100 protein-coding genes and 1 other RNA gene (2 of these 101 cut by a window edge) are annotated in these 115,343 nt (G+C 38.6%); 56 read left to right on the top strand and 45 right to left on the bottom strand.

Going from position 1 to position 115,343, the window contains the following annotated elements:
• A protein-coding gene (gene accB, locus BI291_RS03705) for an acetyl-CoA carboxylase biotin carboxyl carrier protein (RefSeq protein WP_074496407.1) crosses the window boundary here: on the bottom strand, positions 1-14 show its beginning. 445 nt of this gene lie to the left of the window's left edge; only the first 14 of its 459 coding nucleotides appear in the window; its start codon is at positions 12-14; the stop codon falls past the left edge of the window.
• Between the two features lie 43 nt (positions 15-57).
• Entirely contained in the window at positions 58-516 is a 459-nt protein-coding gene (aroQ, locus tag BI291_RS03710; RefSeq protein WP_074496408.1) for a type II 3-dehydroquinate dehydratase, read from the bottom strand.
• 449 nt (positions 517-965) lie between these two features.
• Here aroQ and BI291_RS03715 point away from each other — a divergent pair, with 449 nt between their 5' ends.
• From BI291_RS03715 to ung, 4 genes are all read left to right on the top strand, one after another.
• Complete coding sequence (locus tag BI291_RS03715) at positions 966-1,277, top strand: hypothetical protein (protein ID WP_139302545.1); 312 nt, start codon at positions 966-968, stop codon at positions 1,275-1,277.
• The gene (locus BI291_RS03720; RefSeq protein WP_083601883.1) at positions 1,255-2,487 is read left to right on the top strand and encodes a hypothetical protein; all 1,233 of its coding nucleotides are present in this window, start codon (positions 1,255-1,257) and stop codon (positions 2,485-2,487) included. The genes BI291_RS03715 and BI291_RS03720 overlap by 23 nt, the downstream gene beginning before the upstream one ends.
• On the top strand, positions 2,488-4,935 hold the full coding sequence (locus BI291_RS03725) for an EAL domain-containing protein (RefSeq protein WP_074496409.1): 2,448 nt from the start codon (positions 2,488-2,490) through the stop codon (positions 4,933-4,935).
• A gap of 69 nt (positions 4,936-5,004) precedes the next feature.
• Positions 5,005-5,670 carry a uracil-DNA glycosylase gene (ung, locus tag BI291_RS03730; RefSeq protein ID WP_139302546.1) on the top strand — a complete coding sequence of 222 codons (666 nt, stop codon included), beginning with the start codon at positions 5,005-5,007 and terminating at the stop codon, positions 5,668-5,670.
• A 4-nt stretch (positions 5,671-5,674) separates the two neighbouring features.
• On the opposite strand, the gene BI291_RS03735 is transcribed toward ung, so the two are convergent.
• Positions 5,675-7,483 carry a protein-disulfide reductase DsbD gene (locus BI291_RS03735; protein ID WP_074496410.1) on the bottom strand — a complete coding sequence of 603 codons (1,809 nt, stop codon included), beginning with the start codon at positions 7,481-7,483 and terminating at the stop codon, positions 5,675-5,677.
• Positions 7,476-7,796 carry a divalent-cation tolerance protein CutA gene (gene cutA / locus BI291_RS03740; RefSeq protein WP_074496411.1) on the bottom strand — a complete coding sequence of 107 codons (321 nt, stop codon included), beginning with the start codon at positions 7,794-7,796 and terminating at the stop codon, positions 7,476-7,478. Before cutA ends, BI291_RS03735 begins: the two co-directional genes overlap by 8 nt.
• Before the next feature lie 127 nt (positions 7,797-7,923).
• Between cutA and BI291_RS03745 the strand changes: the two genes are divergently transcribed.
• From BI291_RS03745 to BI291_RS03765, 5 genes are all read left to right on the top strand, one after another.
• Positions 7,924-8,403 (top strand): FxsA family protein, encoded by a 480-nt coding sequence (locus BI291_RS03745; RefSeq protein ID WP_074496412.1) that lies wholly within the window; start codon positions 7,924-7,926, stop codon positions 8,401-8,403.
• 93 nt (positions 8,404-8,496) lie between these two features.
• Complete coding sequence (locus tag BI291_RS03750; protein ID WP_074496413.1) at positions 8,497-8,787, top strand: co-chaperone GroES; 291 nt, start codon at positions 8,497-8,499, stop codon at positions 8,785-8,787.
• A gap of 148 nt (positions 8,788-8,935) precedes the next feature.
• Positions 8,936-10,588, top strand: coding sequence for a chaperonin GroEL (groL, locus tag BI291_RS03755; protein ID WP_074496414.1), 1,653 nt, complete (start codon positions 8,936-8,938; stop codon positions 10,586-10,588).
• 581 nt (positions 10,589-11,169) lie between these two features.
• Positions 11,170-12,333 (top strand): AraC family transcriptional regulator, encoded by a 1,164-nt coding sequence (locus BI291_RS03760; protein ID WP_074496415.1) that lies wholly within the window; start codon positions 11,170-11,172, stop codon positions 12,331-12,333.
• 238 nt (positions 12,334-12,571) lie between these two features.
• A complete protein-coding gene (locus tag BI291_RS03765; RefSeq protein ID WP_074496416.1) occupies positions 12,572-14,065 on the top strand; it encodes a serine hydrolase in 1,494 nt (497 codons plus the stop codon).
• 371 nt (positions 14,066-14,436) lie between these two features.
• Here the strand turns inward: BI291_RS03765 and bfr (BI291_RS03770) are convergent, their stop codons facing one another.
• The 3 genes from bfr (BI291_RS03770) to BI291_RS03780 all read right to left on the bottom strand — a co-directional run bounded on the left by bfr (BI291_RS03770) (position 14,437) and on the right by BI291_RS03780 (position 15,750).
• Positions 14,437-14,904, bottom strand: coding sequence for a bacterioferritin (gene bfr / locus BI291_RS03770; RefSeq protein WP_074496417.1), 468 nt, complete (start codon positions 14,902-14,904; stop codon positions 14,437-14,439).
• 10 nt (positions 14,905-14,914) lie between these two features.
• Complete coding sequence (bfr, locus tag BI291_RS03775; protein WP_074496418.1) at positions 14,915-15,379, bottom strand: bacterioferritin; 465 nt, start codon at positions 15,377-15,379, stop codon at positions 14,915-14,917.
• Positions 15,380-15,555: 176 nt separating this feature from the next.
• Positions 15,556-15,750 carry a (2Fe-2S)-binding protein gene (locus tag BI291_RS03780; RefSeq protein ID WP_074496419.1) on the bottom strand — a complete coding sequence of 65 codons (195 nt, stop codon included), beginning with the start codon at positions 15,748-15,750 and terminating at the stop codon, positions 15,556-15,558.
• Positions 15,751-16,034: 284 nt separating this feature from the next.
• Between BI291_RS03780 and BI291_RS03785 the strand changes: the two genes are divergently transcribed.
• Together BI291_RS03785 and BI291_RS03790 are read left to right on the top strand one after the other, a co-directional pair.
• A complete protein-coding gene (locus BI291_RS03785) occupies positions 16,035-16,292 on the top strand; it encodes a TonB-dependent receptor (protein WP_074496420.1) in 258 nt (85 codons plus the stop codon).
• 138 nt (positions 16,293-16,430) lie between these two features.
• Positions 16,431-16,916: a DUF3016 domain-containing protein gene (locus tag BI291_RS03790; RefSeq protein ID WP_083601884.1), complete on the top strand. Its 486-nt coding sequence runs from the start codon at positions 16,431-16,433 to the stop codon at positions 16,914-16,916.
• 174 nt (positions 16,917-17,090) lie between these two features.
• Here BI291_RS03790 and BI291_RS03795 read toward each other — a convergent pair whose 3' ends face one another.
• Both BI291_RS03795 and epmB read right to left on the bottom strand, forming a co-directional pair.
• Positions 17,091-17,396 (bottom strand): hypothetical protein, encoded by a 306-nt coding sequence (locus BI291_RS03795; RefSeq protein ID WP_074496421.1) that lies wholly within the window; start codon positions 17,394-17,396, stop codon positions 17,091-17,093.
• A gap of 36 nt (positions 17,397-17,432) precedes the next feature.
• Positions 17,433-18,449 (bottom strand): EF-P beta-lysylation protein EpmB, encoded by a 1,017-nt coding sequence (gene epmB, locus BI291_RS03800; protein ID WP_074496422.1) that lies wholly within the window; start codon positions 18,447-18,449, stop codon positions 17,433-17,435.
• Positions 18,450-18,486: 37 nt separating this feature from the next.
• Here epmB and efp point away from each other — a divergent pair, with 37 nt between their 5' ends.
• A complete protein-coding gene (efp, locus tag BI291_RS03805) occupies positions 18,487-19,056 on the top strand; it encodes an elongation factor P (protein ID WP_074496423.1) in 570 nt (189 codons plus the stop codon).
• A gap of 54 nt (positions 19,057-19,110) precedes the next feature.
• Here efp and BI291_RS03810 read toward each other — a convergent pair whose 3' ends face one another.
• The 3 genes from BI291_RS03810 to BI291_RS03820 all read right to left on the bottom strand — a co-directional run bounded on the left by BI291_RS03810 (position 19,111) and on the right by BI291_RS03820 (position 23,594).
• Positions 19,111-20,604: a serine hydrolase gene (locus BI291_RS03810; protein ID WP_074496424.1), complete on the bottom strand. Its 1,494-nt coding sequence runs from the start codon at positions 20,602-20,604 to the stop codon at positions 19,111-19,113.
• A 76-nt stretch (positions 20,605-20,680) separates the two neighbouring features.
• Positions 20,681-20,995: a DUF4389 domain-containing protein gene (locus BI291_RS03815; protein ID WP_074496425.1), complete on the bottom strand. Its 315-nt coding sequence runs from the start codon at positions 20,993-20,995 to the stop codon at positions 20,681-20,683.
• Between the two features lie 265 nt (positions 20,996-21,260).
• Positions 21,261-23,594 carry a S9 family peptidase gene (locus BI291_RS03820; RefSeq protein ID WP_083601885.1) on the bottom strand — a complete coding sequence of 778 codons (2,334 nt, stop codon included), beginning with the start codon at positions 23,592-23,594 and terminating at the stop codon, positions 21,261-21,263.
• Positions 23,595-23,765: 171 nt separating this feature from the next.
• Between BI291_RS03820 and BI291_RS03825 the strand changes: the two genes are divergently transcribed.
• The 5 genes from BI291_RS03825 (at position 23,766) to BI291_RS18390 (ending at position 28,569) form a co-directional block, all read left to right on the top strand.
• Entirely contained in the window at positions 23,766-24,695 is a 930-nt protein-coding gene (locus BI291_RS03825) for an ABC transporter ATP-binding protein (RefSeq protein ID WP_074496426.1), read from the top strand.
• 2 nt (positions 24,696-24,697) lie between these two features.
• Positions 24,698-25,471: an ABC transporter permease gene (locus BI291_RS03830; protein WP_074496427.1), complete on the top strand. Its 774-nt coding sequence runs from the start codon at positions 24,698-24,700 to the stop codon at positions 25,469-25,471.
• Complete coding sequence (locus BI291_RS03835; RefSeq protein ID WP_074496428.1) at positions 25,471-26,154, top strand: tRNA (guanosine(46)-N(7))-methyltransferase TrmB; 684 nt, start codon at positions 25,471-25,473, stop codon at positions 26,152-26,154. Before BI291_RS03830 ends, BI291_RS03835 begins: the two co-directional genes overlap by 1 nt.
• 444 nt (positions 26,155-26,598) lie before the next feature.
• Positions 26,599-28,236, top strand: a complete 1,638-nt coding sequence (gene panP, locus BI291_RS03840; protein ID WP_074496429.1) for a pyridoxal-dependent aspartate 1-decarboxylase PanP — start codon at positions 26,599-26,601, stop codon at positions 28,234-28,236.
• Between the two features lie 183 nt (positions 28,237-28,419).
• Positions 28,420-28,569, top strand: coding sequence for a hypothetical protein (locus BI291_RS18390; RefSeq protein WP_175573070.1), 150 nt, complete (start codon positions 28,420-28,422; stop codon positions 28,567-28,569).
• Positions 28,570-28,649: 80 nt separating this feature from the next.
• Here BI291_RS18390 and panC read toward each other — a convergent pair whose 3' ends face one another.
• From panC to sfsA, 7 genes are all read right to left on the bottom strand, one after another.
• A complete protein-coding gene (panC, locus tag BI291_RS03845; RefSeq protein ID WP_074496430.1) occupies positions 28,650-29,495 on the bottom strand; it encodes a pantoate--beta-alanine ligase in 846 nt (281 codons plus the stop codon).
• A gap of 8 nt (positions 29,496-29,503) precedes the next feature.
• The gene (panB, locus tag BI291_RS03850) at positions 29,504-30,298 is read right to left on the bottom strand and encodes a 3-methyl-2-oxobutanoate hydroxymethyltransferase (RefSeq protein WP_074496431.1); all 795 of its coding nucleotides are present in this window, start codon (positions 30,296-30,298) and stop codon (positions 29,504-29,506) included.
• A gap of 56 nt (positions 30,299-30,354) precedes the next feature.
• Positions 30,355-30,846 (bottom strand): 2-amino-4-hydroxy-6-hydroxymethyldihydropteridine diphosphokinase, encoded by a 492-nt coding sequence (folK, locus tag BI291_RS03855; protein WP_074496432.1) that lies wholly within the window; start codon positions 30,844-30,846, stop codon positions 30,355-30,357.
• 2 nt (positions 30,847-30,848) lie between these two features.
• Positions 30,849-32,171, bottom strand: coding sequence for a polynucleotide adenylyltransferase PcnB (gene pcnB / locus BI291_RS03860; protein ID WP_074496526.1), 1,323 nt, complete (start codon positions 32,169-32,171; stop codon positions 30,849-30,851).
• A gap of 238 nt (positions 32,172-32,409) precedes the next feature.
• Entirely contained in the window at positions 32,410-33,306 is an 897-nt protein-coding gene (gluQRS, locus tag BI291_RS03865) for a tRNA glutamyl-Q(34) synthetase GluQRS (protein WP_074496433.1), read from the bottom strand.
• 12 nt (positions 33,307-33,318) lie between these two features.
• Positions 33,319-33,759 (bottom strand): RNA polymerase-binding protein DksA, encoded by a 441-nt coding sequence (gene dksA, locus BI291_RS03870; RefSeq protein ID WP_074496434.1) that lies wholly within the window; start codon positions 33,757-33,759, stop codon positions 33,319-33,321.
• Between the two features lie 339 nt (positions 33,760-34,098).
• Positions 34,099-34,815, bottom strand: a complete 717-nt coding sequence (gene sfsA / locus BI291_RS03875) for a DNA/RNA nuclease SfsA (RefSeq protein WP_074496527.1) — start codon at positions 34,813-34,815, stop codon at positions 34,099-34,101.
• Between the two features lie 122 nt (positions 34,816-34,937).
• On the opposite strand from sfsA, the gene pepB reads away from it, so the two are divergent.
• Complete coding sequence (gene pepB / locus BI291_RS03880) at positions 34,938-36,236, top strand: aminopeptidase PepB (protein ID WP_074496435.1); 1,299 nt, start codon at positions 34,938-34,940, stop codon at positions 36,234-36,236.
• Positions 36,237-36,268: 32 nt separating this feature from the next.
• Here the strand turns inward: pepB and BI291_RS03885 are convergent, their stop codons facing one another.
• Together BI291_RS03885 and BI291_RS03890 are read right to left on the bottom strand one after the other, a co-directional pair.
• The gene (locus tag BI291_RS03885) at positions 36,269-36,682 is read right to left on the bottom strand and encodes a hypothetical protein (RefSeq protein WP_074496436.1); all 414 of its coding nucleotides are present in this window, start codon (positions 36,680-36,682) and stop codon (positions 36,269-36,271) included.
• Positions 36,683-36,967: 285 nt separating this feature from the next.
• Positions 36,968-38,770, bottom strand: a complete 1,803-nt coding sequence (locus BI291_RS03890; protein WP_074496437.1) for a choice-of-anchor I family protein — start codon at positions 38,768-38,770, stop codon at positions 36,968-36,970.
• Positions 38,771-38,977: 207 nt separating this feature from the next.
• Between BI291_RS03890 and hrpB the strand changes: the two genes are divergently transcribed.
• The 3 genes from hrpB (at position 38,978) to glnD (ending at position 45,090) form a co-directional block, all read left to right on the top strand.
• On the top strand, positions 38,978-41,479 hold the full coding sequence (hrpB, locus tag BI291_RS03895; protein WP_074496528.1) for an ATP-dependent helicase HrpB: 2,502 nt from the start codon (positions 38,978-38,980) through the stop codon (positions 41,477-41,479).
• A 210-nt stretch (positions 41,480-41,689) separates the two neighbouring features.
• Positions 41,690-42,508, top strand: a complete 819-nt coding sequence (locus BI291_RS03900) for a hypothetical protein (RefSeq protein WP_074496438.1) — start codon at positions 41,690-41,692, stop codon at positions 42,506-42,508.
• A gap of 8 nt (positions 42,509-42,516) precedes the next feature.
• Positions 42,517-45,090, top strand: coding sequence for a [protein-PII] uridylyltransferase (glnD, locus tag BI291_RS03905; RefSeq protein ID WP_083601887.1), 2,574 nt, complete (start codon positions 42,517-42,519; stop codon positions 45,088-45,090).
• A gap of 90 nt (positions 45,091-45,180) precedes the next feature.
• On the opposite strand, the gene BI291_RS03910 is transcribed toward glnD, so the two are convergent.
• Entirely contained in the window at positions 45,181-45,669 is a 489-nt protein-coding gene (locus BI291_RS03910; protein WP_074496440.1) for a MarR family winged helix-turn-helix transcriptional regulator, read from the bottom strand.
• 249 nt (positions 45,670-45,918) lie between these two features.
• Between BI291_RS03910 and BI291_RS03915 the strand changes: the two genes are divergently transcribed.
• From BI291_RS03915 to BI291_RS03945, 7 genes are all read left to right on the top strand, one after another.
• Positions 45,919-46,980: a CNNM domain-containing protein gene (locus BI291_RS03915; RefSeq protein ID WP_074496441.1), complete on the top strand. Its 1,062-nt coding sequence runs from the start codon at positions 45,919-45,921 to the stop codon at positions 46,978-46,980.
• 12 nt (positions 46,981-46,992) lie between these two features.
• Positions 46,993-49,320, top strand: a complete 2,328-nt coding sequence (gene mrcB / locus BI291_RS03920) for a penicillin-binding protein 1B (protein WP_074496442.1) — start codon at positions 46,993-46,995, stop codon at positions 49,318-49,320.
• Between the two features lie 270 nt (positions 49,321-49,590).
• Positions 49,591-50,181: a ubiquinol-cytochrome c reductase iron-sulfur subunit gene (gene petA / locus BI291_RS03925; protein WP_074496443.1), complete on the top strand. Its 591-nt coding sequence runs from the start codon at positions 49,591-49,593 to the stop codon at positions 50,179-50,181.
• On the top strand, positions 50,181-51,443 hold the full coding sequence (locus tag BI291_RS03930; protein ID WP_074496444.1) for a cytochrome bc complex cytochrome b subunit: 1,263 nt from the start codon (positions 50,181-50,183) through the stop codon (positions 51,441-51,443). Before petA ends, BI291_RS03930 begins: the two co-directional genes overlap by 1 nt.
• Positions 51,443-52,141: a cytochrome c1 gene (locus tag BI291_RS03935; protein WP_074496445.1), complete on the top strand. Its 699-nt coding sequence runs from the start codon at positions 51,443-51,445 to the stop codon at positions 52,139-52,141. The genes BI291_RS03930 and BI291_RS03935 overlap by 1 nt, the downstream gene beginning before the upstream one ends.
• 80 nt (positions 52,142-52,221) lie before the next feature.
• The gene (sspA, locus tag BI291_RS03940; protein ID WP_074496446.1) at positions 52,222-52,863 is read left to right on the top strand and encodes a stringent starvation protein SspA; all 642 of its coding nucleotides are present in this window, start codon (positions 52,222-52,224) and stop codon (positions 52,861-52,863) included.
• An 11-nt stretch (positions 52,864-52,874) separates the two neighbouring features.
• The gene (locus tag BI291_RS03945) at positions 52,875-53,309 is read left to right on the top strand and encodes a ClpXP protease specificity-enhancing factor (RefSeq protein ID WP_217693806.1); all 435 of its coding nucleotides are present in this window, start codon (positions 52,875-52,877) and stop codon (positions 53,307-53,309) included.
• Between the two features lie 74 nt (positions 53,310-53,383).
• On the opposite strand, the gene BI291_RS03950 is transcribed toward BI291_RS03945, so the two are convergent.
• The 4 genes from BI291_RS03950 to BI291_RS03965 are packed head-to-tail and all read right to left on the bottom strand — an operon-like array spanning position 53,384 to position 56,793.
• Entirely contained in the window at positions 53,384-53,959 is a 576-nt protein-coding gene (locus tag BI291_RS03950; protein WP_074496448.1) for a BON domain-containing protein, read from the bottom strand.
• Between the two features lie 4 nt (positions 53,960-53,963).
• Positions 53,964-54,554 (bottom strand): phosphoheptose isomerase, encoded by a 591-nt coding sequence (locus BI291_RS03955; RefSeq protein WP_074496449.1) that lies wholly within the window; start codon positions 54,552-54,554, stop codon positions 53,964-53,966.
• Positions 54,555-54,581: 27 nt separating this feature from the next.
• Positions 54,582-54,962 (bottom strand): YraN family protein, encoded by a 381-nt coding sequence (locus tag BI291_RS03960; protein ID WP_074496450.1) that lies wholly within the window; start codon positions 54,960-54,962, stop codon positions 54,582-54,584.
• Positions 54,949-56,793: a penicillin-binding protein activator gene (locus BI291_RS03965; RefSeq protein WP_074496451.1), complete on the bottom strand. Its 1,845-nt coding sequence runs from the start codon at positions 56,791-56,793 to the stop codon at positions 54,949-54,951. Before BI291_RS03965 ends, BI291_RS03960 begins: the two co-directional genes overlap by 14 nt.
• An 86-nt stretch (positions 56,794-56,879) precedes the next feature.
• Here BI291_RS03965 and rsmI point away from each other — a divergent pair, with 86 nt between their 5' ends.
• The 3 genes from rsmI (at position 56,880) to BI291_RS03980 (ending at position 59,707) form a co-directional block, all read left to right on the top strand.
• Positions 56,880-57,728 carry a 16S rRNA (cytidine(1402)-2'-O)-methyltransferase gene (gene rsmI / locus BI291_RS03970; protein WP_074496452.1) on the top strand — a complete coding sequence of 283 codons (849 nt, stop codon included), beginning with the start codon at positions 56,880-56,882 and terminating at the stop codon, positions 57,726-57,728.
• 198 nt (positions 57,729-57,926) lie between these two features.
• A complete protein-coding gene (locus tag BI291_RS03975) occupies positions 57,927-59,165 on the top strand; it encodes a HAMP domain-containing sensor histidine kinase (protein ID WP_083601890.1) in 1,239 nt (412 codons plus the stop codon).
• 2 nt (positions 59,166-59,167) lie between these two features.
• On the top strand, positions 59,168-59,707 hold the full coding sequence (locus tag BI291_RS03980; RefSeq protein WP_074496454.1) for a response regulator transcription factor: 540 nt from the start codon (positions 59,168-59,170) through the stop codon (positions 59,705-59,707).
• Positions 59,708-59,741: 34 nt separating this feature from the next.
• On the opposite strand, the gene BI291_RS03985 is transcribed toward BI291_RS03980, so the two are convergent.
• Positions 59,742-61,805, bottom strand: coding sequence for a TonB-dependent siderophore receptor (locus BI291_RS03985; RefSeq protein WP_074496455.1), 2,064 nt, complete (start codon positions 61,803-61,805; stop codon positions 59,742-59,744).
• A 202-nt stretch (positions 61,806-62,007) separates the two neighbouring features.
• On the opposite strand from BI291_RS03985, the gene rnpB reads away from it, so the two are divergent.
• An RNA gene (rnpB, locus tag BI291_RS03990) (RNase P RNA component class A) lies at positions 62,008-62,407 on the top strand.
• A gap of 349 nt (positions 62,408-62,756) precedes the next feature.
• On the opposite strand, the gene BI291_RS03995 is transcribed toward rnpB, so the two are convergent.
• Positions 62,757-63,479, bottom strand: a complete 723-nt coding sequence (locus BI291_RS03995) for a hypothetical protein (protein ID WP_074496456.1) — start codon at positions 63,477-63,479, stop codon at positions 62,757-62,759.
• Positions 63,480-64,354: 875 nt separating this feature from the next.
• Here BI291_RS03995 and BI291_RS04000 point away from each other — a divergent pair.
• A complete protein-coding gene (locus BI291_RS04000) occupies positions 64,355-65,002 on the top strand; it encodes a hypothetical protein (protein WP_074496457.1) in 648 nt (215 codons plus the stop codon).
• Between the two features lie 5 nt (positions 65,003-65,007).
• Here BI291_RS04000 and BI291_RS04005 read toward each other — a convergent pair whose 3' ends face one another.
• Entirely contained in the window at positions 65,008-66,237 is a 1,230-nt protein-coding gene (locus BI291_RS04005; RefSeq protein ID WP_074496458.1) for a HAMP domain-containing sensor histidine kinase, read from the bottom strand.
• A complete protein-coding gene (locus BI291_RS04010) occupies positions 66,230-66,919 on the bottom strand; it encodes a response regulator transcription factor (RefSeq protein ID WP_074496459.1) in 690 nt (229 codons plus the stop codon). The genes BI291_RS04005 and BI291_RS04010 overlap by 8 nt, the downstream gene beginning before the upstream one ends.
• 205 nt (positions 66,920-67,124) lie before the next feature.
• Between BI291_RS04010 and BI291_RS04015 the strand changes: the two genes are divergently transcribed.
• The 7 genes from BI291_RS04015 (at position 67,125) to BI291_RS04045 (ending at position 74,100) form a co-directional block, all read left to right on the top strand.
• Positions 67,125-67,526 carry a hypothetical protein gene (locus BI291_RS04015; protein ID WP_074496460.1) on the top strand — a complete coding sequence of 134 codons (402 nt, stop codon included), beginning with the start codon at positions 67,125-67,127 and terminating at the stop codon, positions 67,524-67,526.
• A 39-nt stretch (positions 67,527-67,565) separates the two neighbouring features.
• Entirely contained in the window at positions 67,566-69,029 is a 1,464-nt protein-coding gene (locus BI291_RS04020; RefSeq protein WP_083601891.1) for a S41 family peptidase, read from the top strand.
• Positions 69,030-69,244: 215 nt separating this feature from the next.
• The gene (locus BI291_RS04025; protein ID WP_074496462.1) at positions 69,245-70,426 is read left to right on the top strand and encodes a serine hydrolase; all 1,182 of its coding nucleotides are present in this window, start codon (positions 69,245-69,247) and stop codon (positions 70,424-70,426) included.
• Positions 70,427-70,549: 123 nt separating this feature from the next.
• Complete coding sequence (locus tag BI291_RS04030) at positions 70,550-71,044, top strand: hypothetical protein (protein WP_139302548.1); 495 nt, start codon at positions 70,550-70,552, stop codon at positions 71,042-71,044.
• Between the two features lie 69 nt (positions 71,045-71,113).
• Positions 71,114-72,271, top strand: a complete 1,158-nt coding sequence (locus BI291_RS04035) for a serine hydrolase (protein WP_074496464.1) — start codon at positions 71,114-71,116, stop codon at positions 72,269-72,271.
• Positions 72,261-73,505, top strand: coding sequence for a S41 family peptidase (locus BI291_RS04040; RefSeq protein ID WP_074496465.1), 1,245 nt, complete (start codon positions 72,261-72,263; stop codon positions 73,503-73,505). The genes BI291_RS04035 and BI291_RS04040 overlap by 11 nt, the downstream gene beginning before the upstream one ends.
• Before the next feature lie 10 nt (positions 73,506-73,515).
• The gene (locus BI291_RS04045) at positions 73,516-74,100 is read left to right on the top strand and encodes a hypothetical protein (protein WP_074496466.1); all 585 of its coding nucleotides are present in this window, start codon (positions 73,516-73,518) and stop codon (positions 74,098-74,100) included.
• A gap of 323 nt (positions 74,101-74,423) precedes the next feature.
• Here the strand turns inward: BI291_RS04045 and BI291_RS04050 are convergent, their stop codons facing one another.
• Positions 74,424-75,011: a hypothetical protein gene (locus BI291_RS04050; protein WP_074496467.1), complete on the bottom strand. Its 588-nt coding sequence runs from the start codon at positions 75,009-75,011 to the stop codon at positions 74,424-74,426.
• 258 nt (positions 75,012-75,269) lie between these two features.
• Between BI291_RS04050 and BI291_RS04055 the strand changes: the two genes are divergently transcribed.
• The gene (locus BI291_RS04055) at positions 75,270-75,698 is read left to right on the top strand and encodes a hypothetical protein (protein ID WP_074496468.1); all 429 of its coding nucleotides are present in this window, start codon (positions 75,270-75,272) and stop codon (positions 75,696-75,698) included.
• Between the two features lie 149 nt (positions 75,699-75,847).
• Here the strand turns inward: BI291_RS04055 and BI291_RS04060 are convergent, their stop codons facing one another.
• The 3 genes from BI291_RS04060 to BI291_RS04070 all read right to left on the bottom strand — a co-directional run bounded on the left by BI291_RS04060 (position 75,848) and on the right by BI291_RS04070 (position 80,321).
• The gene (locus tag BI291_RS04060) at positions 75,848-77,548 is read right to left on the bottom strand and encodes an alpha-amylase family glycosyl hydrolase (RefSeq protein WP_074496469.1); all 1,701 of its coding nucleotides are present in this window, start codon (positions 77,546-77,548) and stop codon (positions 75,848-75,850) included.
• A gap of 408 nt (positions 77,549-77,956) precedes the next feature.
• Complete coding sequence (locus BI291_RS04065) at positions 77,957-79,249, bottom strand: PAS domain-containing methyl-accepting chemotaxis protein (protein ID WP_074496529.1); 1,293 nt, start codon at positions 79,247-79,249, stop codon at positions 77,957-77,959.
• A 160-nt stretch (positions 79,250-79,409) separates the two neighbouring features.
• A complete protein-coding gene (locus BI291_RS04070; protein ID WP_074496470.1) occupies positions 79,410-80,321 on the bottom strand; it encodes a LysR family transcriptional regulator in 912 nt (303 codons plus the stop codon).
• A gap of 153 nt (positions 80,322-80,474) precedes the next feature.
• Between BI291_RS04070 and BI291_RS04075 the strand changes: the two genes are divergently transcribed.
• The 3 genes from BI291_RS04075 (at position 80,475) to BI291_RS04085 (ending at position 83,573) form a co-directional block, all read left to right on the top strand.
• The gene (locus BI291_RS04075; RefSeq protein WP_175573071.1) at positions 80,475-81,164 is read left to right on the top strand and encodes a type 1 glutamine amidotransferase domain-containing protein; all 690 of its coding nucleotides are present in this window, start codon (positions 80,475-80,477) and stop codon (positions 81,162-81,164) included.
• A 26-nt stretch (positions 81,165-81,190) separates the two neighbouring features.
• Positions 81,191-82,348 carry an iron-containing alcohol dehydrogenase gene (locus BI291_RS04080; protein WP_074496471.1) on the top strand — a complete coding sequence of 386 codons (1,158 nt, stop codon included), beginning with the start codon at positions 81,191-81,193 and terminating at the stop codon, positions 82,346-82,348.
• 181 nt (positions 82,349-82,529) lie between these two features.
• On the top strand, positions 82,530-83,573 hold the full coding sequence (locus BI291_RS04085; protein WP_074496472.1) for an NADP-dependent oxidoreductase: 1,044 nt from the start codon (positions 82,530-82,532) through the stop codon (positions 83,571-83,573).
• Positions 83,574-83,692: 119 nt separating this feature from the next.
• Here the strand turns inward: BI291_RS04085 and hmpA are convergent, their stop codons facing one another.
• Complete coding sequence (hmpA, locus tag BI291_RS04090; protein ID WP_074496473.1) at positions 83,693-84,874, bottom strand: NO-inducible flavohemoprotein; 1,182 nt, start codon at positions 84,872-84,874, stop codon at positions 83,693-83,695.
• Positions 84,875-85,018: 144 nt separating this feature from the next.
• Complete coding sequence (locus tag BI291_RS04095) at positions 85,019-85,291, bottom strand: hypothetical protein (RefSeq protein ID WP_074496474.1); 273 nt, start codon at positions 85,289-85,291, stop codon at positions 85,019-85,021.
• 170 nt (positions 85,292-85,461) lie between these two features.
• Between BI291_RS04095 and norR the strand changes: the two genes are divergently transcribed.
• The 3 genes from norR to BI291_RS04110 all read left to right on the top strand — a co-directional run bounded on the left by norR (position 85,462) and on the right by BI291_RS04110 (position 92,601).
• On the top strand, positions 85,462-87,063 hold the full coding sequence (gene norR, locus BI291_RS04100; protein ID WP_074496475.1) for a nitric oxide reductase transcriptional regulator NorR: 1,602 nt from the start codon (positions 85,462-85,464) through the stop codon (positions 87,061-87,063).
• Positions 87,064-87,395: 332 nt separating this feature from the next.
• Entirely contained in the window at positions 87,396-90,218 is a 2,823-nt protein-coding gene (locus BI291_RS04105; RefSeq protein ID WP_074496476.1) for a TonB-dependent siderophore receptor, read from the top strand.
• A gap of 124 nt (positions 90,219-90,342) precedes the next feature.
• Complete coding sequence (locus BI291_RS04110) at positions 90,343-92,601, top strand: DPP IV N-terminal domain-containing protein (protein WP_074496477.1); 2,259 nt, start codon at positions 90,343-90,345, stop codon at positions 92,599-92,601.
• Between the two features lie 77 nt (positions 92,602-92,678).
• Here the strand turns inward: BI291_RS04110 and BI291_RS04115 are convergent, their stop codons facing one another.
• Positions 92,679-93,071, bottom strand: coding sequence for a Cd(II)/Pb(II)-responsive transcriptional regulator (locus tag BI291_RS04115; RefSeq protein WP_074496478.1), 393 nt, complete (start codon positions 93,069-93,071; stop codon positions 92,679-92,681).
• Between the two features lie 205 nt (positions 93,072-93,276).
• On the opposite strand from BI291_RS04115, the gene BI291_RS04120 reads away from it, so the two are divergent.
• The 4 genes from BI291_RS04120 to BI291_RS04135 are packed head-to-tail and all read left to right on the top strand — an operon-like array spanning position 93,277 to position 99,308.
• Entirely contained in the window at positions 93,277-93,612 is a 336-nt protein-coding gene (locus BI291_RS04120; protein WP_139302549.1) for a hypothetical protein, read from the top strand.
• A gap of 43 nt (positions 93,613-93,655) precedes the next feature.
• A complete protein-coding gene (locus tag BI291_RS04125) occupies positions 93,656-94,924 on the top strand; it encodes a TolC family protein (RefSeq protein ID WP_083601893.1) in 1,269 nt (422 codons plus the stop codon).
• 12 nt (positions 94,925-94,936) lie between these two features.
• On the top strand, positions 94,937-96,169 hold the full coding sequence (locus tag BI291_RS04130; protein ID WP_074496480.1) for an efflux RND transporter periplasmic adaptor subunit: 1,233 nt from the start codon (positions 94,937-94,939) through the stop codon (positions 96,167-96,169).
• Between the two features lie 7 nt (positions 96,170-96,176).
• A complete protein-coding gene (locus tag BI291_RS04135; RefSeq protein WP_074496481.1) occupies positions 96,177-99,308 on the top strand; it encodes an efflux RND transporter permease subunit in 3,132 nt (1,043 codons plus the stop codon).
• 137 nt (positions 99,309-99,445) lie between these two features.
• Here the strand turns inward: BI291_RS04135 and BI291_RS04140 are convergent, their stop codons facing one another.
• The gene (locus BI291_RS04140; RefSeq protein ID WP_074496482.1) at positions 99,446-100,180 is read right to left on the bottom strand and encodes a hypothetical protein; all 735 of its coding nucleotides are present in this window, start codon (positions 100,178-100,180) and stop codon (positions 99,446-99,448) included.
• Between the two features lie 179 nt (positions 100,181-100,359).
• On the opposite strand from BI291_RS04140, the gene BI291_RS04145 reads away from it, so the two are divergent.
• Positions 100,360-102,609, top strand: a complete 2,250-nt coding sequence (locus BI291_RS04145; protein ID WP_074496483.1) for an ABC transporter substrate-binding protein — start codon at positions 100,360-100,362, stop codon at positions 102,607-102,609.
• Between the two features lie 356 nt (positions 102,610-102,965).
• Here BI291_RS04145 and BI291_RS04150 read toward each other — a convergent pair whose 3' ends face one another.
• The 5 genes from BI291_RS04150 to BI291_RS04170 form a co-directional block, all read right to left on the bottom strand.
• On the bottom strand, positions 102,966-105,515 hold the full coding sequence (locus BI291_RS04150; protein ID WP_074496484.1) for a TonB-dependent receptor: 2,550 nt from the start codon (positions 105,513-105,515) through the stop codon (positions 102,966-102,968).
• A gap of 129 nt (positions 105,516-105,644) precedes the next feature.
• On the bottom strand, positions 105,645-107,249 hold the full coding sequence (locus tag BI291_RS04155; protein WP_074496485.1) for a glycoside hydrolase family 3 protein: 1,605 nt from the start codon (positions 107,247-107,249) through the stop codon (positions 105,645-105,647).
• A 79-nt stretch (positions 107,250-107,328) separates the two neighbouring features.
• On the bottom strand, positions 107,329-108,105 hold the full coding sequence (locus tag BI291_RS04160) for an ATP-binding cassette domain-containing protein (RefSeq protein WP_074496486.1): 777 nt from the start codon (positions 108,103-108,105) through the stop codon (positions 107,329-107,331).
• The gene (locus BI291_RS04165; protein ID WP_074496487.1) at positions 108,098-109,066 is read right to left on the bottom strand and encodes an ABC transporter permease; all 969 of its coding nucleotides are present in this window, start codon (positions 109,064-109,066) and stop codon (positions 108,098-108,100) included. The genes BI291_RS04160 and BI291_RS04165 overlap by 8 nt, the downstream gene beginning before the upstream one ends.
• A 13-nt stretch (positions 109,067-109,079) precedes the next feature.
• On the bottom strand, positions 109,080-110,165 hold the full coding sequence (locus BI291_RS04170) for a substrate-binding domain-containing protein (protein ID WP_254849516.1): 1,086 nt from the start codon (positions 110,163-110,165) through the stop codon (positions 109,080-109,082).
• A gap of 205 nt (positions 110,166-110,370) precedes the next feature.
• On the opposite strand from BI291_RS04170, the gene BI291_RS04175 reads away from it, so the two are divergent.
• Positions 110,371-111,555 carry an ROK family transcriptional regulator gene (locus BI291_RS04175; RefSeq protein ID WP_074496488.1) on the top strand — a complete coding sequence of 395 codons (1,185 nt, stop codon included), beginning with the start codon at positions 110,371-110,373 and terminating at the stop codon, positions 111,553-111,555.
• Positions 111,556-111,601: 46 nt separating this feature from the next.
• On the opposite strand, the gene BI291_RS04180 is transcribed toward BI291_RS04175, so the two are convergent.
• The gene (locus tag BI291_RS04180) at positions 111,602-112,495 is read right to left on the bottom strand and encodes a LysR substrate-binding domain-containing protein (protein WP_074496489.1); all 894 of its coding nucleotides are present in this window, start codon (positions 112,493-112,495) and stop codon (positions 111,602-111,604) included.
• Between the two features lie 143 nt (positions 112,496-112,638).
• Here BI291_RS04180 and BI291_RS04185 point away from each other — a divergent pair, with 143 nt between their 5' ends.
• The 3 genes from BI291_RS04185 to BI291_RS04195 are packed head-to-tail and all read left to right on the top strand — an operon-like array spanning position 112,639 to position 114,842.
• Positions 112,639-113,088 (top strand): DoxX family protein, encoded by a 450-nt coding sequence (locus BI291_RS04185; RefSeq protein ID WP_074496490.1) that lies wholly within the window; start codon positions 112,639-112,641, stop codon positions 113,086-113,088.
• A gap of 19 nt (positions 113,089-113,107) precedes the next feature.
• Entirely contained in the window at positions 113,108-113,803 is a 696-nt protein-coding gene (locus tag BI291_RS04190) for a pirin family protein (protein ID WP_074496491.1), read from the top strand.
• A 55-nt stretch (positions 113,804-113,858) separates the two neighbouring features.
• Positions 113,859-114,842, top strand: a complete 984-nt coding sequence (locus BI291_RS04195; protein WP_074496492.1) for a glutathione S-transferase family protein — start codon at positions 113,859-113,861, stop codon at positions 114,840-114,842.
• A 90-nt stretch (positions 114,843-114,932) separates the two neighbouring features.
• Here BI291_RS04195 and BI291_RS04200 read toward each other — a convergent pair whose 3' ends face one another.
• A protein-coding gene (locus BI291_RS04200; RefSeq protein WP_074496493.1) for a WD40 repeat domain-containing protein crosses the window boundary here: on the bottom strand, positions 114,933-115,343 show its end. 1,758 nt of this gene lie beyond the right edge of the window; only the last 411 of its 2,169 coding nucleotides appear in the window; its start codon lies off the right edge, out of view; it ends in the stop codon at positions 114,933-114,935.

Below are 115,343 nucleotides of genomic sequence, written 5' to 3' on the forward strand. Positions count from 1 at the left end.
TTACGAATATCCATGAAAATACCTTACTTAAATGAGTGTAAATGTTGTCAGTAGTCACTACTGACGATTGTTGTCTTGTAAATATTGATGTGCTGCCGATAATGCGAATTGATATCCCTGCGGTCCTAAGCCACAAATAACGCCAATAGCTTTATCACTAAAATAAGAATGATGGCGAAAAGGTTCGCGAGCGTGCACATTAGATAGATGTACTTCTATAAAAGGAATATCAACAGCGGCTAATGCATCACGAATAGCGACACTGGTATGCGTAAACGCGGCAGGGTTAATAAGTATAAAGTCTATTTTGTTATGTGCCTGATGTATGGCATTGATCAACTCATGCTCTGCATTTGACTGCACGTGGCTAAATTCAATATTAAATTTTTCTGCAGATATTGTTATTTCGTCTATTAGTTGTGCTAACGAAAGCGAGCCGTAAATTTCGGGTTCGCGTTTTCCTAACATATTTAGGTTAGGGCCATTTAACAATAAAACTTGGTATTTTGTAGTCATCTGCATCGAAAATGTCGCTAATATTAGTTTAAGCCCTATATTTACATAAAATTAATCATTATGAAACGGCTTGCTATAAAAAACTAAACTTTTACTTGGTTTGCCGATTATTATAGTGTTTTCGGCGACAATCGCAGCAAAATACTGGTCTAATCTCTTTAGGTTGATAATTAACCGCATTTTTTTTCTGGTGATTTGAGATAATTACGCTAAAATTATTAAAATAGTTAAACATTTAAGTTGTTGAAATGTAGGAAGGTAATGGTCAAAATTACTGACCGCTATATATAATTTCCGCCATTTTGAATATAAGTGGATTCTCTAATAAGGATATTGTTATCAGTCGATATATCTCATTAAGCCTTTTTTGTATTCTGCTTTATTTTAGTTCCCCTGTTTTTGGGGTAGAAATCATTGCGCATAAAGCCGTTGCTCAGAAGTCTTTAACTGTGGCACAACTACGTCGAATTTATACCATGCGCCAAGTAAGGTGGTCTGATAATTCACCAATTAAGATCTTTGTCCTGCCGAGCAATCATCCATTACATCAAAAATTTGCACAAGAAAAACTCAGTATCTTGCCATATAAGCTAGACCGAATTTGGAATAAACTCACCTTTTCTGGGTTGGGGGTTGCACCAACGATTGTTGAAACGCCTGAATTATTAATCAAAGCGGTGAGTGCTACCCCTGGTGCCTTAGGGTACGTGGAAAACGTAACAAAGGAAGATATCGTCAATGTTATTGAAATTTCCCTGTAATACATTTATCCGTTCAGTGACTGATAGCGCTCGTAAAGGAGCTTTTGTTGTATGTCTGCTGGCTACAAGTAATCTTGCCGTTGGTAATGAAGAGCAAGATATACAATTACACGGCTTCGTGGCTCAAGGCTTGATTGATGTTGACGGCAGCAACTATGTAAATAATGATGAAAAACCGTCTGCTGAATTAACAGAGTTAGGTTTTAATGCCTCATATCAATATTCTGATAATTTACGTTTTTCTGGGCAAGCGGTTTACCTAAATGGAGGGAATCGTTATGTCGAAGGCTTTCATATTGATTATTTATTAATGGACTGGTCAGCATTCACCAATGATAAATGGCAGGTGAATTTATATTTAGGGCGTATTAAAAACTACCATTGGTTGTATTCCAGCACGAGAGACGTACCAATGACTAGGCCAAGTATTATTTTACCGCAATCAGTATATTTTGATGCCACACGTAATATGTCTGTGGGTGGAGACGGCGGCGCACTTACGGCTAAATATTTTAGCGATGACTTAGGTGACTTTGATTTTCGTATCAGTTCGAGTTATTCAAATATTTCAGATGAACAAGCGAAAATTATTCTAGGACCAATGTCAAATGGCGATCTAGCGCATAAGGCTGATTTCCAATCCAGTGTCTATTGGGCACCATTGGGTACTAATTGGCGATTTGGCTTAGCCATGACAGATGCGACTTTTCAGTATGAGAAAGAACGAGAAAGTGCATTTACCGATGGTGATCTGGCTTTGACGAGACACTATCTTAATGGCGAATACCAAGGAGATAATTGGACATTTAGTTTCGAGTTGCTACAAGAAAAAATGAAGCTTGAAGGCTTTATGTCAGACACATTTATTCAAGAAAAAACAGGCCAAGGTGGTTTTGCTCAGTTGGAATATATTTATGGTACGAATGTGAAACTACTAGGTCGCTTGGAACATTATTATGCCGATAAAGACGATAAAACGGGCGCACACCTAGCTGAAACTACCAATGGATTTGTCCCTAAGCACTTTGGCTACCAGCATGAGGCTGTTATTGGTGCTACCATTGATATTACCACTAATGTTCAAATACAACTTGAGCACCATTGGGTAAAAGGTACTGCGAGGTTAACCCCCGTAGTGCTGCCAAACCCTTTGGTTAATAATCATGAATATTGGCAAATTTCTGCAATACAAATTGTGTACTGGTTCTAAATGATGAATAAAATATTTATTAGTGTGCCAACTAAGTTATTGCTATTGGTCATTAGCGCACTTTTGTTAATGAGTATTGGTATTTCGATGATGTCGCTTTCTCGTTTACAGCAAGAATTTAAAGACTTTCAAGATGAGAAAATAGCACAAGGCCAAAATCAGTTTGCGATGCAAACCAGTACTGACAAAGAAAAGTTAAGCTTGTGGATCGAATCATTTTCTGATGTTCTACAGCTAGCAACTAAAGATAATTACTCATTATCACAAGCCTTTGAACGGCAGTATGATGCATTACAAATGAATCAAAATGTTGAAAATATTTGGTTGTTCAATGAAAGTAATCAGTTACTTTATACAACTGCTGATGCTCACCCTAAAGTAAGTTTAGCGGCAAAAAAAGTGATCAAACACAAAGAACCTGACTATCAACTTTTTTGCGATGTAGCATGCGAGCAATTAGTTGTCGTGCCGTTACTGGGTGCTGATGGAAGTTTCCACGTTGTTGCGATGACTATGTCTTTACTTGATGTCATTTATTCTATTAACCAAGTACTACAAAGTGAAATATCTGTCGTCAGTTTTGACCATAACCAAAAAACGTCATCTACTAATCCGCGGTTCCTTTCTACTTCTAATGCCAAGCTGATGAATGACCTTTTTGAAAAATTAGAGAGTAATATCTCCGCTCAAGATATTAGGGAGTCGGGACTAGAAATGACCTTAGGAGATCAAAGTTATTTGGTGAACTTAATGAAGTTGGCAAACACAGAAGATAAACAATTTTACATTGCCTTAGTTGATAATGTCAGTTCAATTAAACAAGAATACAGGCAACAAGTGTTACAGTTTTTATTCTCTGCAGTATTGATATTCATTACGCTAGCCGTTTTGGTTTATTTGGTTGCTAGCCCGTTTACCAACCGTATTTTAACCTTATCAAGTGCTTTACCGTTATTAGCAAGAAAAGAATTTGAGCAATTTCGGCAAATTCGCTTAAAACGCCGCCGATTACTAGCTGATGAACTCGATATTGTAGCCGATTCTGCCACCGAGTTAAGTTATGAGTTAGAGCAGTTAAACATTGAGGTGGAGCAGAAAACCAAAGAGCTTGAAAATATTGCCATGTATGACCTGTTAACGGGCTTACCTAATCGTAATATGCTGAATTACCAGTTGCGTAAAGCGGTAGCCAATATTGGCCGAGTAGGCAAAGGTATTGCGGTATTGTTTCTTGATTTAGATGACTTTAAAAAGGTAAATGACAGCCATGGTCATGGTGAAGGCGACAAGTTGCTCATTGAAGCTGCTAATCGCGTGAGAGTGAGTGTTCGTCATGTTGACTTAGCCTGTAGGTTTGGTGGTGATGAGTTTGTTGTCGTATTAGGGCATTTAAATTCAGTGGAGGATGCGATACCTATTGCGGATAAAATTTTACAACGATTTAAAGCGCCAATTCGTATTGATTCTAGTATATTTTATGTATCCACTAGTATCGGTATTGCATACAGTGAAGATGAAATAACCAAGCCTGAGTTATTAGTCAGCCAAGCCGATATTGCTATGTATGAAGCCAAAGATCATGGCGGTGCTCAATATCATATTTATCATGCTGATATGTATCAGCGTGTTGCGCACCGTGTAATGATGGAAACGGAAGTGCGTCAAGCCTTAGCAAAAGGACAGTTCAGCTTGAGTTTGCAACCTCAATTGTTGACAAAAACAAAACAGTTGTACGGATTTGAAGCATTGTTACGTTGGAAACACCCTGAAAAAGGGATGATATCTCCCGATGACTTTATTCCAATATTAGAAAACTCTGAACATATGGTAGAACTTGGTTATTGGGTCATTCGCAGATGTTTCGAGTTGTTAAAAAAACTGGATGCATTGGGCTTACATGACGTAAAAATGGCAATAAATTTATCGGCGGGACAATTTATTGATAACAACCTTCCTCATTATTTACATCATTTATTGGATGAGTTTAATGTCGGAGCTGATCGCTTTGAATTAGAGTTGACAGAGCAAACCCTAGTCAAAGATATTGATCGTGCGATAGATACCATGAACTTACTAAAGGAAAATGGTTTTAGTTTTGCCATTGACGATTTTGGCACAGGCTACTCTTCCTTGGCATATATTAAGAAAATGCCAATTGACGTGATTAAAATTGATAAAAGTTTTATTTTTGGCATGTTAGAAAATCATGCTGATTATCAGATCATTATGTCGACAATCGCTATGGTTAAAAACTTAGGGCTAACGGTTATTGCAGAGGGGGTTGAAAGTAGTGCGCAGCTGAGAAGCTTAACCGAAAGTGACTGCGATATTATCCAAGGGTATTATTTTTCCAAGCCGATCCCAGAAGTTGACATTCTTGGCTTTGTTGAAACACAGTTTGTTAACGGTTATTGGAAAACTCAACCAACAATATCTACTACTTCTTGAGCTCTTCTTGCAGCTAAGTCGTGAGAGTAAAGTATCGCATAATATAACGAAACAGCTTAGGGTTGATTAATGAATGTGAATAGTTGGTCTGTGTTGCTAGCAGACGAAAAACAAAATGAATATTTCCAACAAACGTTATCGTACGTAAACCAACGTCGAGCGCAAGGAATTAATGTTTACCCTTCTGAACAAGAGGTTTTTGCAGCGTTTGATTCGCCCTCGTTTGAACAGATAAAAGTGGTCATTCTAGGGCAAGATCCTTATCACGGTGCAGGCCAAGCACATGGTTTGTGTTTTTCGGTCAAGCCAGGTGTTAAACCACCGCCATCGTTAGTGAATATCTATAAAGAATTGCAAACTGATATCTCTGACTTTCAACTTCCTCAACACGGTAATTTACAAGCTTGGGCTGAGCAAGGCGTATTTTTGTTAAATACTGTGCTTACTGTAGAAGAAGGGCAAGCACACTCTCATAAAAAACTAGGATGGGAACAGTTTACTGATCGCGTCATTGAACTGTTAAGTAAGCATGGTGAAGGTATTGTTTTTTTGCTGTGGGGGGCTCACGCACAAAAGAAGGGTAAAAACATCGATGCAACAAAACACGTTATTTTAACCGCACCTCACCCGTCGCCATTGTCTGCACATCGTGGCTTTTTCGGTTGCCAGCACTTTTCCAAAACCAATAAATATTTACAGCAGTTAGGAAAAGCGCCGATTAATTGGCAAGTCTAATTGTCTAAAAAGTGTCTTCAATATGCTTAGCAAATTCATCCGCTGCCATAAAGCCCGTAACCCGACGATGGCTTATCTCTTGACCTTCTAAGTTAAAAAATAAGATAGAGGGTAAGCCAAACACATCATAATGCTTCATCAATGCAATACTTGCAGCAGAGCCAGTATCAGTAAGGTCTATTTGCACTAAGTGAGTATTCGCTAATGCTTTTTGTACCACAGGTACTGGAAAGGTTTTATGTTCAAACTCTTTACAGGCGACACACCAATCAGCGTATAAATCGACCATAACTGTTTCGCCATTAGCATTTGCTTCGTTCACAACCGCTTCAAGCTCAGCTAAATTATTGACGTAAGTAAAGGCTTTTGTTTCGGCGTGTTGTGTGGGTAGCACTTGGTAGTACTGTGCTAAGTGGTAGCTAAAAAATAACGTTATCGCGACGATTACACCACTATTGAAAAACTTTTTTATAGTGGTTCGGTTTTTTAACGTTAACTTTAAGAAGTAAGCACTCGCTGACAATAGAATAATTATAGATAGTGAAAATGCTATGCTACTTGGTAATATTCTTTCGAGTAAAAATACAGGTACCGTTAATAATAAAAAGCCAAATACAACTTTTATTGTTTCCATCCAAGGTCCTGCTTTAGGAAGTAGCTTGCCACCAGAACTACCCAGAATAAGTAGTGGTATTCCCATGCCTAAACTCAATGCATAAAGTGCAGCAGCCCCTAAGGCAACATCCCCTGATTGAGAAATATACAATAGAGCACCGGTTAAAGGTGCGGTGGTGCAAGGTGAAGCGACTAAACCTGATATTGCACCCATACTAAAAACGCCACCATAAGAACCCGATTTTTGGCTATTACTTAAATTGTTTAATTTTTGCTGCCAACTGGTCGGTAGGCTTAAATTGAAAACACCAAACATTGAAAACGCTAGGAAAATAAACAACACGCTTAATGTAATCAGTACTGCAGGGTGTTGAAACATCGCTTGAAATTTGGCACCTGCTAACGCAACAACTATACCTAATAAGGTATAGGTTACTGCCATCCCCTGTACATAGGTAAAAGACAATGTAAAGGCTCGGCTAGTCGTTAATGTTTGTTTTTGTCCAACAATAATCCCCGTTAAAATTGGGTACATAGGAAATACGCATGGAGTAAAAGATAACAATAAACCACCAAGGAAAAAGGCTGCAAGGGTCCACCAAAGGCTTTCATTTTTAAGTAATTCCACTAATTGATGTTGTTCGCTACTTGGGCTAGCTGACACCTTAGTATTAACTGAAGCGCTATCTCCCGTATCTTGTGACATAGCCGCAAAAATATCAGCGGAACTGGCACTTGAGGAAATTAAATCAATGGTTTTAATTTCAGGCGGGTAACAGAGTCCTTTTTTGGCACACCCTTGAAAACGGATCACCAATTGTGCATTGTCATCAATATTTTCTAAAACAAGGGTAATTGATAGCGGCTTTTCGTAAATTTCTTGGATACCAAAAAATTCATCCTCGTGTTGAACCCCTTGAGGTAGTTCAACTTCATTTACTGTGACGTTTTTACCGTCAAAAGAAAACTGTTTCTTATATAGATAATAACCGTCAACAATATCGAAAGTAATTTCTACCGTTTGTTGTTTTTGTTCAAAATTAAAATTGAAGGCAAGATCGGGTGATAAGAACTCCTGTTCATTGTTAAACAGTGAACTAGCGCTACTATCAAAAATAGAGTCTTGAGGGCTTGCAGAAACCAGAGAAACAGTTGTAACGCAAAGTAGTAAAAGTAAGGAGAGAATATGTTTAATCATGAGTATGTATTGATTCATCTAGCCAAGTTAAATAATCCTGATTCCCTTTGCTAATATCCAAAGCGATAATTTCAGGTACGTCATACGGGTGAAGCTGGGTAATTGTATCAGCTAATTGTTTAAATATTGCAGCTTTTGATTTGATGATTAGTTGCACTTCAACGTTTTTTTCAATATTACCTTGCCATAAATAGACAGAAGAAACGTTTGAAATAATATTCACGCAAGCTGCTATGCTTTGTTTTACGAGTGCTTCAGCAATTTCATTCGCCACCTCATTAGAAGGGCAGGTACATAACACGATTTGATACATAATATTGAGGCCATCTGTTAGTGCTTGCCCTAATCTAAAGTAATATTGAGGGTCTGTAAAACGTCACTGGTTGAAAAAGACCTGATAAGCCTCATATCTGTTTCAATGTATTAGGAGATTTTATTACATGTTTCGCATTTTGTTTTTTTTATTTATCGTCATTCCCATCATTGAAATAATGGTATTAATGCAGGTAGGAGCATTAATTGGTGCATGGCCCACAATCGCAATTGTTGTTATTACTGCATGGCTTGGCGCAAAGAATGTAAAACAGCAGGGAATTGCTACTCTACAATCTGTGCAGGATAAAATGGCGCAGGGTGAAGCACCGTCTAATGAAATTGTTGCGGGTTTACTTTTGTTAGTGGCAGGTGTGCTATTGGTGACACCTGGTTTTGTTACTGACTTTTTTGGTCTGTCGCTATTAATCCCACAGGTTAGAAATGGTTTGATTAATGCCGTGCAAAAACAATTATCACAACATACCGTTGTACATACACAACAGTTTGGCTTTCATCAACAATCTCCGTTTGATCAAGAAGAGCAACAGCCTGAGCAACGTAACGAGAACAAAACGATTGAAGGCGAATTTGAACGTAAAGAGTAATTTTTTTAAAAAAAGGGTTGTATTGATGAAATACGGCCCTATTTATCTTTCAACTTAATTATTTTGTTAACAACATTCTCAGGAGAGAAATAAATGAGCATTCGTCCATTACACGATCGCGTAATTATTAAGCGTAAAGAAGTAGAGTCTAAGTCTGCTGGCGGTATCGTTTTAACGGGTAGCGCTGCTGAGAAATCGACTCGTGGTGAAGTAGTTGCCGTAGGCAACGGCCGTATTTTAGAAAACGGTGAAGTACGTGCCTTAGACGTAAAGGTAGGTGACCAGGTTATCTTCAATGAAGGCTACGGCGTAAAAACGGAAAAAATCGATGGTGAAGAGGTATTGATCCTTAGCGAAACTGATATTTTAGCTATCGTTGAGTAAATATTAATTCATTGTACGTTGATTCTATATTCACGTATTGGTTGAAATTTAGGCATGGTTTAAAGGTTATTTAACTCACAACGAGTACTACTCGTTTTACGTGAGAAACTTAAAACTGAGCCAAACATAAAAAATAGGAATGATAAAAATGGCGGCAAAAGACGTATTATTCGGTAATGATGCACGCGCAAAAATGCTTAGCGGTGTAAATATTTTAGCTGACGCAGTAAAAGTAACGTTAGGTCCTAAAGGCCGTAACGTGGTTTTAGATAAATCATTTGGCGGTCCTACTATCACAAAAGATGGTGTTTCTGTTGCGAAAGAAATCGAACTTGAAGACAAGTTTGAAAATATGGGCGCGCAAATGGTGAAAGAAGTCGCTTCAAAAGCAAATGATGAAGCTGGAGACGGTACAACAACAGCAACCGTATTAGCACAATCAATAGTGACAGAAGGCTTAAAATCAATTGCTGCGGGCATGAATCCAATGGATTTGAAACGTGGTATCGATAAAGCGGTAATTGCAGCAGTTGAAGAACTTAAAGGGCTTTCTACGGCTTGTACAGATAACAAAGCGATTGAACAAGTAGGTACTATTTCTGCCAATTCTGATAAAACAGTTGGTGAAATCATTGCAACGGCAATGGATCGTGTTGGTGCAGAAGGTGTAATCACTGTTGAAGAAGGCCAAGCATTAACTGATGAGTTAGATGTGGTTGAAGGTATGCAGTTTGATCGTGGTTATTTATCGCCTTATTTCATTAATAGCCAAGAAAACGGTACGGTTGAATTAGAAAATCCATTTATTCTTTTAGTGGACAAGAAAATATCAAACATCCGTGAATTACTTCAAACACTTGAAGCGGTAGCAAAAGCGGGTAAGCCGTTATTAATTATTGCAGAAGATGTTGAAGGTGAAGCATTAGCGACACTTGTTGTTAACAACATGCGTGGCATTGTGAAAGTAGCAGCAGTAAAAGCGCCAGGTTTTGGTGACCGTCGTAAGGCTATGTTACAAGACATCGCAACCCTAACGGCAGGTACAGTGATTTCTGAAGAAATCGGTATGGAGCTTGAAAAAGCAACATTAGAAGATCTTGGCCAAGCTAAACGTGTTGTTATCTCTAAAGACAATACCACGATTATCGATGGTATTGGTGAAGAAGCAGACATTCAAGCTCGCGTTTCGCAAATTCGTGGTCAAATTGAAGAAACATCTTCAGATTACGACAAAGAAAAACTTCAAGAACGCCTTGCTAAGTTAGCTGGTGGTGTAGCAGTCATTAAAGTGGGTGCTGCCACTGAAGTTGAAATGAAAGAGAAAAAAGCACGGGTAGAAGATGCATTACATGCAACTCGCGCTGCCGTTGAAGAAGGTGTAGTAGCAGGCGGTGGTGTTGCTTTAGTACGCGTTGCTGAGAAAATTAAAGCCCTTCAAGGTGACAACGAAGACCAAAATCATGGCATTAACGTTGCGTTACGTGCGATGGAATCTCCGTTACGCCAAATCGTGACCAACTGTGGTGATGAAGCATCAGTAGTGCTAAATGAAGTTCGCAATGGCGAAGGTAACTATGGTTACAATGCAGGTAACGGTACATATGGCGACATGTTAGAGATGGGTATACTTGACCCAGCTAAAGTAACACGTAGTGCCTTACAGTTTGCTGCATCTGTTGCTGGTTTAATGCTAACAACTGAAGCGATGATCACCGACGCACCCGTTAAAGACTCAGCTCCTGCAATGCCTGATATGGGCGGCATGGGTGGTATGGGTGGCGGCATGCCAGGTATGATGTAATAGATTTTTAAATCTATAACTGTAGCTCTAACTCTAACCATTTAAACGAAGCCTGAATAGTGATATTCAGGCTTTTTTATCTCTATTAATATTCTACCAACAGATGTTTTGTTTTAATTATACGAATTTTTGACGTTAGTTTATCCATTCTGAAAGGTCTGCATTAAGGCTTATAGCGGACACTGGTATTTAATTATAAAACGGCTGCTCTGATACGATATAAACGTTAGTCTTGGCTTACCTAGCGATAAGTGATCTGTCATTGCGGTCATTATCATCAATAATTTTTTAGCTATTTTTAATATTCAAAAGACGTTAAATTAACTATCATATTAATAGCTACTAAAACAGTCATTCATCATTAAACAACTAATGCTAACTTTTTGATGACGTTAGTGTTTGTTTTACTCATTGGAGCTCCACAGACAAAGTAATCATTATATCGATAGGGCTTAGGTTATTTAGAGCGATAAGCGTGTTGGTGCCAGAACGAAGTTGGAGTAACTTACTCGCTTTTACGGAAATTTAGATATAATTCTTATTTTCGAATCATCGATAGCATATAAACAGGAAAGCATTCAGTGGTTGAGAGTATTGTAGTAATGTTTGAAAATATTGTCTTAGTGGTGTTTTTTTCTTATTTATTTGTAGCCACCTATCTTTGTAGTCTTAGCTCTGGCAATCGCTTACGTCATAAACTACTTGCAGCTTATCTATTAGTTGTAGTCATTGATTTGAGTAACATCATATTTAACGACTTTTACCAAACTTATCCCGATTTAGATATGCTCAGATATAATGTTTCACTGTTTATGGGGCCGACTTTATACCTTTATGTTAAAACAGCTATTTATAATGACTTTACATTAAAACTTAAACACTTATTGCACACCATTCCTTACGTCATAGCTTGTCTCGTGATGATACCCAATTTTTTCAGTGTGGATAATGCTTCAAAACAGCTTTGGTATGACAACTTCACTGCTGTAGCTGAATTAACCTTTATTCATTTCATGACATCTATACAGTTTGGCTTGTACCTTGTAGCCATTTATAAACATATAATAAGGTATCGGAAAGTTGTTGTAGAAAATTACTCTGATGCAGATAGATTAAACAAGCGTTGGTTAACCCAACTGATATTTTTGTTTACTCTGATCTATTTTATAGGTTTAGGAAGAATGTATTTTAGGTTCTCGATTTACCAAAACTATGAGTTAGAAAGACTAGTGCAACTATTCATGGTTATTTCGGCGTTATTAAGTATTTGTTGTATATTGTGGCAAGCGCTGCATAAACCTGAGCTATTTAACGGAGTAAGTTCAACCATAACAGTGACTGATGAACTGGCTACCAGTAAAGATAATTCAAGTGTTGCTAAAACTCCCACTATCGAAACTGAAAAATACGATGCTATTGTTTTGCGATTAAGGAACTACATGGAGCATAATAAGCCTTTTTTAGATCCCTATTTAAGCGTAGATACTTTGGCGGAACGAATTAACCTACCTAGCAGTGAGCTCTCAATAACTATCAACAGAAAAATAGGGCAACACTTCTTTGATTTCGTGAATTTGTATCGAATAAATTTAGCTGCCGAAATGCTGATCAAAAATGAGCAACCGTCAAAAACGGTTTTAGAGATCTTGCACGAAGTGGGGTTTAATTCAAAATCATCGTTTAATACTGCCTTTAAAAAACACCTGTTGATGACACCTTCTCAATATCGAAAATTACATTCATAAGTTATCAATAGGTATGAATTAATTTTTCATTAATCACGCTAGCCCAATATAAATGCAAGGTCCGACTTTTTTAGTCGGTCGAACTATTGCTAGAACTACGCCATTATACCCCTTCAATGTTGACGCCATTACTATTTAACGAATGGCAAAATGATCGCCCAATAATGATTCTTTCCACGACTAAGTTAGCAGGGAAATATTTACTATTGGGTTTCATGTTTAGTATAAAGGGTAAAAAATGAGCAGATCTATTAGTTACAATACAGCACTATATGTGAAAGCTACTGTACTTTCACTCTGTCTAATAATGGGGCTAACAAGTGGTTTAGCACAGGCAGACGAGATAGATGATTTTCTGCGTGCTGAAATGCTCGACAGAAAAATTCCTGGTTTACAATTGGCTATTGTTAAAAATGGAAAAATAGTTAAAACAGCAAGTTATGGTTTAGCCAACATTCAAGACGCTATTCCGGTAGACGATAACACCGTATTTTCAATTAACTCAATTACTAAGGCATTTACCGGTGTCGCGGTAATGCAATTGGTTGAGCTGGGCAAGCTTGAAGTGTCTGCAAAAATCTCTAAATACATACCAAGTTTACCCGCTGAATGGCATAACGTTACAGTAAAACAGCTATTAACTCACACTTCAGGGCTACCAGATATCATGAATAGCAACAATGCCCAGTTAATTTCCAGTGAGGGTGCAAAAGCGTCATGGGAATTAGTTAAAAAAAGGCCACTAGATTTTAAAGCCAATAGCCAATTTCGCTATAACCAAACGAATTATTTGCTGATAGGTAAAATCATAGACAATGTGAGTGGCCAAAATTTTATCGACTATATAACTCAAAACCAGTTACGTAGAGCAAATATGGGTAGAACCGAAGAAGCCGGCTTTTCAAATCTTAAAGACGTAGTAATGCACTCTGCGCGTCGTTATACTTATTATTATGGCTCGGGCGAAATATCGAACATAAAGGCGGCAGACTTCCCGGCTTTTCTTCGTACTACGGCAGGCATGAGTTCTACTGCTACAGAAATTGCTACTTGGATTATTGCTTTACAAAATGGAAAGCTCCTAAGTAAACCTTCAAGTATCGAGACCTTATGGACACCAGCAGTACTCACTAGCGGTAAAACCAAAGGGTTTAATAAATTATTAAACGGTTATGCATTAGGATGGCCTGTTGTTGAAAGGCCGGAACACCCAGCAGTTGCAGCATCAGGAGGGGATCGTGCCGCGTTTTTTGTTTACCCAGAAGATGATCTATCAATTGTGGTGCTCACCAACCTTATGGGCGGTCTTCCATCACACTTTATAGATGAAATTGCAGGTTTTTATATTCCTCAAATGAAAGCAAAAAATGGTTTTGGCTTGCCTCCTGCCATAAAAGTACTTTGGAAGGAATTAGAATCACAAGGTTATATAAAGGCTGTGCAGCTTGCTAAAGAGTTACAGCAAACTCAACAGTTAAAGTTTGAAGAGGACGCATTAAATAGCTGGGGTTATAAGCTGATAGAACAAAAGCAGTTGCAAAAAGCGTTAGAAATTTTTAAATTGAATACCCACCTTTACCCTTTAAGCGCCAATACCTATGATAGCTTAGCGGAAACTTATTGGTTGTTAGGTGATAAACATAAAGCAGTTGAACTTTATAAAAAAGTACTTGAGTTAAAACCTGATAACAAACACGCTAAAGAGCAATTAAAAAAGCTGATGAAAAGTTAAGGTAAGGACGTTACATTATAACTTCTCAATATAAGAGCTAAGATCGTAAGCTGTTTTCAATATGCATCTTAATTCATAAAATTTAAAAATGTTTAACTAAGCCCTTGATTGGGGCAACAAGCGGGATATTCTACTTTATGTATTTATTTTTTAGTTAATGATCAGTTGCTTGTTCTATATATGGGCAGCATGATGTAATTTATGCTTGATTAAATAGATTCTGACATCGTTGCTTTTTCGACTCGCATAGCACGAGCTATGCATCGCTTAAAGCGCCTTGTCATTGTCAATTTACCCTACGCTGAATGTATTGTTTGCACATTCATGAATAAAAAAAACCGCCTTGGCGGTTTTTTTTATTCTGCGTATAACTACAGTTGTGACTGCAAATAGTTCTCTAAACCAATAGTTTTAATCAGTCTAAGTTGTTGCTCTAACCAAAACGCATGATCTGTTTCCGTATCATCAATTAACGTTTGCAGTATGTTACGAGTCACAAAATCTTTTTTCTGTTCACAAAGCGCCATGGCATCTTTTAAAGCGTTATCTACAGCAAGCTCTACGTCTAAATCATTGCTTAGCATCTGTGGCACGTCTTTGCCTATATCAAGGCCGGTACGTGTAACCATGTCAGGCGTACCTTCTAAAAATAGAATACGCTCTATTAATAGTGTGGCATGACCTTTTTCGTCATCAAACTCATGATCGATACGTTCAAATAGCTTTGTTAAGCCCCAGTCATGGTACATTCTTGAATGAATGAAATATTGGTCCATTGCGGCTAATTCGTAAGCTAACAAGCCGTTTAAGGCGTTAATAATTTCTGTATTACCTTTCATGATTAGTCCTCTATAACTGTGCTTGTAAATATTTCTCTAAACCCATTTGCTCAATTTGGTATGCTTGTGTTTCTAACCAATCTAAATGTTCTTCTTCGTAATCAAGAATTTCAACTAATAACTGACGAGTAACAAAGTCTTTTTCTTGTTCGCAAACCACGATCGCTTGTTTCATTTGTTCAATTTGCGCCAATTGAAACTTAGTATCGCATTGCAACATTTCTTCGGTTTTTTCACCAATTGATAATGCGCCAAGTCGTTGTAAATTAGGTAGTCCTTCTAAAAATAACACGCGCTCAATAATGGCATCTGCTTGCTTCATGTCTTTAATAGATTTTTTATAGCATTGATCATTTAGCTTACTAAAGCCCCAATTTTTATACATTCGGGCATGCAAGAAGTATTGATTAATAGACGTTAGCTCGGTAGTGAGAACTGTGTTTAATGACGTAATAATGATGCTTTGACTTTGCATGAATAGCGCCCTGTTAGCAAATAGTGGTTCTATTATAGAATGTGTAGGCTAAAAGTCAAAAAAACAAATAAAATCAATGGTTTAATATTGAAAACTATTCTTGTTTCTATTTTTATTAAGCATCAATATTTACAGGTTTTTGAGGAGAATAAGAGAATTACAGGAAAAAGAGGCGGTTAGCCAACATTTTGAAAAAGTGATTCATCAATAATCGTGTTATCCATAATACGTTGCGCTGCTTTTACACAAGATCCACAGTCTTTACCAACAGCAAGATGTTTTTTAAGCTCACGCATAGAACCTACGCCTTCATTGCGTACAACGTTTTGAATATCTTTATCTGTGATGCCATTGCAAATGCAAACAAACATAATACTACCCTTAATGATTATGCGAGTGATAATAGTTATCATTTGGTTAAAATGCAAGCATAATATTTGTCTTTTTTCTGATGTGAAAATTTATCTAGATAAGTCAATGTGATACTAAAAACTTGACGTGAAAATAAAATATTACAAGTGACTACTTCACAAGATGGAAAGCTGACAAGCTTAGTGAATAACCAAACATTAAATGGTAATCAATCCGCGAATGTAGCTAAGATTAAAGCCAATGCGTTTATTGATTATCAACTTCAATACTTGCTTGGTCTAATGTGCAGTTTGGCGCTTTTTTTGTTGGTAAAAGGCAGCAGAATGTCAATAACACGCTAAGTCTTCCTTCATATTTGCGTGTTGATGTTGGCGTTAAATATCAAATGGAACATGTAAACAGTATATTTACGGTTAAAGTTGAAAATGTATTTGATAAGGCTTATTGGAGCTCAGCGGGGGCAAAAGGCATATGCCTGGTAGAGGTAGAACAGTTATGGCATCTTATACTTATTCATTTTAATGAACGTTTTTATCGTTAATCAGCGTGAACAGCATAGATTTGGAATGAATATTGTAGTGTGTGATTATTAGCATTATGATGTTGATTACAATTGAACACACATTTTTTAGTCAAACTCCGGTCTAATTAATAGGCTTATAGCAAAGAGGAAAACGTGATGTATAAAGTGAATAGAATTATCTCCACATTATTATCTGTTTTATTTGTTGTGCCAATGGCTTTAGCTGGGACAAGTGAAGTAACGTGGCAGAACCCCGATAAATATAGAGATGTGTATGCTGGACAAGAACATAGGGCTAAGTTTAAAAAGCGCGTGTTTAAAGAGTTTGAACAGCACTTTGCTAAACTTGCAGAGCAACTTCCTAAAGAACAGGTTTTAAAAGTTACCGTAACTGATGTTGATTTAGCGGGTGATGTTCATGAAACCATGGAGCGTATACGTGTGATTAAAGATATTCATATCCCACGTATGAAGTTTTCATATCAGTTAGTTGATGCTTCAGAGCAAATTCTTCAAGAAGGCGAAGAACATTTGAAAGATATGGGCTTCATGATGCGTAGTAGTTTACGTTATAACAACTCTTTTCTTCATTATGAAAAAGTGATGTTAGACGATTGGTTTGAAAGTACTTTTAAACAATAAGTAGTGCTTTAAAAAAAGCTGTCATTACAGCTTTTTTTATTGCTTATTATTAACACACCTACATAATAACTATTGTTGTGTTGTCTTGAAATAAACGGTGTTTCGTGACGTAGTCAACTATTGAGTCGCGACATTAAGCCAAAATCGAATTCAATTGACCAGCGTTTGACCTATTTATTGACGGTAGGTATTTTCAAAATTACCTAAGACATTAAACAATTGTTCTATTTTTTTGACTAACATAATAAGTAACTGTTGATCTTGAGTTTGTTGCCACTTTAATAAGTCGTCAGCAACTTCTTCTACATAGGGTTGAAAAGTATTGGCATTGGCGTTAAAGCCGGCATCTTTGGTAAAAATATTTTCAAAATTTGCCATCTTTTTTTCACGCAAATCCGTTAGTGTGGCATCTGCCGCCAACGATTTTTTTAAAATAATTGAAATATTGTCTACCAATTGTTTACTAACAGCTTCACTCATAGCACATTCATAGTTTGTTCAAAATAATGGCGGCTATTATGCCAGCTTTATGGGGGTTTTGTTAGCTTCACCTGCAATTTCTCTCACTACTTTAGGCATTAAAAAGCCAGGCAAGATAGCCATCATCTCTGCGACTAATGTTTGAGCTTGCTGATTGTCAATATCAAAATGCGCGACACCTTGTACCTTATCGAACAAATGTAAGTAATAAGGTTGAATGCCATGATCAAAGAGTTGTTCACTAAGGTGGCATAAGGTGTTTACTTCGTCGTTAACTCCTTTTAATAAAACACTTTGATTGAACAGCGGTATTCTAGCTTGCCGCAAGGGCTCAATGGCGTTTGCAAATTGTTGATCTATTTCATTTGGATGATTGATATGAAACACAAGGGTGCTTTTAAGTCGAGTGTTTGCGAGCATATTCACCAACTCAGGTGTGATCCGTTGGGGAATTACTACGGGTAATCTACTGTGGATTCGTAATCGCTTTACATGTGAGATACGTTCTATTTCTGTTATCAACCAATGCAAGTGTTGATCATTAGCCATTAAAGGGTCACCACCGCTAAAGATCACCTCATTAATTTCTTGATGGTCTGCGATGTAGTCAAGTGCTTGCTGCCAACGCTGTTTATTCGGGCTGTTATCAGCATAAGGAAAATGACGACGGAAACAATAACGACAATTAATCGCACAGCCGGCTTTCACTATCATAAGCACACGGTGTTTATATTTATGTAATAACCCTTCAGCGACAGTGTCATGTTCTGCTAGCGGGTCGGTACTGAATCCTGTGGTTTCAATAAATTCATCCGACAATGGCATTACTTGTTTTAGTAGTGGATCATCAATGTCGCCTTTTATCATTCGCGCAATAAAAGGTTTGGGTACACGCACGGGGAATAGCTTACGTGCTGAAAAGTGAGCTTGGTAAGCATTTGGGTCAATATCAAGCATTTTTAACAGTTCACTCGGGTCTGTCACAACGGCTGCTAACTCTTTTTGCCAAGAAGTGTGCAAATTATCGTGAATATAAGGTATTATTTGCGGCATTTATAATTTCAATCTCTCGAAAGTAAAGCGAGTATTTATGGCTTCATTCAGTACTAACCAATTTAAAGCCGGTCTTAAATTAATGATCGACGGCGAACCTTGTAACATTTTAGAAAATGAAATCGTTAAGCCGGGTAAAGGCCAAGCATTTAACCGTGTAAAAATCCGTAAGTTAATCTCTGGCAAAGTGCTAGAAAAAACCTTTAAATCAGGTGATTCTGTCGAAGGTGCTGATGTAATGGATTCAGAACTCGGTTATTTATATGCCGATGGCGAATTCTGGCATTTTATGAATAATGACACCTTTGAGCAAGTTGCTGCTGACGAAAAAGCGGTAGGCGATAATATAAAATGGTTATCGGAAGGTGATTTATGTACGATAACGTTCTGGAATGGCACGCCAATTTCGGTAACACCACCTAATTTTGTTGAGTTAGAAATTACCGAAACTGACCCAGGTTTAAAAGGTGATACTGCTGGTACTGGCGGTAAACCTGCTACATTATCAACGGGCGCTGTTGTACGCGTTCCACTGTTTGTGCAAATTGGTGAAGTAGTAAAAGTCGATACCCGCACGGGTGAATATGTTTCACGCGCAGGTAAATAACGCGTTTTATTGTTTCGTTTAAGTAAGCCTTGCTAAGCAAGGCTTTTTTTTGCGCTATTGTTTGTTAAATGTAATCCCGTCTAGCGTTAGCGCGCTAATACTGTGTTGCTCAATATAAAACCTAATGAGCTGCCCACGGGTTGGTCTTAATTTTATACGTAATATATCTGGCTGCTTAAAAGCTGTGGCGGTTGCGTGTAGATTACCCCAAGTCACGAAATACTTTTCATCGTTTAGCGAAATATTAACTTCACCTGCAAGTGGGTGCGCATAAGTACCTGTAAAAGCTTTTTTATCAAGTGTTAAAGCGAGTGGTTTTTCTAGGTAACCTTGTTCTTTTTTCACATAGACTGTGCGGTATTTTTTTGCCATGTTTGCGAGTTTAGCTAAACGTGCAGCTGCTGTTTGTTCTATAGCATTTTCCTTTAATAGAGAGCCATAAATATAATCGGCAATAACATCTGTTAGTTTATCGTTTAACATACCTTCGTTATTTAAAATAACCAATCCAATGCCTTGTTCTGGCATAAAAGATAGATGCGGCCGATAACCATCAAAACTGCCAAAATGATGATAGGTTTTATGTTGCTTGTATGGACCGATATACCATCCTAATCCGTAGTGAGTACGTTTAAAGTCACCTCGTGCACTGTCGAGTGCCACGATTGGTTTCTGGGTGAAATGTATACTTTTGGATAATGAAGATATTTGCTTCGCGCTGAGTTGATGAATAAGAAACGTTGCCATATCACTTATTGTCGAATAGATACCTCCAGCTGCATGTAAGGTATTGTCTTGCTTCTCTAAATAAAGCGCTTTTTGAGGCGATAATGAAAAGTAAGTATAGGGTTTGGCAATCTGTTTGTTATTTTGTAAAGCTTCACTTTTAAAGCCTGTTGTACTGAGCATGTTCATCGGTGTTAGTACATGCTGTTTAACGACAGTTTGCCAGGGATGATAGAAGGTTTTTTCGTACCACAAACTGATAATGTTGTACCCTAAATTTGTATAGTCAAACTGACCAAGTGGGTTTTCTTCATTAATAGTTAAATGTGTCAGCATGGTTAATTTTAGCGTTGGATTATGTATGCCTGTGAGTGATACGGCTGTTGTTAAATATTGATCTGATAATCCAGAAGTATGTGCGAGTAAATCTTTTATTGTGATGTGTTCTGCCTTTATTTCAGTTTGGAAATTAACTTCAGGGAACATTTCTTTAAGCGTGGTATGTAAACTGTACTTTGATTGCGACAATACTCTTTGTATTGCAAGTGAAAATATCGGCTTCGTAATAGATGCGATATAATAGAGTGTGTTAGCAGTCGCTTTTTCTTGTTTGGCAATATTGGCGTAGCCGTGTGTATTTTGGTAAATGACTGTACCATCTTTTACAACTGCTACAGATAAAGAGCTTTTAAGGTCCAATGTGTCGATCGTGTTAATAAGAAAGCGATCAAACTTTTGCAGGTAACTGTTAGCATTTGACACTTGGCTGAACAGCAAAAATATTATGGTTGGTATGATACGATTTACTATTTGCAGGTACATAGCGTAAACTCGATAGGTAATTATATTGAAACCATTGCTAACCAATAAAATAATTAGCGATGGTTTCCGTGCTGTTTTAATCTCTAGGCGTGTAACGGTAATGTGGTTTTTCTTCTGGCCAACTACTTAAAGGGAATGGGTATTTATCGGTATTAAGCGTTAAAAACTGGTTAATATGATAAATATAGTTATTTAAGCTTTCACCAAAGCTTTTAAGATGAGTGTTTCCTCGACCTGTTGCCAGTAGTGATAAAAATTGGAATATGGCAATTAAGGTGATAATAAAACGGGTAAAACCTGCAATAAAACCAAATAGCAGCATGAATAAACCACGTAACCATGTACTTGCACTTAACCAGTTCTTTTTCTCTGTCGAATTAATTTCTCTCATAATATCCTCTACTGCTAAAATAAAGCATAACCGCAATGATAAATAGTGAACATCGCCGTTAATTGATTATTGATGCTCAATATAAGCAAAAGTGTGACCATAAAATATAAAGTAAATATTAACAATGGGTTAAGTTATTTTTTGCAGAAGAGGTAATAGTGGTTTTTACTATTCTTAGGTTTAATTTGCCACTTTGTATTGTTTTTAAAAGTTATAAAAAAACCTGCCAATTGGCAGGTTTTTGATGCTTCAGTACAATGCAGTTTTACTGTTTATTTTTTAAATGACGATTGAAATATTGTGTTTTCATCGTATTTAGATGCAGTGTTGTACCTTCACCTTCATAAATACCGTGGCTGCGGTTAGGGTAAGACATAAAGTCAAATTGCTTATTATGTTTTACCAATTCGTTGATTAGGCGTTCAGCACCTTGATAATGCACATTGTCATCACCCGTACCATGTACAAGTAATAAATTACCTTCTAGATTCTTTGCATGCGTGATGGGAGAACCTTGCTTGTAACCTTCTTCATAGTCAGGCAATAACCCAGAGTAACGTTCTTGATAAATAGAATCGTATAGCTTTTGATCAGGTACCGGCGCTAATGAAACACCTACATGATATTTTTCAGGGTAACGGAATAACATATTTAATGTCATTGAGCCGCCGCCCGAATGTCCCCAAATACCCACACGATTTGTATCTATGTAATTCCAACGTTTTGCCATGGCGTCTAAAGCGTCAGCTTGATCGCGTGAAGCAAGAATGCCTACCGCACCGTAAATTGATTTACGCCATTCGCGCCCTTTAGGTGTTTGTGCGCCACGACTATCAATAGAAGCAATAATATAGCCTTGCTCCGTCATATAGCTGTCCCATAAGTATGAACTTCCTCGCCATCTATTTTGCACCGTTTGACCAGCAGGTTCGCTGTACACGTAGAAAATAATGGGATACTTTTTAGTTGGATCAAAATCAGCTGGGCGCATAATGTAACCGTCAAGCACAACACCGTCTCTGGCTTTTACTTGAAAAAATTCATGACTGGGCTTATTCAATTTTGCTAACTTGTTAACAAGCTTTTTGTTGCTCATTAACATGTGCTTTTCTTGGTGCCCTTCAATCGACACTAAGCGTTTTTGCGTTGGCTTATCAAACGCGGAATAACTATGCACAGCCCATTGGCCATTTGGTGACATTTGATAATAATTTACACCTGCAAAAGTATTAGGTGTTAAACGTTGATTGACAACACTACCATCAAGTTTACTACGATATAAATAGCGTTCAGAGGTATTGCCTATTGATGCGGTAAAGTATACCCAACCACCTTGTTCATCAATGGCTTGTATTGAGCCGAATGCAGTCACATCGAAATCACCAGGCGTTAAATTAATTACTTCTTTACCGTCTCTTGAAATGCGGTATAGATCACGCCAGCCACTACGTTCACTTGTCCAGATAAAGTAGTTGCCATCATTTAACCAGTGGGCATCATCATAAAAATCGAGGAAGGTTTCTTCTTGCTCGGTCATAATGCGGGTTAATTGACCACTCGTGCTGTTCGCAAGATATAAGCGATTAGTATCTTGCTTGCGATTCACGTGTTGGATCAGTATTTCTTTGCCGTTACCTGCCCAATTCATACGAGGAATATACATATTACGTGAATTAAACGGTAAATCAGGAAAGATAGTTTCTTTAGTGGATAAATCAACAATACCTATTTTTGCGAGTGAATTTGTTTCGCCCACTTTAGGATAAGGAAATTTTGTAATGGTTGGGTAAAGTTCGTCGGTGTTGTTGATCATGATGAAGTCTTTACTGCCAGTGGTATCTAATTGCCAAAAAGCAATTTTGCTACCATCTGGGCTCCAGCGAAAACCATCACGAATCGAGAATTCTTCTTCATACACCCAATCAAATAAACCGTTGATAATACCGTTTCCTGCATCATCAGTTAATTGAGTTATGTTGTTGGTTGATAAGTTTTCAACGTACACGTTATCTTCGCGCACATAGGCCACGCGTGTTCCGTCAGGCGAAAATTTTGCAAACATTAAACTGCTTGGTTTTGCGTTTGCTCCACCTAATTGCACTAGTTTATTTGTTGCAAGGTTAAGTACCCAATAGTCACCGCGGCTATTTGAACGCCAAACGCGTTTACTATTGGTATAAATTAATAATTGCTTGCGATCTTCTGACCAAATGTAATCATGAATTGAAAGTGGAGAATCTTTTCCTTCAGGTGTTAACTGCTGAGCGCTTACTAGTACTTCACGATCCAGCGTTTGAGGGTTATAAATAACGATATCTTTGCCAACTGAAACTGACTTTCCTTCTTTATCTTTTTTACTAGCGGCTGATTTTTCAATAGCGGTATAGCCGCTGTTGTCAGCTAACCAACGAATGCGCCCGATTCTATCTGAGCTAAATTCGTAATCTTGATAAATTCGCTTTAGTGTTAATGTGTTCTCTTCTTTAGCGAGATTATTCTTTGCCTGTTCATTAGGCTTACTGTCTGTTGATTGGCAGGCCACAATCGCTGTGGTGAGCGCTGCACCTATAAGTAGTTGCTTAATTGTTGTTAATTGCATTGTGATATTCCTTATGGATAACGCCGTTACTTTAAATTGTATACAATTCAAAGGCAATAAGTCACCGTTATTATTCTAGCGCAAAGGTGAATTTTATTTTATTTACACGCTTGAATTTCGTGCATTATTGCCTCACTTATAATCATTATTTGTTTTAATTTTGAAATCGATATGACCAAAGCACTCGAAATCTCAGATCTCAAGAAAACCTACAAAGGTGGCTTTCAAGCGTTAAAAGGGATAGATCTTTCCGTTGAAAGTGGGGATTTTTTCGCGTTACTCGGCCCAAATGGTGCGGGTAAATCCACTACAATCGGTGTGATAACTTCTTTAGTGAATAAATCTGCAGGAAAAGTAAAAGTTTTTGGCTATGATATTGATCAGGCACTAGAAACGGCAAAAAGTCATATTGGTTTAGTGCCACAAGAGTTTAATTTTAATCAGTTTGAAAGTTTAACGAAAATATTAGTAAATCAAGCTGGCTATTATGGCGTAGATCGAGAAACAGCTCATCAGCGAGCTGAAAAGTATCTAAAGCAATTAGATTTATGGGAGAAAAGAGATAATGCAGCGCGTATGCTCTCAGGTGGTATGAAGCGACGCTTAATGATTGCTCGTGCATTGATGCATGAACCCCAAATGCTGATTTTAGATGAACCTACAGCGGGTGTCGATATTGAGTTAAGACGTTCTATGTGGGACTTCCTTCGCGAGTTAAATAAGCAAGGTATTACCATTATCTTAACGACACATTACCTAGAAGAGGCTGAGATGTTGTGCCGCAATATCGCAATTATTGATTCAGGCGTTATTGTTGAAAATACAGATATGAAATCGTTATTGGCAAAGCTAGATTTAGAAACGTTTATTTTAGACCTCAAGCCTAACAGTAATGTCCCTGTACTCAACGGATTTTGTTATCGGGTTATTGATGATCATACCGTAGAGGTTGATGTGAAAAAATCACAACGAATTAATGATGTATTTGCACAATTGAGCGAGCAAAACATTGATGTGATCAGTATGAGAAATAAAAGCAACCGATTAGAAGAGCTGTTTGTCAGCCTTGTTGGAACAGGCGAAAAAGCGGAGGAAGCGTAAGCATGTCATCTACCAGAAATATGGTTGCCTTAAAAAGTATTTTACATAAAGAAACTCATCGCTTTATGCGTATTTGGGTGCAAACATTAGTGCCACCTGCCATTACCATCAGTTTGTATTTTGTTATTTTTGGTTCGTTAATCGGTTCAAGAATTGGTCAAATGGGCGGCTTTGATTATATGTCGTTTATCGTACCTGGTTTGATTATGATGAGCGTTATAACTAATTCCTATTCTAATGTGGCATCTTCGTTTTTTAGCGCCAAATGGCAACGCAATGTCGAAGAGATGCTCGTCGCTCCTGTACCTAATTGGGTCATCGTTGCTGGTTATGTTGGCGGTGGTATGGCTCGTGGTATATTAGTGGGCTTAATTGTTACAATCATCGCGATGTTTTTTACTCAGATCCAAATTCATAATGTATGGGTGATCATTGCCACAGTCGCACTTACGTCAGCAACCTTTGCTTTAGGTGGTTTGATTAATGCCGTATTTGCAGGCAGTTTTGACGATATTTCTATCATTCCTACCTTTGTATTAACGCCGCTAACGTATTTAGGTGGGGTATTCTATTCGATAAGTTTATTACCTGATTTTTGGCAAGGCGTGTCAAAAATCAACCCCATTGTCTATATGGTTAATGCTTTCCGCTATGGATTTTTAGGTATTTCTGATGTCAGCTTACCAGTGGCGTTTAGTGTGCTAGGTGCGTTTATTATTGGTTTATATGCCATTGCCATGTATTTGATCACTAAAGGTATTGGATTAAGAAGCTGATGGATGAAACACAATTAGGAGACTCAAAAGTTATTGTGACTAACCAAACGGGGATTCACGAGAAACTGACAGAAATTGTTGAGAAACATCTAGCGCATCGTTCAAAAAAGCCTTATCAACAACATACGTTAGAGGCATTTTCTATTGCAAATGAACGCGTTAAAGCACACCAAGGAGAGGTGATCCTCGATTCATGTTGCGGCGTTGGCCAAAGTACCCGTTTATTGGCGAAAAACAACCCTAATGCTTTAGTTATTGGGGTTGATAAATCGGCGCATCGCATAGAGCGTAATGATGAAGAGTTGATTGAACGTACCGATACGCAAGGGGTGAATAACTACCTACTGTTACGTGCTGATCTTAATGATTTTTATCGTTTAGTGGCCCAAGAAAAATGGCAAGTAAACCAGCATTATATTCTTTATCCTAACCCATGGCCTAAAAGTAAGCATATTCAACGTCGATGGCATGGCAGTGCTGTATTTCCTGAAATAATTTCATTAGGCAAACGTATTACTTTACGTAGTAATTGGCGTTTATATCTCGAAGAGTTTTTAATTGCGGCTAAGCTAACTAATCGTACTGGTGATATTTGCAAAGTGGAAAATAGCCCTGCATTGACACCGTTTGAAGCTAAGTACCAAGCGAGTGGACAAACTTGCTGGCAGCTAGATATTTTCTAGTATGGGCTGATAGCGAAATTACGTGAGTACTTTATTGTTGGTCAATTTTTTAAAAATTGTTGGTTAAAATTACCATTTTATTGTTTTTGTAACTACTATTAATCATAGTGGTAATCATTGTTTTATAGGAAAAATGCAGATAAAACAATGGTATATCAATATTGGTCTGATATTTGTTTATAGATAAGCATCAGTCAATTTTAATAGAGGAAATGAAAATGACTCACAATATCAAAAAAAATGTACTTATGATGGCATTAAGTAGTTTAGCAATAGTGGAACTTGGTTTTGTTTACTTAGCAACATTAATTGGCTAACACTTTGTTAGCAAAATAGTGTTAATCGTGAAAAAAGCAAGACATTTGATCTAAATTTTATTACAGTGCCGCACCTATGAAGGGTCATTAGTATCGGGTTAATGACAATAATTAGTTAGTGCTATTTATGACAACAAACAAACGTGCGGCAAATGCGACAGAAGAGTCGTTACTACGTATTTTTACTATTCCAGAAGCACCTGACTCAACGTTAGGGCGGATAGAACAAGAGATCTCGCAAAACCTTGCTGGATTTCTTGGTTCACATATAGCTGCAAAAGAAACTGCACTGACTGAAATAGAAAAAGATTTTGATTGCTCTAAAATTCCAGAGCAACCTGCATTTGTTTCTGATCACATGCACCACTTACTCGAAAAGTTGGTGTCACAATCTGTTCATACCTCAAGCCCTAGTTTTATTGGTCACATGACCTCTGCATTGCCTTATTTTATTTTACCCCTTTCAAAATTGATGGTGGGGTTAAACCAGAACCTGGTCAAAATTGAAACCTCAAAAGCTTTTACACCGTTAGAGCGTCAAGTATTAGGTATGATGCATCGGTTGGTGTACCAATTTGAAGAAAATTTTTATCAGCAATGGATGCACAGTGCAAACCATTCATTAGGCGCATTTTGTTCAGGCGGCACAGTGGCCAATATCACAGCACTTTGGGTGGCTCGCAATAATCTGTTACGAGCAGATGGTTCTTTTAAAGGAGTCGCACGAGAAGGTTTATTCAATGCATTAAAGCATTATCAGTACGACGGCTTAGCCATTTTGGTTTCTAAACGAGGTCATTACTCGCTGAAAAAATCAGCTGATGTGTTAGGTATTGGTCAAGACAGCGTTGTTGCTATACCAACCGATGAACATAATAAAATGGACCCGCAAAAGCTCAGAGAAAAGTGCCAAGAGCTTACCGCAAAAAATATTCGTATTTTAAGTATCGTCGGCGTTGCTGGCACGACAGAAACGGGTAATATTGATCCGCTCCACGAATTAGCAGATGTGGCGAATGAATACCAATGTCATTTTCATGTTGATGCTGCTTGGGGTGGCGCTACCTTACTTTCAAGTAAACACAGAGGTTTGTTAAACGGCATTGAGCGTGCTGATTCAGTCACTATTGATGCGCATAAACAAATGTATGTACCTATGGGGGCAGGCTTAGTTGTTTTTCGTAATCCTGCGTCAGTCGCTTCAATTGAGCATCATGCTGAATATATTTTACGTAAAGGTTCAAAAGACTTGGGTGCGCATACATTAGAAGGCTCAAGGCCGGGTATGGCGATGCTCGTTTATGCAAGTTTGCACATTATTAGTCGCCCAGGCTATGAAATGCTGATTAACCAGGGTATTGAGAAGGCAAAATATTTTGCTGATATTATTGATAAACATCCTGACTTTGAATTAGTAACAGAACCTGAACTATGTTTATTAACCTATCGTTATAATCCAGCCTCTGTTCAGCAATTATTGTCTAAAGCGGATGAAAACACGCTTACTAACGTCAATAATCTATTGGATAAGCTCACTAAATTCATTCAGAAAAGGCAACGTGAGAACGGCAAGTCTTTTGTGTCTCGTACGCGTATCGAGGTGAAAAAATATCACGGCAGGAAAACATTAGTCTTCCGTGTTGTGTTGGCAAATCCACTTACTTCAAAAGAGATTTTAAAAGATGTTCTAGAGGAACAAGTAGAATTAGCTCAAGAGAGCAGCCACTTTTTACCCAAGTTGGTCGCTTTATCACAAAACCTATAAGTATGAAGCAATGTTATTGTGATTAACATTGCTTGATTCTTGAATCTTATCGAAATTTTTCGTGACTGTTGCCTAAAATTTACACTCTTTTGCTTTCTAACCGAAATGTTTTTCTTTCGATTGTTTTACAAAATGAAAGTTAAGGTGTAATATTACACCTATGATTACATTTTTGAGGGCTGTATGATGTATAAAGAGGACAGTAATATGCCAGAAATGATTGATGAGCGCACTATCGAAGATAAATCTATTGAGCAGCAACTTGTTGATGCGCAAAAAGAAATTGAAGATTTGAAGAGTCAACTTATGTGGCTTGAACGTTCATACGAATAAAATCAACTAACACACGTTTGAAAGGCCAGCAGTGAAAAACCACTGTTGGCCTTTTTTATTATGTAATCTTTGTTGTTGAGTTACAGGTTGACTTGCAAATTATCAATTAAGCGTGCTTTACCACAGTGCGCAGCGGCTAAAATAACTAAGTTTTTATCATCTTCGCTTGCTGGCTGTAATGTTTTCGCATGACAAATATGGATGTAATCGGTTTTTAGTCCAGCATTATTAATGAAATTAGTCGCTTGCTTCGCTAAACCAATAAAGTCGGTATCTTGTTTTATTTTCTCAGCAAGCCACTGAATGTTTTGACTAAGTGCAGGCGCAATTTTTAACTCCTCTTCAGTTAAATATCCATTACGTGAACTTAATGCTAAACCACTTGCTTCTCTTACTGTTGCTACCGGAATAATATCGATTGGCATGGATAAATCTTCAACCATGGTTTGAATGACTTGTACCTGTTGATAATCTTTTAAGCCAAAACAGGCTACGTCAGGTTGCACAAGGTTAAACAGCTTACAAACGACTGTTGCTACGCCACGAAAATGACCTGGACGACTTTCTCCACAGTAACCTTCAGAAACTTGCGGAACCTCAATAAAGGTTTGTTTATCAAGGCCTTTTGGGTATACAATTTCGGGTGTTGGCGTGAAAAGTAGATCAGTTTTGGCGGCTTCAAGTTGTTGTTGATCTGCTCGCAACGTTCTGGGGTAATTAGCAATATCTTCATTCTGACCGAATTGCATAGGATTAACAAAGATACTCGCAACGACTTTATCTGCGTGTTTATGGGCTTCTGTGATCAATGCAATATGACCTGCATGCAAATTACCCATTGTAGGTACAAAGGCAATTTTGAAACCTTGTTGTCGCCACTGGTTTATGGTTTCTCTTAAACTAGAAATATCGTTAAGGGTGATCATTATTCCGCCTACTTAAAAATGTGTTCATCACCTGGGAAGTTTTCTTTTTGCACTTCACTTATATATAACTCGATAGCTTTTTTAATGTCGCCAGTGTCGATAAGAAAGTTTCTTGAAAATTTAGGCATATAACTACATGAAATACCTAAGGCATCATGCATAACAAGGATTTGGCCGTCGGTATCTTTTCCTGCACCAATACCGATAGTTGGAATGTCAATCGCCTCGGAGATAGCTTTACCTAACGAAGCAGGAATACATTCTAATACTAATAATTGAGCGCCAGCGGCTTCTAGTGCTTTTGCATGCTCGATCATTTCTTGTGCTTTGCTATCGTCACGTCCTTGTACTTTAAAACCGCCAAAGACATTAACTGATTGAGGTGTTAAACCAAGGTGAGCACACACGGGTATCCCACGTTCAACAAGACCGGAAATGGTGTCAGCTAACCAAAGACCGCCTTCAATTTTAATCATACTTGCACCAGCTTGCATCAAAGTAGCTGCATTAGTGAATGCTTGCTCTTTTGTTGCGTAACTCATAAAAGGTAGATCGCTGATGATCAGTGTATTTTCAACACCGCGTTTCACGCATTGCGTATGATAAGCCATATGGTCAACATCAACAGGTAAGGTGTCATCTTGGCCTTGTAAAACCATACCTAGTGAGTCACCAATTAAAATGGCGTGAATACCTGCTTGATCGAATAATTTAGCAAAACTAGCGTCATATGCAGTGATTGTCGCTATTTTTTCACCTTGTTGCTTCATTTTTTGCAACACTGAGGTTGTTATCTTTGTCATAAAAAGATCCAAAAACACAGTTATTTGTGCGATAAATTGATTTTCTTGCAGCGATTTTAACTGAGTTGGCTGTGAATTGTTAGTGCGTTTTTATCGATGCTCTCGGCCAGGGTTGACACGTTACTATTACAAGGTAGTGTCAGTTTAGGTGCTATCTCTGCTAGTGGGATTAACACAAATTCTCGCTGTTTCATTCCGTAATGGGGGACGGTGAGGCGAGGAGTGTTTATTATTTCTTGATCATAAAGCAGAATATCTAAATCAAGCACTCGTGCTCCCCAACGTTCGCCTTTTCTGACACGGCCAGCTTGCCGCTCAATAGCTTGTAATGCATCAAGTAATTCAATGGGGGTGAGTTTAGTATTAATAGCCATGACTGCGTTCATATAGTCAGGCTGGTCTTGTGGCCCCATCGGTTGACTACAATAAAGTGCTGAAAGCGCTATTTGAGTGATACCTGTATGCGCTCTGATACATTGAACAGCAAGTTGTATTTGTCGTTGCGGATTAGATAAATTGCTACCTAAGCCAATATAACAAATTGCCATGATCAGTCCTGAGAGTTATTCGTACGAGGACGACGACGTTTTCTTGGAGAACGTCTGGCACCTGGTTTACTACGGCCAAGTGTTTTAACCATTTGTTGTTGAGTATCGTAGTTACGTTGTTGAAACTCAGTCCACCAATTAACAAGTTCTGCTAAATCATCACACCCTTGTGCAGACTCCACTTGGTGGCGCAATAATAAAAAGTCGTAACCAGCTCGAAACTTTTGATGTTCAAAGGTACGAAACGCTTTTTTGCCTTCACGTCGAGCGAGTTTATCTTGTAAAATTAAAATGTCTTTTATAACTGACTGAAAACGTTTGGGGATTGCGATACTCTGCTGTTGACGGCCCATTATTTCGCCATAAGCGGCAAAAAATGCATCTTGTGGTGTAAGTGATGATGTTTGTTTAAGCGCTTTTATTTGTTGCTGAATTGGATACCAAAGCATTGCTGCGAAAAGAAAAGCGGGTGTTACGCGCTTTTCGTTATTAATTCTGTCATCTGTATTGGTAAGAGCTTGCGTGATAAATGGAGATAAATAAGGTAGCGATTGATTAACTAAGGCCTCTTCTACGACAGGGAAAAAGTAACGAAACAAAGCGTATTGACGTAGCATCGTGTAATTTTCAACGGCTTTACCCGACAAAAATAGCTTCAAAAATTCTTCAAATAAACGTGCTGGTGGAATGTTTTCTAATAATGGCGCCGATGAAACAATAGGTGCTTCAGTTTCTTTACTGATATCCATGTCGAGCTTTGTGGCGAAGCGAATGGCTCGTAACATTCGCACAGGATCTTCGCGGTAACGCGTTTCTGGATCGCCGATTAAACGAATTTTTCGTTGAGAAATATCCTTGGCACCATTGGCAAAATCGTACACTTTAAAATCAGCTATCGAATAATAAAGTGCGTTAATGGTAAAATCACGACGTTCAGCGTCTTCTTCAATCGAGCCATAGATATTGTCACGCAGTAGCATTCCATGTTCACTTTGCTTTGATGTTTTCCCGCAATTCTGTGCTTGTTGAGGGTTGTCGTGATGACCACGAAAAGTAGCAACTTCAATCACATCTCTACCGAAAACAATGTGGGCAAGTCGAAAACGACGACCAATTAAACGACAGTTTCTAAATAATCCTTTAATTTGTTCAGGTGTCGCATTAGTGGCAATATCAAAATCTTTTGGCGTTAAACCAAGCATTATGTCTCGAACTCCACCACCCACTAAGTATGCATCAAAGCCTGATTTATTCAGGCGATAAAGTACTTTTAGCGCATTAGAACTGATATATTGACGAGAGACAGGGTGTTGATCTCGGGTCAAAATTTGCGGGCCATCGGTGCTTACTGCACTGATTGAACTGTTGGAATTTTTTTCACGCATAGATTGGCCGAATACCTTCTTACACAAATTGATAACGCGTTTGATACTTAACAACCTCAAAACTAAAAAAGAGCGCCGCGATCATATAACAGTAGGGCTAAAAAGAGAATGAAAAAAATACAGGCAACTGCGGTTATAATAGGTATTTGATTGGAATAACGCAGAAACGATAAGAAAATTAGATAGTGATCTCGCGAGTTTTAGCCACAAGTTCGCGCTGCCAATTTTCGATAGCCCAACTGATAATCGTTTTAACATCAGCAGTTTGAAGTAATGCTGGTGGTTGTTGTCCTAAAAATGATAAGGCATTTATTAAGCTGGATTCAGGATCATTGCGGTCAATGGCCGGTGCTTTATTTTGCTTACTTAATTTATAGCCCAATTCAGTGACGGCTAAAGGTATATGGCCATACTGCGGGGTTGCTTCATCCAATATTTTAAAAAAACTTAATTGTCTGGCGGTTGGCTCGAGTAAGTCACAGCCCCGGATCACGTGAGTGATTTCTTGCTCAATATCGTCTGCGACAACAGCTAGTTGATAAGCGTATAGTCCATCCCGTCTTTTGATAATAAAATCTTCTGCAGCCAGTGAGGTATTACAAGATACTCTACCTTGGAAAATATCATCATAATGGGCAATTTTAGGCTGGTTTTTTACGCGGATCGCACTTTGTGGTTCGGTTAGGTTTAAGTGTCGGCAATGCCCTTGGTATATGCCTCCGATAGATTTGATTTGAGCACGAGTACATTGACAATGATAAGCAAGAGAGTGTTGCTTTAACGATGAAATTATCTGGTTATACCGCGAATACTGCTGGCTTTGAAACATTACGTCTTCATCCCACTGAAGACCAAAGGCTAGCAAGGTTTCTAAAATTATATCACTAGCACCTGCCTGCTCTCTTGGCGGATCAATATCTTCCATGCGTACGAGCCATTGACCTTGATGGTGTTTAGCGTCAAGGAAACTTGCTAATGCTGTGATAAGTGAGCCGTAGTGTAGCAGGCCAGAAGGAGATGGTGCAAAGCGACCTCGATATTGCTTAGATCGCTTTGTTGTGTTTTCGTTATTCATCTTTACAGATGATTAACCGGCAAGTTGTCGCTCTTTGATTTCCGCTAATGTTTTACATTCAATACAAAGATCAGCGGTAGGTCGAGCCTCTAATCGGCGGATACCGATTTCAATGCCACAACTTTTACAAAAACCAAAATCGTCTTCTTCAATTAATTGCAAAGTCTTTTCAATCTTTTTAATTAATTTACGTTCACGATCTCTAGTACGTAATTCTAAGCTAAACTCTTCTTCTTGCGCTGCACGATCCACAGGGTCAGGAAAATTTGCCGCTTCATCTTTCATATGAGTTACGGTGCGATCGACTTCTTCACGAAGTTGGGTACGCCATGCTTCTAGGATCTTTTTAAAGTGTTCCAATTGCTCAGCGCTCATGTATTCTTCATTAGGTTTTTCTACATACGGCTCTACGCCTGCTAACGCTAAAATACCTAAAGCTTTACTGTTTGGCATGCTAATTCTCCTAATGCTAACTAGTTCAAATAACAATTAAAGAATGCTAATTTGACTGCATGTGCCAATTTTTAAAATAGACCTGAAATATCAGAACTATATTGTGTTACGTTAGACAAAATTCAAGAACAATCATTAAAAATATTTTTTTTAGTGGAATATCAAAATGTTACAAGTATAATTTATAACGAATGAATCCTGTTTTATCGCAAGCCCACTTTTTTAGCAAGATTTAGCTGCTCTCGTCAATCTTTTGTTGATAATAGTTGTAACAAATTAGCTGTTTTTTTGTTGTATTTTCATTTAACCCTTCAAAAGGGGATATCACTTTTTGCAGTGTTAATCGATAAAACTGACAGATATGGGCGTTGTTAATTGAATTTCGACTTCCTGTTCCCTAACAGAAAATTCTGCTTTATATGCGAGAATTTCAACTCCTTTTTCTTTTGCTTGGCGGAGTAAGCCAGCATAAATGGGATCTATATGCGCTGCTGCTTTGACATTATTAATAGCGGAATGTAGCACCGCGAACAATAACACGGCACGTTTACCTTGTTCTACAATGTCCATTAATTCACGCAAATGCTTTTGTCCTCGTAGGGTTTTAGCATCAGGAAAATAACCTTGTTCATCCTCAAATAACGTGACACTTTTCACTTCGATATACGTTTCAGTTCCATTTTCATCGAGAAGATAAAAATCAGCTTTACTGTTTTCGTTACCATATTTAACTTCCCGCTTTAATGCTGAAAAATGTTCGAATTCATTAATTATTCCATTGTTTAATGCTTCTTCTACCAACTGATTTGCGCGAATGGTATTGACGCAGATGGTGTGTTGTTGCTCGGTGATACTAAGCTCCCAGCTATAGGGATATTTTCTTTTTTTATTCTCTGAAACACTGTAAAGCACCTTGTTTCCAGAAGTCGCACAACCGGTCATTGCACCTGTATTTGCACAGTGGATAGTAGTTCTATTGCCGTTATCAAGGATGACATCAGCCAGAAATCGCTTATATCGCTTTTCAAGGGTTGCTCGAGAAAGTGTTAGCTTCATAGTAAAGACGATTTTGTAAAATAAAGTGTGCATAATAGTACAATATTTATTGAACTAAGTGTGAGCACCTTGTTTGTTTGGTGTAAACTAACACAATGAATTTCAAGAAATAAGGTGTTCCCGTGAAGCAAGGTGTTCTAGTACATTTAATTAACGACAATAAAGCAACAGATTGGCAACAGAATAAAACCATTCAACATATTAATGGTGAGGTGTTTCTATACTTTCCTGAGTTTGATAACTATAGTGAAAGAAATATCCAAAAAGCCGCTCGAAAATTAGAAAGCATGGGGCTTGAGCAGGTAGCTCTAACTGGAGGTAACTGGCAAGAAAGTTATCAATGGGCCTTTGCGCAAGGTTTTAGCTCGATCAATAAAAGTAATAATATCCACTTCACTGGCGAACCAGAATTAATTAATAAACTGTCAAATAAATTAATGACTTATGCTTGGGCTAAGCGCTTAACCAATCAAACAGCAGCAGAACAATCGCCAGAAATATTAGTATCAAGTGTTTTTGATTACGTTAAAACATTGTCGCCTGAATTTGTTAGTATGAATGTGATCAAAGGCGAAGCATTAAATGAAAATGGCTGGGTTGGCGTGTATAACGTAGGTAAAGCTAGCCAACATGCACCTTGTTTAGCTGAAATCGATTTTAACCCTACCGGTAATTCAGCCGCTCCAGTAGATGTGTGTTTGGTCGGTAAAGGCATTACATTTGATACTGGCGGCTACAGCATTAAATCAAATGAAGGCATGTTTAACATGAAGTGTGACATGGGCGGTGTCGCAGTTGTGGCAGCTGCATTGGCTTATGCAATACAACAAGGGCTAACCAAGCGGGTAAAATTGATTTTGTGCTGCGCTGAAAATATGATCAGCGGTAGTGCGTATAAAGTCAGTGATATTTTAACCTATAAAAATGGTGTTACTTGTGAAATTGCCAATACAGATGCAGAAGGACGCCTTGTGTTAGCGGATGGTTTATTACTGGCTAGTGAATCTTCACCCAAAATGATTATCGATGCTGCAACGTTAACGGGGGCTGCTATGTTAGCAACAGGGGGGGATTATACAGCGTTAATGTCGTTAGATAGTGTCGCTTCTGAACGGGCATTAGTTGCAGCGAAAGCAGAAGGTGAGCCTTTGTGGCCATTACCTTTAGCGCCATGGCATCAAGAAAAGTGTCCTTCAGCCTTTGCTGATACCGCAAATAGCCGTACTCAAAAAGGGGGCGGTATGGGAGGAGCAAGTAATGCAGCTGGCTTCTTATCAAGGTTTGTGCCGAATGACGGAAAAGGTTGGCTGCACTTTGATTTAGCTGCTGCTTATAACGGAAGCGCAAATAGTCTGTGGGCTGCAGGCGCTACAGGTATGTCTATCGCGACGATAGCAAACTTGCTGTTAAATAATAAATAGCACTCGTAGTAGTAGCTCTTTGCAAAGAGTAGTTACATGGCTTGTGACTGCTCTTTTACAAATTCTACCAGCCACTGTTTTGCGTTAAAGGTATCAGTAAATACATGAAAAGTAAGATTGCACGACTGGTATACTCGCCTAAGCTGCATTTGCTGAATATCAGCGGTATTACTATCAACAATAACACTAGCGTTTGCTATCATACCTCGCTGCATTCGATAACGAGTGACATCAACGAGTATCTTTTCCGCTTCTGGAGTAAAGATACTGTTACCATAAAAGGTAATTAATAACCCCCAAGGTTTTCCTTGATATTGCTCGCAAGCGATATGCATATCTTTTACGTAAGCATTTGCGGTGACTTCGTTGAACGGACCTCGTGCATCAACAATGAGTATGTTGTTTTCCTTTTCAATATTGTAATCACCATGGGCGGCTAAATTCACATCATCTTCCTTGTTTTGTTGTCGGGTTAATATCAATAGCAAAAAAAATATTGCTTGCCAAGTAAGCAGATTTCTCGAAAGATGCAAATTATTTAAACAACACGAAATCAACCCTTTATCATTTTCTTTATGCTTGGTTCACAGGATGAAATTTGTTGTGTGGAAGAGGTATAAATGAGAAGAAAAGTATGATTTTGTCTACAGCCCCTAATGCAGGTTAGTCTACAAGAAAACGCGACTGTACTAGCATAGTCGCGTTTTCTTGAGCTAAAAAGTCAACAGACTCTATTGAACAGCGAGTTGCCATACACTGACAGAGCCTGAAATTTCATGACCAACCACTAGCATCGCCTCTGCATTATCGGTAGCTGGAATAAATGTCATTCCTTCAGGAGCCAAATCGCCAGTAATATCAGCGTCTTCAATTAACCCCCGATTATAGAGGTAATCTACGAATGTAACATTAAAGGGGTTGGTGATGTCGTAAATCATAATGCCTGACATACGTTCTAACCCAACAAATGCGAGTGTTCTTCCGTTAATATGACCGATAGTAAGTGCTTCAGGTTCAGCACCTTTTGCGTCTGAACGTGTGTCACCTTCGTTAGTGTCTTCGTCATTATTAAAAGCTTCGCCGTGAACCGCAGACGTGATGCGAACAATATCATCGCCAGAATCAAAGACGAGATTGCCATTCGCATCCCAAATTGAAAATGATCGAGCGCCATAAGTGTATAGTGCATCATAATCGCCGTCATTATCGATATCACCTTTTTCAATTGAGACTTTCAGTCTACCTAAATCGTAATCATCATTGTTAATCGCACTAAAAGCGATGGGATCTAAAAGTAAATCTTCTACACGTGATTCATCAAGGTAAGCAAGACAACCGTCATCTTCGTCATAATCAATGCCACCTTCAGCTAAACAGGTTGTTTCAGATGCAGATTCGAAAAAATATTCTCTACCGTCACCTTCATTGGCAGTCACAATAAAATTCACGTCTTTCCATGTGTAGGTAGCAATAGTATCTGGCTGATACATACCATATAAATTTTTGTATTTTTTTAAGTTTATTCCATCATCTTTATCTGAAGCATCGATAACAAAATTTGACCAATCTTTAAATCCTAACCCTTTAATATCGACTAAGGTATTGGTTTCTAAATTAACAATTGCAATACCGTTGTTTTCTTGAAGGGTAATGTATGCAAATTTAATGTCATCAGAAACGGCAATATATTCAGGCTCTAAATCCATTGCGACAGTTGTGTTGATTGTTTGTCCTTTAATTACTCTTCCGGAAGGGTTAGGAAACATCATTCCTTGAGCCATTAAATCTGACTTTTTATCGTTGTACTCGGTAAAAGTAATGTTTGTCGCAGTATCACTTATTACACCATTATTAATCGCAATAAGAGAGATACTACCTTCAGGATCAATGGTGTAGTCACTACTAGGTTCTCCTTCGTTCGCCACAATGAGTTTGCTGCTATCAGGCGTAAAAGTGACCATGTCGGGTAGAAAACCTACTTCAATGTTTTTCATAAAAGTTGGTGTGGCTGCGGATATATCGTATAGAGCAATGTGACCCTTATCCCCAGTTTGACTGGCAGCTAAAGCAACAGCTAAAACATTTAGGTCGTTAGAGATACTAATACTATTTGCATCACCTGGGGTATGAACTGATAAATCAATTTGAGTGATAGTATTCATATTCGTATTTGTGATAACCCCTTCTGCATTAGTACTTAATGCTGCAGGGTCTGCATCAGACAACGAAAGAATATCAACTGTTGCGGTATTGCCAGAACTATTAATGGCATATATATGCTGTGATGACGCATGATATTGTACAATTTCTGCAGCGCCTTCTGGCGATTCAGCACTCAGAACAGCACGTGCTACCAGTGTTGCGGAAAGAGAAAGGTTTCCACTTTCTCCATTTTGGCCGTCTTGTCCAGGTAAGCCTTGTTCACCCTGTGGACCTGCAGTTCCCGTTGTGCCGTCTTGACCATCGTCGCCGTTACAAGCAGCTAACAAGGTAAGTAAAATTGAGGCAATAGATAATTTCTTTAATGTTTTCATTGCGGTACTCGTTTTATGATGATAAATACCACTGTAATTAAGGTTTATGACAATTCTCTTGCATTTTCATGACGATAAAATGATTGAGTGTGTTTGGGTATCAATGTAAATCAACGTGCATGACGTGAGATTTTGCATGGCAAGCACATTTTTAGTTTCTACTCTGATATAATTTTGCCAACCATTTACAACCTCATTGACAGAAAATTGCTACCAATAGACGAGTTTTTGCCCGAGCTTAATACAATGTTAAAAGCACATAAGCGAGTGGTCTTACAGGCAGAGCCTGGTGCAGGTAAATCTACTGCAGTACCGCTTTCATTATTAGCCTCAGATATGTTTGGCAGCAAAAAAATTATCATGCTAGAGCCTCGCCGTGTTGCGGTTAAATCTATTGCACATTATTTAGCTGGAAAAATAGGTGAAAAAGTCGGGCAAACGATCGGTTATCATATCCGAAATGAACGAAAAGTGTCTAACAACACGCGTTTAGAAATTGTCACTGAAGGCGTATTAACACGAAAAATTCAGTCTAATCCAGAACTATCTGATGTTGGCTTGGTTATTTTTGATGAATTTCATGAGCGCTCTTTACATGCTGATTTGGCATTAATTTTATCACTAGAAGTTCAAGACGCTTACAACGAAACATTAAAACTGTTGGTGATGTCAGCAACGATTGATACTCAACAAGTTTCAAGCTACCTACATCATGCGCCAGTGATGTCATGCCCTGGTAGAAGTTTCCCTGTAGCTATTGAATATAATGGACAACGCAGCCGTTATCTCACCGAAACTGTATTATCTGTAGTAAAGCGTGAACTTGAAGATGAAAAGCAAGGGGATATTCTTGTATTTTTACCAGGACAAGCAGATATCAAACGATGCATAGCTGCAGCAGAACAAGTGCTGGAAACACCGGTAGATTTACTCCCTTTATACGGTGGCTTACCTCTTGCTCAGCAGTCGTTGGTATTAACAAGGAAAGACTCACATCAAAGAAGGGTTATTTTTGCTACCAATATTGCAGAAACTAGTTTAACAATCGAAGGTATCACTACTGTGATAGATTCTGGGCTTGAGAAAGTATTAAGTTTTGATGTAAAAAGTGGCTTATCTAGGCTCGATACTATCAACATAGCAAAAGCTTCAGCGAGTCAAAGAGCTGGTAGAGCTGGCAGGCTAACTGCGGGTAAATGTATCCGGTTATGGTCTGAGAGTGAGCAGCAACGGTTAGCTGACTATCAACCAGAAGAAGTATTAAACGCAGAACTCACAAGCTTTGTGCTTGAGCTGTCTGCTTGGGGTATCACGCAATATCAAGATGTAAATTGGTTATCTGAACCGGCGAAATATCATTTTGATGTCGCGAGTGAGTTGAACCAATCGTTAGGTTTTGTCGATAGCGGCAATAAAATTACGGGGTTAGGGCAACAGGCATTATTGCTAGGTGTAGAGCCAAGACTTGCGAGTATGTTAATACGAGCCGATTCACCAGAAAAAACTGCCATAGCTTGTTTACTTGCTGCTCTTTTGTCTGAAAGAGATATTTTTATTTCGTCGCAAAGTGTAGATATTACAACGAGATTTCTTGTAGTGTCTGAATATTTACAGCAGCAGTTGATACCTACGGGAGTGAATCGTTCTGCTTTAGAGCAAGTAGCTAAACTTGCCAAAAACTTTGCGAATAAATTGTCAGTAGAGTTGGCACGCACATACATAGGTATTAATAGCTTTAGAGAATGTGCTGCACAACTATTATTTTTTGCTTTTCCTGAACGGCTTGCGAAGGCGCGAGATAAACAAGGAGAACGATATTTATTGGCTAATGGTCGAGGAGTTTCGCTTAATGAAAGTGATGCTTTGCGAGGTGAAACATGGTTGATCGTTTGTCACTGTGATGGAAAAAATAAAGACGGCAAAGTATTTTCAGCACTGCCGGTAATGCCATCACAGCTACCAACAATTTTACAGAACAATTTACGAGAAGAGACACAATTCAGGCTCGATAACAAAAAAAATGCCATTCATAGCATTAGTAAAACTTACTATAAGGCATTAACGATTGTAGAAGAAAATAATGGTGCTTTATCACAAGAACATTTTTCTACTTGCCTAAAAGATATTCTTCAACAAGAAGGGTTATGCTTTTTAAATTGGTCGTCACGGTGTCGGTCATGGCTGACAAGAGCTCAATGGTTAGGTCAACAATTAGATACCTTTCCTCAAATATCTGAACAACACTTACTTTCTACGATAGAAGATTGGCTTATTCCTTATCTGAATAATATTAATAGTTTAAAGGCCCTTAAACAGCTAGAAATATATCCACTGCTGATTGCTAACTTAGACTGGCAGCAACAGCAGTTTATGGATGAAAATGCGCCGATACATTATCAAACGCCTAGCAATAAACAGGTGTTAATTCGCTATGATGAATCGCAAGGACCAACCGTTGCAGTGATTTTACAAGAAATGTTTGGTCAGCTTGAAACACCTAAACTCGCAATGCGGCAAGTGCCGTTACGCTTTGAGTTGTTATCTCCAGCTCGTCGACCTATACAAACCACGAGTGATTTGAGGCATTTTTGGCAATCTTCCTATTTCGATGTAGCTAAAGACATGCGTGGAAAGTACCCCAAACACCGATGGCCAGAAAAGCCCTTAGAAGAAAAACCAGGACGTTCTATTAAGCAAAAACCTGCTTAGCAGGTGTTGGATTTTTTAAGGGGGTTTTCGTGAATAATTAGAGTAATAATTAAATTAACCAGACACCTCAATAAGGAAAATAATATAGCAAAAGCTCGTTTTGAGCGCTTTTTAGCAGGCCTCTGTTTGCTATTTTTTGACCATTTGTTACTATTTAAATAATAAGAGTTCTAATTAATTTTTGAATCAGGAGCGAAATACATTAATGTTATGAGTATAAAACCACTTAGTTTTGAAGAATTAGCAAAAGAAGAAAATATTGATTTTGTTTACGATCATGATGCAAATACCGTATTGATTGATGACCTTGGAACGATAGATTTATCAATTTTTGTTGAAATGGTAATGCGTTATTCGTATCAAATAAATGCAGCAAAAATCAGCATTAAGGTAAATGAATCCCAAGCGATTTATTTTTTTCAACATGGCTTTAAGGTTGAAGCCTCGATAATGGCCTATTATGGTTTACAAGATGCTTTTTATGTTGTTTATTACCTTAACGATAAACACCATAAAAATCATCTCGAGAATATCCACGATAAAGTGCTTGAAAAGGCTTATATTAGTAAAAAAAATAAATTAACTGATTTTAGTTTTGATCGTGTCACGGTTGGTACAAATACGGTACGCACTAACGTAGAAAGCAAAGATAAGTTAGTGTTTACGGGGCGTGAGCATTCAATTGCTGATCATGACACGCATCATAAATTTTTTGCCCAATCGAACGACAAAATTGTCGCAACCGCCACAGCAAGCTATGATGAATCACAGCAAGTGGTTGAGTTTTCTGATTTTATAGTAAGTGCTGAATTTGATGTTTGGCAGTTATTGATCAATTTAATCACAGAAATGGAACAACACTTTAAAGCATTAAAGTGTACAACTGCCTTTACCATTGTACCAGCAAGCAGTCTTGCCATTAACGCAATATGTGTTGAACAAGGATTTGAGTTTGGTGGGCGATTAAAAAATGAATCATTGGTAGATGGTGAGTTAGATAGCCTAAATACTTGGTTTAAGCGATTATAGAGAACACAATGCAATTCACAACCCTACCCGATGCTTTAACGCTTAAAAAAGTCATTAAAGATAAAGACGAAGTGCTTAATTGTCGCTTTATGACAGATGCAATTCAAGGCTTGTTAACAGAACGAGCTTACTTTTTTGATGAAGTACTTACCGAATTATGGCGACACTTTGGCTTAGTGGATGCCCCCATCTCGCTAAATGCTGTTGGCGGGTATGGACGAGCATCATTACACCCGGGTTCTGACATTGACTTAGCGATCATTATCGATAAAAAAATAAGCCAACAACAGCAAGCTGCCTTATCTGGTTTTTTAACTAAGTTATGGGATTTAGGTTCTGACATTGGCCAATCAGTAAGAACTATTGATGAAACTAAAAAACAAGTAAAGCAAGATGTTACTGTAGCAACCAATTTACTTGATATCAGAAGGATTACTGGGCCAGCCGAGCATGCACTCGCTATTAATAAATTAATGCATAGCGAAGATTTATGGTCTCATCAACAATTTTTCGAAGAAAAGCTTGAAGAACAAAAAGCACGTCATGTAAAAGCAAAAAATACCGCCTTATTTTTAGAGCCTAATTTAAAAAATCACCCCGGTGGCATGCGCGATGTACAAAGCATTTTGTGGGTTGCGCAAAAGTTTTACGGGTTGGGCTATTCAGAGGTGTTTAGCGGTACTAAGCTGTTATTGGCAGACGAACAAATTGAGCTAAAAGAAGCGTTTGATTTTGTTTGTCGCGTGCGATGGGCATTGCATACGGTTGCAGAGTCATCGGTAGAACAATTGTTGTTTGAACATCAAGCTGACGTAGCAAGTATGTTAGGCTTTGGTGATGGTGAGAACAGCCAACAAGCCATCGAGCGTATGATGCGTCAACTGTTTCGCGCCATGACCCGCATTCGTGAATTAAACCAATTAATTTTAGACACCTTAACAATCGAGCATACGTCATTTTCTCGTGTTAATAACGTAAAGCAACTTGATAGCGGCTTTAGAAGAATAGGTAGCTTGATTGATGTAGAAGATAAAAACTTATTTATTGAAAAGAAACAAGTTATCCGTATGTTTAGGTTGATATCAGACATAGATGCTATCACGGGTATTACGCCTAAGACGCTTAGGGCATTAAGAAATGTAAGGCGTTCATTACTTGGGGAACTACAAGATTATCAAGGGTGTAGAGATGAATTTATCGAGCTTCTATCCAAAACTGATGGATTCGAGCAAGCATTAGGCTTAATGCATCGTTATGGTATTTTGTCGGTATATTTTTCTCACTGGCAGCTAATCGAAGGGCAAATGCAATTTGACATGCATAATGCCTATACAGTTGATGAACATGCGTTTAAAGCGTTAGCTTATCTTGGTGCTTTTGAAAAACATCATGAAAAAGACAGTTTTCCCGTTAAATCCTATCAAAAAATTCCTAACAAACTTCCTTTACGTTTGGCGACTTTATGTCACCATTTATCGGGTCGTCAAACTGATGAAGATCACGAGCTCAGTGCGATGCAAGCGAAAGAGTTTGCTACTTTTCATCAGCTCGATGAAAAATCCATTCAACTGGTGTTCTGGTTGGTAAAAAACCAAACGTTAATGCTTGATGTATGTAAGCAAAGTGATTTAAATGATCCCATTATTTTTCAAAAACTTGCAAAAACCATCTCTTCGAAAGAAAAGCTTGATTCGTTATTATGTTTTACCGTTGCTGATTTAATGGCAACAAATGAAAGTGCTTGGAACCCTTGGATAGAATATCAATTATCACTTCTTTATAAAGGTTTAAAGAAAACAATCGCAAAAGGCACAAACAATGTTTTTGAAGCGAGAACGTTAATTAGCGAGAAGAAAGCCAGCGCGAAAAGTCAACTCTGTAGTGATGTTGATATTGCAAAAGTTGAATTATGGTGGAAAAAGCTTCCGAGCGAGTTTTTCACTGCCAATTGTGTTGAACACATTGTTGAAATTACCGAAAACATTATGAGTAATTTTAATAAAGAACATCATGTATTTTTATGTAACTCAAATGATCTTGGCTTTACGACCTTAGTCGTTTATACCCCTGACAGGGATCAATTATTTTCCGATATTTTTAAAGTGCTTTCTAAGGCAAAACTTCGCGTCAAAGAAGCAAACATGCTGACAACTCAAGATGATAATGTTATTGAAGTCTTTCAGCTACTCAGTGAATCTGACGATGTTGTTGATGATGAATTTAGATTAAACGCCATTGTGCAAAGAGTTAAAGATATTTTGAATACTGGTGATACCGGTAAAGCAATCAAAGCGCCTATGTACGTTGAGACCTTTGAACAAGATCCGAATATTGAGGTATTACCTTATCCAGATAAAGACAAATCACTGATTAAAATTAACGCCTTGGATGATCCCGGCTATATTGAACAGATTTGTGAAGTATTTAATGAACAAGGGTTTACCATTCATTCAGCAAAAATAAGTCAGCTAGGCGAATGTAATGATAATGTTTTTCTTATTTCGAATAGTGAAGATCAATCAATCTCGAGTTTAGACTCTGATGACATTGTTAAATTGATCGAAGAAAAAATAGCGTTTTAGATCGGCGCGTATATTATGTATAACGAGTTGTCAGTCATGAATTGCTAAATTGATCAAAACACCTAATTAATCAATTTAGCAAATTATCGTTTATAGCGTTTTGTTGATATCAGCCTGCATTAAGTCAAGTTCTAACATCGGAGATGCATCTATTTCGTTGGCGTCCATCATGGTTGCAATACGTTGCATTGACGACAACAATAAAGATTGCTCCCATTGCTCTAAATGACAAAACTTCTGAATAAAGTGTTGTTGCAGTGGTTGCGGCGCATTGATTAAGGTTTCTCGACCACTATCAGATAAAAACAAGCTAACCCGACGTTTGTCCTCAGTGCTTCTTACTCGCTCTATGAGTGATCTATTTTCTAATCTATCAAGTATATTCGTGACCGTAGCAGCACTTAAATTAATATTTTTTGCAATTTGACTCGCTGTAACCCCTTTAACACGGGCGATTTCTTGCATGATCAGCAGTTGCGGCCCAGTTAGCCCAGCTGACTTATTTAATTGCTTAGAATGCAAATCAATCGCTCTGATCACTCTTCTGATCGCAACGAGCAGTTCTTCGTATTTTTCCATAGCAAATGTACTTTGAGAGAATTTGAGGCTAGCTTATACATTTCTAGAGTTATTGCATAGTAATAAGCGTTTAAATTGCTAGACTTTGACTAAAAAGTAATAACTAAACAGTTTCAGAACAAATTATTTTAATGATCGTGAGGAGGGAATCGTCGGATTTATGGCTAAATATGATGAAAACATAGGAATGCATTGCCAGCTAGTTTACAATCATCGATTATTTTTTAATGTTTTCAACGTGCAATATTTATGACTTTACTTCTCACATACTTGGCAATAGCAATAGGTGTGTCGTTTTTATGTTCAATCTTAGAAGCTGTGCTGTTATCGGTAACGCCAAGTTTCGTAGAAAATATTCAAAAAGACAAACCGCTTGGTGGCAAAGTACTCAGTCATGTGAAAGACAATATAGATAAATCGATTTCTAGTATTTTGATCCTTAATACATTCGCTCATACTATGGGTGCAGCAGGTGTTGGTGCTCAAGCCATTAGAGTTTTTGGTGAAGAAAAAGAAACCTTAATCGCGTTTTTATTAACCTTAGCAATATTATACTTTTCAGAAATTATTCCAAAAACAATTGGCGCTAAATTTTGGCGCAACTTGGCGATCCCTTCGGCTTATATCATCAATTTTCTCGTGAAAGTTGTTTATCCTCTGGTGTGGTTTTCATCGTTGCTCACGCGTATGTTTGATAAAAATAAAACGGATGTGGTATCGCGAGATGAAATTCGCGCTTTTGCAGCATTAGGGCATAAAGATGGTTCACTTTTTTACCAAGAAAACCAATTGGTTGAAAATATTCTTACCCTTAGAGAAGTTAAAGCCGGTGATATATTAACACCAAGAAGCGTTGTGCATGCTCTTGATGAAAACATGACCATTTCTGCTGCTTTGGCTGCAGAGCAAACAGCAAGTTTTACCCGTATACCTGTTTATAGCGGTTCAATCGACAATATAACCGGCTTAATTATTAAAGGGACACTCTACGAACAAGAAAGACAAGGAAATGGCGACACGTTACTGGTTGATATTAAACAACCTTTACATCGAATTTCAGAAAGCTTACCGGTATTACCCTTGCTTGATTTTTTTATAAAACGCCATGAACATATTTTTCTTGTGGAAGATCATTTCGGGCAAACTGCGGGTATTGTTACCTTAGAAGATGCTATTGAAACCTTTTTAGGCCGCGAAATAATTGACGAGAGTGATCAAGTGGAAGATATGCAAATGTTAGCTAAAGCTAAGTTTAGACAGCGGTTAAAGTCGAGCAATAATAAAGTATCAAACAACGAAGACGATGAGTAATTAGGTTTTAGTGTGTCGAAAGAGAAAAAGGTAACAAGCAAAACACCACCAGAACAGCGCTCAAAATTAAAGCGATTTAGCTTGTTTCTGGCTAAGTTTACACTTTTATTTGCCATTATTTTGGCATTCTATACCTTATATCTTGATGCAAGAGTGGTCGACAAATTCGAAGGTCAGCGTTGGCAAATACCGGTTCAAGTGTATAGTAAAATCCATTCATTTCAGCCTGGAAGTGAGATTAACCTTAGCCACTTAAAAGCGGAATTGTCTTTAATGGGTTATCGTCGCGTAACGAAAGTGACAAAACCCGGGCAATTTGCTTTATCTAGCAAGCGGATCATTATTTATCGACGAGCTTTTGATTTTGGTTCAGGCATTGAATATCCGCAAAAAGTGATGATTGATGTAACACGTAGCGGTGATATTCAAACCGTTGAACAATTATATCTCGATGAACAGCAAGCACATTCTGTAAACCTTGAACCCTATCTTATTGATCGTATTATTCCTGAAAATAAAGAAGATCGTGTGTTGGTACCATTACAGTCTGTGCCTGAACGGTTGCTAGATACGTTGTTATTAGTTGAAGATCGTGATTTTTATCATCATGCGGGTATTTCGCCAGTGGGTATTTTACGCGCGCTTTATAAAAATATTCGTGCAGGAAGAACCGTGCAAGGTGGTAGTACACTGACTCAGCAACTTGTAAAAAACATGTATTTATCGCGTGAAAAGACGATTTGGCGTAAAGTTAATGAAGCGATTATGGCCTTATTGCTTGAATACCGTTACAGCAAAGATCAATTACTTGAAGCGTATATAAATGAAGTTTACTTGGGACAACACTTTGCAAATGGTATTTATGGTTTTGGATTAGCTGCTGAGTTTTATTTTGGTAAAAGTGTAGCACAGCTATCAGATGAACAAATGGCTACGCTAGTAGGTGTTATAAAAGGTCCGAGCTACTATGATCCTTGGCGCTACGCTGAACGGGTAAAAAAACGTCGTGATTTAGTATTAACGTTGATGTTTGAACAAGAATATTTGACCAAGCCTGAATATCTCGCTGCGATTAAGAGTGAACTTTCTGTACGAAAATCTAGACGATTAGTGAAAAACAAACAGAAGTTTCCTGCATACTTGCAATTAGTCAAAAAAGAGTTGGGCGAGCTACTACCCCCTAACATGCAGGCCTCTGGCATTCGAGTGTTTACCGAATTTTCACTTTACACACAAACATTGCTAGAAAAAAAGGTTGAGCAACAGTTAGCGGCTTTAGCTGAGAGTCAAACGCACGAACTTGAAGCAGCGATGATTGTCACAGAACGCACAACCGGTGCTGTAAAAGGTATTGTAGGCGGTAAAGAAAGTGGTTATGCAGGTTTTAATCGTGCATTAAATGCTAAACGCCCAATAGGTTCGCTAATCAAACCAGCTATATATATCGCAGCACTGGAACGGTATCAAGACTATCAATTAGCCACCATTTTAGACGACTCTGAAATTAGTTTTACAACGGATAATGGTGAAGTTTGGCAGCCTAAAAACTATGACGGTAAGTTTCGAGGACAAGTATCTTTATTAGACAGTTTAGTTAGATCGCTTAACATACCGACGATTAATTTAGGGATGGATCTTGGCTTAGAAAGTGTAGCTGAAATTGTGCATTTGCTTGGCTATGACCGTGATATAACTCTCCGCCCCTCAATGCTTCTAGGTTCGATCAATATGTCGCCTTATCAGGTAAGTCAGTTTTATTTGCCTATTGCTAATCAAGGGTATGCGGTGCAAAGCCATGCGGTTGAGAAAATAACCTCAGCCCAAGGTGAAACCTTATATGAATTTTTTGCTGAGCCAACGCCCTATTTTTCTGAACAAGCCAGTTATTTAGTTGATTATGCGTTAACGAAAGTCACGACTGAAGGCACGGCTAAATCACTCGCTTGGCGTATCAAAGACGCGACATTAGCGGGTAAAACAGGAACTACGAATGATCAACGTGATAGTTGGTTTGTTGGCTATGACCAACAGCACCTAATTACCACGTGGATTGGTAGAGATGATAATAAAGAAACCACACTGACAGGAAGTTCAGGCGCGTTAGTACTGTTTGCAGACTTCTTAAATAGCTATGGTACAAAAAGTAAACATACTTCAGTACCTAGCGATATTGAATGGCTATCGTTTGATGCCAAAACAGGCTTGGCAATGGCTGTTGATTGTCAGCAGAACATCGAAATGCCTGCAATTTCTCGTGGTTTATCTATGCAACACTCTTGTTTAGAACCCCAACCACAAAAGAAAAAGAAAACCTGGTTAGAACGTTTATTTGGTGAGTAGCACCTAGCAATTATTCGCCGAGAATTATTCATTACCTTTGTCATTAATACAGACCGTACTAAACCTTGACACATTTATTGTCATTTTTTCACTATTCATTGCTATAAACCACTTTATTTCCTTGTAAAAATCAGGGGTTTTCTTTATGATCGGAAAAATTTTTTTATCGCTAAGTTTATTTGTTTGAAAAAGAATCATCGCTTTGGCTATGCTTAGAAAGCAACAAGAATTCTAACTTTAAATAAATAATACAAATTTTGGAGATGTTGGATGAGCAATGCGCCTGTGAATAACAGCCGTCGACGCTTTTTAACTGCGGCTACTTCGGTAGTTGGTGGTGTTGGCGCTGTCGGTGTTGCTGTGCCTTTCATTGGCTCCTGGAACCCAAGTGAGCGTGCGAAAGCCGCAGGGGCGCCAGTTGAGGTGAATGTAGGTAAAATTGAACCCGGTCAATTAATTCGTGCTGAATGGCGCGGTAAGCCAGTTTATATCGTGCGTCGTACTGATGAAGCGGTTAAATCGTTAGCAAATCATGAAGATCAGCTTCGTGATCCTAAATCTGCTGAACCACAACAGCCTGATTATGCTGCAAACGAACATCGCTCAATTAAGCCTGAAATTATGGTGGCGTTAGGTGTATGTACTCACTTAGGCTGCGCTCCAACGTATCGAAAAGGTGACTTTGAAGAGATGGTAGAAGGCGTTAAAAATGGTTTCTATTGTCCTTGTCACGGTTCTAAATTTGACATGGCAGGTCGTGTATTCTCTGGCGTTCCTGCACCGTTAAACTTAGTGGTTCCTGAGCATTCATTCCCAACAGATGACACCTTACTTATCGGTGTAAGCCAAGGAGAAGCGTAATGGAAAACTTTATGGCTTGGATTGAAAAGCGTCTTCCGTTTATGGATGCCATGAACAAGCATGCTATTCAATATCCTGCACCGAAAAACTTCAATTTTTGGTATGTATTCGGGATTTTAGCGACGGTTGTTTTAGTGAACCAAATACTGACAGGTATTTGGTTGACAATGAACTACGAACCTTCTGGCGCTGGTGCTTTTGCTTCTATCGAATATATTATGCGTGATGTCGATTACGGTTGGTTATTGCGCTATATGCATTCAACAGGTGCTTCGGCATTTTTTATCGTTGTTTATTTACATATGTTCCGTGGTTTAATGTACGGTTCTTATCAAAAACCACGCGAATTGCTGTGGATTTTCGGTATGCTTATCTTCTTGGTGTTAATGGCAGAAGCCTTTATGGGCTACTTATTACCATGGGGTAATATGTCGTACTGGGGTGCTCAGGTAATTATTTCTTTATTTGGTGCTATACCTCTTGTGGGTGAAGAGCTGACTATTTGGATCAAGGGTGATTATGTTATCTCTGGTGCGACACTAAACCGATTCTTCGCGCTACATGTTATTGCATTACCACTGGTATTATGTGTACTAGTGTTCTTACACATAATAGCGTTACACGAAGTAGGCTCTAATAACCCTGACGGTACTGACATTAAAAAGCCTAAAGGAAGTGTTCCAGAAGAAGAGCAAAGCAAGTTTACTTTCCATAAACAGTACACTAAAAAGTATGACATCGTTGATGCGATTCCTTTCCACCCTTATTACACGGTTAAAGACTTGGTTGCGGTAATCATTTTCTTGATTGGTTTTTCATGGGTTATGTTTTTTGCACCAGAGGGTGGTGGGTACTTTATTGAAGCACCAAACTTTGAGCCTGCTAACGGCTTAAAAACGCCTGAGCATATCGTGCCAGTATGGTATTTCGGACCATTCTTTACCATTCTAAGAGTGGTACCAGATAAGTTGTTTGGTATGATCACCATGTTTGCCGCTATTGGTATGTTATTCGCCTTACCTTGGTTTGACCGTGGTACGGTTAAATCAATTCGTTATCGTAGTAAAGCGCACTTACTTAACTTAACGCAATTTGCGATTAGTTTTATCGTGTTAGGTATTTTAGGTACAATGCCTGCAACTGATTTGGCGAATTTAATCGGCCGAATTGCAAGTTTAGGCTACTTTGGCTTCTTTATTTTACTGTGGTTTTACAGTAAAAATGAAAAGACCAAACCAGTACCAGAGAGGGTGACAGGATAATGAAAAAGTTAATTGTAACACTATTAGCATGCGTCCCTTTCTTTGCACTTGCTGCTGGGGGCTCTATGCCACTTGATAAAGCAAATAATGATTTAGCAGATAAAGAATCATTAAAGCGTGGCTTCGAATCTTATTTACAATATTGTTTAGGTTGCCATCAGCTAAAATATCAACGCTATAACCGAACGTTCCGTGATCTGGGAATAAGTGAAGCTGAGGGTAAAGAAAAATATATGCCTACAGGTGAAAAACCAGGTGATCACATTACCAATACTATGCCAGCTAAAGACGCTGGTGCATGGTTTGGTACTGCGCCTCCAGATTTAACCCTGGAAGCTCGCTTTAGAAGCCCAGATTATATTTATACTTATTTACGTTCATTTTACGTAGATGCGGAACGTCCGTTCGGTGTAAATAATAAAATCTTTAAAGATGTCGGTATGCCACATGTATTACAAAATTTACAAGGTGTACAAACACTTGATGAAAACGGCGAGTTAACACCTGCTGTGGGTGGCACTATGTCACCAGAAGAATACGATGAGTTCGTTCGCGATCTAACTAATTTCTTAGAATATGTTGGTGAGCCGAACAAGCTTGAACGTAAACAATTAGGTTATTACGTGATCGGGTTCTTATTTATCCTGTTAGTATTTTCTTACTTATTGAAGAAAGAATACTGGAGAGATGTTCATTAATTTGAAGGTCACTATCAGGTAATTTTATTGGGGGCACTAGCCCCCATTGTTAGTTATTATTGAATATTTTTGGAGGCGAAATGGCCGTTGCTGCAAACAAACGCTCTGTCATGAACTTATATTCACATGCGGATGATATGTATAGTCATCAAACACGTATTGTGTTGGCAGAAAAAGGCGTTGGTGTAGATATCCACTTAGTTGATATGGCGAATTTGCCTGAGGATTTATTAGACTTAAATCCTTATGGAACTGTGCCTACATTAATTGATCGTGAACTAGCGCTTTACGAAGCGTCAATTATTATCGAATACTTAGACGAGCGTTTTCCTCATCCACCATTGATGCCTGTTTATCCAGTATCACGTGGTCGTAGTCGCTTAATGATGCACAGAATTGAACAAGATTGGTATAGCTTAGCGCGTATCATCATGAATGGTAGTGCAGGTGAAGCAGAGAAAGCACGTAAAGAATTAGCAGAAAGCTTATTAAGCATCGCACCAATTTTAAATGAAGCTCCTTATTTTATGAGTGAAGAGTTTAGTTTGGTTGATTGTTACTTAGCTCCGCTATTATGGCGCTTACCTGTTTTCGGTATCGAATTAGAAGGTGCAGGTTCGAAAGAGCTAAAAACATACATGTTACGTGTATTTGAACGTGAATCGTTCCAAGCTTCTTTAACAGAAGTTGAAAGAGAACTTCGCTTTGGTACTGCAGTTTAATGTCTGTTGATATGACATCATCAAAGCCCTACATCGTTAGGGCTTTTTATGATTGGATTTGTGACAATGACCTAACACCATACATTGCCGTAGATGTAAATGTATACGGTGTGTTAGTGCCTATGGTTTTTGTAAACGATGGGCAAATTATTTTAAATGTTGCCCCTGGTGCTGTTGGTTCAATTTCTTTGGAAGGTGAAAGTATTGAGTTCACTGCAAGATTTTCTGGTAAATTAGAGCACCTAACAGTGCCATATGGTGCTATTTCAGCTATCTATGCCAAAGAAAATGGTGCAGGTACTTCATTAGCGATAGAGCATCCTGTTGAAGAAGATGAATTGTCACTCTCTCCCGTTAGCGCGGTTGACAATAGCAGTGATGATGAACCCGATCCAACGCCCCCGAGTAAACCTCGTGGTAGAGCGAGTTTAAAAGTTGTTAAATAAAAAAACACTCTAAAGAGTGTTTTTTTATGTCGAAGTAATGCAGTTATAACAAGTTTGCCTTTGGTTGAGGTCTGTTAGCTCTCAATAATCTCAAACATTTTGAAAACACGATTAACACCACCCACACGACGGGCAATCTCAACAGCGCTATTGGCTAGACGGTTAGTAACAAGACCCATGAGGAAAACTTCACCATTTTCGGTAACCACTTTTACATTGTTGGCGTCAAAATCATCTTGCTTGAATAATGCGGTTTTTACCTTAGACGTTAACCAAACATCATTGCTGCGCGTTGAAAGAGAAGTTGTATTGCCAATGCGTATTTGATCATGAATATATTCGACACCTTTCACTTGATTAACCGTTTTAATTGCAAGGTTTTTTAAATACGTATTCATCGCCTGCCCTACTATCAACACTTTACCGTTTACACTGATAACTTGTAAGTTAGTGTTGTCTGAAATTCCTGCTACTTTAGCGAGCTTAGCGTGTGCAGCAATTTCAATTTTTTGATCATCAATTTGATTACCAATAGAGCGATTGTCAGTAACAACGCTAGCGCCGCCGACAACCCCTACCACAGCCGCGGCAACGCAACCTTGTAGGATTGAAATGGTGGCAAGTAGCAATAATCCATTTTTTGCTTTCATAGTGTTATTCTTCACTTTGAGGAAATAATGTTGAATCGATAATATCGCATAAACAATGAATAACCACTAGGTGTACTTCTTGGATCCTCGCTGTACGTGATGAGGGAACGCGAATTTCAACATCGTTTTCACCCAATAAACCCGCGATATCTCCGCCGTCTTTACCTGTTAACGCGATAATTGGCATATCACGTGCTACCGCAGCTTCAATGGCTTTAATGACATTACGCGAGTTACCGCTAGTTGAAATGGCAAGCAAGACATCACCGGCATTTCCAAGTGCGCGTAATTGTTTTGAAAACACCTCATCGTAGTGGTAGTCATTCGCAATTGATGTAATGGTCGAACTGTCAGTTGTTAGGGCTATAGCCGGTAGACTAGGGCGTTCAGTTTCATACCTGTTAAGTAATTCAGCAGAGAAATGTTGAGCATCTCCAGCAGAGCCACCATTACCACAAGATAATATTTTATGGCCACCTAATAGAGATTGCACCATAATTAACGATGCTTGTTCAATAGGCCCTGCAAGCGCTTCACTTGCCGCAATTTTTGTTTGAATACTTTCTGTAAAGTTACTTTTTATGCGCTCTAACATGGTTATATTGGCTCCGTTTAAATCGAGTCAAAAGGCATTTTTCAGCCAAATAAATTCGGGAATGTTACCGCCTTCGATGGCGATGATATCAAATCGACATGCGGTATTATAAGCATTTAGTCCTTGTTGTTGCAGAAAAAATGCGGCTGTTCTACGAATTTTTTCTTGCTTGCTGATGCTAACCGCGGAAATAGCGCCGCCAAACGCTTTGTTTTTACGGTATTTAACTTCAACAAAAACTAAGCAGTCACCTTCTTTCATAATTAGGTCAATTTCACCTTGGCGACTGTGAAAGTTGGCTGTGACCAATGTAAGTTGCTGTTTCTCTAAGTACGCGAGTGCTTTGGACTCCCAGTGCTGCCCTGAAGTATTATGTGAATCGTCAGACGACTTTTTATTCCAAAACAATTTCTTCTACCTTGTCCCTTTGGTAGCTACCCCACAATAAGCTGCGGGTCAAAATACCCTGCTCATTTAATTTTAATACACCTGTTTGTCCATAATGGCGAATGTAAGGTTGTTGTTTGAACATGGAAAACTTATGGATCAACGAATAGCTATCGTACCCCATGGCAAAAATTCGTTCTAGACTATCAGATCTGTCTGGCCAGATACGCGAGCTTAGCTGTTTCAGTGATGCATTTTGTTGTTTGCTGGTAAGCTGCCAAGGCATTTCTGTAAACGACAAACCTGATAGATCACGACTATCACTTTTGTCGCTGTTATGGCTATGACTTCTTGAGCTTGCAAAAACAGGAATTGCACGGGCGAAAGGTGATATATTTACGTCAATATAAGGTTTAAGTAATCGTGTTTCATTGGGAGATGCGACAATGTAAATCATGTCGATATCTAAGCGATTACGTTCTTGCGTTTTAAGCTGTTGTCGGATCCTTCTGTCAATATCAGCTATTCGTTTTTTACTTAGATCGAGCTCTAAGGTACTTTCTAGTTTTTCTTGTACTTTACTGGCATCAGCAAAAGCGATTACTTCAGGCGTTCTGCCGGTAATTCGCTGCCATTGCTCACTAAAAGTTTTGGCAATACGTTGGCTGATACTATCTTGTTGAGCGAACACAATGGGCGAGGTAAATTGCCGACGACTAAGAGTCGTTGCTGCTTGAATCGCTTCATCTTCAGGGTTCATAGAAAGCACAATATGTGTTTCTTTTAACGAGTGTGTTTGCGGTAGGTTCAATAGTAATGTGGGTAAATTAAGCTGCGACTGATTGATATATGCATCTACATTAGATTTAAGCAATGGGCCTATTACATGATCTACTTCTAGCGATGTTAAGTAGTCTGCTAGTGTGCTGTAGTCTGTCGCTACAGAATCAATGAAATGTAACGTTGTGTCAGAATTATTTTGGTAAGCCGCTAAAATGCCTTGCTGAGCAACTTCACCTGCTTTTTTCTGTTTGCCGGATAAAGGCAGTAATACGGCGATGTTATGCTCTTTATCGGTACTTTGTACTGTGGTGGCTGACAGTTTCTCAACTAATATCTGGGCAGGGTGATCGCGAAAATTTCGCTGCCATTGTGTTAAATATCGGTTAAAAGTATCAGATTGATAGCCAAAACGATGGGCAAAATTTAACAATTGTTGCCAACCGGCGAAGTAAGGAGGAGCTAGCGTTGAAAGTTGCTGAATCTCCCATTGTGACAGTTTATTTAGCGAGAGCCAAACGTCATTCGCTTGCTGTTGGTACTCCATCTCAGAAGATAACGCTAACGCACGTAGTCTTGCATCAACTGAGGCTAGGGGAAGCTGTCTTTGTTGTTGAACAATCGCTAATGTTTGATAAAACGCTTTTGGTTGCTGCTGTTCACCACGTAATTTTTTTGCCTGATTCAAATGGTTTAACGCCACATCGTACGCTTCAAGACTAACTAAACTTTGCGCACTGATCAGCTCTAATTGGTATTTTAAACGATTGTTATCTGTTAATGCCTGGGTTTGCTGTGCTAACCATAGCGCTTTTTTGTGTTGCTTTTCATTATTAAATTGTTGTGCCGCAAATAAAAAATATTGCGTGGCTGTTTCACCGGTACTATTTTTTGCTAGCGTAAGGTAGTCTTTAGCTGACTCAGTTAATATTTCATTGCTTGATATCTGAGTATTGTCGCTGCTTTTAACGGGCTTCTTGTCTGGCTTGGTGGCACAACTTGTGAGCACTAAAAGCGTAATAACAGAGAAGATAACGCGTAAACGTTTAACACTAACGTAATGATATGCCACAAACAAACCCTATAAATGATGGATCTTTTCAATCGATATTGCTTTATAATAAACGTCATTGACTCTTTGCTCAACAGAACTATTAAATGACTTTAGCTGAAGATAACACGGGCACCTTATATATTGTTGCAACCCCTATTGGTAATTTAGGCGATATTAGCCAGCGGGCAATCGACACTTTGCGTGCAGTAGACGTTATTGCCTGTGAGGATACCCGACATACTAAAAAACTCTTATCTGCTTTTTCAATTAGCGGTAAAACAATCTCATTGCATGATCACAATGAGCGGCAAAAGCAGGAATACATCGGTTCATTGCTCGCATCAGGGAGCAATGTGGCACTTGTATCTGATGCTGGTACACCTTTGATTAGCGATCCAGGCTTTCACCTTGTACGTTACTGTCGGCAACAGGGCTTGAATGTGTCACCTGTGCCGGGTGCTTGTGCTGCAATATCGGCGTTATCTGTTGCCGGTTTACCCACAAATCGCTTTGCTTTTGAAGGCTTTTTACCTGCTAAAACAGGAGCGAGACAAGCGATACTACAAGGGGTTGTTAACGAAACCCGAACAATGGTGTTTTACGATGCGCCTAGACGCGCCATTGATACCGTTCAAGATATTGTTACGGTGCTAGGTGAAAGTCGATATTTAGTGATCGCCCGTGAGCTAACAAAAACATTTGAAACCATTTACTCGAATACCGCTGGTGAAATGTTACATTGGTTATCGCAAGATGCGAATCAGTTAAAAGGTGAAATGGTATTGATTATTGAAGGTGCACCTGAAAAAATTTCAGAAATAACACCTGAGGTTGAACGTGCGCTAAAACGATTACTAAAGGAGTTGCCGCCTAAAAAAGCCTGTGCCGTGACTGCGGATTTATATGAAGTAAATAAAAAAGCACTCTATGATTTAACGCTAAGCTATAAATAGATATTACACTTTTTTGGTAAAAAAGTGTGGTATTGATTTTAACCAGAGTGAGTTGTTAAAAATGTACATGTACCGTATTGTAAATAGAATCAGCAACGTATTAAAAATACTTTAATGTGGACAATTGTTAAGATTTTTAAAAGACAACAGGCGCTTAAGGCGTAAAATGCTTAACGGATAAACGCACACTACATAAAAATGATTAAATCACTGATCAATTTCTTCTCGAAAATGTCTACCGTAGAGTTAATTATGACGCTACGCGGCTTGTCGATAATACTGCAAGTATTCTTATTATTATTTGTGAATTTGGTTCTAAATTATCAACTTCCTTGGTTACCTATGTTTATTATTATCGCACTTGAACTTGCGTTTAATGTTGCGAGCTTTTCGATAACCCGAAATGGGGCGAGTTCTAAAAAAAATCATGTGTTAATACAGTTGCTCGCTGATGTGTTTTTTCTCGGTTGCTTACTTTACTTCAGTGGCGGTGCGACCAATGCGTTTGTTTCTTTATTACTGGTTCCTATTGCGATTGCAGCGATTACGTTGTCATTCTGGCGTGGATTAATTATTGCTAGCTGTGCGATTGTTATTTACTCCGTATTGCTTTGGACCATGCCAATGCATGTAATGCATGGCAATATGGCTGGACACTTTATTGGCATGTGGATCAATTTTCTTTTTTCAGCATTAGTGTTGTCGCTCATCGTGGGCTATTTAGCGCGTGCGATTACGCGTCGAGAAACAACGATTGCAAAGTTTCGAGAGCAACAACTGAAAAAAGAACGCATTATTGCGTTAGGTGTTGCTTCTGCACAAGTGACTCATAATTTAGCAACGCCATTAGCAACCTTACAGCTACTATCTGAAGAGCTCGCTGAACAACCACAAGTTCCTAATGATTTACTTAATGATATTGAACAGCAAGTTAACCGTTGTGCAGAGAGCCTGCGAGCATTTAGAGTGACTACAGAACAAATTAAAGCCAATGAAAAACAATCTATTCGTTGTGCCAGTATTCATCAACAAATTAAATATCATTGTCAATTAACTTACCCTGAGGTGAGCTTCAAATTTATCGATAAAACGCTTGATGCTCGCATTGTTATTGATGGTTCATTCATTCCTGCTGTGGTTAATGTGATTGATAATGCCGTACATGCCAGCCAAGAAAGTCAAAATAAAACGATAGAAATTGAAGCGTATTTACAAGATCAACAATGGTGTTTATCGATTAAAGATTTCGGAAAAGGCTTTGTTATAGAGCAATTGCATGAGTTGGGCGACTTCCCACAACTAAGCGAATACGGTTTTGGTGTGTCGATTATGCTTAGCAATGCGAGCCTTGAAAGATTGCAAGGAAAGCTCTGGCTTGATAATCATCAAACTGGCGGTGCTGTTGTAATTATAACCATGCCAACAAAAGTTGATTGAAGATGAAAGTATTATTAATTGAAGATGATTGCGCTTACGCATCTGTATTAGCAAGAAGGCTAAGTAAGCACCAACTACATGTTGAACACTGTGAAACTAATACGGATGCATTGCTGATGGTGAGAAAATTTTTACCTGATGTGATTTTGTTAGATATGTATTTAGCCGGAGACAGCGGCTTACCTTTAATATCACCGATAAAGCATTTATTACCCAATAGTCGCATTATATTACTCACTGGTTATGCAAGCATTGCTACGGCAGTAGAGGCCATAAAGTTAGGGGCTGATGACTATCTCGCAAAACCAATAGATACTGATACGTTATTAAAAACGCTGAAAGTTTCCAACAACATAACCGCCGATGAACAAATTCTAATACCTGATAAACTCAGTGCAGAACAAGCCGAGTGGGAGTATATTCAGCAAGTTTTAAAGGCGAATGAAGGCAATATTTCTGCAGCAGCTCGGCACTTATCAATGCATCGACGTACACTGCAAAGAAAGCTAAAAAAACGCCCTAGTTTTCATCAGAAAAGCTAGGGCTAGGGTACAGGCAAGTGCCTATATGCGGAACTTAAAATTGAAATGTTGCAGCAAGCCAGATATTACGAGCGGTACTAGGTATACGTGACATTGATGGAATATCGCTACCGTTTACACGATTATAAGCAGCTAAATGATCTTGATATTCACGATCGAATAGATTTGTAATTCCGAAATCAAGTGTCAGGCTGTTTGACCATTGATAGCCACCAATTAAGTCTATATAGCTATAGCCTGACGATTTTTGCTCATTATTAATGTTAGCTACTTTATGTTGAGCTGAAACGGCATGAAAGCGGGAAGTAATGTGCCAATTGTTAGCACGATACTGTAATGCAATATGGCCGTTTAATGGCGCTACACGATATAAATTATCATCAATATCTTTTCTTTTTCCTCGTACATAGCTCACGGTTGACGACAATTGCCATTGTTCATTAAATTGATACATAATCTGGCCATCGAGACCAGAAAGAGCTGCATCAACATTAGCAAACTGTAAAACGGTATCGCTGTTCATCATCATTTGAGCGAGCATATTTACAGGCATGTTCATGTTCGGTATGCCTTGAATATAATCATCTATACGGGTGTAAAACGTATCTGCAATAATAACGAATTTATCTTGTTGGTAAGTGAGTCCTAAATTTACCTGCTTTGCTGTTTCGCTTTTAAGGTTTATGTTGCCCAAATAGGTATTACCATCTGCAAGCCCAGCTGTTGCTTCCATTGGTACCCATAGATAGCGCTCTTGGTAACTTGGTGCTCGCTGTTTTTGTGCGAGTGATAATTGTACTTGTGTGTGATTAAATATTGGGAACAACCAATCGAATGTCACATCCGTATTGGTGTCATGTTGAATACGATCTGCTTGGTTAAACGTCATCACCAACTCTTTTACTGTTGGGTTCATCATCGCCATGTGGTGGCTTACGTCACCAGCATCAGCAGATAGACGTTTAATACGTGCACCAAATTTAACGGTATGGTTGGAAAATTGATGCTGATATTCACTAAAAGCGCTAATTCTTTGATCTTCAATATCGTTAAAATTTTTGATAGAGAACATCATGTTATTTGGATTAGTAATAGTAGCGTTATGATCTGATTTATAACCATCAACACCTAGTGTTAGCGCTTCATTTTTCCAATCAATTGAAAAGGAAATGGAGTTAGATTCTGCGTGATTACTACGATACATATTCGGCATCATGTTCATACGTTGCTGAAAGTTATCCATCTTATGATCAGCATCCATAAAGCCAAACTGCCAATTTAACTCTCCGTCCCTCAGTGAGTGTTTACCAAATAATTGTCCACGATGACTATAAATAAAAGCAATATCCATCGGCAAAGAGGGGGTACCAGCATCGTGTGTATCATTGTAGTGATAATTGATACCAATAATATTGTCCGCAAATTTAATCGCCGTTGAAAAGCCAGATTGAGTTTTAGTAAAGCCAGTGGGGGAAATAACCCTATCGTCTGCAGATGATAAGTTATCTGCTTTTTTTTTATCAATGTAGGCCATAAATGCTGCGTTTTCTGAGCCAATATTTGTTAACGCCGCTTTGCTTGTTATATCGGCATTATCTTGATATCCCAAGCGAAATTCTGTCGAGAGTTCTAATTTGCCAGTTGAAGAGAAATCTGCTTGCTTTAATGTGGTATTAATCGCGCCGCCTAAAGTTTCAATGCCGGAAGTTACCGAAGCAATACCGCGTTGTAATTCGATGCTTTTTGTTATAATGCTTGGGCTATAGCTAAGTGGAGTATCCATCGCATTAGGCCCTGCACCTATAACTGTCTGGCCGCCAACTTTCGTTGAAATACGATCACCATAAAGCCCTCGGTATTGTGCAATGCCTGTTAATGCGCCATTTTTGTTCACATTGGCACCAGCAACTAAGCGTAAACTTTCTGAAATATCACTATGCTGAACTTCTATGTTTGCTACAGCGATTCGTTCGGTGCTTCTTTCTCCTAGCACGACAATTTCTTCAATGTTTTCCGCCATTACTGACAGTGGGGTGAACATTGCGACAGGAAAGGTGATAATAATTGACTTGGTGAGTTGGTTAATACTTAACTTCATTAGCTTGAATTCTTCACTTGGTTTTCGTTAACTGCTGGTGGGTATAATTCGAGAAAGCTTGTTGAAAAACAAGTGTAAAAGTGGAAAGTGCGACAATATGCCACAGGTACATTTTATCGGTATGAACACGGTCAATAAAAATAATAAGGTGCAAGTGAAAGTAAGCTTTGTTGTTAGTTGATGATTGGGGTAGAATGCCGCCCGAGTTAGCGAGACAATCGCTGCTTGTTCGTTGTATTTATCATTTCGATGTTAAATAGACAGGGCAAGGGGAGGAAAGTCCGGGCTCCAAAGAGCAGGGTGCCAGATAACGTCTGGGCGGCGCAAGCCGACGACAAGTGCAGCAGAGAGAAGACCGCCGATGGCTAGCAATAGCACAGGTAAGGCTGAAAGGGTGCGGTAAGAGCGCACCGGGCCACTGGTAACAGTTGGCAGCAGGGTAAACTCCACCCGGAGCAAGACCAAATAGGGTTTCATACGGCGTGGCTCGCGTTGAAACCGGGTAGGTTGCTTGAGCCTTAGAGCGATTTAAGGCCTAGACGAATGATTGTCACTTTTCTACGGAAAAGACACAGAACCCGGCTTATGTGCTAACTCATCAAATTTAGTAACCGCTTGTTTTTTATAATAGAAGCAGGCGGTTTTCTAAATTTTATCAAATATTTGATCGTTAAACCCAACAGTTCTGTATTGTATCGCTCTATTTCTCGAATTCAACATAGAAAACAATATCTAGAATATAAGCAAGCACTTTTTTAAAAACTCACTGTAGCTCATTTAAAAATTTATTACTATTAGTGTCTTCGGCGGAGTATCCGTGTTGATAATAAAAGTGCTTACTTATTCTGGCATTAAAGCAATTTGTTCTCTTGATAAAAAAACTTTGCCCAATAAACGTGTTTCTTAGGCTTCGCACACGAATAGTTAATACTATTGAATAAATAAAGTATGTCACTTTTGTATATGTAAGATTGACCTAAATGAACGTTTTGATGATAAAAATTGGATGCCAACGAGCATAAACCATGTTGCAATAGCTGCAACATAATATAAGGCATAGGCTTGTAGTAAAGGGTGAAGAATTAGAATACCAACGATTCCTATACATATACCAAAAATGGGAAGATACACGTTTTTTTTCGTTGCTTGAAACAGCAGATAATTTACTAAAATTAGCCACACATCTAAGCTCCATTCTGTGTAAGTTCGTAAATTAATAAGTACTGAATAAATTTGTGCGGTTAACTCGTTACGTTTCGCGGCTTCTCCATAATGTTGCGAGAGAAAAAAGACATTTGAAAGGATCTCTATACTGCAAATAATGAATAAGTAACTTGCTGACAAATATGCAACAAGAGTCGTCAAGATAGTTAATATACTCGGTAGACTACTATGCGGTTGTAATAATGCATGGTTTACGAATAATACGCAAAGGCCAACAACACCGTAAACGGTGAAGTACCAAAGGTAGAGTAAGCTGCCATATTCATCAATAACCTTAAGCCGTCCTGCAGGGAGTTGATTTAGATCTGGCGCAATATATATGAGAGTAAATAGTCCGATGATATAACAAACTGAGCAAATGATTGCGGCAACAGCACCCCTTTTACGAAGTGTTGGGTTAATGTTTGATGCTAAATACATGATATTTGTATCTAACCTTAATGCTTTCATGTATTGAAGGTTTCACCATGTTCAATGATCTATTAATTATTGTGTCAATGATTAAACTCGCTAATGAACGTGGACTGTTCTAAAAGTCTAAGTATATATAAGCCTTTGTTTATTGATATGGAAAAAGGGTTAAAATTTGAAATAAATTGTTTATTTGTTTAAGAATGAGTAACTTTCTATTTACTCATGGTGATAGAAAAGCAGGTTGTCAAAGTGCCTATTAGCCTTGATAGCGTAGCTAGTTAGTTAGATATTTGGCGTTACTATCACTTTATAGGATTTAATAGTTTGTTCTATTTTACTACCCCAGTTCAAACATTATCAAATAATGAATCGATAAATTTGTTGAACAGAACTCTCAGCATTTTCTTTCTTTACAACATATGTTGCCGTTTTTTATTTCCATTGTGAAAAAGGCTGATACTATTTTTAATAGCTGATTGTCACTTTCTAACTGTTTCACTTGTTTTTCTAGATCTTGAATACGTATATACTCTGGCGTTAAAGCACAAGGTTTTTGGGGGGAATACCACGTTGTTCTTTTCTGTAATGAGTAACCAACGTTGAATTGATGATAATCCGACATCTATTGCAGCAGCTGCATCTTTATACTTGTAACCATGAACAAAAACTAAATCTGCTCATTCAGGTTTAAATTCGGTTGATACTATTTTCTTTGGCATGTTGACCTCGTTTTTGAAAATAATAACACCACTAACGACGTCTCTACCTTACAATAGGAATTTATTTGTTTACCTTAAATATCTCGAAGAAATATAATATCCTTATGTGAACTCCGAAGCATGGAATGGTGGCTTAGTTTTGAATACATGGTTTAATACTAAGCTCAGCTTAGAATATATAAGTGATAAAAGATGACAAGTGAACGCCAAGGTGCAATTGCTGCAATGGTTTGTGCTTTGAGCTTTATTATTGGCCTAGCAGTGGTTCTCCTGATTGTCCCTGACTTTAATCAAAATGCTGAACAGCGTTTAATTGTCTTTATGAAGCACAAGTTACTCATGCAATTGTGGTATTTTGTGGTGTACGTCGTTTTTGGTTTTTCTTTACTCGTTTTGAGTCGCTCGTTGTTAGCATTACGAACAACTGAACATAATTTATTAGAGCAAATGTCTTCGCTAGTAAGCTACTTATGGGCTTGTTACATTTTGGCATGTGGCTTTATTGCTATATTTTCTATTGAGTTTCTATTCACAAATAATAGTAACGGTACTTACAATATTTCAGAGGCGTGGCGGCAAATTTATAATATTCAGATGGGGCTTGGTGAGGGCGTTGAGTGGGTTGGTGCCATTTGGGTTATTTTCATAAATAGTTGTTTGCACTATCAACATAGATTTCCAAAACAATTGATAATTATGGGCTTTATTATTGCGGTTATTGGTTTGTTAACATTTTACCCTCCATTAGCAGAAGTAGGTGCACTGTTTGGTCTACTTCAAATATTTTGGTTTTTAGCGATAAGTATTTTACTACTGCGTAAGAATACTCAAAACATCTAAACTTATTAATCTACTCGGTTGTTTGCTATGGGCGGTGTGAGTATAACCTTATATGAGTCAATGGTTTGCTCTATATTAATCCCCCAGTTCATTTCTTCAGCAATGCGTGTTACTAAGTATTGGCCATGGCCTAGCCCTTGATAATAGGGGCGGGCTTTATCTTTAGTAATACTGTTTACAAAAACGATGGTATTATTTTGAGAGTAAATGACCATGCTGCCACCTGCGCCGTGATAAAAGCCGTTGTTAACTAAGTTTTGGCAAAGTAGACTTATTAAGTAAGGGTTGCCAATAACTTCTAATTTTGAGCTGAGATCAATATTTACATCAAAAATGAGCTTAGGGAAACAGTTATAGATAGATAATATGGTCTTCTCTATGATAGGTAGAATAAGGCACGGTTCAAATGTTAAATTCTCTTGTCTGGCAAGTGCTAGCAGCACTTCAACCGTTTGTTCCAACTCCTGTGATGCTTGTTGCAATATTTCCGCCTGAGAGTGGTCAACGGGGTTATGTTTATTCAGAGTCAAAGTGTTCTTGATCAGTGTAATAGGTGTTCTTAATTCATGGCTTACATCGCGCGTGAAATTTTGCTCCCGCTTAAGTGCTTGCTCTAGTTCATTAAATGCTTTTTCAAATGATCTTGATAAAGTACCAATTTCGTCACTTCTGTTACAACCATAAAGCTCAACGCGAGTAGATTGTTTTTTTTCAATAACACCTTCGGTAAGCTTTTGTATAGGCAAAGATAAAAGCTTTGCCAAATACCAAGAGCTAAGAAAAGTGAGTAAAATAACACCTGCGACGATACTGTATAAAAACAACATCATATAATCAGCAACATTAGTCACGCTATCAAGTGTGTTTGTGTTGATGACTAGCCAAATTGGCACCAAAGGTGATAGTTCTTGTCTTAAAATTAAATATGGTTCAATATTTAGTAGCGCACCGTTATAGGTTATAAGTGATGTATCCGGGTCCGGCAATATAGCCTGTAATTCCTCTTCATTCTGGTAAATCTTAATGATCGAACTATCAATTGTTTTTATTTCACCGCTAGTGGCATATGCTTGCTCGATTTTGACTGCTTCTGAGACCAGAATTTGATGAAAAGTATTTTCTTTCGTTTGCTCAACAAGTAGCATCGAAAGCTGAATAAAGAATAAACAAACAACGGTTGAAAGGACCGAAAATGCAATCAAAAGGCGACTGTTTAGCTTTCTTAATTTAATCATCTAAATCCTTTAACTGATATCCAATGTTGCTGATAGTACACAAAACTTCCCCCATACCGACTTTTTCAAAGGACTTTCTTAGAGTGTATATGTGAGACTTAAGTGCATTGCTTTCCGGCGGTTCATCCCCCCATACTTGTTCAATAATGTCTGAGCGACTGACGGGATAAGGATAATCGTTAACAAGCTTTTTCAATATGATAAAACCAACTTTTGTCAGTTTGATTGTTTGGCCATGCCAGGTTGCTTGGTGAGCTCTGCTATCTATTGATAAATGGCCACGATTGATGATGTGCTCTTCATGAAGTTGAGTGCGGCGAGATAAAGCATCACATCGCAATACTAGCTCCCTTAAATCAAAAGGTTTGGTTAGGTAGTCATCAGCACCTAAGCTAAACCCTTTGTGTTTGTCTTCAAAAGAATCTCTTGCTGTCAGCATTAAGATAGGAGGGTTTATATTAGCCTCTTGTTTTATCGCTTTACAAACACTTAGGCCATCAATATCGGGTAGATTTAAATCTAATATTATGACGTCGAATTTTAACCTTACAGCGAGATCTATTCCCAGTTTGCCTGTGGATGCATAATCAACTGTCCATCCATGACCTTCAAGGAAGCTTAAAATTTGCTTAGCAATAGCTTGATTATCTTCAATTAACAAAGCGGTCATTTTGTTATTCATGGATCATCCTTTCTTGTTAAGACTGAGGGCAATATAACCACAATGAGGTGATTTAACGGTGAAGAAATAAAAGTATTTACCATAAAATATTTCCTTTTAAAATGAAAACAACTGCACTTCACCTCAATTTTACCTCAACCCATTTATTCTTTCGCCATTAAAACAAGTTGCACAAATCATTATTTATATTTAGCGAGGGTTCAATATGAAAAAAATCATTATTTTATTAGCCGTTGTGTTAGCGAGTGGCTGTACCAGCACGGCGGTACTGCAACAAGAAAAAAGTTCTCAGTATGGCGAGGTTACTTTCTATCGTACAAACCAGCTGCAAGGCAGTGTGTCAGATACCTATATAGGTTGGAATGGAAAGTACTATTACACGTTATCTAGCGGCGAACAAATGACAACTAAAGTACCTGCTGGCTTTGTTGATTTTAATGTCAAAGCTATAGTCGATTTAGCCAACGAACTTTCGTTAGAAATTAAACCCAATCAACGTTACTGCATCAGTGTGGAGCTAAATCCAGAGAATATCATTTTAGTTAATTGGTTTGTGCCTGGATACCAGTTAAAAAGCATCCCATGTCCAACTGAAAACCTTGGCTAAGTTTTATCTGTTATTAATCGATTTGAAATAGGAGCAATAATGAAGGTATTAAAGGGGATAATGGTTGGAACAATCACACTAATGCTTACTGCATGTGATGGCTCTTCAGGTTCCATGAAAGTTCCAATAAAAACTGATACACCACTGAATAAGTATCAAGGGATTTGGCTAGCACCTGCCTATGGTAAAGGCTTGGAAATTAAAGAAACTCAATTGACTTTGTTTGACTATACCAGTGACTTTTGTTTTGTTGACGAAGTGCTAAATGGGTTAGAAGAAGCAGATTTAATAGAAGCATTATCGTTACAGAACAATACTGAAATCGAACAAATGCTTGGTTACGGTGCTCGTGAAATTTACGCTCCAGGGATATTATTTAGTAAAGAGTTATCAATGCCAATAGCATGTGAACAAGGGTTTATGCCACAAGTGGGGAATGAAGAATATAGTGTAAATTATGAGCGAGACTTAACTTATTTCTATCAAACATTTAAAGAGCTATCTATTTCAATAGAACTTCAACAACTAGATTGGGAAAATATGTATATTTCAGCTCAACAACTATTAGCGGCAGATCCTACAGAGTTCACCCTAATTCGAGCCTTAGTTGATATGATCGAACCATTAAAGGATGGCCATACAGGAATTGGAGAGGAACTAGAGGTCAGTTTTCCAAACAAGCCCTATTTTACCACTATATTTTTTAATGAATTCCTTGAGCTTAATGGAATTGATCAAATAGAAAATTCAACTCAAGAGCAAGCTGCAATTGCTTATATTGTCGAACAAAATGACTTGATGAACGATATTATCGTTGATTACGCCGAAAATGAATCAGACATAACCATAGGTGCTAATGAAAATTTAATGTGGTTTCAAGTTGATGGAATAGGTTATTTGCAAATAGCTGGCATGCAAGGTTTCGCAGGTTCTGATGATGACGAGCAAGAGTTATCAATATTAGAGGCTTCACTTGAACAAGCATTAAATGATTTACAATATACCAAAGGGTTAATTATTGATGTTCGCCGTAACAATGGTGGTCATGACTTTATTTCATTAGCTATCGCCAGTCGGTTTACTGATCAGCAAGTATTTGCTTATCAAAAGCAGGCTCGCCATGGTAGTGCAAGAACACCGATAAGAGAAGTTCACATTTCACCCCGAGGCAATTTTCAATACCTAAACCCTGTCGTGTTATTAACGAGTGCCAGCACTCTGAGCGCTGCTGAAGTATTTACAATGACGATGGCAAATCTACCACATGTCAATATCATGGGCGAAAGAACACAAGGTGAGTTTTCTGATGTCTTAGAAAAAACGCTACCATCAGGCCTTAAGTTTGGTCTTTCTAATGAATATTATCTAACAACACATGGCGAGTGGTTAGAAGGAAAAGGCGTTCCCGTAGATATTGAACATCCAGCTTTCGTTCGATCAGAGCGAAGTGCGCTAGAAGATCTAGCTTTAGAAGCGGCGTTCGAACTCCTCTCAAATCAGTAATTGAGTCTACCTAAAAAGACAAATAGCAGTGTATTGGCTGTTATTTGTCTTTTCATTTCTTCATAGAGCGAGTTGTTCAAAAAAGCTATGGGATTTCACCTTTGTTTGACCTGTGCCTTGTGATACTTACCCCTAAATGTTAGCGAGTGCTAGTTAATCAAGCTGTAACTTCTCGTTTACGTGCTTTTTCATAAATAGATATAAAGGATTTTAACATGACGACTAATAACTTCTTAAAACTTAAATTGCTGTTGCCGATGCTCAGCGTAGCAATACTTTCAGCTTGTGGTGGTTCGGGGTCAAGCTCAAATGCTAGCACTAATCCGCAACCAACTCCTATAGTACAAGAGTTTGACTATCAAAAGCTTATAGGTAAAGCGATCAACAGTGATGTACCGGGTATTATTCTAGCAATTGATGGGCCTGAAACTACGTTTTTAGGTGCGGCTGGATTAGCGAATATAAATACACTAGAAACTATGCAAACTTACCATGCAATGCCAGCTGGAAGCGCGGGTAAAAAAGCGACCGCGCTTTTAACTGCGCTCTTACATCAAGATAACCTATTAGATATTGATAATACCATTGATACTTGGTTACCTGACTCTCTGCTTTCTCAAATTGAATACAGTGAACAAATGACGTTGCGTCAACTGCTAAACCATACATCAGGTGTGTACGATTACCTTGATGATCGCACTTCAGATGAGTGGTTTGATACTGGTTTTTCTGATGTTGAAACCCTTAAAACGGATGCTTATGCATTACAGTTTGCGTTAAATCGGCCAGCTTACTTTAAACCTGGTGAAGGTTTTAACTATTCGAATACAGGTTACTTATTGGCTGGTTTAATTTTAGATGAAGTACTTGGTGAACATCATCATATAGCAATGCGTAATCGTATCATTGAGCCACTAGGGCTTAACGACACTTTCTATCTTGGTCATGAGAAAAGTTTAGGTGACATCATTTCTGGCTATGTAAATGATGACGGTGAAATTATTAATACTAAACCCTTTTATGAAAACGTGGGGGTAGCAGATGCGCCACTTGCAACGACAGTAACAGACTTGTCTACACTTTTAAGAGCAATCATGACTGATGATACTATTGTCAATGACGACATCCGAGAATTATTGCTAGGAGAAGAAAGCATTAACTTAGTGGATGCAACGAGTCAGTTTTATGTTGGTTTAGGTATGTTTAAAAACATATCTGGCGATTTCACCTTATACCACCATGGTGGTGAAGAAGCAGGATATAAAACATCAAATATTTATATTCAAGAAATAGACACGACAGTGACAACCTTCTTTAATTGCAATGGAAATGCTGAATGCATGGAGCAAACCGATGAGTTGGTTCAAACCGTATTAAGTTCTCTACTTGAGGAATAAATATATCGATAAAAATTAGAATTTAGATTGGTAAATAGAATAGTGTTGGCAATTGGTGCCAAATAAATATGCCAAGGAAGGCCTTATGTTTTTGATACAGATATTCGTGACGAAAAAATGAAAATGAACAAAGGAATTACAAGTTGTGTGCTTTGTGCCCTATGTATTATGCAAGATGCTTCTGCGTCATCGTTAGACTCAGAAACAGAAATTAGACATGTGATAGAGCAATTCCGTGTCAGTATTATTAATAAAGACAAAGCAGTTTTTAGCTCTCTCTTTTTTAATGAAAACATTCCCTTTATTGCAGTTTTTAGTGAGGAAATGTTAGCACGCAAGCGAATTGAAAATCCTAAGTATCCTGCTGCTGTTGATTTTAGTCAGTTTGGCCCGCCAGTGAAAATGTTATCAGGGGACAAAGCAGAAGAAGAAAAAATTTGGAATATCAAAGTACAAACAGATGGTCATTTAGCGAGTGTCCATTTTAATTACAGTGATCATGTGAGCGCTAGAAAGAGGGCGTGGGGTACTGAATCATGGAGCCTGGTTAAGGTTGATTCAGATTGGAAAATAACGTCCGTGTCTTTTACGGTCACAGAGGTAGAAGGTGAAAAGTAGATAACTATGTTCCTATCAAGTGATTATTATCAGGTTTTCTAACTAGACATCAATTGCGGAAGGTAATCTATGAACGCTTTTATAACTTTTGTTTTTGGTCTCCTCTTTACGCTTACTCTGCAAGCAAATGGTTGGAAGGCCGTTCATGATGAAATACAAACGCTTTTTAATGAAACACTGTCAAATATAAACGTACACAGTGCATCATGGGCAGTCTATTCTCCCTCAAAAAATATTGATTATAGCTTTGCTGCAGGAAAATTCAAAAGCGGTGATAAGGTCACTAAAGCTAGTCCATTTTATGTTGCAAGTATTGGTAAAACATTTACGGCAACGGCTATTGCCATGCTTTACGAACAAGGCCGTTTAAACTTAACCGATAAAATAAGTAAATATTTACCTGATAGAATTATCGGTGGAATACACCTGTTTCAAGGAAAAGATTATTCTCATGAAATAACCATTGCACAGCTTTTGCAGCATACATCAGGACTTCCCGACTATTTTGAAGGAAAAACTACTGATGGTAGCGCAAATGCGATGACCTTATTGCATTCAAATACAGAAAAACTTTGGACGCCACAAGAGATATTGAATATAGCAAAGCAGAATATGAAGCCACATTTTATACCTGGGACAGGTTATCAATATAGTGATACCGGCTATATTTTATTAGGTATGGTAATAGAACGCGTGAGCGGTATGCATTTGCATGATTTTTTCAAGCAACATATTTTTATGCCCCTTAACATGAATCACACTTACATGCATTTGCGTGCTAAGCCTATTTTACCAACAAGTAGAATGGCTGAAATTTATGTTGATAATCTGGAAATATCGACCTTTAAAAGCTTAAGTTTAGATTGGGCCGGTGGCGGGTTGGTGTCTAACGCTCAAGATATCAATAGGTTTCAATTAGCGCTTTATGGATCAAATTTCCTAAGTCAAAGCACTTTAAAAAAGATGCAAAAATGGATACCAGAAAGCAAAGGCATTTATTATGGTTTTGGCTTACGAAAAGTTCATATAAGAGAGCGGCTTCCTTCAGGGCCAGACTTATCAATGATTGGACACACAGGGAGCACATCTTCGTTCATGTTTTATTGTCCTCGTTTAGATGTTTATCTGTCTGGCACATTAAACCAAGCCAGCCAAGTTAAGCAGTCAATTGTGGCACCGATCAAAATACTAACTTACATACAAAGGTTCGTCGAAAATGAAAAGTAAATTCATTATTGTTCTAGTGTTTATATCAAGTATTGCTTGCGCACAGAGCACGAAAAAGGAGCAATGGCTGTCAGATTTGGCTCTTTATCATCAAGCATTAGAAAGTAATCATATTGATTTATATCACCAAATCGATAAAGCAAGCTTCGAAAGCACCCTTAATACTATTAGTAAATCAATTGACCATCTGTCGGATTGGGAAATTGCTGTAAAGCTTATGCGCTTGACGCGTAAAATTGGTGATGGACATACTGCTGTTTCTATAACAAATTGGGAAACACATGCATTTCCAATGTCGGTTAAAAAGATCAGCAATCAATGGCGCGTCGTGAAAGTATCAGTAGATAAAAAGGAACTATTGGGTGCAAGATTAGAAAGTATCGATGGAACAAACATTGAAGAGGTAGAGAGAAAGCTTTCGAACGTAGTTCAATATGTTGAAAACTCCCACTCTGAAGTGGTTCGCATAGGAAATTATCTTCCTATTAGTGAGCTACTTTATACCTTAAAAATTACTCAGTCTGCTCAAAAAGCGGTATTTGGGTTGGTAACAGCCGACAATAAAAAGCTTAATTTAACAGTGAAAGCTTTACCTAAAAGCGAATTAGCACAGCAGCAATATGAACACTTAAGTATTCAAAGTTCAGCGGTTGGGAAACCTAAAAATGCTGACTTTGATTATCTGTGGTATACAAACATTGAAGGTACCAAAGCAACTTACATTCGTTTTGACAACTACCCTAGTTTCGAAGAAGTGGTGGGTTTTGTCGAAAAATTGATTGAGTTTACAACGCACAATCAAAGTCAGCAATTAGTCATTGATTTGCGAAACAATGGCGGGGGAGATCTCTATATTGGATTAGTGTTAGCAAATGCCTTAAATCTTGTTGATAGCGTTGATTGGAAAAATGGCGTGTATGTACTTACAAGTGGCGTTACTTTCTCTGCGGGAGCCAGTAACGCGGCACTGTTCCGTCAGTTACTTAATGCGCAAGTGGTAGGTACGCCAACGGGTTCAAATCCAACTGGCTATCAAGACATGGGCGAATTTGTTTTGCCAAATTCAAAGCTGCGTATTACTTATTCAAAACGTTTGTTCCGAATTCAAGAAATGATAACTGAAGGAGTTCAGCCAGACAGGCTGATAAAACATGATTGGGAAAGTTACTCACAAGGCGAAGATAATGTGCTAAATGAAGTGATCGAAAGTCTTGGTCATCTGCAAAAACCATAGTAATTAGCATATGAATAATGCTACGAAATACAGTATCAAATATTTTAACTCAATTATTGAGTACTACTACCCACATGAAGAATTTATAAATATGGTTAGAAAATTAGTTTTTATCTCTCTTTTATCAATTATGGTTGGTGCACATGCCGATGAAAAGACATTTGTTAAACCTATGCAGTTTTCTTTTGGTAGTACATTAGAGGACGTTAGGAGGGATATAGATAAAGAATGTTTATCCATTGAGGTTCAAAATATAACCCCCATAACTGCCCCGTTAGCTAAAACGTCACAAACTCAAATCAATTGCTCTGGCTTTATGTATGGCGGACAGGCAAGGAATGTAGAACTCGTCTTTCAAGACGATCAGTTAGATATTGTTTGGATTTTATTTCCAAAAGAAGAAAAGCAAGCATTTATATCGAGTTTTAAAACCTTGTACGGTGAGCCAACGATGGAGATCGATTATGGTGCTATTTTCCTTCAAGCAAATGCAGCGATTCGAAATGAACCCTCTGAAGTATTATTTGCATCAAACCGTCAAGTTAAGGTGATGATGAGTATACTAAAACAACAATTAGCAAAACCTGAAAAGTAGTCTTGTTATTATCCTAAAGAAGCGCTATTTGTCTATTAGAAGTATGATTTTGTATTATTACTAAACGGTTAGCGCCTATCAGGGATTATGCGAAAAATACGTTGTCTACATATAGGAATATTGATTAGGGCATTTATTCAATTAAGTGACTCAGTTACTGAAAGGCTTTATCGATTTCTACAAAACAACAATTTGAACACTGGTTTTGGTTGTTCAGTTTTTGTTCAGTAAAGTATGTCTTGTGATTTAACGAAAAAGCGTATAGAAAAATGCATAATTTATCGAAGGGAAAAGCGAACTTATTTTTGTTCGCTTTCATTTGCCTAGAAAGTGTATCGTAAAAATAAACTGAGTGCATCAGAGTCTGAGTATTTAACGTACTCAGTACCTATAGATAGTTTATCAAAGGCATAGTTTGCACCAAGGTGATAGGCTTTTTGATTTGGTGCATCTTTTGTGTTCTGAAGTTCTAATCCTGCGTAAAGGCTGATATCTCTAGCTACCGAGTAATGAACAAAACCACTAGCACCGTAATAGTCAACGTCAAAACCAGTGCGGCCGTTGTTATTGCTTAATTCAGCTTCAATGTTGCCGTAGTTCGCACGTACATCGAAATGCATTAGTTCAGAAAACGGTATGATGTAACCTAAACTTGCGCTCCAGCGGTCTTCTTCGAACTTAATACCATCCTCTGTATCGTTAAGATCTCGGTAGCGGAGTTCACCAAACACGTTTTGCAAACGCTTGCTAGCACGTACTTCAAAACCGTTTAACCCAAATTGGTCAATATCTGAGTATTCAGATTTGACAATTCCATGCGCTTGCAAAAAATTATAATCTTGTGAAGCGTTAGCAGAAAGTCCCCCTAAAATTAACGCAATAATTGAGAGGTTTGACACTATAGATTTCATAATCTTCCTTTAAAATAGCTTTATTAAGTAAAGTGAAAGCAAAGATATCAAGCCAGAAGTGAACCAAGGGTGAACTATCTTAATCAATATAAAAATACTGCGTAACTTTTGCTTTGCACTGATCAGCAAAGGGGGACTTGAACGAGCCTGACAAACAACGCAATATTTTACCTTTATTTGACCGTTAGACTGATACAGTTGCACACCTTCAACATTTATTGGTAATTCGTTTATCAATTTGTATCAAATGGATTTTCTATGAAAAAAATACTCATTACTTTGGCTTTGTTACCGTCGCTATCTTTTGCTGGCGAGTATGAAACTACGATAGGCTTAGGTCACCAATACGGTGGCATTATTGGTGCTCAGCTGGGTTACAAAACAACATCAACAAAATACTATGCGGCAATTGGTGTTGCAGGTTTTGCATTGGGTACCCAAACTACATTTGGTGATGAAAAAAATAAGCATGCATACGGCTTTGTTGTTGGTAAAGAAAGCATTCAGGCCGAATATGGTTTTTTATTTGTGACGTATGATTACCACGTTAACGGATTAGAAAATAATGGTTTTGTCATGGGGACTGGTGTTGGTTTTACTCGATCGGATGAATATCATTGGTTCGCCGATAGAGGAGACATTGAAACTAAACCATTTATTACGTTAAATATTGGATATAAATTTTAAATCAATTTTATAAATTGTAATAATTGAAAATTGTTACAAACGTTATCTTACCAGTGAACTCACTTATTCTTAAACCCTGATGGTTACATCAGGGTTTTCTAATTAGGTAAACTGATTACACGTTAAATGCACCGATAAAGTGATAAACGTTAGTTGTCACTAACTTTACCCAGCAGTACAATACTGAAATTGGTGTTCAATTTGACTTTATTATCTTTTACCGTGACTAACGTATCGGAATAGTAATCTTTAAGCACAGTACCATTTTTAAAGGTGTGGTAAGTCGATAATGTTTTACGCCCTTTGTTTAAATCAATGCCAACAAGAACATTATCTGATTTTACTTTAGCGATATATTTACGACTAAATATATAGGGTTTTTCGCTGTGCTTTTCATGTACGCCCGCTCCCACTGAAAGATGTTTATGCCTAAAAGTGCCAAGCTTTTGCCAGTGCCTTAGAAGGGCCTGAGTGTCTTTTTTCGTTAGATCTTGCCAGTTCATAAATGAACGCCACGTAGCATCGCCAACAGTACCTTCTATTATTAAATCTCTGGCTAATTCATCTCCATAATAAATTTGTGCGGCACCTGGCGCTAACATGAGTTTTAAAGCAGTTTTATATGGTGTGGCTCTCTCTTTATCATAAGGTTCAGGGTCATCATGCGAGACGACATAATTTAAAATACCAACGTTTTTAAACGCGCCTTGACTAAGTTCTTCTGAATAAATGCTGAAAAGTGCTTCCATTGGCATATTTGCATGGGTTGCAAAGCCCATATTAATTAAACTATCAAAGCCATAATCATAAAAATCAATCTGCTTATCGCCATAGTCATATTTGCGAGTACCAGCCGGTGTATTCTTGAAGCCATTAACGCCTAAGTGCATAACTTCGCCAATCATAAAAAAGTCTTTTTCAGTTTCGAGTGCTTGTGGATTCTTTGACTTCCACTGATCGAATGCTAATGATGCTTCGGTTTTTAATATCCGCCAAATGTCGGCTTCCACGTGCTTAGCAGTATCAACACGAAAACCATCGATGCCATAATCTCTTACCCAATCAGTTAACCATTTAACAATATAATATTTAGGTGCTCGAGGTAGTTGTGTTCTATCGAAAAAGGCATCAAGTTCAGCTAATTCCTGTTCTTGTCTTCCTTCAAGCTGCCATTTTTCAAGTAAAAAAGAAGGTAACTTAACTGGCTTTTCTGAGTTGGTTTGAACATCGGGTATACTTGCAGCAACGGCACAATGAACATTGTTTTTATAATTATGCCACTGACAAACAGGTTCAGTGCGTACCCAATCAGCCGGCCAAAGTGTGTCTACCTTAGTGACAGGCCCAGTATGATTGATGATCACATCGGCTAACACACGAATACCATGTGCGTGTGCGGTATCTATCATTGTTTTCATCTCAGCTTCGGTGCCAAAATTGGGGTCAACTTTTGTCCAGTCTTTCGGCCAATAACCATGAAAAGGGTAGCTTCGTCCCCAGTCTTCATCCCAATAGCCATGTACTTGCTCTATTAGCGGTGTCATCCAAAGTACGTTGACACCAAGCGCTGCAAAGTAGCCATCTTCTATTTTTTGAGTGATACCTTTAATATCACCGCCCATAAAATTTCGTAGAAGCGCACCATCTTGTTTTCGGTTCAACACTTGATCGTTTGATTTATCGCCATTCGAAAACCTATCAGTCATCATGAAATATATGATGGTATTGTTCCAAAAAGGATCGATAGCTTTATTTTGTGTTATAGGTTTTTGAGCATGACTAAAACAGGTGAAAAGCAATGGTAAAGCTACGAGTAATGTCCAGTTAATTGTTAAAATGTGTGGTTTCATTTTATTATTTCTTATTTCTTATTTCTTATTTCTTATTTCTTATTCACTTACTCAGAGTATTACGTTATTGCTGTATGAAGTACATTGTGTGCATACGTATTCATTTTTAGTGAATATTATTAGGAAAAAGTAATTGCTGAATCTAATGCACTTTTTTTGAATCTATGCTGATGCCTATAAACATTAAGTAGCATAAGTTTAGGATCCTACCAATAAACTGCTGCAAAAATAACGTGAAAAACAAATAAATGTTAAGGAGGTAGTTTTGGCTGGCTGCTTGTTAAAGAGCACGTTGTTCTATTTATCGTAAGCGTATAAGCACTATGAAATGGTAGGAATGATAAAATACACTTAGCCTTTAAAACCCTTAGGGCTAAGTGTAATTTACAATTTAGAAAAGTAGTATTATTAAGACGAGATACCTTTAACCATATTTGTTAAATTTGATGCTCGAGATATAATTTCTCGCATTACATCGCTCACCTCTGACACTTGAGTCAAACTTTTTTTCGTTGTCCCTTCCACTTGATGCATAATGTCGGTGGCTTCTTTGGTTAATTGTTCGTTTAGTTTCACAACCTCATTGATTTCATTGGTTGATTGACTAGTACGAGCTGCCAAACTTCTTACTTCATCAGCAACAACCGCAAAGCCTCGGCCTTGTTCTCCTGCTCTAGCTGCTTCAATGGCTGCATTTAACGCGAGTAAATTGGTTTGCTCTGCAATTGCACTAATCGTTGAAACAATCGCTGTAATGTTTTTTGATTGTTCGTTCAAATGACCAATGGATTCCATTGAGTTTTGTACTTGGGCAGAGATCAACTCTGACGTTTCAATCGACTTTTCAAGTTTTACATTTGCATTGTTGGCACTTTGCTCAGTCTGTTCTGAGGTGACTTTTGCAGCCTCTGCAACTTCAGAAACTTGTAACGATTTTTCTACCCTTTCTGTAATATCTGATGCAAACTTAATAACTTTAATTACCTTGCCATTTTCGTCAATAATGGGGTTGTAAGTCGCTTCTATCCAGACAGTATTCCCGTGTTTATCTAAGCGGCTAAAGCGACCTGATTTATGTTCACCATTCGCTAATTGTTGCCAAAAATTTGGGTTGTCATGTAAAAACTGGTCATTACAAAACATTTTGTGATGGCCACCTTTAATTTCTGTTAAGTTGTAGCCTAATGTTTGGAGAAAATTACGATTTGCATGAACAATTTCACCCTGTGGTGTAAATTCAATCATTGCTAGCGATTTATCTAATGCCTCAGAAATAGCGGACTGTGCAATCAGTGCTTTTTTATCATCAGTAATATCATTGGCTATCTTTATGATCCTAGTAACAATACCACTTTCTTTTACAGGGAAATACGTAGCATCTAGCCATAGAACATCACCATTTTGGGTAATTCTTTCGAAATGACCGAACTTTGGTTCTCCTTTTTTTAACTGAGACCAAAATTGTTGATATTCGGAAGAACTAACATAGCTTGGTTGACAAAACATTTGATGATGTTGGCCAATGACTTCTTGTTTGTTGTATCCGATAACACCTAAGAAAATGTCATTTGCATCTAGCACTATACCGTCAGGAGTGAATTCAATGTTAGCGACAGAGTCATTAATTGCAGAAATAACAGATTTAGCTTTAGCTAGTTCTCGCTTTAGCTGTTCAATTTCTTTGTTTTTTTTATTAAACATATACATCTTGTGGTTAATACCTGTAAAGAGTTTTAACGGCAACGCGCTATTTTTCAGCGTGTTAGGGAAGTACGTTCGGGCTATATATAGCCAATAATTTTAGTATTAAAGTTGAGGTTTAACAACTTAAATGGTTAAGCTACTAATAGGTTCAATATAGCTAAAGTGGATTTAACAAAGTAGATTTTACAAAATAACTCTTTAAAAAATCGATTAATAGCCGTAACTTTTTTGACTCCGCCGCACCCGGCGGAAAAACACCATAAACGTTAATATCTTTCATTACGTAATCATCAAGCACTGAGATCAAACTGCCTTGTTTTATTTTTGGGTTCGCATCATAAATAGGTATTCTGCCTAAACCATGTCCTCCTTCGACAAAGGCGGTTCGAGCAGCAGCGTTATTTGTTTGAATGTTACCTTTCATTTCGATACTGAACGAGCGTGTACCTTTTGTGAGCTCAAGTGTACCTGAGGTTAATTTGTAGATTACCCATTGATGCTGGTTTAAATCTGTTGGATGTTGTGGTTTTGGATGTTTTTTAAAGTATTCTGGTGAACCGCATAAACATGTTTTGAGGGTTGATAGCTTTGTTGCTTGTAGCCCTGAGTCAGAAAGTGGCGCGCCACGAATCGCTAAATCAATGCCTTCTTTGATGATATTGACGACTTCATCAGTCAGCATAATATCAAGTTCAATATTAGGGTAGCGATGCCTAAATTCATTGAGAGCGGGCACAATAGTTTGCAGCCCTACATTTACTGGGCAAGTGATTTTAAGTAAGCCTGTTGGGTTATTTTTTAGGTTTTCAATTTGTTGGTTTGCTGCTGATGCTTGCTCAGCGATAACGCTACAATGTTGATAATAGTCTCTTCCTGCCTCGGTTAACGATAATGTACGAGTAGAACGGTTTATTAGCTTAATACCTAATTGCGCTTCAAGTTTTTTGATGTGATAACTCACTACCGCTCTTGATAAACCAATACGTTTTGCAGCACCGCTTAATGTGCCTTGCTCAACTACTTGAGCGAAGACCACCATACTTTTTAATTTTTCAAACGATAAGTCCATTAGTTATTTCAATCGCGGTAAAAGGAATAATAATTGTATCATTAATTGATACAAAGAAGCTTATTTACTCTGCATTGTTAGATTTTTATTGGTTCTGTAAACTGTATTTCATCAACGCGTTATTTATAAAACTAATACATATAGGAGGCTACAGTGAACAAACAGAAAATTTTAATGGTATTAACCTCTCATGACCAACTTGGTAACACGGGTGAAAAAACAGGTTTTTGGATTGAAGAATTTGCCGCTCCTTATTATGCGTTTAAAGCAGCAGGTGCTGATATTACCCTTGCTTCACCACTTGGAGGAAAAGCGCCAATTGATCCTAATAGTGAATCTGAAGATGCTCAAACGCCAGCAACCGTTAAATTTTTCAATGATGCAACGGCACAGTCTGCTGTGGAAAATACAAAGGTGTTAGCTGATATAAACGCTAATGACTTTGACGCAGTGTTTTACCCAGGAGGCCATGGTCCACTATGGGACTTAACAGAGAACAAAGACTCTATTCAATTAATTGTACAATTCCTTGCGGCTGAAAAGCCAGTCGCTGTTGTTTGTCATGCCACCGCAGCGTTATTAAATGTTAAGGATAGTGCTTGTGATTACGTGATTAACAATAAAGCCGTTGCCGGATTTACTAACAGTGAAGAAGAAGGAGTACAGTTAACGGCGGTAGTACCTTTCTCACTTGAAGACGAGTTAGTAAAACGTGGCGCTGATTATCAAAAAGTTGAAGACTGGCAAGCCTTTGCTGTTCAAGATGGTTTGATTATATCTGGTCAAAATCCAGCAAGTTCCGAACTGGTAGCTGAAAAGCTACTGAGTAATTTAAGCGCTTAATTATATTTTATTTTAAGGAATACATTTTGTTAAATTTTAGTTTCCATAACCCAACAAAAATTCATTTTGGTGAAGACCAAATTAGTATGGTGGGTGATGAAATACCATCAGACGCAAACGTGTTAGTGGTATACGGTGGCGGCTCTATAAAGAGAAATGGCGTATACGATCAAGTAGTTGCAGCGTTAACGGATCATACATGGTTTGAATTTTCAGGTATTGAACCTAACCCCCGTTATGAAACCCTAATGAAAGCACAAGAACTAATTAAACAACACAATATTGATTACTTGCTTGCCGTGGGTGGTGGTTCAGTGGTTGATGGTGCGAAATTCATAGCAGCTGCTGCTTTATACGAAGGAGATGATGCTTGGAATATTCTTGCTAAGCAAGAGCCAGTAGAAAAGGCATTACCTATTGGTGCGGTATTAACGTTACCTGCTACTGGCTCTGAAAGTAACGGCAATTCAGTGGTTACACGTGAAGGAAACAAGCTACCATTCTCAAGTCCATTGGTATGTCCACAGTTTGCAGTGTTAGATCCTAAGGTGACGTTATCGTTATCTGATCGTCAGATCAGTAACGGTGTTGTTGACGCCTTCGTTCATGTGATGGAGCAATATTTAACTTATAGTGTTAATGCAAAAGTACAAGATCGATTTGCGGAAGGTTTACTACAAACCTTAATCGAAGAAGGCCCTAAAGCCCTAAAGGCTGAAACGAAAGAAGATTTATCCATACGGGCTAATATTATGTGGTCAGCGACGATGGCGTTAAATGGCTTGATCGGTGCTGGTGTTCCCCAAGATTGGTCTACGCATATGATTGGTCACGAATTAACGGGCAGCTTTAATATTGATCATGCAAGAACGCTGTCGATTGTTTTACCCGCGGTTATGAAAGTAAAACGCGAAGACAAGCGTGATAAGCTCATTCAATATGCAGATCGTGTTTGGGGCATAACAGAAGGTAGCGACGAGCAAAAAATAGCTAAAGCAATTGCTTTAACGGAAGACTTTTTCAAAAACATGGGAGTGCCAACACGACTTTCTGACGTTAACTTAAATCAACAACATATACCTGATCTTATTGAAAAGTTAGAGCAACATGGCATGGTAGCACTTGGAGAGCATAGTGATATAGATCTCAACGTCAGTAAAAAGATACTTGAAACTGCGTGTTAATGACTCAACAGCACTGACCTAATTGACGAAATTTATAAGGTTGAGCAATGAGCTTCATGTGTTTCTTGTTGGCTCAAAAGCTCAACCATTTTGATTTTATTGATTAATCTGAACGCTTATCGGAATCTATTTAAAGGGTTTTTATAAGTGAGACCTAATATTGACAAAGAGAGCCACGCTTATGACTCAGAACTTACAAAAAAACAGACAAATTGTTTTAGCTTCACGTCCATCAGGGGCGCCAACACATGAAAACTTTACTCTTTTACAATCTAAACTACCAACACCACAGTCAGGTGAATTGTTATTACGTACTGTTTACTTATCACTAGATCCGTACATGCGAGGCCGTATGAATGATGCAAAATCATATGCTGAGCCAGTGGGTATTAATGACGTAATGGTGGGCGGCAGTGTATGCCGTGTCGAACAATCTAATCATGCAGATTATCAAAAAGGCGATTGGGTTGTCGCGTTTGGTGGCTGGCAAGATTATAGTATTTCTAACGGCGAGGGCTTAATAAAACTCGATAACCATATGGCTAATCCTTCATATGCTTTAGGTGTATTAGGTATGCCAGGATTAACGGCATATATGGGGTTGCTCGATATTGGCCAGCCACAACGTGGTGAAACAGTCGTTGTTGCCGCAGCAACTGGTGCGGTAGGAAGCTTAGTTGGACAAATTGCCAAGATAAAAGGCTGTAAAGTAGTGGGTATCGCAGGCGGTAAAGAAAAATGTGATTTTGCCATAGACACGCTTGGTTTTGATGCTTGTTTAGATCATTACCATGACGATTTATCCGAACAATTGACAGCAACTTGCACCGACGGCATAGACGTCTATTTTGAAAATGTTGGCGGTAAAGTATTCGATGCCGTTTTACCTTTATTAAATTCATCTGCACGTGTGCCCTTATGTGGGCTTATTTCACAATACAATGCAACTGAGTTACCAGAAGGTCCAGACAGAATGTCTGCGTTAATGGGAGCGTTATTGGTTAAACGTATCAAAATGCAAGGCTTTATTGTGTTTGATGATTATGGCCATCGATATGATGAATTTAGTCACGATATGTTCCAGTGGTTAACTGAAGGAAAAATTAAGTATAAGGAACATAAAGTTGATGGATTGGAAAATGCTGTATCTTCATTTATTGGGTTATTGGAAGGTAAAAATTTTGGTAAATTAGTGGTGCAAGTTGGGCCAGATAAGATAAGTTAACGGTAATTATAGTTGATGGTGTTATTGCCCTTAAATGCCTTTAGCTACAATCATGAAATACTGCTGCGTATTTTGATAATGCACAGCAGTATTTATACGTACTTTCTTTTTATAATCATTTAAAGTGTGGAATGTGGACCAAAAACTTCGTAATGGATACGTGTTGGCTCAACACCTAATGTAATTAAACTTTCTTTTGCATATTTCATAAAGCCTACTGGGCCACACAAGTAAAAATCACCATCTACTGCGGGTAATTCAACCTGATTAAAATTGATAAACCCTTCAAACGTATGTTCATCATGACTTACTTCTTGGTTGTACCAGGTAAAATATTGCCATCCATGCTCTTTACAATGTTTTTCTGTGTGTTTAGCAAAAGAATGCAATGCTTTATTTTCGCAGGCATGAAGATAAGTAACTGGAAACTCGTACTGGCTTTCAGCCAAACTATCTAGCATAGCTTGCATTGGGGTAGCACCAACACCTGCCGAGATAAGCACCACTGGTTTTTGTCTATCTTGCCAATAGAAGTCGCCAGCTGGCGCATGTAAATCAACAATATCGCCAAGTTTAAGATGATCATGCAAATAGTTAGACATTATGCCCTTGTGTTCGCCCGTTTCGCGTTTCACTGAGATACGATAGGTTTTCCCGTTCGGCGCTGTTGACAATGAATACTGACGAATTTCGTTAAAGTCAGAAGTTGTTGGCTTTAACTCAATACCGATATATTGCCCAGATTGATAATGCATAACCGGTTGTTGATCAACCGGTTCAAAAATAAAGCTTGTGACAAGTGAAGACTCCGTTGTTTTTGCTAATAAACTAAACGCGCGTTTTCCGCGCCAACCACCAGTCATAGATTCTCGTTGTGAGTAGAGTTCTTCTTCACGATGAATAAATAAATTTGCTAATACTCCATATGCAGCCTTCCAAGCTTCTTCAACGGCTTGTGTGAAATGAACAGTCAATAATTCACGCATGGTTTCAATGAGGTGATGACCTACAACGACGTAATTATCTGGTTTGATGTGAAAACTGGTATGTTTATTGGCAATTCGTTCCACAGCATGCTTGAGTAACGAAACGTTATTGAGGTTTTTAGCGTAAGCAATAATAGCTTCAAATAAGGCAACTTTTTGCTTACCACTATGTTGGTTACTTAAATTGAAAATATCTTTTAATTCTGGGTTGTGGGTAAACATTCTATGATAAAAGTGGTCGGTGACTTGCGTGCCCGCTTGTTCAATGAGTGGCAGGGTTGATTGCACAATTTGAATGTCTTGTGAAGATAACATATAAACTCCGAAGGTAATGGGTGATGCATAAAGCATCAGTCGGTTGTAGAAAATAGAAAAGTACAGCGCCCTTCGTTATGTCGTTATTGTAACGATAGATGCTGAAATAAATTAGATGAGTGGTGATTATTGAGATAATAGTGTTTAGAAAATTTTAAACCCTAGGCCATGAACACCAATGCAGCGAATGACATAACTAACTTTAAACAAACTAGCAAAAAGGATGGTTGCAACATGCGCACTGATTTGTACCGCAATTGAGAATTGATAGTCGAACAAAAAATTGATCATCAAACACATAACAGTGATGAAGAACGAAACGATCATTGTCCAGTTACCAATAATGATACATTTTTGATAATTTAATTCAGTGTTGTCTAATTGGTGGTTAGTTGCTAGGGCAAAATTAGAGTACATATCGATTCATTTTTTAATGAGTAATGAACTTATATAATCAATAATAGTGCCATATTCATAACATATTGTTATTAAAAACATTGTTTGTTTTTTAGTTTTGTCTTGTGTCAATATGACATACTTATAAAGTGTGTCATATTGACTTATAAAGAGTCATTAAGGTGCTTGATATGAATAATCTAACGGATAGCCAATTACTCGAGTTATCTATTGAGTTAGCGCAAAGTGTTGCAAGTCAGCAGCGGTTTGATGATTTATTAACCGCGATTAGAAAAGTCATTATTTGTGATGCCATAGTGTTATTGGTTTATCAAGGTGATTGCCTGAAGCCCCTAGCCTCTCAAGGCCTTGATGTTGAAACCATGGGGCGTCGATTTATTATTAATGAACAGCCTAGGTTCAATGCTATATGCCAATCTAAAAAAGCGATTCGTTTTCCAGCTAACTCGACAATGCCAGATCCATACGATGGCCTATTATCTGCTACTGATGGTGATTTGCCCGTTCATGCCTGTATGGGGATCCCATTATATTTTGAAAATAACTTAATCGGTGTTCTGACACTTGATAGCTTATCACCCGGGGTGTTTGAACAGATTTCTGAGCGTTCATTAGCCTTAATTGCATCAATGGCGTCAGTAAGTTTACATACTGCTTCAACGGTAGATGTATTAGAGGCGAATGTTACTCGCTCTAAAGAAGTGATGCGGGCATTAAGTGAGCCAAGCGTTTCCGGAAACCATCTAGAAATCATTGGGAAAAGTAGCGCGATAGACAAACTCAGAAATGAGATCTCATTAGTGGCACCATCCAATTTTTCTGTATTAATACAAGGCGAAAGCGGAACGGGCAAGGAATTAGTTGCACATAGCATTCATCAACAATCAAGCCGAGCCGATCAGGCGATTATTTATGTTAACTGTGCAGCTTTACCTGAAAATTTAGTTGAAAGTGAATTGTTTGGTCATATCAAAGGCGCTTATACAGGCGCTGAGAATAAAAGGGCAGGAAAATTCTTAATTGCTAATGGCGGTACGTTATTTCTTGATGAAGTGGGAGAATTGCCATTAGCAGCACAAAGTAAATTATTAAGGGCGTTACAAAGTCAAGAAATTCAACCTGTTGGTCAAGATGAAGTCATAAATATTGATGTGCGTGTGATCGCTGCAACGAACCGAGACTTAAAAACAGAAGTTGAAGCGGGTCGTTTTCGTGCAGATTTATTTCACCGGTTGAATGTATACCCAGTAAACGTTCCGCCATTAAGGGCAAGAGAGGGTGATGTCTCCTTATTGTCAGGTTTTTTTATTGAGCGCACCAAACGTAAATTAGGCGTTAATCAATTAAAAATTTCACCTGATCTTATGTCTAGGTTGCAGGAGTATAATTGGCCTGGCAATGTACGTGAACTTGAACACTTACTGAGTAGAGCCGCGCTAAAGGCATGTGCAAAGGTGTCAGCTGTAAATAAACATAAAGAAATAGTGACGATTCATCCAGCTGATAGCGATGAATTAAGCGCGAATTCATTTGCGGTAGATGAACTTAATGACCTGAGCGAAACTAGCGAGAACACACAGCCAATTACGCTTGAAAAGACAGTGAATTTACGTCTTTTAATGGATGACTATCAGCGTAGAATAATTAAGCAAGCGCTGGAACTACATCAGGGAAACTGGACTAAAACGGCTAAATATTTATCCGTTGATCGTGCAAATTTAACTAGGCTATCAAAAAGGCTAAATATTCGTGTAGGTAAAGTAGTACTTTAACGGAATGTTTTCTCTGTTATAGAGTGGCTTACGTCCTCAACAGTCATTCAATATACATAATTGTTCTTATATAGATACTAACAATGTAATAGGTACCCAACCTATCCTGTAGCCGTCTATCTTTATAGCTTTCAATTTTCTTAGATATTTATGCACAAATTATAAATAAAAAAATTTCATCCGTAAGTTACTTTTTTTACTTGATCCCACCAACATATATATTGTATACATTATATCTGTTGGTGGTCTACACATTATATTGGTGTTGTATTCCTCTTATTTTATTAATAAAAAAATATCAAAAATGAATGTATTAAAACCCGGGAGGGGGTATGACGGTTAATTTCTTTAAAACTTTAATCACACGAAAAAGTGTAACAGCATTGGCTGTTGCAAGCGCTTTTTCATCGATGAGTACAGCCAGTTTTGCAGCTGAAGATGCTGCTAACCTTGAAGAAGAAGGTGTAGAACGCATCGAAGTCACGGGTTCACGAATTAAAAGAACATCCATTGAAGGTGTAACACCTATCGTTACAATTTCTGCAGCTGATATTCAATTACAGGGGCATGCTAACGTGTTTGATGCGTTAGATTCACTTGCTAAAAACACGGGTATTTTCGTTGGTGAAGAAAGCTCAAATAATTTTAATGCGAATGCGCAAGCTATTAACTTAAGAGGATTTGGGGCAAGTTACACGTTAACATTGATAAATGGAAGACGCATACCGGTATTACCAAAGCCTTCAGGAAATGTAGCGGGTAATATCGTTAACCTTGCGATGATTCCTACGGAAGCGGTAAAACGCGTTGAAATACTTAGCGGTGGCGCATCAGCAATTTATGGTTCAGATGCTGTAGCAGGTGTAGTCAATGTAATTTTAAAAGACGATATCGATTTTAATCAAATTACGGCTCGTTTTGGAGATACTAAAGGCGGCGGTGGTGCAAGCAAAAAATTTACACTGAGCACTGGTGGAACACATGATAAATTTAGCTATACCGCTGTGCTTGAAATTGATCAACGCGATCCAATTCATGGTGATGACCGAGGATGGTTTGACGAGCCGGAAGATGGTCCAAACCCTGATAGACATGGCCCAGAACAAGTGATGAGTTATTGGGCTAAATGGGAACCAGATCCCATCGCGATGAAAGATTTATCAGGACGTTGTGAACCACTTGGTTATGAAAAGGTGCAACCGCCAGGACGAGTGCATTTTGATCCTGACCCTTACTACTGCGGAGACAATCCGTATAATACATATACCGTACGTAATGAGCGTGATCGAACTAATCTTTTTGTAAACGCAGAGTATGAGTTAGATGATGGGCGTATTTTTGCTACCTTTTTAGGCACAAAATCTGAAGGTGATGCCGGATTATACCGATATAGCTATGGTGTTGATTACGTTGTTCAAGAAGACATTAATGATGCTAGCACCTTTTTAGGGAATCGTCACTTTTGGCGACGATTTAGAAACTTTGAAGTACCAACTTCAAACCAAGAGTTTGATGAAACGTCTATGACAGGTATTGTAGGTATAGAAGGGGTGATCGCAGATGAATATGATTATGCGGTTACTTTCACTACGGGCCAATATGATTATGAAGACACTGTAGGTCGTTTTGATGATCAAAAGATGTTGAGTTTATTGTATGGTGAAAAAGGTACTGATTGGACTCAACCTTGGGAAGGTTCACGTTGGGTTGTAGTTAATGCATCACAGTTAAATGCTAACTACGAACCAACTAATATCGACATCTTTGGTCAATTAACGCCTGATATGTTTACCAGTGCTCTTCATCACTCAGTCGGAAAAGGTGATTCATATTTACACAGTTTATCATTTGATATTAGTGGTTCTTTAATTGAATTACCCGCAGGTGAAGCTCAATTTGCTTTTGTTACTGAGTACCTAAAAGAAGGGTATGAATTTATCACTGACGAAGAAACCGTACGTGGTGATATTTATGGTTGGTCAGGCATTACAGGTAAAGGTGATCGTGAACGATATGCTGCAGGTTTAGAGTTATCTATCCCACTAGCTGCGAAAGAAAGCACCATTGGTTCATTAGAAGCCACATTAGCGGGTCGTTATGATTACTATGATGATGAATCAAATGTTGACGGAGCGTTTACTTATCAAGCGGGCTTATCTTGGCGACCAATGGAAGAGTTGTTAATCAGAACGATGTATTCCACGTCATTTAGAGCACCAGATATGCATTATATGTATGCAGGTGAAAGCTCTTCATTTGCTAGTCCAATTGATTATTTAACCTGTGTGAACAACACTGGCTTAACTTCAGGGCAAAGCTGGAGTGGTTGTGGTGATGATTACGGCATCAGCGTTCGCCAAGAATCTAAGGGCGATCTTTCTTTAGAAGAAGAAACGGGCGATAGTTTAAATATCGGCTTGGTTGCTAGCATTACCGATGACTGGTCAGTTACGTTTGATTATTATGAAGTATCTTTAGAAAAGAAAATTGGTAATTTGGGGGCAAGTTCAGTATTGCGTTATGAAGCTGAATGTATGCTTGGTTTTACTGAATCAGGGCAAACGGTTGATCAAAATTCTGCCAAGTGTCAGGAAATGTTAAATCGCGTTTCTCGAGGCGGGCCATCGGGTAATGATGTACTTTCAACGGTAACTAGCCCATTTAATACAGGTGAGCGTGAGCAGAAAGGTATTGATATATCATCGAAATATACTCATGACTTAGCTGGACTTGGTCGAGTGTTTTTCAATATTGATTATACGCATATTTTTGAAACCAATGAGCGATTCTTACCAGAAGATGAGCTAGAAGATATTCGAGACTATCAATGGAACAATGAATTCCGCACACGCACAACCGCTACTTTGGGTTGGAATAATGATGACTTGTCGGTTGCCTTTTTTGTTAATCGCTTAGGTACATCGCCTGTAAGATGGTCTGATGATGTCAATGAACGCTATCCAGCATGGACAACGGTAAATATGAGTACCACTTATCATATTTCTGATGACTTGACTTTGAGTGCTGCGGTAACGAATTTATTCGACAAAAAACCACATCAGCACGAATCAGAAGAGTGGTGGCCGTTTGCTGATATTACAAAATATAACCCTGTTGGTTTAGAGTACTTTATTACTGCTACATATCGCTTTTAAACGATAACCACAGGTTACTCTTATAGAGCTTTCATAAGGCCGGCAAGTCAATGCTGGCCTTATCTTTTTCCGAAAAAATTATTTTACCAATGTGAAGGTCATTGCTAATTACGTGAGTATTTTTATGAAATTTATATCCCTGTTTTTTCTTCTTTTATGTTTAATAAGTTGTCAGCACACGCCAACAATTAAACACAAATCAATAGATGATAATATTGAGCGTGCTAAAGCATTCAGTGCAAAGAATTTGAGTAATAAAGTACATAATTTTTCGTTAACTGCACATTGGATTGACGACAAGGCTGATGAGTTTTGGTTTGAACGCTACTCTGAAAAGCGTGGGCAGGAATTCGTGCGGGTTAACGCCCATGATAAAGTAAAAACGCCTTTGTTTGACAAAGTTAAGTTAACACAATCGCTTAATCTAGAAGAGCCAATTGACTGGCAAAGCTCTCCGCTTAGTCACGTTAAATTCAATGGTAAAGTACTTAATTTTGATATAAATAACCAACCTTATCGTTGTGATATCGTTGCAAGTCCTTATCAATGCCGTTCGGCATCTAAACAAAAGTCACAAGATAAGACAAGAAGATATACTTCACCAGATAAGCAACATTTTGTTAAAGTGGAAAATTACAATTTGTTTTTGTGTAAAACATCCACGCAAGACTGTAAACAATTAACTGAAGATGGATCTGAGTCATCCCCTTATGCTGTCACACATTCAGTTCCTAATAAGCGGCTAAATGATGAGGGTTTCGATGAACAGAACCATTTAGGCCTTTATTGGTCAGAAAATAGTCATTATGTCATCACTTATCGACTATTCCGCCAAGGCGTTACTAAATTAACATTAACTGATAGTACCGCTGATAATGATTTTAACGTGAATAGTGTACGTTACTATTACCCCCAAGCGGGCGATCAAACATTGCCTATGGCACAGGTTGTACTTATTGATGTTGTTAACCAGGAAGCAAGCGCACTAAATGCCCCTAAAGTAATGCAAACATATTATGGAAGGGCACTTTGGGGGTACTGGCACAAAGGTGATTTTTACTACCAAGATCGTCGAAGAGGTAATAAAACACTATTTTTGCGTAAAGTGATCGCGAAAGAGAAACAAGTTGTTTCAGTGATAAAAGAAACAAATGATGAATTTATTGACCCTTGGGTGCAAGTGTCGTATCACTTAAATAATAAAAGCCACGTTATTTGGAGCTCACAGCGTTCAGGCTATCAACACTTATATCTTTATGACACAAAAACAGGATCATTGATTAACCCGATTACTCAAGGTGAATATACCGTGAGAGCCATACGGGGCGTTGATGAAGAAAATGGGGTTTTATATTTTGAAGCTTCAGGGAAAGAAAAGAATCGTGATCCATACTTACGTCATTTATATCGTATTAACCTTGATGGAAGTGATTTAACGCTACTCACTCCTGAACCTTTTGAACATAATACGCGTTTATCGCCAAACTTTAATTACTTTATTGACACATTCTCTGATGCAAAAACACCACCGCAATCTTGGTTGCGAAGTGCAGTAACAGGGGAGAAACTCACACAACTTGATCAAGCAAACATTGGCCAATTGACTGCACTAGGCTGGCAACCACCAGAGCCATTTAGTGTCATTGCGGATGATGGCGTAACTCCTCTATATGGTTTGCTTTATAAGCCATCAAACTTCGATGCGAGCAAAAAGTATCCTGTTATTAATGATACTTATACAGGACCACATAATTTTTTCACGCCAAAATCCTTTTCAACTTTTGCCAATACTCGCCCTGCCTTGGCAGAGCTTGGGTTTATTGTAATTAAAATGGATGGCCGTGGCACCAGTAAAAGAGGGCGTGAATTTCACCGTGTGAGTTACAAAAACTTAGCAGCAGGAACCGATGATCATGTTTGGGCAATAAAACAATTAGCTAAAGATCGACAATATATGGACATTAATCGTGTTGGTATTTATGGGTTCAGTGCGGGAGGCTATGATACTGTGCAAGCGATGTTAAGGCATAATAGCTTTTTTAGCGCTGGCGTCAGTGCATCGGGTAACCATGACTTCCGTGTTGATAAAGCAGGTTGGAATGAAATATGGATGAGTTGGCCAATGAGTGAGGCATGGCAACAACAATCGAATTACACGAACGTGGAAAGACTAAAGGGGAAGTTACTACTTGCCCACGGTGAACTAGACAACAATGTTCACCTTTCAGCCACCATGCGTTTAGTTGATAAACTGATCGACGCGAATAAAGATTTTGATCTGTTGATCATGCCAAAAATGGGACATGTATTAGATGAACACCCTTATTTTGTTGAAAAACGCTGGCGTTTCTTTATTGAACATTTACAGGAAGACAACGAATAACTAGGAAAAGATGGCAATAATTAATAGTTAGTTATCTTTAGTGTGAAGCATTTTAACGCGAAGATTGTTTTATGTGCCTAATGCGAAGCATTGAGCGTATTAAGTATTTTGCAATCTTCTATTTTATTGCTGGTGCAGCACTTTGCTAGTTTCGCTAATGAGCGTTCCAATTTTTGTAGTTCTTTTTGGGCTTTTCGAACGTTATCGAGTTGTTGAGCAATCATCGAATCGACCGTATCACAAGAAATATTTGGCTGACGCTGTACTTGCACTAACGTTTTAATCTCGTCGAGTGACATATTTAACTCTCGGCAACGACGAATAAAAATAAGTAATTGAACATCTTCAACTTGGTAATATCGGTAGCCGTTTTCTGCACGTTTTGCAGGTTTTAAAAGCCCAATATCTTCATAATAACGAATAGTTTTTGTTGGAACATGTGTTTGTTCTGCTAATTGACTAATCTTCATATTGACCTTCCTGTAACTGGAAGCTTTATACTACGACAACTTGATGTAAAGAGATACGTGTTACCTTATAAAATAAACATCAAAGGGTTTCACGCGCTCATGATCATCACTATTGAGTGACATGCTAGCCAATAATGTTATAGTGTCTCGGCAATTTATTACACTACTACGGCAATACTTTTTTGCCATAAGAATGATATTTGAAATGAAGGCGAAACAACTTACTTACGCAATATTGCTGTTGGTACATAGCTTTTTTAGCTGTGATAGCGCGCCTTTTTATCCTCCTGATCAAGAGCATGCCAGCTATTCTCATGTGCAACATGTAGAAGGGCTTGATTTGCATCATAAAGTTACATCAGAGCAAGACAAGGAACATGAAATACATGTTCATTTAAGCTGTCTTAGTGGTTACGGTACTGGTGTTAATTTTACTGGCTGTGTAGCAACGACACTAACGCAGTCTATACCCGCTTATACTAGCTTGTATTACAGTCCTCCTTTACCACCCCCGAATGTGTATTCTCTCTATTTTAGTTAAACAGGCTACGGCCTTGTCATAAATTTTTAAGAGAATACACATTATGCATATTATTACTGCCCTATTAGGTAGGGCAACACTATGTCATCTGTTTGTACTGTTACTGTGCAGTGAAGCTTTGGCAAATGAATCATTAACGTTAACGGATGCGTTACAAAAGAGTATTACCTATCATCCAACGTTGAAAAGGTATCCGTACGAAGCACGAATGTTAGACGCTCGTTTACTACAAGCAAGTATACGGCCTACGCCGAGGTTAGGTGTGAAGCTGGAAAATGTTCTCGGAACAGGTGAAAGTCAAGGGCTAAAATCAGCGGACCTCACCTTGTCATTGAGCCAAGTGATTGAGCTTGGTGATAAACGCTCATTACGTATGGCGCTACAACAGCAGAAACAACAACAAAGCACGTCGAAATATCAATCAGATAGGTTATCAATATTAACCGATACTGCGCGTAAATTTTATCAGGTGTTGTATCAACAGCAGTTGCTTACTTGGCATCAAAAACGTGAATCTGACATTCAGCGATTGTTCAACGTGGTAAAGACCAGAGCGAAAGCCGGTGCAGTGTTAAAAGCTGATATTTCTCGGGTTTCATATCGGCTGGCAGAGCTAAAACTGCGTAAAATACATTTGCAAAGCGAATTAAAGGCGGCGAGGTTTTCGCTCAGTCAGATGTGGTTATCTGAACCTGACTTTGAACGAGTACTAGGAGATACAAGCAAGCTACCGACTATTCCATCAGACACAGTTTGGTATCAAGCCGTTAATCGCGCACCTGACTTTGTGCTACTAGAGCAACAAGTAAAAATACAGCAAGCCCGGTTAGCTGTTGAACAAGCGAATAATGTGGCAAACATCACACTAGAAGGCGGTGTGAAACACAACGCGAGAAATAATGATAGTGGTGTGGTATTAGGTTTTTCAATGCCATTAACGTGGCAAAAACCGAATCGTGGCAACATCGCCTTGGCACAAGAAAAAATCGGTCAATTAAGTGAAGAACAGGCGCTTTTGCGTCAATCGTTACGTAACCAGCTAGCAAGCCTTTATGCGCACATGCAAGCAAACGAAACCATCGAACAAACCTTACAACAGCAATTATTACCCCAGGCTGAGCAGTTGTTGCGCCATAGTGAATCGAGTTACCAAAACGGCCAAATTTCTGTGTTACAGCTGCTTGAAGCGCAAGAATCGCTTTTTGACGCACAAAAACAATTATTGGTAGTACGTTTGGCACAATATCACACGCTATTAACCATGCAACGATTAACCGGTAAATCATTGGTCGCTGATGCGGCGAACGAATAAGAGACATTACCTATGAATATTAAACAATTTATTTTATTTGTCAGTATTACTCTGACCCTTATGATTGCCGGTGTATTTACGGTACAAGCTTCTGGCGATCACGGACATCAAGAAGAATCTACTCAAACAGGGGAACATGGTGGCCGATTATTAACAACTGGGCATACCGCGTTAGAAGTAAGCTTTTATGAAATCGGTGTTGCACCTGAAATGCGCGTGTATGCATACCAAGATGGTCAGCTTATTTCGCCAAATGATGTTACGCTAGAGGTTGAATTGTCAAGACTAGACGGCAAACAAGAGCGTCTTGATTTCACGGTAGAACAAAACTATTTAGTCAGCACACAAAGCATCGCTCAGCCGCACTCATTTGATGTAACCGTAAAAGCGACCATTGCAGCGGAGCAATTTCTATGGCAGTTCGAAAAACACGAAGGAAGAACTAACCTATCTCAACGAGCCATTGAAGCAAGCAATATTCAAACTCAATTAGCGCAAGCTGGTACGCTTGAATTTAAAGAAACGTTATTCGGCGTTATTGCCCCTACGGTAGATAGACAATATAGCATTATGTCGCCTTATGAGGGTTTAGTTGAGTCGGTTTTAGTGACGATTGGAGATAGCGTTAAAAAAGGCCAAGCCGTACTGAAAATAAAAAATAATAAAACGTTACAGTCATTTACTCTTTATAGTCCTGCGGCAGGTATGGTGACTGCACAGGGAGTTAGTCAGGGAGAACGTGCGGATCAACAAGCGTTATTAGAAATCACAGATTTTTCCAAAGTATGGGTAGAATTATCGGCATTCCCTGAGAATATTGAAAATATGGCGATTGGCCAACAAGCCAAGATATATGATTTACACCATCATTTAGAAGCTATGGGGAAAGTGTTTTATTTAGCACCGAAAATGACCGGAGGTCACATTGCTAGAGCGCGAGTATTAATTGATAACCCCGATGGCCATTGGCGTCCTGGAATGCATGTCAAAGCGGATATCGTTACCGGTAATAAGCCGGTTGCAATGCGTGTTGAGAAACAAGCGATACAGCAACTGATGGATAAACCTGTGGTATTTGCACGCTTTGGCAACACCTTTGAAGCGCGACCATTAGTATTGGGAGAAGCTGACGAGCAATGGATTGAAGTATTGTCAGGCCTAACAAACGATACGGAATACGTGACCACCAATAGCTATGTTCTTAAAGCAGATGTTTTAAAAGCTGGCGCAAGCCACGCACATTGAGGTTAGCATGATAGATCATATTATTTCTTTTGCGATAAAGCGTCGTTGGCTGATGATGGCGGTGACCTTATTCATTGCAGCCGTAGGTGTCTATAATTTACTGCGCCTACCCATAGATGCTGTGCCAGACATCACTAATATTCAAGTACAAATCAACACGGGGGCTCAAGGGTTTACTCCACTAGAAGTAGAGCAACGGATAACTTTTCCCATTGAAAATGCGATGGCTGGTATACCAAAACTTGACTATACCCGCTCATTATCACGGTATGGCTTGTCTCAAGTGACAGTAATTTTTAATGAAGGTACTGATATATATTGGGCACGACAACAAATAGGAGAACGTTTACAAGCGATTCGTGGTGAGTTACCCAATCAAATTGAGCCGACGTTAGGCCCTATAGCTAGTGGCTTGGGGGAAATATTCACCTACATTATTCATACCGAAACTGGAGCACTTAAAGACACAGATGAAGCGTATAGCGCTGAAGATTTACGTACATTACAAGATTGGGTGGTGAAACCTCAGTTACTAAAAGTACCAGGAGTTACTGAAATTAATAGTATTGGCGGTTTTGAGCGTGAATATCAGATAGCGCCGATCCCAGGAAAATTACTCGCCTATAAACTAAGCATTGGTGATGTTGTAGAGGCTCTTGAACGTAATAATATCAATCAAGGTGCAGGCTATATTGAACGAAATGGCGAACAATATTTGGTGCGAACGCCAGGCCAGTTAAAAAGCTTAAATGAAATCAAACAATTGGTTGTCGCTAAGCGTGATGATGCACCGGTAAGGATCAAAGATGTTGCCAATGTGTTTCTCGGTAAAGAGCTTCGTACTGGGGCTGCAACCTACGGCGGTGATGAGGCAGTAATGGGGACAGCAATGATGTTGCTGGGTGAAAACAGTCGTATTGTGGCAAAGAATGTTGCTAAACAACTGGAAAAAATTCAACAAAGTATGCCAGCAGGCGTGCTGCTTGAACCGGTTTATGATCGTACCTCGCTTGTTGATAAAACGATTGAAACGGTGCAAAAGAACCTGTTTGAAGGTGCTGTTTTGGTTATTGCGGTGTTACTTTTTTTACTAGGTAATGTAACCGCCGCTTTGATCACCGCATTAGTTATTCCGCTAAGCATGCTATTTGCGGTTACTGGAATGGCAGCTAATCGTGTATCCGGTAATTTAATGAGTTTAGGGGCGATTGACTTTGGCATAATCGTCGATGGTGCGGTCATTGTGGTTGAAAATGCATTACGTCGATTAGGTATGGCACAACGTAAAGTCGGGCGATTATTAACGCTTCAAGAGCGGCTTCATGAAGTGTTTCTCAGCACTAAAGAGGTGTTTAACCCTGCGGTGTTTGGGGTGTTAATCATTATGCTGGTTTATTTACCAATATTTGCCTTATCTGGTGTTGAAGGGAAAATGTTTCACCCGATGGCATTTACCGTCGTTGCAGCGCTGCTAGGTGCATTGCTGTTTGCTGTTACCTTCGTTCCAGCTGCATTAGCTATTTTTCTACGCGGAAAAGTGGTTGAGCAGGAAAACCGTTTAATGACTTGGGCGAGAAAGCTTTATCAGCCATTATTATCGTTTTCGTTGCGTCAATCTGCTTTAGTGCTTTTTTGTGCGATTGTTTTGCTGATATCTGTAAGCTGGCATGCCAATAAAATGGGCGCAGAGTTTTTGCCTAAACTCGATGAAGGTGATATAGCCATGCATGCCTTGCGTATTCCGGGCACAGGTTTAGAGCAGTCAGTCACTATGCAACGTCAATTAGAGAATGCACTCGCAGAACTTGATGAAGTTGAACGGGTGTTTTCTAAAATAGGTACTCCAGATATTGCTAATGACCCTATGCCGCCGAATGTGGCAGATACCTTTATTATGCTTAAACCACGTAATGAATGGCCTGAATCTTCACTAACCAAAGCTGCGCTAATTGAAAAGATTAGGCATCGGGTGGAAGATGTACCTGGTAATAATTATGAATTTACTCAGCCAATTGAAATGCGCTTTAATGAGCTTATTGCTGGCGTAAGAGCTGATGTTGCTATTCGAATTTACGGTGATGACCTCGCCATATTGAAAACCTATGGTGAAAAAGCAACGGGTTTGCTGTCAGGCATTCAAGGAGCTACTGATGTGCGTTTAGAGCAGTTATCAGGTTTGCCAACGTTAGTGGTTACACCGCAGCGTGATCATATGGCGTTATTAGGGCTAACTGTGATGGACATTCAACAAGCGGTGAATACTGCAGTTGGTGGGATAAAAGCTGGGTTGATTTATGAGGGAGACCGTCGATTTAAGTTGATGGTTAGAATGAATACATCATGGTCAAACGATCCTCAACGTTTGGCGCAAATTCCTGTTGCTGTTCCTCAGTCAGAAAATGCTGAGTTAGCCTATGTTCCTTTAGGGGAAGTTGCTGATATTAATATTGCAGAGGGGCCAAACCAAATAAACCGTGAAAGCGGCAAACGTAATGTGGTAGTCACCGCTAATGTGCAAGGGCGAGACTTAGCCAGTTTTATCAACCAAACTGAAACGGTAATGCGTGCTCAACTTGGTTTACCTGCAGGTTATTGGTTGGATTATGGCGGAACGTTTGAACAACTGCAATCTGCCAGTCGTCGTTTGTCCTTAGTTGTGCCATTAACTTTATTGTTGATTTTAGGGTTGTTGTATAGTGCTTTCGGCTCACTTCGTGATGCATTAATTGTGTTTAGCGGTGTGCCTTTAGCGCTTACCGGCGGTGTCATTGCATTAAGCTTACGTGGCATGCCTTTTTCAATCTCCGCTGCTGTGGGTTTTATCGCACTTTCAGGGGTGGCAGTATTAAATGGCGTTGTAATGTTATCTTTTATTCGTCAATTAAGAGAAGAAGGATTATTGTTGCTGCAAGCAATTAAACAAGGGGCTAGCCAGCGATTAAGGCCGGTACTGATGACAGCACTTGTGGCCAGTTTAGGGTTTATTCCTATGGCGTTTAATGTTGGCACAGGTGCCGAAGTACAACGGCCTTTAGCGACAGTGGTTATAGGTGGCATTGTGAGTTCAACATTATTAACCCTGCTTGTGTTACCAGCGTTGTATAAGTTGGTATATAAAGGAAAAAATAACGAAGGGTAAGTATGTAAGTAAACGCCCACTTCCGTGAGGAGTTGGGCTTTTACTCAATATTGTTACAACGAGGCGTTAACCACTCAAGGGTACAACAGTTGTTATTAGCCGATCATTTGCTATTGAGTAAGCCAATAATTAGGATATTATCCTAATGACACCGACATATAGCGATTTAATTTTTCATTCGTTAGTCGTTGAGGAGAAATTTTATCTACGATTTCTAACGTTTGATACACTTTGGTTAACCCAACGTTGTCGTCAACGGGCATTTTTTCAAAAGCACTGGCGTTAATGGTGTCTTTTAAAACAGAAATGGTATCGATTAATGTGGCTTTAAATTCAGGGTTTGCTTTTTCACTTTCTACGTCTTCAATAATCTTCTTAGCGTTTGTTAACGCTGATTTTAACGCAACTAATGCATCACTTTCCTCAGTATTGTCTTCTTGGTCATTTGCGGTGGCGTTTTCTGTTTTACCTGCATCACTGTCATCTAAACGCTGCAAAAAGTCGGTGATGTAATGAGCAATTCCTGTTGTTGATAAATCTTTTGATGCTTGTATTTCTTCGGCAGAATATTCGGTATTCGATAACTGCCCATACTCTTCTTTATTAATGAGCCCCAATTGATAGGCGCGTGTCTTTAAGGCGTCAATATCATCGAAACTCATATCATTTCCGGTGAAAAACTCATTTGATATGGCATTAATTTTTTGTGCTTTACTACTGAGAAATAAATGGGATTGGCTATTTTCAACAGTACTTGTAGCCGTTTCTTGAGGTGATTTATGTGAGGCAATTATTTCATCAACTTCTGTAGACGATGAGTTTGTCGTGTTACCGCTAAAAAAATGGCTATAGTTATTAATATTGTTAATCATAGAAAACTCAAAAAATTGACACTAGAGCAGTAATCACAGCAAGTAGTATGCCGTTTCATATAGGGGTTCGGAGAATACCTCAGTGATTCGAGGTGATACCTCTATAATAAGACATAAAAATCTTTATCTCTCACTTGTTTGTACTATAGTAAAGTGACATGTTCTTGATAAGTTGTGTGATGAAGAAGTTCTTTATTTTATTGCTGTTAGTCGTTCCTTTTGCATGGGGTCAAGAAAAGGTTGTTTTACAGCTAAAATGGTTTCATCAATTTCAATTTGCTGGTTATTATGCGGCCTTAGAAAAAGGGTATTATCAAGACGCAGGTTTTGACGTAGAAATAAGAGAAAGGGATATTAATACCAGCGTTATCGAAAATGTATTATCCGGCAAAGCGGATTTTGCTGTTGGTGACTCATCAATTGTTGCTGCCAAGTTAAAAGGACAACCACTGGTTGTTGCGACAACAATATTCCAATCTAGCCCATTAATTTTTATGTCGTTGAAGTCATCTGGCATTGCTAGTCCGTATGATTTTACCGGTAAAAAAATCATGTTTCAGCGTAATTTAGATGATGCGTCGTTAAATGCATTGCTTGAAATGTTTAATGTGAATAATTATGAATTTGTGGCTCATACTTTTAATAATAATGCGTTAGTTAATGGTACAGCAGATGTTATGTCAGCTTATCGTTCAAATCAGCCTTTTATTTATGATGCTAAAGGGATCGATTACAATATTATAGACCCTTCAAGTTACGGTATTGATTTCTACGGAGATCTGCTATTTACCACTGAACAGCGTGTGAAGCGCGACTTATCTTCAATTAAGCGTTTTGTGTCAGCAACCCATAAAGGTTGGCTATATGCGTTGAAACATCAACAAGAAATTGCTCTGCTTATTAAAGATAAGTATCGTGCAGAAAATACACTAACTAATATTTTAAAAGAAGCTAAGGCAACGGAAGTTCTTATTAAACCTAATATAGTGCCTATTGGTAGTGTCTTTCCTGCACGATTTTCACGTGCTGCGCAGGTGTATCAAAACTTAAACATGGCACCGGAAGATGGTAGCTTAACCGGATTATTGTTACGTGATTATGAGCCGAAGCCTTTTGAAATAAACTCGCGTATATTTTACATTGCGTTGTCTTGTGCGTTGTTGTTTGTTGCGTATCTCTTTGTGCAAATGCGTTTTAATAAACGTTTAAAGCGCATTGTGAATGAACAAACTAAAACACTTGAAAGTAATAATAAACAATTACATCAACATGTTGAGCTATTGTCTGAACAAAAGCGACGTATTGAAGTTGCAAAGCAAAAAGAAGAAGCAGCGAATAACGCAAAATCACTGTTTTTAGCAAATATGAGCCATGAAATACGAACGCCGATGAACGGTGTTTTAGGCACTATTCAATTACTACAAGAGATGCCGCAATCTGATGAAGCAAAAGATTTATTAGAAAAAGCGAGTTATTCTTCAGAGATGTTACTCACTATTATTAACGACATTTTAGATTTCTCAAAAATAAACGCTCATAAGTTAACGTTAGAAACTAAGCCGTTCAATTTAGATATGTTACTTGAAGTGCTCTCTATCTCTTTAACGCCTATCGCTGAAGAAAAGCATGTAAAATTTTCTATTATTAAAGGAAAAAACTATCAGCAAGGGTGGTTAGGTGACAGTGTACGAATTAAACAAATTCTATTAAATTTGAGCTCAAATGCGGTCAAGTTCACGAATGTTGGCGAAGTAAACGTATTGGTAGATACTGATAAGCAAGGTGCCTTATTTATCCGCGTACAAGATAGTGGTATTGGTATGAAACAGGAGGCCATAGATCGTTTATATAACCGTTTTGAACAAGCCGATAATACCACTACGCGAAAATATGGCGGTACTGGTCTTGGTATGTCTATTTGTAAATCATTAATCGATATGATGAATGGCTCCATTGAGGTAGAAAGTAAGCCGCAACAAGGTACAACCTTTGAAGTGGTATTACCTATTACTCAAGCTGATGTTACACAACAAGCGCTGAGCACGAAAAAGCTTTCAGCACCTGACTTACGCGGTAAGACCTTTTTATTGGCCGAAGATAACCGTATTAATCAGACAATATTTTCGTCAATGATGAAGCCAACGAAGGTCGAGTTGGTTATTGCCAATAATGGGCAAGAAGCGGTAGAACTGCTTGCAAATAAGCAGGTTGATTTAATTTTTATGGATATACAAATGCCAGTGATGGATGGCTTACAAGCACAAAAAATTATCCATGAATTATACCCGAGCATACCCGTTATCGCGTTAACAGCAAATGTAATGGAAGAAGATATTAAGCAGTATTTAGCGCAAGGGTTTGCTTACCACCTTGGCAAACCCATTGATACGCAACTACTGTTCCAACGCTGTTTGCAATATTTTTTATAAATTACCCCCCCGATGAAACGCACTCATATACCATGGGGATAAAATTATCTTACATTGTTTTGCTGCCGTTTGCTGGCGCAACGTAAAACAAGATAAACACGATATATGGCATGGTAGTGAACACGAACAAGTAGTACATGCGTTTGCGCCTGAAGCCTAAACACCAACAAAGTGTGGTTAACGATCTAAACGTGGCAAGGTGAGGTGCTAGTGACACGTTGGCAATTACCTAAATTGATAGTTGAGAGCACATAAAGCAATGATAGCTAACTGAAATGATAGATTTGTCGTGTTAACAAAAATAACCAAAGGCTTAGGGTAAGGGATCTAAACCTTTGGTTAACTTGTTACCAGCGTTAAAACTTCACGCTAGCGCCAACAAAGTAACGAGCACCATATTCATCAACACTGTGGTAAACGTTATATTCAGGTAAGGTAGTTACACGCGCTTCATTTAAAATATTCACACCCTCTATAGAAATATCAACATTATCTGTTACGTGCCAAACAAACGAAGCATCAAGTTGATAATAAGGTTTGTTTGTTGCAAGTGCGCTACTTTCAAAGCTTTGCCACTCATCACGTGCGTTGTAGGCAATACGAGCGCTAACGTCTTCGTTTTCGTAGTAGCCTGATAAATTAAATGAATTTTGAGAAACTCGATCTAACCGTTCCTTTTGACCGGCTGGGTTGATTAAAGAACTGTCGGTATAAGTATAATTAAACTGCACACCGAAGCCATTACCAAAATCTTGTTGGTATTGAAATTCAACGCCTGAAACGTCAGCCGTGCCGACATTACGTGAACGAGTCACTAAACAAGTTTCTGAGCATCCGGCTAAGGATTCCTGTGCGGCAGTTGTGTAGATATAATCACTAATATTTTTCTTAAACAGTGTTGCTCCTAATAATGATGAAGGATCAAAATACCATTCAATGCCTAAATCATATTGATCTGACTTATAAGGCTCTATATCAGGATTACCGATTGTTGCGGTACCCATGGTAGGCACTAAACTCGCTGACATCTTCATTTGGTCGTAATCTGGTCGAGCAACACTAGAGCCCGCTGCAAATCGTACTAATAAATCTTCTGTTACGTCAGCAACGACATTTATACTCGGTAGAATATTGGTGTAAGATTTCTTTCCTGTTGATGGCTTTCCGTCTATTTCGCCTGTTGAGTTCACATCAGTCTCTACAATTCTCACACCGATATTACCGCGAAAACCGTCACCGCTAAAGTTAGCTTTTGCATATGCTGAAGTGATACTTTCATCGATTAAAAAAGCTTCGGTTATGCGCAAGGCACCTTGATTATCTTTCGCATATTGCCAAATGTCTCTATTGATCACGGCGAATGACGATAGCGTTCCATCTCTGCCTTCTTTGCTGTGTAAACCAGAGACAGTGCCACCATTGTAATCAGCTAAGGTTAAACCGTCGTTCATGGCGCTAGCAAGTATACCGTCATCGTAACGGTCAATGCGGGCTGAAAACTCCTGATCTTGATATTTAATGCCCGATTTAATAGATGTAAAAATACCAAAGTCTAATTCATGAACAACATCAATTTGATAGTAATTGATTTCATTATCACGGATATTATTTAAGTAGCTAAACTCACTATGGATCATCATTTGCTCATGATCTAAGGCATAATCTGGGTGAGTTAACTCAAGCTCTAATGGTCCAGAAGTATCAAACGTAAACCCTGTTTTTTCACTCTCGGCAATATTGCCCCACCATGTACTTGATTGAAGTCCTCTGGACTTGGCGGTTGATTGACCAATTACCGCGTTTAATGACCAACTATCAGTTTGGTATTCAGCGGTTAAATTGAGCACATCCATTTCCATTTTGGGTTTACGTAATACGGCATTATTAAACAGTGGTACTAACGGCTGAGCACCGCCGAAAGGAACCGTTGTCACGCGTGTTGTTACGCCTTTATCATTTACAACGGCTGTTGTGCCATCGTATTGTGAAAATAATGCCGGAATGGCGAACATGGCCGTATTGACGTGATCATTCTCAAGGGTAAATTTGTTATAATCTGCAATTAATTGTAATTGTTCTGTTGCCTGGTATTGCAAAGTAACCTGTGAACTCTCACGTTTACGTTCTTCGTCAAATAATATGGATGCCATTGCGCCTGGAGCGACAGGAATATTTCCAAGAGAGTCGGCGGGTTTCGCTAATGGCTCACCAAAAGAGCGCAAGGTTTCGCGGTATACACTTTGATTTTCAACAGAATGTGCTACTAAAAAGCCTAAGCTTTCATTGTCATTTTTCCAACTGTAAAGCCCTGAACCGTTAGCTGTCCAGTCGCCAGCTGATTTACTATACGCACCTTCTGTCGAAGCAAAAAAAGTATTACTTTCAACACTAAGTGGACGACGTGTTTTTAAATTAATGGTGCCACCAAGCGCGCCTTCATTAATATCAGCTTCAACTGATTTATAAACATCTAAGCCGCCTATTTGTTCTGCGGATAACAACTCAAAATTAAAGCTACGATTAAAAGGCGCTAAGTCAAACCAGCCAACCGAAGCGACATTTTGACCATTTAATAACACCATACTGTGTTGGGGAGCTGTGCCTCGTACTGTTACGCCATCAACTTCTGAAAAGTCACGCGAGACAGTTACACCAGGAATGCGTTGTAATGCGTCACCGATATTTTTGTCTGGAAATTTACCAATATCTTCAGCAGAAATTGAATCTATTACCGCATCAGTAAAGCGTTTATTGTTTAATGCCTGAGAAAGACTTCCTCGAATACCTTTTACTTCGATTACTTCTACTTTTTCTGAGGTAGATTGTTCTGCATAAGCATTTACGCTGTAGCCGGATAAGGCAGCGGTGATTGCTAATGCAAGGTAACTGGCGACTGGTGTTTTCATCTTGTTATTTTCCTTTTAGCTATTTGTTTTAGTTATGTATTCGTTTTATTTTTAATAATTAGTAAAATAATTATACTAATTATTAATCAATCAATTTGACTAAATGTCAATCATTAATTTGATTATTTTTTACACTTTTTTAATAAGGTATTGCGCGAGTGCGCGAGCACTAAGGGCTCTACTTGAATAACTACATAAATAAGTTTGTAAGCTTGGAAAATGCTTCAGTTCATAATCGGAACGACAAGCTATCACGATAAGTCGCTGCTGAAATAGATTGAGTAAGCCTATTACTTTTTGTTGTTGCTCATCTGTATCAAAGCTTTCACCGGGGAGTGGATAATCTTCAGTGGTGATAATAATAGGATCATCACTGGTGAATGCTGGATGATCTTCGTTGAGCTGTTCAAGTGGTACTAGGGTGTAATTAGCGCCAAGTGTTGTTAGTTCGCTTATCAACGCTTGACGGGCAGGTACGGGATCATTTGGCCCTATACCTCTCGAGTTTACTAAAGATTCATAACACTGTTCATTCGCGGCAAATGTTAGGTAGAAATGCCGACCATTTAACGGCAACCAGTTAGCATGGTTTCTTAATAATTTAATGCTTTGACTGCATGATTGCTGGGCGATCTCTTGACACCGCTTTTTGGAAAATTGAGTGTGATTTACTGGCTGCTGTAGTTTTTGGTAGCGCATACATAATACTTTTGCTAACGCGTTATCAATGACAGATAGGGGGAGTTTTTGTTGTTGTACGGCATCAATAACCCCCTGAATAGTTTGTTGTTGTATTTCTTTGTAGGGGGTTTCTTGGTTTTCGTAATGTTCTTCACTTAACATGATCAAATGAGCCCCTGCGTTCAGTGCTTGCACTGCTGCGTGCTCTGGTTGATAATTTTTACGCATTGCCCACATATTCATACTATCGGTAATAATTAAACCATCGAAGCCCATTTGCTCTTTCAATAACGTTGTTAAAATCGGGTAGGACAATGTTGCAGGATTTTCAGCATCAAGTTGTGGGTAACAGATATGACTGGTCATGATCATAGCAACGCCTGCATTGATTGCATGCGAAAAAGGTAATAAATCTTGTTGTGTGAGTTCGGCAAGTGATTTGTCAACTGTAGGTAACGATCTATGGCTATCTGTTTTTGTGTCGCCATGCCCTGGAAAGTGTTTTGCACAAGCAACATTACTTGATTTTTGTACCCCTTCAACTGCTGCTTTTACATGTAAAGCTACGTGCTCTGCTTGTTCGCCAAAGGCACGCTGACCAATGATAGGGTTATCAGGATTGGCATTGACGTCTGCACAAGGAGAGAGCAACGTATTATAACCAATGGTTTGCATTTGCTCTGCAAATACTTGATACATATTTTGTGTTAATTGTGTATCGTTTGCGATGCCTAACGCTAAATTGCCGGGGCCTAAATCCGTTTCGTTAGTCAATATGCCCCAAGCGCCTTCCTGATCTACTGCGAGAATCAAGGGGGCGTCACATGCGCGAAGGCTTGCCTGTGTTTGCAGTGTTTGTGCGAGTGTTGATGCAGCTTGGCTAGTTTTAGCATTATCATCGGTAATATAAAAACCACCAATATGATAATCACGGACAAGACTTTTGGCATAATCAATATCTTCCCCAGCGAAAGCAAGCACAAATAATTGACCAACCTTTTCTGGTAACGATAAGCTTGCAATTAAGGTATTAACTTTATGTGTGAAATCCATCACTTTTCCTTGAATAAAAACATGACTTTCCCGACTCGATGAACACGAGCATAATTTTTAAGGGCTTTTTTTAAAATGTTTAAGCGGCGCTAACGCTTGCGCCAGTGATTAAACTCACTAACTGCTCTTTACTGACTTCTTTTACAGAGACATCGGCTGTCGAAGTACCTTGATATAAAACAACGGCGCGATCACAAGTTTCACTAACATGTTGCATATTATGACTGATTAATAACACCGCAACCCCTTGACCACTGATGATGTTAATTAATTCATTAACTTGCGCACTTTGTTCTACACCTAATGCCGCTGTCGGTTCGTCCATTATGACAATATCTGCTCCCCAATTGACCGCTCGTGCGATAGCCACAGCTTGCCGTTGGCCGCCTGATAGGTTGTGAATTTTTTCGGTGTAACTAGGTATACGACTGTTTAATCGGTTAAGTGCCTTACGACCTTTTTGTTCCATCGCCTTGGTATCAAGCCACCCTAGCCAGGCAAGTATGGGGTTTTTATGGCGAATTTCTCGGTTTAAAAAGAGGTTTTCTGTGATATTAAATTCTGGCACCATGGCTAGATCTTGAAATACAGTCTCGATACCGCATGCGCGTGCATCTAAAGGAGACGTTATCGAGACAGGTTGTTCATTGACTAATATTTCACCTGAATCAGGTTGATGTATGCCAGAGATACATCGTACTAACGTTGATTTACCTGCACCGTTATCACCAAGTAATCCAACAACTTCTCCTTTGTTGATGGTGAAAGAAACGTTTTTAAGTGCTTGTACGCCGCCGAAGCTTTTACTGATGTTGTTAACTTCTAATGCAACTTGATCGAGTGCTGTTCTAACCATTTTTAAGCTCCTTAATACCAATAGCAACGGCAATAATTAAGATGATGCCCCGAGCGATCATTTGTTCGTTGGTGGAAAAACCCGATAAGATCAGTCCATTATTGATCATACCCATCAGTAATGATCCTAAAATGGCACCAACAATACTGGCTCTACCACCGAATAAACTGGTGCCTCCAATAGCAACCGCAGCAATAACTGTCAGTAAATCTGCTTCGCCGAGCGTATATCTTGCGCCGTGTAATCTTCCTGCATAAAGCAAACCAGCTAACGCTGCTGCACTTGAAGAAATCACTAACGCTGTAAGTCTCACCCTAACAACGTTTATTCCCATGGCTCGTGCCGCTTTTGGACTTCCTCCAGCAGCCAATAAGTGACGACCAAAGGCTAATTTGTTTAAAACCACAAAGGCAACTAATGCAATTGCTAGGGTCCATATTAGTAATACTGGGATGCCCCACACTTCGCCAGCACCAAAAAAGAAAGTAAAATCTTGGTTAATGATTGGCACTGATTCTAAATTGGTTAATTGTCGAGCAAGCCCGGTAACGACACCCATTGTACCGAGTGTGATCAGCAGTGAAGATACCTGTAAACGTTCTATTAACAAGCCATTAATTAAGCCAATTGTTATGCCGACTAATAATGCACCAGCTATCGCCAAAGGAATGCCGGTGTGTTGAAGTAACAGCGCACCCACTAACGCGGAAAGTGCAACAACAGAGCCAATAGATAAATCAATATGGCCAACGGCAAGCGCAAAAGTTAAACCGATTGCCATAATCGTTACTGGTGCGGTTTGCCGAATGATGTTCATGAAGTTATTGACGCTTAAAAATGCAGTGTCATGTAGGGCAATGGCAAAGATTAATAAAACAGCGAAGAAGATATAATAGATAAAGGCTTCGCGCTTTAATGCCAGTTGCTTAAAGTTAAGTCGTTGAGATTGAGTAATAATCACGATGCATTCCTTATTATTGTGCTAATGCACGCGTTAATGTATTAGGTAATGGTTGACTAAAAGCACGTTGCCAAATGTCAGCGATATTTGCTTTTGTCACTTTATCAAACGGTACAAGCGTGTATGGTGCAGCTTTTTGCCCCAAATGAGCGAGTGCGCCGAGTTTTGCCATAGTGGCACCGATTGTAAACGGTCGATCAGAAACTACACCGTGCATATTACCTGACATTGCCATGTCAACAAGGTTGCTAACTCCTAAATCATGACTGACCACTTTTACATCACGACGACCTTGTGCCCGTAGCGCTTCAATTACGCCTTCTGCGGGTGTATCCCATGAAACATAAATAGCTTTTAAGTTAGGATGTTGAAGCAAAAGTGCTGCTGCGATATTAGATGTTTCGTGTTCGCTGACGAATCCTTTTTCAGCAATTATTTTTAAGTTTGGAAAATTAGCCAACTCTTGCTTAAACGCACGATCACGGTTGTTAGTAATAAAATAGTTTGCATCATGATAGATCATTGCTATTTCACCATGACTCTGTGTTGCTGTGGCCATTAACTCAGCAGCAGCTTTACCCATACCAACCATATCATCGGTAACAATACCAACGTAATCTTCACCTAACACAAAATCAGGAACAGGATTACTTAAGAGTACTAATTTAGCTTTCCCAGCAACAAGTTTCTGATAACTGGTTTTTGCACTCACGCCATCTATTGCTAGCGATAGCACAATGTCAGGTTCAAGCGCGCTAACATTTTCAATGTCTGCGACTTGTTTAGCAGTATCAAGCTGTGCATCCGTTACGGCGAGCACTTTAATACCAAGTTGTTCAAAGGTTTTTTTTGCGCCAGCTGTCACAGCGTTTACCCAAGGGCTAGAGCCGTGCCAAACCAAAGCTGCAGTCAGTGACTTGTTTTTTAACGCCGTTATTTGCGCTGAAGTCATGGTGACATTTTTAGATGGTTGTGTATGTTCAAGTACTTGAATATTGTTGCTATATCCAGGTAAAGCAATTGTCGTGCTTATGATCACAAGTGCCTTGATCGTAATTGATGACATACGGGAATAATGATACCACTTCGCTATTTTCACAGCGCATTCTCCTTAAAACCATTCAAAAGCTGGTCATTTATTATTAATTGGTTAACATATTAGGGTTGAAAAATAATATGTCAAACATTTTGACTTATTATTTTGTTATCGTGCTATGTTGCATATTTAGTTGTTAAAAGTAGTAAAAATGTTGCTATATGTAGATAAATGTTGGTTTATGTGAGTGTATGAGGAATATTAAATAGTGAAAGGCTCTAATTCAAAACAGAATAAAGCGCTAAATTTACGACTGGTTTTATCAGAAATCGTCACACAAGGGCCAATTTCTCGTGTTGAAATCTCTCGACGTACACACTTAACGAAACAAACTATCACTAATTTAGTTGAAGAGCTTTTACATGTTGCATTGATTGAAGAAGTAGGCATAAAAAAAGAAGGGGCGGTTGGGAAGCCTTCTAAAATGCTTTGTTTAAAAGCTGATTGTGCATACTCTTTAGCTTTTCGCGTACTTCCTGGCGAGGTAGAAGCAGGATTCTTTAACCTGTCAGGCGAGCGGCAGTATTATGTTCAACAACCTATTAGCGATAAAAACACCTTGAACAGTGTTGTGCATTGCTTTGAAAAGTTAATGGCGGAGAGTGAATTAACGATAGAAAATATTCTGTCTGTAGGTCTTAGTGTTGGCCAAGTGAACCAACAGAATTTACATGATTATCAAGCAACAAAAAGATTACAGCAAGATATCGCTAGTGAACTTAAACTCCCGGTTGCATTAGAAACAACGGCCTCTGCTTGTGCGGCTTATCAAATGTTATACGGAGAAGCGAAAAAACTTAACAGTTTTGTTTATGTGCATATTGGTGATGTTGTTGAGTCAGCGGTGGTTTTTGATCGTAAAATTATGTTGGGCCAAAATGGGTTGACGGGTGCATTAGGTGATATTTTTGTGACGCCTGAAACAGATCAAGTAACGGGAGAGTTGGGCCGTTTAAATGATTTTGCATCGCTGAGCAGTTTAAAACAATATATTGAACAGCCGCTGTTAACCAATGCTCAATTAGCGCAATATTGTGTTGAAAACCGAAACAGTGTTGATCGTTGGATTGAAGAGGCTGCTGAACCCATGCGTATTGCGATACATACACTGGAATCAATACTTAATTGCCAAACGATTATCATTGGTGGTGACATCGAAGATAAGGTGCTTGACAAATTAATCACCCATTTGCGTCCTTATATACCGTCAATCGCTCAATACGGTGAGCGGGATGTTGTCAGATTTATTAAAACGCCAAACGTACACCAAATTGCACATAAAGGCGTAGCAACTTTACCGATACATGCCGCATTAAGTAATGAAAACATGCAGACGCTATTAATAAACCCTTTGATAAAGAAAACACCCTTACAACACTTGTTATATGAGTAATCGTGTTTAACTTTTTGATAAAGCGATAGAAAATCACCTTGAAAAATTATAACCGCCAATCAGCTTTACAGAGTTTATCAATAAACCAGTCAAAGGCTTTTCCTTCGTGGCCTTTATGCCAAGCGATAAATACGTCTTGGTTTGGCCTTGGCAGTGTGCAAGGTTTTTGAATAAGTTCTCCTGATTCAAGGTAAGGCTGTGCATAATGAAGGGGTAAAAAGCCAACCCCAATACCACGACGTTGTGCTTCAACTTTAGCATTCATATTGTTTACTGTGATCACTTGCTTACTATTAAATAAACCACTGTTACGTGCAGGTAAATATTGTGAGCTATCGGCAACAACAACAGAAGGGTATTCGCGTAAATGTTCGGTCTCGATAGGCACGTTAATGTTAGCTAACGCATGCTCAGGTGGTACTGCGAAAATAAAGGTTAATTGGGCTATTTTAAACGTGTGGAACATACCTTTTGGTAGTTCCCCTGATGCACCAATAACGATATCAGCTCTTTGGCTGTGTAGAGCATCCCAACCACCCCCTAAAGCTTCTACGCTTAATGCTACGTCAACGTTTTGTTTTAGTTGAGTAAACTCACCGAGTATATCAAACAAGATGGTGTTAGGAATGATAGTATCGCGGGCAATGCGCAATTGTTTTTCCCAACCAGACTCTAATTGTGTGACCGCATCAACCATTTTTGACGTGGCGTGTAGAATTTCTCTTCCGTGTTCAAGTACTAATTTGCCTGCAGGCGTTAATACAGCACGCTGTTTTGAGCGATCAAACAATGTTGCACCAATGTCTTCTTCGAGCTTTTTAATGGTGTAAGTTAAGGCTGAGGGTACTTTGTATAACGATTGCGCAGCCGCCGCAAAGCTACCAGTTTTATTTATCGCATCAAGCGCGCGTAATGCCTCTAATGTAATTGCTGGGTGCATAATTTTTATTTATTCAAATATTTTGAAGTAATATTTCAAAATCTTCCGATATTTTACATACATTAGCAGCTGTATACTTGATTTCAACAGTTGATTCGCGGTTATCAACGATATTGTTAATTAAAAATTATTGAGGAAAAAACATGAAAACATTATTGAAAGCCATTATTGCAACAAAAGCAGGGTATTCCACATTAGCGTTACGCATTCCTATTGGCATTATTTTTATCGCGCATGGTGCACAAAAATTATTTGGCTGGTTTGGTGGTTATGGCTTAGAAGGAACTGGTGGTTGGATGGAATCTATCGGTTTATCGCCAGGGTATTTAATGGCGTTGTTAGCCGGTAGCGGCGAATTCTTCGGGGGGGCATTTATATTGTTTGGCTTGTTAACGCGTCCTGCAGCAGTTGCGTTATCGGTAACCATGGTGGTCGCTATTTTTGCTGTTCATTTCGAGAACGGGTTGTTTATGTCAAACAATGGTTATGAATTCGGTTTAGCGTTGTTAGCAGCAAGTGTATCACTCGCTTTTTCAGGGGCAGGTAAGTTGGCGTTAGATAACCTGTTAAATAAAGCGTTGGCGAAGAATTAATACCAAAAGGAGTAAAATAATGATCGAACTGAGAAAAGCAAACGATCGAGGCAGGGCAAACTTTGGTTGGTTAGACAGTAAGCACAGTTTTTCTTTTGGCCAATATTATGACCCTAAACACATGGGCTTTTCCGCATTACGTGTCATTAACGACGATATCGTGCAAGCGGGTAAAGGCTTTGATACCCATGGTCATCGTGATATGGAAATTATTAGTTTTGTGATTGAAGGAGCGCTCGAGCACAAAGATAGTGTAGGTAATGTAGAAAGGTTACCTGCGGGTGAGTTTCAACTAATGTCTGCGGGTAAAGGTATTTTTCATAGTGAATACAATGCGTCTACTAATAAGGCTTCACGTTTTTTGCAAATTTGGATCGAACCCAACATATTTGGTGAACGACCTAGTTATCAACAAAAAGCTTTTGGTAACGCTCAAGGTTTAACAACGATTGTTACACCCACAGGTGAAGCGGATACATTGAAGATAAAACAAGATATGCGCTTAAGCCAGCTTGTACTAACCGAAAACACTAAAGACGTTTATCAAGTGCCGTTAGGGCGAAAAATTTATGTGCATCTAATTTCTGGCGTACTCAACATAAATGGCACTGCGTTAGCGCCTGGGGATGGGGCAAAAGTGACTAACGAATCATTACTTGAATTGAAAAATTATGGTAAGAGCAGTGTTACTGCACTAGTGTTTGAATTGTCGTAGTTGATGAAATATTAATAGGTTTTAACATTCAGCAAAGCATTTATAGGAGGTTTATATGGGGTTATTAGTAGACGGTGTTTGGCATGATACATGGTATGACACAGAAGAAAATGAAGGTAAATTTAAACGCGAACAATCACAACTTCGTCATTGGATAACGCAAGATGGCAGTGCGGGACCAACAGGAGATTCAGGGTTTAAAGCAGAATCAGGCCGTTATCATTTATATGTCTGTTTAGCCTGTCCGTGGGCGCACCGAACCTTAATTTTTAGGGCATTAATAGGTTTACAGCCACACATTGGTGTGTCGATTGTTAGCCCCGATATGCTGGATAAGGGCTGGAGCTTCGATAAAACAAAAGCTGGTGTTGGTGATGATTTATATGATTCAGAATACCTTTATCAACTGTACCTTCGCAATAATGAAAAATACACTGGACGCGTTACCGTACCAATGCTTTGGGATAAAAAACAACAGCGAATAGTGAGCAATGAATCTGCTGAGATCATTCGTATGTTCAACAGTGCTTTTGATGATATTACTGGAAACACCGTCGATTTTTATCCATCCGAATTGCAACATGATATTGATGAAATAAACACTGTTGTCTATGACAATATTAATAATGGTGTGTATAAAACGGGGTTTGCTACCACGCAGTCTGCGTATGAAGAAGCTTACGAAAACTTGTTTAACGCCTTAGATGACATAGAAAAAATATTAGCCACTAAACGCTACCTTGTGGGTGATCAAATTACTGAAGCAGACTGGCGATTATTCACTACGTTAATTCGCTTTGATGCGGTTTATTTTGGCCATTTTAAATGTAATAAACGCATGATTGAGCAATACCCAAATCTTGCGAATTATGTTCGTGAGTTATTTCAAGTGCCACATGTTGCTGATACCGTAAATTTTGAACATATTAAGCGCCATTATTATTTCAGTCATGACATGATTAACCCTACTCAAATTGTGCCAGTAGGACCTGATATTGATTATCAAACGGCGCATAATCGTTCAGATGTTACGAGTTAGATGAGATTTAATGCCTTGGGCTAACCCGTTCAGTGTATAAAACTTACTGATCATGTTAGCCCAAATAAATTGTATCTCGCTGCGCTTTTGTTAACTTTTACCTTGTAAATAACGCTCCCACATGCGGTGTTGGCGAGTTAGCTCACTTGCAGTTTCTCGGTCTTGGGCTGCTTTTTCAAAATGTTGTTCGATCATGTCTGATTGTTTAGCTACATGTCGTTTTAAGTCTTTAACGTTATCGTTGATATTATCTAACTTAGTCGATAATGAGCGCATTGCTCGACTAAAATCTCGATGAAAATCTTTAAATTCTTCAGACTCTAAATGACGTAACGTTGCATCTTGGCCTGGGTACATGTCTTGCAACAGAGTATTCATCCGATCAATGACTAATAAATAACCCGTATTGTCATAACGATATTGATTAGCAATACGCGATATTTGTTTTGAACGTACTAACAAACGACGCGAAAGTTCTTCGTCGCTACTAAAGTAACTTGA

Source organism: Thalassotalea sp. PP2-459, from assembly GCF_001913705.1.
Lineage (GTDB): Bacteria > Pseudomonadota > Gammaproteobacteria > Enterobacterales > Alteromonadaceae > Thalassotalea_C > Thalassotalea_C hakodatensis.

Bases quoted from the DNA above. Each gene is read 5' to 3' on its own strand.
- aroQ (WP_074496408.1), bottom strand. From the start codon at position 516: ATGACTACAAAATACCAAGTTTTATTGTTAAATGGCCCTAACCTAAAT.
- BI291_RS03720 (WP_083601883.1), top strand. From the start codon at position 1,255: ATGTTATTGAAATTTCCCTGTAATACATTTATCCGTTCAGTGACTGAT.
- BI291_RS03725 (WP_074496409.1), top strand. From the start codon at position 2,488: ATGATGAATAAAATATTTATTAGTGTGCCAACTAAGTTATTGCTATTG.
- ung (WP_139302546.1), top strand. From the start codon at position 5,005: ATGAATGTGAATAGTTGGTCTGTGTTGCTAGCAGACGAAAAACAAAAT.
- BI291_RS03735 (WP_074496410.1), bottom strand. From the start codon at position 7,483: ATGATTAAACATATTCTCTCCTTACTTTTACTACTTTGCGTTACAACT.
- cutA (WP_074496411.1), bottom strand. From the start codon at position 7,796: ATGTATCAAATCGTGTTATGTACCTGCCCTTCTAATGAGGTGGCGAAT.
- BI291_RS03745 (WP_074496412.1), top strand. From the start codon at position 7,924: ATGTTTCGCATTTTGTTTTTTTTATTTATCGTCATTCCCATCATTGAA.
- BI291_RS03750 (WP_074496413.1), top strand. From the start codon at position 8,497: ATGAGCATTCGTCCATTACACGATCGCGTAATTATTAAGCGTAAAGAA.
- groL (WP_074496414.1), top strand. From the start codon at position 8,936: ATGGCGGCAAAAGACGTATTATTCGGTAATGATGCACGCGCAAAAATG.
- BI291_RS03765 (WP_074496416.1), top strand. From the start codon at position 12,572: ATGAGCAGATCTATTAGTTACAATACAGCACTATATGTGAAAGCTACT.
- bfr (WP_074496417.1), bottom strand. From the start codon at position 14,904: ATGAAAGGTAATACAGAAATTATTAACGCCTTAAACGGCTTGTTAGCT.
- bfr (WP_074496418.1), bottom strand. From the start codon at position 15,379: ATGCAAAGTCAAAGCATCATTATTACGTCATTAAACACAGTTCTCACT.
- BI291_RS03780 (WP_074496419.1), bottom strand. From the start codon at position 15,750: ATGTTTGTTTGCATTTGCAATGGCATCACAGATAAAGATATTCAAAAC.
- BI291_RS03790 (WP_083601884.1), top strand. From the start codon at position 16,431: ATGTATAAAGTGAATAGAATTATCTCCACATTATTATCTGTTTTATTT.
- BI291_RS03795 (WP_074496421.1), bottom strand. From the start codon at position 17,396: ATGAGTGAAGCTGTTAGTAAACAATTGGTAGACAATATTTCAATTATT.
- epmB (WP_074496422.1), bottom strand. From the start codon at position 18,449: ATGCCGCAAATAATACCTTATATTCACGATAATTTGCACACTTCTTGG.
- efp (WP_074496423.1), top strand. From the start codon at position 18,487: ATGGCTTCATTCAGTACTAACCAATTTAAAGCCGGTCTTAAATTAATG.
- BI291_RS03810 (WP_074496424.1), bottom strand. From the start codon at position 20,604: ATGTACCTGCAAATAGTAAATCGTATCATACCAACCATAATATTTTTG.
- BI291_RS03815 (WP_074496425.1), bottom strand. From the start codon at position 20,995: ATGAGAGAAATTAATTCGACAGAGAAAAAGAACTGGTTAAGTGCAAGT.
- BI291_RS03820 (WP_083601885.1), bottom strand. From the start codon at position 23,594: ATGCAATTAACAACAATTAAGCAACTACTTATAGGTGCAGCGCTCACC.
- BI291_RS03825 (WP_074496426.1), top strand. From the start codon at position 23,766: ATGACCAAAGCACTCGAAATCTCAGATCTCAAGAAAACCTACAAAGGT.
- BI291_RS03830 (WP_074496427.1), top strand. From the start codon at position 24,698: ATGTCATCTACCAGAAATATGGTTGCCTTAAAAAGTATTTTACATAAA.
- BI291_RS03835 (WP_074496428.1), top strand. From the start codon at position 25,471: ATGGATGAAACACAATTAGGAGACTCAAAAGTTATTGTGACTAACCAA.
- panP (WP_074496429.1), top strand. From the start codon at position 26,599: ATGACAACAAACAAACGTGCGGCAAATGCGACAGAAGAGTCGTTACTA.
- BI291_RS18390 (WP_175573070.1), top strand. From the start codon at position 28,420: ATGATGTATAAAGAGGACAGTAATATGCCAGAAATGATTGATGAGCGC.
- panC (WP_074496430.1), bottom strand. From the start codon at position 29,495: ATGATCACCCTTAACGATATTTCTAGTTTAAGAGAAACCATAAACCAG.
- panB (WP_074496431.1), bottom strand. From the start codon at position 30,298: ATGACAAAGATAACAACCTCAGTGTTGCAAAAAATGAAGCAACAAGGT.
- folK (WP_074496432.1), bottom strand. From the start codon at position 30,846: ATGGCAATTTGTTATATTGGCTTAGGTAGCAATTTATCTAATCCGCAA.
- gluQRS (WP_074496433.1), bottom strand. From the start codon at position 33,306: ATGAATAACGAAAACACAACAAAGCGATCTAAGCAATATCGAGGTCGC.
- dksA (WP_074496434.1), bottom strand. From the start codon at position 33,759: ATGCCAAACAGTAAAGCTTTAGGTATTTTAGCGTTAGCAGGCGTAGAG.
- sfsA (WP_074496527.1), bottom strand. From the start codon at position 34,815: ATGAAGCTAACACTTTCTCGAGCAACCCTTGAAAAGCGATATAAGCGA.
- BI291_RS03890 (WP_074496437.1), bottom strand. From the start codon at position 38,770: ATGAAAACATTAAAGAAATTATCTATTGCCTCAATTTTACTTACCTTG.
- BI291_RS03900 (WP_074496438.1), top strand. From the start codon at position 41,690: ATGAGTATAAAACCACTTAGTTTTGAAGAATTAGCAAAAGAAGAAAAT.
- glnD (WP_083601887.1), top strand. From the start codon at position 42,517: ATGCAATTCACAACCCTACCCGATGCTTTAACGCTTAAAAAAGTCATT.
- BI291_RS03910 (WP_074496440.1), bottom strand. From the start codon at position 45,669: ATGGAAAAATACGAAGAACTGCTCGTTGCGATCAGAAGAGTGATCAGA.
- BI291_RS03915 (WP_074496441.1), top strand. From the start codon at position 45,919: ATGACTTTACTTCTCACATACTTGGCAATAGCAATAGGTGTGTCGTTT.
- petA (WP_074496443.1), top strand. From the start codon at position 49,591: ATGAGCAATGCGCCTGTGAATAACAGCCGTCGACGCTTTTTAACTGCG.
- BI291_RS03930 (WP_074496444.1), top strand. From the start codon at position 50,181: ATGGAAAACTTTATGGCTTGGATTGAAAAGCGTCTTCCGTTTATGGAT.
- BI291_RS03935 (WP_074496445.1), top strand. From the start codon at position 51,443: ATGAAAAAGTTAATTGTAACACTATTAGCATGCGTCCCTTTCTTTGCA.
- sspA (WP_074496446.1), top strand. From the start codon at position 52,222: ATGGCCGTTGCTGCAAACAAACGCTCTGTCATGAACTTATATTCACAT.
- BI291_RS03945 (WP_217693806.1), top strand. From the start codon at position 52,875: ATGACATCATCAAAGCCCTACATCGTTAGGGCTTTTTATGATTGGATT.
- BI291_RS03950 (WP_074496448.1), bottom strand. From the start codon at position 53,959: ATGAAAGCAAAAAATGGATTATTGCTACTTGCCACCATTTCAATCCTA.
- BI291_RS03955 (WP_074496449.1), bottom strand. From the start codon at position 54,554: ATGTTAGAGCGCATAAAAAGTAACTTTACAGAAAGTATTCAAACAAAA.
- rsmI (WP_074496452.1), top strand. From the start codon at position 56,880: ATGACTTTAGCTGAAGATAACACGGGCACCTTATATATTGTTGCAACC.
- BI291_RS03975 (WP_083601890.1), top strand. From the start codon at position 57,927: ATGATTAAATCACTGATCAATTTCTTCTCGAAAATGTCTACCGTAGAG.
- BI291_RS03980 (WP_074496454.1), top strand. From the start codon at position 59,168: ATGAAAGTATTATTAATTGAAGATGATTGCGCTTACGCATCTGTATTA.
- BI291_RS03985 (WP_074496455.1), bottom strand. From the start codon at position 61,805: ATGAAGTTAAGTATTAACCAACTCACCAAGTCAATTATTATCACCTTT.
- BI291_RS03995 (WP_074496456.1), bottom strand. From the start codon at position 63,479: ATGAAAGCATTAAGGTTAGATACAAATATCATGTATTTAGCATCAAAC.
- BI291_RS04000 (WP_074496457.1), top strand. From the start codon at position 64,355: ATGACAAGTGAACGCCAAGGTGCAATTGCTGCAATGGTTTGTGCTTTG.
- BI291_RS04005 (WP_074496458.1), bottom strand. From the start codon at position 66,237: ATGATTAAATTAAGAAAGCTAAACAGTCGCCTTTTGATTGCATTTTCG.
- BI291_RS04010 (WP_074496459.1), bottom strand. From the start codon at position 66,919: ATGAATAACAAAATGACCGCTTTGTTAATTGAAGATAATCAAGCTATT.
- BI291_RS04015 (WP_074496460.1), top strand. From the start codon at position 67,125: ATGAAAAAAATCATTATTTTATTAGCCGTTGTGTTAGCGAGTGGCTGT.
- BI291_RS04020 (WP_083601891.1), top strand. From the start codon at position 67,566: ATGAAGGTATTAAAGGGGATAATGGTTGGAACAATCACACTAATGCTT.
- BI291_RS04025 (WP_074496462.1), top strand. From the start codon at position 69,245: ATGACGACTAATAACTTCTTAAAACTTAAATTGCTGTTGCCGATGCTC.
- BI291_RS04030 (WP_139302548.1), top strand. From the start codon at position 70,550: ATGAACAAAGGAATTACAAGTTGTGTGCTTTGTGCCCTATGTATTATG.
- BI291_RS04035 (WP_074496464.1), top strand. From the start codon at position 71,114: ATGAACGCTTTTATAACTTTTGTTTTTGGTCTCCTCTTTACGCTTACT.
- BI291_RS04040 (WP_074496465.1), top strand. From the start codon at position 72,261: ATGAAAAGTAAATTCATTATTGTTCTAGTGTTTATATCAAGTATTGCT.
- BI291_RS04045 (WP_074496466.1), top strand. From the start codon at position 73,516: ATGAATAATGCTACGAAATACAGTATCAAATATTTTAACTCAATTATT.
- BI291_RS04050 (WP_074496467.1), bottom strand. From the start codon at position 75,011: ATGAAATCTATAGTGTCAAACCTCTCAATTATTGCGTTAATTTTAGGG.
- BI291_RS04055 (WP_074496468.1), top strand. From the start codon at position 75,270: ATGAAAAAAATACTCATTACTTTGGCTTTGTTACCGTCGCTATCTTTT.
- BI291_RS04060 (WP_074496469.1), bottom strand. From the start codon at position 77,548: ATGAAACCACACATTTTAACAATTAACTGGACATTACTCGTAGCTTTA.
- BI291_RS04065 (WP_074496529.1), bottom strand. From the start codon at position 79,249: ATGTTTAATAAAAAAAACAAAGAAATTGAACAGCTAAAGCGAGAACTA.
- BI291_RS04070 (WP_074496470.1), bottom strand. From the start codon at position 80,321: ATGGACTTATCGTTTGAAAAATTAAAAAGTATGGTGGTCTTCGCTCAA.
- BI291_RS04085 (WP_074496472.1), top strand. From the start codon at position 82,530: ATGACTCAGAACTTACAAAAAAACAGACAAATTGTTTTAGCTTCACGT.
- hmpA (WP_074496473.1), bottom strand. From the start codon at position 84,874: ATGTTATCTTCACAAGACATTCAAATTGTGCAATCAACCCTGCCACTC.
- BI291_RS04095 (WP_074496474.1), bottom strand. From the start codon at position 85,291: ATGTACTCTAATTTTGCCCTAGCAACTAACCACCAATTAGACAACACT.
- norR (WP_074496475.1), top strand. From the start codon at position 85,462: ATGAATAATCTAACGGATAGCCAATTACTCGAGTTATCTATTGAGTTA.
- BI291_RS04105 (WP_074496476.1), top strand. From the start codon at position 87,396: ATGACGGTTAATTTCTTTAAAACTTTAATCACACGAAAAAGTGTAACA.
- BI291_RS04110 (WP_074496477.1), top strand. From the start codon at position 90,343: ATGAAATTTATATCCCTGTTTTTTCTTCTTTTATGTTTAATAAGTTGT.
- BI291_RS04115 (WP_074496478.1), bottom strand. From the start codon at position 93,071: ATGAAGATTAGTCAATTAGCAGAACAAACACATGTTCCAACAAAAACT.
- BI291_RS04120 (WP_139302549.1), top strand. From the start codon at position 93,277: ATGAAGGCGAAACAACTTACTTACGCAATATTGCTGTTGGTACATAGC.
- BI291_RS04125 (WP_083601893.1), top strand. From the start codon at position 93,656: ATGCATATTATTACTGCCCTATTAGGTAGGGCAACACTATGTCATCTG.
- BI291_RS04130 (WP_074496480.1), top strand. From the start codon at position 94,937: ATGAATATTAAACAATTTATTTTATTTGTCAGTATTACTCTGACCCTT.
- BI291_RS04135 (WP_074496481.1), top strand. From the start codon at position 96,177: ATGATAGATCATATTATTTCTTTTGCGATAAAGCGTCGTTGGCTGATG.
- BI291_RS04140 (WP_074496482.1), bottom strand. From the start codon at position 100,180: ATGATTAACAATATTAATAACTATAGCCATTTTTTTAGCGGTAACACG.
- BI291_RS04145 (WP_074496483.1), top strand. From the start codon at position 100,360: ATGAAGAAGTTCTTTATTTTATTGCTGTTAGTCGTTCCTTTTGCATGG.
- BI291_RS04150 (WP_074496484.1), bottom strand. From the start codon at position 105,515: ATGAAAACACCAGTCGCCAGTTACCTTGCATTAGCAATCACCGCTGCC.
- BI291_RS04155 (WP_074496485.1), bottom strand. From the start codon at position 107,249: ATGGATTTCACACATAAAGTTAATACCTTAATTGCAAGCTTATCGTTA.
- BI291_RS04160 (WP_074496486.1), bottom strand. From the start codon at position 108,105: ATGGTTAGAACAGCACTCGATCAAGTTGCATTAGAAGTTAACAACATC.
- BI291_RS04180 (WP_074496489.1), bottom strand. From the start codon at position 112,495: ATGCACCCAGCAATTACATTAGAGGCATTACGCGCGCTTGATGCGATA.
- BI291_RS04185 (WP_074496490.1), top strand. From the start codon at position 112,639: ATGAAAACATTATTGAAAGCCATTATTGCAACAAAAGCAGGGTATTCC.
- BI291_RS04190 (WP_074496491.1), top strand. From the start codon at position 113,108: ATGATCGAACTGAGAAAAGCAAACGATCGAGGCAGGGCAAACTTTGGT.
- BI291_RS04195 (WP_074496492.1), top strand. From the start codon at position 113,859: ATGGGGTTATTAGTAGACGGTGTTTGGCATGATACATGGTATGACACA.